The following is a 115,343-nucleotide window of genomic DNA, read 5'->3' on the forward strand; positions in this document are numbered from 1 at the left end:
GCGTTCGCAAGCGAGCGGTGGGCTCTCGCCACCCCGGAATGGGGTTGTTGGGGAAATCCCGAAGAACAGCTGAACATGCTGCCCGCCGACATGTCGGGCCTGAACGCCATCGAACTTGGCTGTGGCACGGGGTATGTCTCGGCCTGGATGGCCCGGCGCGGCGCGCGGGTCACTGGCGTGGACATCTCTGCCGGGCAACTGGCCACCGCCCGCCACCTTGCGGCCAAGCACCGCGCCGACATTACCTTTATCGAGTGCAACGCCGAACAGACCGGCCTGCCCAATGCCGCCTTTGACTTTGCAATCTCGGAATACGGCGCGTCGATCTGGTGCTCTCCCGACACGTGGCTGCGCGAAGCCTGGCGGCTGTTGCGCCCGGGTGGCAGGCTCGTGTTTCTTGGCAACCACCCGCTGTCGCTGATCTGCTCGCCGCTGGACGGGGCGCCCGCCGATCGTACCCTGCACCGCCCCTATCGCGGCATGTGGGGCGCGGATTGGCGCAAGGTCGCCTTCGAACCGACCGGCGTGTGCTTCAACCTGACGGTTTCCGGCTGGATGGACCTGTTCTCGCAAATCGGGTTCCACGTCACCCGGTATCAGGAGCTTTATGCATCCGATCAGGCCGAAGGCACGCGCGCCGCGATCCCCGCCGACTGGGCCAAAAACTATCCTGTCGAACAGGTCTGGCATCTGGCCAGGCCCGCGTGACGGCCGTGACCACACCGAACCCCGCGGCGCGCGGGCTGGCGCATTGCGGTTACTTTTGCATGACCCCACCGCACCGTGCCTTCATCCCGCGAATCCGGGCGTTCATGCCGACGCGATACCGACGCGATACCGACGTGACGCCGATCGCGCTTTTGCCTGTTAACCAAGGGATTTCAAGGTGAGTCGCGCCGCGCCGCGCGCCAGGCGGTGACAAAGCGTAACCCGCGCGACATTGACACCCCCCGCCCCCTGCGTCAGCATGGCCCGGCACGAACATGTGGAGGGGTGCAGGATGTTTCGCGGGATCCGGCTGATCTAAGGGCCCATGACACCGCCCATTGCACATCACAGGTGTGCCCATGCAGAGTGCCCTTACCCGCCGGTCTTTTTCATGTTCAAGTTTTTCGAAACCCTTGTTGATCCCTATGGCGACCATCCCGAAACGGACCGCCCCCCAACCCGGCTCTGGCCCTTCATGGCCCAGTATATGCAGCCGTTTCGCCGTGTGTTTGCCCTTGCCGCCCTGATGTCCGTGGTGGTTGCCACGGTCGAGATCGGTCTGATCGGTTATATGGGCCGGATCGTCGATCTGCTGTCCCGGGACCCCGCCACATTCTGGGACACCCACGGCACCGAACTGATCCTGGTTGCCCTTTTCGTGCTCCTGCTGCGCCCGGTCCTACAGGCGTTGGACGTGCTGCTGCTGAACAACGCGATCCTGCCGAATTTTGGCACGCTGATCCGCTGGCGGGCACATAAACATGTTTTACGTCAATCGGTTGGATGGTTCGAGAATGATTTCGCAGGCCGCATCGCCAACCGCATCATGCAAACCCCGCCCGCCGCCGGAGAGGCGGTGTTCCAGGTGTTCGACGCCATCACCTTTTCCATCGCCTACCTTGTCGGCGCGGCCATCCTGCTGACGGATGCCGACCCCCGTCTGTTGATCCCGTTGCTGATCTGGATCGGGCTTTACGCCGTGCTTGTCGGCTGGACAATCGCCCGCGTTGGCCCCGCTTCCAAGGCGGCCTCCGACGCCCGCTCCCAGGTCACGGGCCGGGTGGTGGATGCCTATACCAACATCCACTCGGTCAAGCTTTTCGCCCATAACAGGCGTGAACTGGAACACGCTCGGGACGCCATCGAACATTCCCGCAAGACCTTTCAGGTGGAAATGCGCATCTACACCATCATGGATGTTTCGCTGGTGCTGTTGAACGGCCTTCTTATCGTGGCTGTGGTGGGCTGGGCCGTGTGGCTTTGGACACAGGGCCAGGCCAGCGTCGGCGTTGTCGCCGCCGCCACCGCGCTCACCCTGCGGCTCAACGCCATGACGGGCTGGATCATGTGGGCGCTGACCTCGTTCTTTCGCCAGTTGGGTGTCGTGGCCGAGGGTATGGAGACCATCGCCCAGCCGATCGATCTTGTCGATGCCCCAGACGCCCCGCCGCTGCAACTGACTGAAGGCAAAGTGGAAATTCAGGCCCTGTCTCACCACTATGGGCGCGGCGCCGGGGGGCTGGACAAGATTTCCCTGACCATCCGGCCCGGCGAAAAGATCGGGCTCGTCGGCCGTTCCGGCGCTGGGAAATCCACTCTGGTCAAGCTGCTCTTGCGGTTCTACGACGCCGAGGAAGGCCGCATCCTGATTGACGGTCAGGACATTGCGCAGGTGACACAAGACAGCCTGCGCGACATGATCGGCATGGTGCAGCAGGACAGTTCGCTGCTGCACCGCTCTGTGCGCGACAACATCCTTTATGGGCTGCCCGACGCCACCGAGGCTCAGGTCATCGCCGCCGCCCGCAAGGCCGAGGCGCATGACTTTATTCTCGGTCTCCGGGATCCGCAGGGCCGGACCGGCTATGACGCCCATGTAGGTGAACGCGGGGTGCAGCTGTCCGGCGGTCAGCGACAGCGCATCACCCTGGCCCGCGTGATCCTCAAGGACGCGCCAATCCTGTTGCTGGACGAGGCCACCAGCGCGCTTGACAGCGAGGTCGAGTCCGCCATTCAGGAAACCCTGTACGGCATGATGCGGGGCAAGACCGTGATTGCCATTGCCCACCGCCTGTCCACGATTGCCCGGATGGACAGAATTCTGGTTCTGGATCAAGGGCATATCGTGGAACAGGGCAGCCATGCCGACCTGTTGGCCAGGGGCGGGCTTTATGCCGGGTTCTGGCAAAGACAGTCGGGGGGCTTTCTGAATGCGGATGAAGCGGCCGAGTAACCGTTTGCATGGCCCGGTCCCGACGATATAGGTGCGCCCATGACAGAGTTTGTGATCGAACGTTTGGGGCATCAGGGCGACGGCATCGCGCCGGGGCCGGTTTATGTGCCTATGGCCCTGCCGGGCGAAACTGTAACCGGCACGCCAGAAGGCACGCGGCTGCGCGACATGAAAGTGCTGCACCCTTGCGCGGACCGGGTGAAGCCGCCCTGCCGCCACTACCGCGCCTGTGGCGGCTGCCAGCTGCAACACGCCTCTGACGCGTTTGTTGCCGGTTGGAAGCAAACTGTTGTAAAACAGGCGCTTTCGGCACATGGGCTTGAGGCGGAGCTGCGCCCGATCATCACCTCGCCGCCACGCTCGCGCCGCCGCGCAGTGCTTTCGGCCCGCCGCACCAAAAAGGGCGCCACCGCCGGGTTTCATGGCCGCGCCTCGGGCGTGATCACTGAAATTCCCGAATGTCAGCTGCTTGACCCCGCCCTGTTGCCCGCTCTGAACGTCGCCGAGGCGCTGGCCCAGTCTGGCGCGTCCCGCAAAGCGGAGCTGAGCGTCACCGCCACCCTGTCCGGGGCCGGGCTGGACATTGCCGTGACCGGCGGCAAGCCTCTGGACGGCCCGCTGCTGTCACAGCTCGCGCAGGAGGCCGAGCGGCACGGCCTGGCCCGGCTGGCATGGGACGGCGATGTGGTCGCGACACGCAGCCCCCCCTATCAACGTTTCGGCATGGCCCGTGTTGTGCCCCCGCCTGGCGCTTTCCTTCAGGCCACACCGCATGGCCAGGCCAGCCTGCTGGCAGCCGTGCAGGACGCCGTGACCCGGGACGGGACGGGCATTGATCTGTTCGCCGGATGCGGCACCTTCACGCTGCCATTGGCCCAACGCGCGCAGATGCACGGCGTGGAAAGCGACGCCGCCATGCTGAGCGCGCTGGATACCGGCTGGCGCCAGGCCGAGGGGCTGAAGCGGGTCACAACCGAGGCGCGCGACCTGTTTCGCAATCCGATCATCGCCGCCGACCTGCGCTATGATTTCGCAGTGATCGACCCGCCCCGCGCCGGGGCCGAGGCGCAGGTCGCGGAACTGGCCAGGGCCGACATTGCCGAAATCGCCTTTGTGTCCTGTAATCCCGTCACTTTTGCCCGCGATGCCGCGACGCTGGTCAAGGCGGGATATGCCCTGGACTGGGTACAGGTTGTGGATCAGTTCCGCTGGTCAAGTCACATCGAGCTGGCCGCCCGATTTACAAGGCCATAGCGCCCGACGGCGGCATTCTTCTCTATTGAATTTTGCGTGATTGCTGTACAACGGAGTGGAAAAGAGCCGGAACACGGACAAGGGGCCCTGTCGATGCGTTGGTTAACAATTTTTCTGGTTGCGGTCGTGGCGACAGGCCTGGCCGGCTGTACCAAGTTCAAGACCTATGATGGTCCCGAGGTAACACGGGTCGTGATCTACAAGGGCGAACGCAAACTGTACCTGATGAATCAGGACACACCGCTCAAGACATATGATGTCGGGCTGGGATTCGCGCCAGTGGGTCATAAACAGGTGGAAGGTGACGGGCGTACGCCGGAAGGTGAATACACCGTTGACCGCCGCAACCCGAACAGCGAATTCTACCTGTCCGTTGGAATCTCCTATCCAAACGAGGCCGATCGCGCCTATGCCCGTTCTATCGGCGAGTCACCGGGTGGCGACATTTTCATTCACGGACGGCCCCTGAAATACCAGAACGGCAAAAACGACTGGACCGCGGGCTGCATCTCGGTAAGCAACAGTGAGATACGCGACATCTATGCCATGGTGCGCAACGGCACACCGATTTCCATTTATCCCTGACCGGGGGCCTGCGGCATTCCGCTCCGCCCCATCACCAGCGTCCACCAGATCTTGCCGCTCTTTTCCTGGAACCAGGCAAATCCCAGATCATTCGCAGCCGGATCCAGGATCACGGCCCGCGTGTCGTCCTGCTCCATCCATGCGGCCAGCGTTTCCATCTCGGTTTCGTAGGTCTCCGAGATATTCTCGCCGACCAGATTGCCCTGATACCCGACACGCTGCACCCGATCCAGCGGGCTGGACCCATCCGACCCGAAATGCCAGGGACGGTTCTGAAGCGACATGTCGCGCGAATGCGTCGCGGCGGCGGCGTTCAGCGGCGCGTTCAATTCAACCGGCCCGGCGCCAGATGCCTGCCGCAGGATATTTATCGAATCCAGAACGCGATACTGGATCTTCGACGTTGCCCCCGAAGAAATCCGGTATTGCTTGCCCCCGCTGGTGCCTGTCGTCCCGCAAGCCGCCAAGCCAAGCATGGCGACCAGAAGTATGGCAATAGAACGCATGATGCCCCCGCGTGTCCGAATTCGCTGTCCGATTGGTCTACCCTTGCGGCGTTGCCTTGAAAACCCACTTCAACGCAACCTTGCCACCTGTCCCCGGATTGATTTGCGACTGCGGCTTTCCCGCAATATCATCGACTCCTCAGAAAAATCCGCTTTGCAGGAGGTTCGTCATGACGAATGGACAGACGCCAGGCCTTGGCCGGCGCGCGTTCCTGGCCTCGGGTGCCGCGTTTTTGGGCGCCCCGGCTCTGGCGCAGACGGAATCCTCGACAACCGAGATTGAGAGCGACCTGAACGAAGCAGTCGTTCGCAATATTTCCAGCTTTCGGGCGATGGATTGGCGCCCTTATTTCTCCAATCTCAGAAACGGCGCGGTTCTTGCCGACATCACATCCCGCGCAGTGCATTACTGGTCCGAAGACGGGTCGGTTTACAAGCTGTACCCGTCCTCGGTTCCGCTGACCGAAGACCTGACCCGGCGAGGACGGACCTCGATTGTGCGCAAGGTGGAAGGCCCCAGTTGGCGCCCGACCCCGGCAATGAAAAAGCGCAACCCGGAATGGCCCGATTACGTAGGGCCGGGGCCGGACAACCCGCTGGGCACACATGCGCTTTACCTGAGCTGGACGTATTACCGCATCCACGGAACCCAGGACACACGCAAGATCGGCCGCCGTTCCTCAAATGGTTGCATCGGTCTTTATAACGAACATATCTCGCAATTGTTCGAACTGACCAAGGTGGGCACGCAGGTGTTGCTAATATGACGACATCTGGACAGCAAGACTCCGATTTCCCTAAAGTTGGGTTTGCAAATACGGTTTTTTTGCTGTTTAGACATGACTACGAGGTAAGTCTTGGGTGCTTGGCGTCGTCCTCTTTTGTGACGCCGGGCGAAATCTGGAGGATACTATGAAGAAACTCGTTCTCGCTGCCGCGCTGACTGCTGCTGCTTCGACCGCGTTCGCCGGTTCGGTCGCTGATCCGGTTATTGAACCCCCGGTCATTGAAGAAGCCGCTTCCAGCTCGAACGCCGCCATCTGGGTCCCGCTGATCCTGCTGGCCGTTGTTGTGGCTGCAGCTGCATCGTAATTTACGATCGGCTCATGCTAAAAGAGAAAGGCGGAACATTGCGTTCCGCCTTTTTCACTTTTCAGGGCCTGTGAACAGGCGCCTCAGACAACCCAGCCCCCCAGGTTTTCCGCGATGATCTCTGAAAGCGCCGCAATATGTGCGTCGTCGTCGTTCAGGCATGGAATATAGGTGAAGTGTTCGCCGCCGGCGTGCTCAAAACTTTCCCTTATCTCTTCGTTGATCTCTTCCAGCGTTTCAATGCAGTCCGATGAAAAAGCAGGTGCCACGACGGCGATGCTTTTCTTGCCCTCTTCTCTGGCAAGCCGCGCGACTTCTTCAACAGTGTAGGGGCGCAGCCAGTCTTCGGGACCGAATTGCGACTGGAACGTTGTTGTCAGTTCGGTGCTTTTCCAACCCAGACGCTCTTGCAGCAGGCGCGTGGTTTTCTGGCATTGGCAGTGATATGGATCACCTTCCATCAGGTAGCGCTTGGGCATCCCGTGATAGGATACGACCAACAGTTCGGGCCGCTTTTGCGCGCCGGCATAGGCACGCTCGATCGATGCCGCCAGCGCCTCGATATACGCCGGATGCTCGAAATAGGCGGGGACTGTGCGGGCGGCGGGCTGCCATTTTTCGTCCATCAGGGCGCGAAAGAACTGATCATTCGCGGTTGCTGTCGTCGCGCCCGCATATTGTGGGTAAAGCGGGAAAAACAGGACGCGCTCGCACCCCGCGGCCACCATTTCGCGCAGCTTGGCGCGGGTCGCCGGATTACCATAGCGCATACAGAAATCCACCATGACCTGATCGCCAAAACGGTCTTTCATTTCCGCTTCGATTTTCCGGGTCTGATTTCGCGTGATGGTCATCAGCGGGCTTTCATTCCGCTGCTTGTCCCAGATCGATTCATAGGCCTTGCCGCTTGAAAACGGGCGTTTTGTCAGGATGATCAGTTGTAGAATGGGCTGCCATTTCCACCAAGGGTAATCGATAACCCGTTTGTCCGACAGGAATTCGTTCAGATACCGGCGCATGGGCCAGTAGCTATGGTCATCCGGGGTGCCAAGGTTGGCGATCAGGATGCCTGTTTTTCCGCGGGCCACGTTCGGGTGATCTGCGGGTGCGTGAGGGGGGCGGGTGGCTGATGTCATGTGGTCCTGTTGATCCATTGTCGCTGTCGCGAGTGGCAATTAATCCTTGGGCAGCTTGATTTCCGACGCGCCCAGCGCATCCGCCAGGCGCGTGACAGCAGATCCGGGGCGCAAAGGTTGCGGCTGGCTGCTGTCGGGCGCCCAGCCCGTCAGATGTATCATTTCAAAAGTCGCGGGTATTCTGCCGTCGGTCATGAATTCACTTACGTAGATTTCGGCGGCGCGGATCATCACCGCGCGGCGCGTCGGGTGTTTGACACGCCCGGTCAGGGCGTTGCCTTCACCCATGGCGCGCAGGTCATGCATCAGATTCCAGGGTGTTTCATAGGTAGCCGTCAAAGGCATCGCATCGGCCACCGGCAAGGCCAGCCCGGCGCGCTGCATCAGGCCACCCATATCCCGGATCTCGGCCATGGGGGCAACGCGCGGCGAAAGCCCGCCAGTGATCTCGACCTCGGCCTGTCCCAATGCGCTGCGCAATTCGTGCAGGGTGCGGCCCCCAAAAGCAACCGCCAGGAAAAGCCCGTCGGGCTTCAGCGCGCGTCGGCACTGAATGATCTGCCCTACCGGATCGTTGGCCCAGTGCAGCGACATGGCGTGAATCACCAGATCATGCGCGCCGGGGGTCAGGCCCAGCACCTCGTCATCCGGCACAATGCGGGCATTTGGCACGCAGCGCGCCCAGATATCGGCAAAACCTGTCACGATGGCGGGCGCTGTAAACGCCTTGTTAACCATGCTCAGGCGATCCTGCACATCCGCGATGGCCGTGTCGTGCAGGAACATGCCCGTTTCCCGATTCGCGCGGGCGCGGTTTCGGTGCAAGGCGGCCTGGTCGGTGATCTGGGGGGCATTCTGCATGGCGCGGACAATAGTGCGATGATTTCCAAGATTCAAACTGCGTTGAAGGTTGTTTATCCACCGCGTTGCGTAAATTGCGGCGACATGGTGGACAGCGATTTCGGGCTGTGCGGGAAATGCTGGGTCGACACGCCGTTCATCGGTGGCCTGGTGTGCGACGCCTGCGGCACGCCCCTGCCTGGGTCGGGGGACGGGCACAGGGATTTATGCGACGATTGCCTCGCGCATCCCCGCGCCTGGCAAAGCGGCCGCGCAGCGGTGATATATGAAGGTGTTGCGCGCAAGCTGGTGCTGGCGCTGAAACATGGCGACCGGCATGATATCGCCCGGCCCGCTGCCAAGTGGATGGCCGCCGCCGCCCGCCCGATCCTGGTGGACACCATGATCATTGCCCCGGTGCCGCTGCATTGGCGCCGCATGGTCGCGCGGCGCTTCAACCAGGCCGCCGTGCTGGCGCGCGCGCTGAGCGAGGAACTGGGCCTGCCCTGGTGCCCCGATCTGTTGCAACGTCACCGCCATACCGCCAGCACTCAGGGTCTGGGGCAGGTCCAGCGCCACGAATCGCTTTGTGGGGCGATTCGCGCGCATCCCCGGCGCCTGCACCGAATTGCGGGCCGCCCGGTCTTGTTGATTGATGATGTCATGACCACCGGCGCCACATTTTCCGCCGCCACGGCCGCCTGCCGGGCGGCGCGGGCCGCCGAAGTTCATGTGCTGGCACTGGCGCGCGTTGCAAATGATGCCTAAATCCCTCACAACCGCGCAAAGTCAGGGGAGACACGGATGCAGCCTGTCGAAATCTACACCAGCCCGCTTTGCGGGTTTTGCCATGCGGCCAAGCGGCTTCTGACACAGAAAGGTATCGCGTTTTCCGAGATCGATGTGTTCCAGAACCCCAGCCGCAAGCCCGAGATGATTCAACGCGCCAATGGCGGGCGCACGGTGCCGCAGATCTTTGTCGGGGAGACCCATGTCGGCGGCTGTGACGACCTTTTTGCACTGGAGCGCGCCGGCAAGCTGGACGCGCTTTTGGCACGCTGATGTCCGTGCGCGCCGCCCTGTTGCAGATGACATCGTCGGATGATCCGGCGGACAACTTGCGTACCGTGTCGGACATGTTGCGCGACGCCCGAGCCAACGGCGCCCGTTTTGCGCTGACGCCCGAAGTGACAAATTGCGTTTCGACCAGCCGCAGCCACCAGAACGCCGTGCTGCATTTCGAGACGGACGACCCGACGCTGGCCGGCCTGCGCGCGCTGTGCGCGGAACTGGGCATCTGGCTGTTGATCGGAAGCCTTGGGCTGAAGACGGGCGATGCGGATGGACGATTTGCCAACCGATCCTTTCTGATCGACGACACCGGGGCAATCGTGGCCCGGTATGACAAGATTCACATGTTCGATGTCGGTGTGACGCCGGAAGAGACCTATCGCGAATCCGACGGGTTCCGCCCCGGCACGCAAGCGGTTGTCGCGGATACGCCGTTTGGCAAGGTCGGGATGACGGTGTGCTATGACGTGCGCTTTGCGCATCTGCACCGCGCGCTGGCCAAGGCAGGTGCGCGGATCCTGACGGTTCCGGCGGCGTTTTCACATGTGACCGGCGCGGCCCATTGGGAAGTTTTGCTGCGCGCGCGGGCGATCGAAACCGGATGTTTCGTCCTGGCCCCCGCGCAAACCGGGCAGCATGAGGCCTCGCGCGGGCAATCACGCCGCACACACGGCCATTCTCTGGCCGTCGCGCCGTGGGGCGAAGTGTTGCTGGACGCGGGAACAGCGCCGGGGGTTGCATATGTTGATCTTGACCTCGATTTGGTGGACAAGGCCCGCAGAAAGGTTCCCGCACTGACGCATGACCGGGAATTCACGGCCCCTGGATGAGCGACAAGAACGGCCTGGCCATTACCCTGTTCGGCGAGATCCTGATGGCGGATCAACTCGCCCGGTCGCGCCTGTCCAAGGCGCTGCCCAAGGGGATGGAACTCTCGCATTTCTCTGTTCTGAACCATCTGGACCGCGCCAATAGCGAACGCAGCCCGGCGCAGCTTGCCAAGACGTTCCACGTCACCCGAGGCGCGATGACCAACACGCTGGGCAAACTTGAGCTGGCCGGGTACGTGCATATTCGCCCCGATTGGGACGACGCGCGGCGCAAGATGGTGGCGATCAGCCCGGCAGGACGGCGCGCACGGGACGCGGCGCTGGCCGGTATCGCGCCGATGATCGGGGAAATCGTTGACCGGCTGGGCGAAGAGCGGGTGCGGGCGGCGCTTCCGATTCTGCGCGAATTGCGGCTGCGGCTGGACGAGGACAGCTGAGCCGTCAGGCCGGTTTCAGGCTGCTTGTCACGTAGTTCACGCTGAGGTCGCGGGGCGAGATCGACCAGCTCCAGCTGACCGGATTGAACACAAACCCCTTGCGATCCACCGGCGTGACCCCGGATTGTTCGAGCAAGGCAAACAGCTCGTCCGGCGTGATGAACTTGTGCCATTCATGCGTGCCCCTTGGCAGCCAGCGCATCACGAACTCGGCACCGACAATGGCGACGGCAAAGCTTTTGGGGTTGCGGTTGATTGTCGAGCAAAGATGTAACCCGCCCGGTTTCAGCAATTGCTGACAGGCGGTGAGATATGACAGCGGATCGGCGACATGTTCGACGACCTCCATGTTCAGCACGATGTCGAACTGTTCGCCCGCCTCCGCCAGCGCCTCGGCTGTGGTGTGGCGATAATCGATGTTCAGACCGGATTGCTCGGCATGAACCTGTGCCACCGGAATATTACGTTCAGCGGCATCCGCGCCAACAACGGTGGCCCCAAGCCGCGCCATGGGCTCTGACAGAAGGCCGCCGCCACAACCGATATCCAGCAGCCGCAGCCCGGTGAACGGCATGGGTTGGCCAAGGTCGCGATTGAACTCGGCCGCAATCTGGGACGTAATGTAATCAAGACGGCACGGATTCAGCATGTGCAGCGGCTTGAACTTGCCCTTTGGATCCCACCATTCGGCAGCCATGGCTTCGAACTTGGCAACTTCGGCGGGATCAACTGTGGTCTGAGAGGCTTGCATTTTCACTCATCCGTGGTCATTTGGGCTGTCCCAACCAATATAGGAAGGACATGGACAGAAACTCGGGCCAAAAGCGCGCAGTGCACTACCTTTATCCTCCGGTCGAGCCCTTTGACCAGAGGCAGATGGACGTGGGCGATGGCCATATTGTCTATTACGAACAATCCGGCAATCCGGATGGTTTACCGGTGATTGTCGTGCATGGCGGCCCCGGCGGCGGCTGTAGCCCGGCCATGCGGCGCTACTTTGATCCCAAGGTTTATCGAATCATCCTGTTCGACCAGCGCGGCTGTGGCCGGTCGCGCCCCCATGCCAGTGTCACCGCCAATACAACCTGGCATCTGGTGGCCGACATGGAGCGCATTCGCGCGGCGCTTGGGATCGATACATGGATCGTGTTCGGTGGCAGCTGGGGCGCGACGCTGTCGTTGCTGTACGCCCAGGCACACCCCGAATCAACCGTTTGCCTGATCCTGCGCGGCGTCTTCCTGATGCGGCAAAGCGAACTGGACTGGTTCTATGGCGGCGGGGCGGGCCATTTCTGGCCAGAGCCGTGGAAACGCTTTGTCGGGCTGATCCCCGAAGAGGAACGCGGCGACCTGATCGAAGCCTATCACCGCCGCCTGTTTTGCGGCGACCGCGCCACCGAGGTGAAATTCGCGCGATCCTGGGCCAGTTGGGAAAACGCGCTGGCATCAGTGTACTCGACCGGGTCAGGCGGCGAGCCGCCCGCGGATTATGCCCATGCCTTTTCGCGGCTGGAAAACCACTATTTCCGCAACAAGGGGTTTCTGGAAACGGACGGGCAGATCCTGGCCAATATGGACCGAATCCAGCACATACCCGGATATATCGTGCAGGGCCGGTATGACATGATCTGCCCGCCGCGCTCGGCCTTTGAACTGGCCGAACGGTGGGAGCGCGCGACGTTGCGCATCATCCGCAATGCGGGCCACGCGCTAAGCGAGCCGGGGATAAGCGCCGAGCTGGTCCGAATCATGGACGAATTGGCGCGACGCTAGGAAAACGACTGGACAAGCGCGCGACAAGCGCGTCTGAATTGGGTCCGGAATTGGAAATGGAGCATCCAAATGGCGCGCATAAGCCGACGTAGCCTTCTGACCAGCGGTGCCGCCGCCGGTGTGCTGGCGGCCTCGGGCATGGCGCTGACGGCTGCGCCGCGTCAGGGCGGGATATTGCGTGCCGCCGTGGGTGGCGCCTTTACCGATGACTCGTGGGATAGCCGTGGACATTCCGGGCTGTTCATGATGGTGGCGGCCCATGGCATGGTGTTCGATTGCCTGACCGAGGTCGGCCCGGACGGGGCGCTGCGCGGTGAACTGGCGGAAAGCTGGCAGGCCAGCGCGGATGCGCGGGTCTGGACATTTGATTTGCGCAAGGATGTGACTTTTCACAACGGCAAATCCTTTGGCGCCGATGACGTGCTTGAAACCATGGCGCTGCATATGGGCAGGCAGTCGGCCTCGCCCGCCGCACCGCTGTTGTCGGCGGTGCAAGACCTGCGCAAGCTGTCCGACACACAGGTTCAGTTTCACCTGTCCGCGCCGAATGCCGATTTTCCGTATTTGATGGCGGATTATCACCTGATCATCTATCCCGCCGGCTATGTCGAACTGGCGATGATGAACGGGATCGGAACCGGGCTTTACCGCGTTGAAAACTTCGAGCCGGGCCACCGGCTGCGCGCGCGGCGCGTATCGTCGCATTACAAGGGGGCCTCGGCCGGTTTCTTTGACGAGGTTGAACTTCTCGCGCACAACAATGCGGACGCACGAACAGGCGCACTGGCCCAGCGCGACGTGGACGTGGCCGCGCAACTGCCCCCGCAAACCGGGCGCGACTCGCTGGCCGGCGGGGTGCACCTGCACAGGGTTTCCGGGAACCGGCATATCGGATTTGCGCTCGACAGTTCGACCGCCCCGTTCGACAAGGCCGATCTGCGCAGGGCGCTGAAGATCGGGATCGACCGGACCGCGTTTCTGACGGATGTGCTGGGCGGGCACGGACGGATCGCACAAGACAGCCCGATCGGCCCTGCCAATCACTATTTCGCCGCCGATCTGGCACCGGTTCCCCATGACCCGGATCATGCGCGGTACCTGTTGCGAAGGGCCGGTATCGACGGGGCGGTTCTGCACATGACGGGGTCTGCCGCAGAGGGCACGGCACGCGCAGGGGCGGCGTTTCAGTCGCAAATGCAGCGGCTTGGCCTGACAACCGATCTGGCCGCGCAACCCGCGCACGGAACCGTTCGGGCGGCGCAGTCCTCTGGCCGGGCAACCGAGGATTGGGTTTTGTCGACCTATCTGGCACCCGGCGCGGCGTGGAATTTCGGCCAGTGGGAAGATCCGCGTTTCAAATCGCTTCTCCTGTCCGCCCGTTCCGAACTGGATGGCAATCGCCGCCGGGCGCTGTATCGCGACCTGCAACATTTGTTGCGCGACGAAGGCCCGATCATCGTGCCGGCCTTTGCCGATCACGTTTTTGCCACCCGCGATACGCTGGGCAAACCCGCAACTCTGGGCAACCTTTGGGCGCTGGACAATGCCCGGCTGGCAGAGCGTTGGTGGCGCGTTTGACGCGCTGAACAGAACGGGGTTGCAGACTCGCACATGGAAGCGTATATCCCCCTCAACAGCGGCGCGTTCGGGTCCTGACCTGACGCTCCACCGGGAAAGTTCGACGGGCCGCACGCCCGTTTTTTTGTGCTTGGACCACGCGATATGAGTGACCTGATTGCCAAGTCGGCGATAGACCGCAAATTGGCCGAGATCGTTTCCCCCGTCATCGAGGACATGGGATTCGAGCTGGTGCGCCTGCGCCTGATGGGCGGCAATACGCACACGCTTCAGATAATGGCCGAACGGCCCGAGGGCGGTATCGAAGTGGACGACTGCGCCCAGATTTCGAATGCCGTCAGCGCAATTCTGGATGTCGAGGATCCGCTGTCGGATTCTTATGTGCTGGAAGTTGGCAGCCCCGGAATCGACCGCCCCCTGACCCGGATCAAGGATTTCGAGACCTACGAAGGCTACGAAGCCAAGGTCGAAACAAGCGATCTGATCGATGGGCGCAAGCGGTTCAGGGGTGTGTTGGCCGGGGTCGAAGGCGACGAGGTGCTGATCAACATTCAGGACAAGGGCGAGCCCATCACCGTTGGTCTTCAGTTCGACTGGCTGGCCGATGCCAAGCTGATGATGACCGACGACCTGATCAAGGAAATGCTGAAGGCCCGCAAGGCGGCCGGAACGCTGAACGAAGACGACTTTGACGAGATCGAGACCGAAGAGTCCGAGGAGGAATAAGAATGGCAATTACCTCTGCAAACCAGCTGGAACTGCTCCAGACAGCCGAGGCCGTGGCCCGCGAAAAGATGATCGACCCCGGTCTGGTGGTCGAGGCGATGGAAGAGAGCCTCGCCCGCGCGGCCAAATCGCGTTACGGCGCCGAAATGGACATACGCGTGTCGATAGACCGCAAGACCGGCAAGGCAACGTTTACCCGCGTGCGTACAGTGGTCGAAGACGACGCGCTTGAGAATTATCAGGCCGAGTTCACAGTGGATCAGGCCAAGCAGTACATGGAAGATCCCAAGGTGGGAGACACCTTTGTGGAAGAGGTTCCGCCGGTGGAAATGGGCCGGATCGCGGCACAATCGGCCAAGCAGGTCATCTTGCAGAAGGTGCGCGAAGCCGAACGGGACCGCCAGTACGAGGAATTCAAGGATCGCGCCGGCACCATCATCAACGGTGTGGTCAAGCGCGAGGAATACGGCAACGTCATCGTCGATGTCGGCCGGGGCGAAGGCATCCTGCGCCGCAACGAGAAAATCGGCCGCGAATCGTATCGTCCGAATGACCGTATCCGCTGTTACATCAAGGACGTGCGCCGCGAGACCCGTGGCCCGCAGATTTTCCTGAGCCGCACCGCGCCGGAATTCATGGCCGAACTGTTCAAGATGGAAGTGCCGGAAATCTATGACGGCATCATCGAAATCAAGGCCGTGGCCCGCGATCCCGGTTCGCGCGCCAAGATCGCCGTGATTTCCTATGATGGCTCGATCGATCCCGTGGGGGCCTGTGTGGGTATGCGCGGCAGCCGTGTTCAGGCCGTCGTGAACGAACTTCAGGGCGAAAAGATCGACATCATCCCGTGGAACGAGGATCAGCCAACCTTCCTGGTGAACGCGCTGCAACCGGCGGAAGTGTCAAAGGTGGTTCTGGACGAGGAAGCCGGCAAGATCGAAGTGGTTGTCCCGGACGAGCAACTGTCGCTGGCGATTGGCCGCCGCGGCCAGAACGTGCGTCTGGCCTCGCAGCTGACAAATCTTGATATCGATATCATGACCGAGGCCGAGGAATCCGAGCGTCGCCAGAAGGAATTCGAAGAGCGCACCGCGCTGTTCATGGAAACCCTGGATCTGGACGAGTTCTTTGCCCAGTTGCTGGTGTCCGAAGGCTTTACCAACCTCGAAGAGGTGGCTTATGTCGAGGTGGACGAACTTCTGGTGATCGACGGTGTGGACGAAGACACGGCAAACGAGCTTCAGGCCCGTGCGCGCGACTTCCTGGAGGCACAGGCCAAGGCGGCGCTTGACACTGCCCGTGCTTTGGGCGTCGAAGACAGCCTTGTGAATTTTGAGGGCCTGACGCCACAGATGATCGAGGCGCTGGCCAAGGACGGTGTTCTGACCCTTGAAGATTTCGCAACCTGTGCCGATTGGGAACTGGCCGGAGGCTGGACCACGGTAGACGGCGAGCGCGTCAAGGATGACGGCCTGCTAGAGCCTTTCGGAACATCGCTGGAAGAGGCGCAGGATATGGTGATGACCGCGCGCATCGTGCTCGGCTGGGTGGACCCCGAGGATCTGATCGCTCAGGAGCAGTCCGAAGAAGGTGACGCCGCGGACGGCGAAGCAAAAGAGGAGACCGGGGCCTGATCTCAGGCCCCGGGGGCACGACATGGGACGCGGTGGGCGACCCAACGACCGGAGCGGCGAACCGGAACGCAAGTGCATCGTGACCGGAGAGGTTGCGCCGCGCGTCGAACTGGTGCGGTTCGTGGTCGGACCCGATGACCAGATCGTGCCGGATATTTTCGGCAAGCTGCCCGGACGCGGCATCTGGATCCGGGCGGATCGCGATGCCATCGCCAAGGCGGCGCACAAGGGGCTGTTTTCCCGCGCCGCCAAGACTCGGGTGGCGGCGCCCGAAGGGCTGGTTGATGAGGTCGAAAGACAACTGGTACGCCGCGTTGTCGAGCTGATCAGTCTTTCCAGAAAATCGGGAAGCGCCATCGCCGGTTACGAAAAGGTAAAGGACTGGCTGATCAAGGATCAGGCGGAAGTTCTGCTTCAGGCATCGGATGGTTCCGAGAGAGGCAAAAGCAAGTTGCGACCGCCAGATGACGGCGCACATATCGACTGGATGACCGCCTTTGAATTGGGTTTGGCATTTGGGCGACAAACTGTGATACATGGGGCGCTTGCGTCTGGTGGACTCACTCTACGTGTTGTAGAGGAGGCCCAAAGATTAAAAGGCGTTCGCGGAATTACGGTGGCAGGGGCCATCGGAAAGGAAAAGACGGCCAGATGAGCGATAACGACGGTAAAAAAACCCTGGGTCTGCGTGGCGGCAACCGGTCGGGCAATGTGAAGCAAAGCTTCAGCCATGGCCGGACCAAGAATGTCGTGGTGGAAACCAAGCGCAAACGTGTTGTGGTTCCCAAACCCGGCGCCGGGAAACCGGGTGCATCTTCTGCGAAGACGCCCGGAGGCGATCCGGCGCGACGCCCAGCCGGAATATCGGATGCGGAGATGGAGCGCCGCCTGAAGGCATTGCACGCTGCCAAGGCGCGTGAAGCCGACGAGGCAGCGGCACGCGAAGCCGAGGAAAAGGCACGCGCCGAAGAGCGCGAACGCCGTCGGCAAGAAGCCGAGGAAAAAGAACGCGAGCAGCGCGAGGCCGAGGAAAAGGCCCGCAAGAAAGCCGAAGAAGAAGACCGCAAGCGCGCCGAGGAAGAGGCCGCGGCCAAACGTGCCGAAGCCGAAGCCGCCGCTGCCGTCTCACAGCCAACGACAGAACCTGCCGCGCGCAACCCCGGTGCGGGCAAACCCGCTCCGGCGGCGACCCCGCGCAAGCAGGATCGTGAACGCGATCAACGCTCGAACCGGGGCAAGGGACGCGACGATGGCCGCCGTTCCGGCAAGTTGACGCTGAACCAGGCGCTTTCGGGCGAAGGTGGGCGGCAGAAATCGCTGGCTGCCATGAAGCGTAAGCAGGAACGCGCGCGTCAGAAGGCGATGGGCGGCCCTGTGGAGCGCGAAAAGGTGATCCGCGAAGTACAGCTGCCCGAAGCGATTGTCGTGTCGGAACTGGCCAACCGGATGGCAGAGCGCGTGGCTGACGTGGTCAAGGCGCTCATGAACATGGGCATGATGGTCACGCAGAACCAGACGATAGACGCTGACACCGCGGAACTGATCATCGAGGAATTTGGCCACAAGGTTGTGCGCGTTTCGGATGCCGATGTCGAAGATGTCATTTCCGATGGCGACGACACGGAAGAGGATCTTCAGCCGCGACCGCCGGTGATTACCATTATGGGTCACGTCGACCATGGCAAGACCTCGCTTCTGGACGCGATCCGCGATGCCAAGGTGGTTGCCGGCGAAGCGGGCGGGATCACTCAGCATATCGGCGCCTATCAGGTGACAACCGACAGCGGCGCGGTTCTGAGCTTTCTTGACACACCGGGCCACGCGGCATTTACGTCGATGCGATCGCGTGGTGCTCAGGTTACAGACATTGTTGTTCTGGTTGTGGCGGCCGACGATTCGGTGATGCCGCAGACGATCGAAGCGATCAACCACGCCAAGGCCGCGCAAGTGCCGATGATCGTGGCGATCAACAAGATCGACAAACCTGCGGCCGACCCGGACAAGGTGCGGGCCGAATTGCTGCAATACGAAGTCATCGTCGAGAAGATGTCGGGCGAAGTGCAGGATGTCGAAGTATCCGCAATCACCGGACAGGGGCTGGACGAACTTCTGGAAGCCATTGCGCTCCAGTCGGAAATCCTTGAACTCAAGGCCAACCCGGATCGCGCCGCGCAAGGTGCCGTGATCGAGGCACAGTTGGACGTGGGTCGCGGCCCGGTTGCAACCGTTCTGGTTCAAAAGGGCACGCTACGCCAAGGCGATATCTTTGTCGTGGGCGAGCAATACGGCAAGGTCCGCGCGCTGATCAACGACAAGGGGGAACGCGTGGAAGAGGCCGGGCCTTCGGTTCCTGTCGAGGTGTTGGGCCTGAATGGCACACCCGAAGCGGGCGATGTTCTGAACGTTACCGAGACCGAGGCGCAGGCCCGTGAGATTGCCGAATATCGCGCCCAGGTCGCCAAGGACAAGCGCGCCGCTGCTGGTGCCGCCACGACGTTGGAACAACTGATGGCCAAAGCCAAGGAAGACGAGAGTGTCTCGGAACTTCCTATTCTTGTGAAGGCGGATGTTCAGGGCTCGGCCGAAGCTATCGTTCAGGCGATGGAAAAGATCGGCAACGACGAAGTGCGAGTCCGCGTGCTGCACTCGGGTGTTGGCGCAATCACCGAGACCGATGTTGGCCTTGCCGAGGCATCCGGCGCCCCGATCATGGGTTTCAACGTCCGGGCCAACGCCTCGGCGCGAAATACAGCCAACCAGAAAGGTGTGGAGATTCGCTACTATTCGGTGATCTATGACCTCGTGGATGACGTGAAAGCCGCCGCATCTGGCCTTCTGAGCGCGGAAATCAAGGAAAACTTCATCGGGTATGCCGAGATCAAGGACGTGTTCAAAGTCTCGAATGTCGGCAAGGTTGCCGGCTGTCTTGTGACCGAGGGCATTGCGCGTCGCTCGGCCGGCGTGCGCCTGTTGCGTGACAACGTAGTGATTCACGAAGGTACGTTGAAGACACTCAAGCGCTTCAAGGATGAAGTTGCCGAGGTGCAATCCGGCCAGGAATGCGGCATGGCGTTCGAGAACTACGACGATATTCGCCAAGGCGATGTCATCGAAATCTTCGAGCGCGAAGAAGTCAACCGTACGCTTGACTAGAAAAAAAGAGGGGCGCTTGCGGCGCCCCTCATTTTCGTTTTGTCCCGTGAGATCGGTGAATGATTATCTATTGGCAGACGTGATTGGCTTGCCGGAGTAGATCGCGTTACCCACGCGAACGGATATCCGACCACCAGGCAAAGCCTTCACAAAGGTTCCTTGAATGGAAACCCTGCTGCTCACTGTTATTGTCCTAAGCATGTCAAATATCCCCAGTAGTTTGACAGTTCGGATTTGGTCCTTGTGCTAAAGCGCGGCATCCGCAAAGATGTCACACTAACGTAAAAGTAACGTAACTTTTTGTTCGTGAGAAGAACAAGTTCCCCACAAACACGCACAATATATCGCGTTTACGCACAAAATGTAGGCGTTTTCACTAGATCCAATCTCTAATTATGGGGATTAGCGGAATATCCGCCGGCGGCATCTTGAATTCCCGCAGGTTTTCAGGCCGAGCCCAACGCAACGCCTGCCCCTCTTGAGAGGTTGGTATGCCCGCCCATTTCCGACAGACAAACAGCGGCATCAGAAGGTGAAAATCATCATAGCTGTGCGACGCGAAAGTCAGCGGCGCAAGGCAACTTGCCCATGTGTTGATCCCCAACTCTTCCTGCAATTCCCTGATCAGCGCCGCTTCCGGCGTTTCACCGGGCTCCACCTTGCCGCCCGGGAACTCCCATAGGCCGGCCATCGATTTGCCGGCCGGACGCTGCGCCAACAGCACTCGGCCGTCTACGTCAACAAGCGCTACGGCAGAAACCAGAACTGTCTTCATGAACGATAGTCAGCGTTGATCGTTATATATCCGTGCGTCAGATCGCAGGTCCAGACGGTTGCCTCCCCTGAACCAATCCCAAGATCGACGGAAATCACCAGGTCCTGGTTCTTCATATACGCCGCGCCAAGATCTTCCCTGTAACCGGGCGAAACCCAGCCTTGTTCGGCCACCAGAACATCGCCAAAGCTGATCGCCAGCAAATCACGATCTGCTGCGGCGCCACTCTTGCCGATTGCCATGACCACACGGCCCCAATTCGGGTCTTCACCGGCCACCGCCGTTTTTACCAATGGCGAATTTGCAATCGCCAACGCGTGCGTGCGGGCATCGGTGTTGGACGCGGCGCCCGTTACTCGAATTTCCAGAAACTTCGTCGCCCCTTCGCCGTCGCGCACGACCTGATGCGCAAGGTCAAGCATAACGTCGTGCAGCGCAGCGCGAAACGGCCCGTCATTGGATGTGACTTGAACGCCCGACGCCCCTGTCGCGGCAAGCAAAAGCGTGTCGGATGTCGATGTGTCGCTGTCAACGGTGATGTTGTTGAACGTCAAGTCCGTCAGTTCGGACAACATCTTCTGTAGCAACGCTTGCTCGACCCCGGCATCGGTAAAGATGTAAACCAGCATGGTTGCCATATCCGGCGCGATCATGCCCGATCCTTTGGCAATCCCGGCTATGTTTACAGTCTTGCCGTCGATCTCTATCGACGCTCCGGCCCCTTTGGCAAAGGTGTCGGTTGTGCGTATGGCCTCGGCCGCCTCGCGGATCGCGGTTTCAGACAGGGCCGCCGCCAGTTCGTCAAGCTTTGCCGTGATCCGACCATGCGGCAGCGGCTCGCCGATCACACCGGTCGACGAGGAAAACACCCGTGCCTGGGGCAGCTTCAGGCATTCGGCCACGGCCCCGGTCACTGCATCCGTGGCCTCGGCACCGTTGCGGCCGGTAAACGCGTTTGCGTTGCCCGCGTTCACAATGATTGCCGCGCCCTCTTCACTGTGTGCTCCGATCTTGACCTGGCAGTCCAGAACCGGGGCCGACCGTGTCGAGGATTTGGTGAAAACCCCCGCCACGGCGCTGCCCGGCGCCAACCGGGCCAGCATGACATCTTTGCGCCCCTGATACCTGATCCCGGCGGCAGCCGCGGCATATTCCGCCCCCTTGACACGCGGCAGATTGGGAAATTCAGCGGGCGCCAGCGGCGAAACATGCGTTATCTTGGCCATGGTCAGTTTCCGGGTTCGTCCGCTTCAAGCAAATCGCTGCGCTGGATCAGTGTCGGGTCGATCCCCTCGGCGCCGGACAGATCTATATCTGCTTGCGTGGACAACTGGGTGACAAATGCATCCACGGCATTGGTCTGAACTTCGTTCATAAGCTCGTCGCGGACATCTTCCAACGATGGGGCCTGTGTCTGGCGCATATCGTTGAGAGAGATGACGTGCCAGCCGAACTGGGTTTCCACAGGTTGAGAAATCTCGCCCACGTTCAAGGCCGCCACTGCAACTTCGAATGGCTCAACCATCTGGCCCTTGCCAAACCATCCAAGTTCTCCGCCCGAAGGACCGGAAGGCCCGGTGGATTTCATCTTGGCCATTTCGGCGAAATCCGCACCATTTTCCAGCTCGGCCCGGATTGCAACGGCCTCTTCCCGGGTTTCGACCAGAATATGCGATGCATTGAATTCCGCCGCGCCCTGGTAGTCGGCATATTTCGCGTCGTAAGCGGCCTGGATATCGTCTTCGCCAAAGGCTTGGTCAGCCAGGAACGCTTGCAGCACCTCGGCCGCCAGAAGCGCGCGCCGTTCATTGGTCAGCGCGATCTCAACGTGGCGTGGAACGTCACCCTGCAACGCCTGCGCAAGCGTTGTCTGTTGCACCAGTTGATCCAGAATACCCCTGAACAGAACCTCCGGCGGCAACGTCTGATACTGCTGAGGCAAAGCACCACGGACGGCGATCATCTCGCCCAATGTGATCTCTTGGCCGTTCACTTGCGCCATGACCGTGTCAATGCCCGGTGCATCTTGCGCCATCGCGGGCGCGGCCAGAGCAACGGCCAATACGGTGGGGCGTAGCAATTCGAGGAGTTTCGACATCGTTTAGTCCTTGGTTGGAGCCGCGCGGGAAGGCGACGTTGACACTGTTACTAACGCCGCTTACATCGCTTTGAGGCCGAGGCAAACAGGTAGTTTGCCCGTTTTTATGGGTGGCGGGCCGGGTCGGCAAGCAAATGCCTAGCGATAAGTGTCAACGAAGGACAAATCATATGCTCGGAATGGGAAAACTTGCCAAAAAGGTATTCGGGACACCGAACGACCGCAAGGTCAAGGCAACAAGCCCTCTCGTAGCGAAGATCAACGCTCTGGAGCCGGATTTCGAGAAGCTGTCGGATGACGAAATCAAGGCCAAGACGGTTGAGCTGGCCGAGCGCGCCAAGGGCGGGGAAGATCTTGACGAAATCCTGCCCGAGGCGTTCGCCAACTGCCGCGAGGCGGCGCGGCGCGCGCTTGGCCTTCGGGCCTTCGATGTGCAGTTGATGGGTGGCATCTTTCTGCATCAGGGCAATATTTCCGAGATGAAAACGGGCGAAGGCAAAACCCTGGTGGCCACGTTTCCGGCCTATCTGAACGCGCTCACCGGCAAGGGTGTGCATATCGTGACCGTCAACGATTACCTCGCCCGTAGGGATGCCGATTGGATGGGCAATGTTTTCGCCGCGCTTGGCATGACAACCGGCGTGGTTTACCCACAACAGCCGGATGACGAAAAGCGTCAGGCCTATGCCTGCGACGTGACCTATGCCACCAACAACGAGCTGGGCTTTGACTATTTGCGCGACAACATGAAAGGCGAGCTGCGCGAGATGTCGCAGCGCGATCACTACTTTGCCATTGTGGACGAGGTGGACAGCATCCTTATCGATGAAGCGCGTACGCCGCTGATCATATCGGGGCCGGCCCAGGACCGCAGCGATCTTTATGTCGCCATCGACAAAATTATCCCCGAGCTTCAGGACGAACATTTTACCTTGGACGAAAAGACCCGCAACGTCACGTTTACTGACGACGGCAACGAGTTCCTGGAAGCGCAGCTTCAGGCTCGGGGATTGTTGCAGGAGGACCAGAGCCTGTATGACCCCGAAAGCACCACCATCGTGCATCACATCAATCAGGGTCTGCGCGCGCACAAGCTGTTCACCAAGGACAAGGACTATATCGTACGCGACCGCCAGGTGGTGCTGATTGACGAATTCACCGGGCGCATGATGGCCGGACGCCGCCTGTCCGACGGCTTGCATCAAGCCATCGAGGCCAAGGAAGGCTGCGATATTCAACCCGAGAACGTGACGCTCGCCCAGGTGACGTTCCAGAACTATTTCCGCCTTTATGACAAGCTGGCAGGCATGACGGGCACCGCTGCGACAGAGGCAGACGAATTTTCCGAGATCTATGGTCTTGGAGTGGTCGAAGTGCCCACCAACCGCCCCGTGGCCCGCCAGGACGACGATGACGCGGTTTATCGGACTGCGCGCGAGAAATACGATGCCATCGTCGAGACAATCAAGGAAAGCAACGCCAAGGGCCAGCCGATGCTGGTTGGCACTACCTCGATCGAGAAATCCGAATTCCTGTCGGAGTTGCTGACCAAGGCCAACATCAAACACAACGTTCTGAACGCGCGCCAACACGAACAAGAAGCCCAGATCGTGGCCGACGCAGGCAAACTGGGCGCGGTGACCATCGCCACCAACATGGCCGGGCGCGGAACCGACATCAAACTTGGCGGGAACGTCGAATTCAAGGTTCTCGAAGCCATCACGGCAAACCCGGAAGGCGACCACGAGGCAATTCGCGCGCAGATCGAACAGGGCCACAAGGCCGACGAGGAAGCGGTCAAGGCCGCTGGCGGCCTGTTCGTGCTCGCCACGGAGCGGCATGAAAGCCGGCGGATTGACAACCAGCTGAGGGGGCGTTCGGGGCGGCAGGGCGATCCGGGTCGCTCGGCATTCTTCCTAAGCCTGGAAGACGACCTGATGCGCATCTTCGGTTCCGAAAGGCTCGACAAGGTGCTGTCGACCCTGGGCATGAAGGACGGAGAAGCCATAGTGCACCCTTGGGTGAACAAGTCGCTCGAACGTGCACAGGCCAAGGTTGAAGGCCGCAACTTTGATATCCGAAAACAGCTTCTGAAGTTTGATGACGTGATGAACGATCAGCGCAAGGTGATCTTCAGCCAGCGTCGCGAAATCATGGAAGCCAAGGATCTGTCTGAAATCGCTCAGGATATGCGCCATGACGTGATTGCCGACCTCATCGAACAGTATATGCCGCCCAAGTCCTATGCCGATCAGTGGGATACCGAGGGCCTGTACGCCGCATGCATCGAAAAACTGAGCCTTGATGTGCCAGTGATCGAATGGGCCAATGAAGAAGGTGTGGACGACGAGACCATCCGGGAACGGCTGGAAAATGCCGCCGACGAGATGATGGCCAAGAAAGCGTCAAGTTTCGGTCTTGAAGCCATGCGCATGGTGGAAAAGCAGGTTTTGCTTCAAACCATTGACAGCAAATGGCGCGAACATCTTCTGATGCTGGAACATCTGCGCTCGGTGGTCGGATTCCGGGGTTATGCGCAGCGGGATCCGCTGAACGAGTACAAGAACGAGGCCTTCCAGCTGTTCGAACACATGCTGGACAGTCTGCGCGAAGATGTGACGGCAACCTTGTCACGCATTCGCCCGATGACAGAAGAAGAGCAGCAGCAGCTTGCCCTGGAAATGAGTCAGCAACGGCAGGTCGTGGAAGATGCGGCCGCCCAGTCTGTTGCGGCCCAGACCGCGGCCCCCGCTTTGGCGGATGCCGCGCCGGGATTTGACGAAAATGATCAGTCAACCTGGGGTAATCCGGGCCGGAACGAGCCCTGCCCCTGTGGCTCGGGCAAGAAGTTCAAGCATTGCCATGGCCGGCTGATCTAGCCACAACAGGCCAGACAAAGATCAAAAGGGCGCCATATGTGCGCCCTTTTTTGTTGGGATGGTCATGTCGCGGGGCAGTAAATGGTTGGAGCGCGAAATGGCGATAATGAAGAACGTATACCGTAGATATGCCCTTGCAGGCGCAACATTTTCTGTTGCGATCTCAATCGGATTTTTCATGCAAAGCACCGAGGCCAGCCAGGCTGTAATCGCCCCCGCAGCGTCCCAGGCAGCACGTGTTACGCTGCCAGAGAAAGCAGGACTGCCCGGCGCACTCAGCGCGCCCAGAACATCCTCTGCCCGTCTTTTGCCGACTCTACCTCAGGATCGCTCGCCCGATGCATCGCTGCCGGAACAACCCGTTGTGCTTGTCGTTGCCAAGGACCCGCCGGTAGGATTGCTGCCGCAGGAAGAAGCCGCGCCCGCTCCGGGCTGCGAATCCGCATTGCAGGCGAATCCCCTGGCTGCCGCCATGGTCGAGTTGCGCCTGGACGCCCCGTGCCAGGCAGGGGAGCGCGTGACATTTCATCATGCCGGCCTTCGGTTCACCGAAACGGTCGGATCTGACGGTAGCCTGATTGTATCGGCCCCGGCGCTTGCCCAGAACGCCATGTTTGCAGCCGTGTTTCCCAACGGCGATGGCGCGGTGGCAACGGCTCGTGTAGACGCGTTGGCATTCTACGACCGGGTCGCAATCCAGTGGCAAGGGCAAGGCGGGCTTGAGCTGCACGCGCTTGAATTCGGGGCCGGGTACGGTGAGTCCGGACATGTCTGGAGCGGCGCCCCACGCGACAGCCTGGCCGTGATCGACGGCTCGGGCGGGTTTCTTGTTCGTCTGGGCGATACAAACCTTGCCGAACCGCAATTGGCGCAGGTATATACTTTCCCTTCAGGCTCGGTACAGTCGCCGGGGACCGTGCAAATGAGCATCGAGGCCGAGATTTCAAAGGCAAACTGCGGTCAAAGCGTCAAGGCTCAGTCCATAGAATTGCAGGTTGGCCGCGTGGCCGCGATTCATGACTTGATGCTGGAAATTCCCGGTTGTGAGGCCTCGGGTGAGTATCTTGTGTTGAAAAACCTGCTACAAGACCTGAAGATCGCGCAGAACTGAGATTTCGGATCAGGACGGAACATGTTGAACCTTCGTGCGGCGACTCTCGCCGCACTTTTCCTATTTGTGTACGCTTTTCCGGCTATCTCGCAGGATGTCACGCTGACATCCCAGGACGGGCGGGTTGAAATCACCGGCACCTTGCGGGGATTTGACGGTGAATTCTATCGTGTGGACACCGTCTATGGTGAACTCACCGTGGATAGTACGGGCGTTCAATGCGAAGGGCCGGGCTGTCCGAATCTGGTAAACTTTGTCGCCGACGTGACCATCTCCGGCTCTTCCACCATGGCGGAAATTCTGATGCCGGCTCTGCTCGAAGCCTTTGCACAGCGCGAGGGCTTCAACGTGGAGCGGATCAGCCAAAGCGTGACCCAGTTTGAGTACACCCTGACCGACAGGGGCACAGGCCAAAAGGTGGCCCGGTTCCGGTTTCATGCCAGCAATTCTGACGAGGGTTTTGCAGATCTTCTTGCCGATGAGGCGGACATCGCCATGTCGCTTCGCGAAATTCGGCCGCGCGAAGCTCAACTGGGCTACGAGGCCGGTCTGGGCGACATGACAGAGCCCAATCGAAGCCGCGTTCTTGCGCTGGACGGCATGGTGCCGATTGTCGCCACAAGCAACCCGGTCACTGCAATGTCGTTGAACCAATTGGCACGCGTTTTCGCCGGAAAGATCACCAACTGGAAGGATTTGGGGGGGCCGGATGCACCGATCGGTCTGCACTTGATGCAACCGCAATCCGGGCTGGCCCAGGCGGCGGAAGACCAGTTGATGGCCCGCGCCAAGTTAACCTTTGCTGACGGTATCATCCGCCATTCCCGAAATGTTTCCCTTGTTTCCGCTGTAAGCCGCGATCCCTTTGCGATCGGCATTGCCAGCTTTGCCGATTCAGGCAATGCAAAAAAGCTGACCTTGACGGGCAGCTGCGGCTTTTCGCTGGCGGCATCAAGGCGGTCGATCAAAACCGAGGATTATCCGCTTAACGCTCCGATGTTTCTGTATTTTCCTGCCCGCCGACAGCCCAAGCTGACCCGCGATTTCCTGTCTTACACGCGCAGCCCGTCGGCACAGATCGTGATCCGGCGGGCGGGTTTCGTGGACCAGACCGCCGAGGAAATACCGATCAATCTACAAGGCGATCGATTTGCAAACGCCATCGCCGCAGCCGGAGAAGAGGTGCCACTTTCTGAGTTGCAGCGCCTGATCCAGACCTTGGGCCCCCTGCAACGGCTGACGACCTCTTTCCGGTTTCAAACCGGGTCTTCAAGGCTGGACGCCCAGTCCCGTTCGAATGTGCAACAGCTGGCGCGGGCGGTCGAGGCGGGGCATTTTGATGCGCGACGCCTTGTTTTTGCTGGATTTTCCGATGGCGAAGGGCCAGCAGCCGGCAATCGGGAAATCGCCCGCAAGCGCGCCATGGCCGTGCGGGATGCGGTGCTGGCCGCAGCCGAGACTGCCAACCCGGATCGCCTGAACCTGGAGGTTGTTGCCTTTGGCGAGGCGATGCCCATGGCCTGCGACGACAGCGCCTGGGGGCGGCAGGTGAATCGGCGCGTCGAAGTGTGGGTGCGTTAAAGAAATCCCTCGGATCGAAAGCTGAGTTCGCGCGATTTTCCGATGATAAGGTGATCGTGCAGCGCTATCCCCAAGGCTTGCGCGGCGGCGTTGATCTTGTCGGTCATGTCGATATCGGCATCCGAGGGCGTGGGATCGCCGGAAGGGTGATTATGCACTAGAATCAAGGCACTGGCGTTCAGTTCCAGTGCCCGTTTTGCCACCTCCCGAGGATAGACCGGGACATGGTTGACGGTGCCCCTGGCCTGCTCTTCGTCGGCGATCAGAGTGTTTTTCGTATCAAGGAACAACACCCGGAACTGTTCCGTGACGCGATGCGCCATGGTGGTGCGGCAATAGTCCAAAAGCGCGTCCCAGCCCGACAGGACATGGCGCTGCATCACCCGCGCGCGCGCCAGACGATGGGCGGCCGCCTCGACGATCTTCAACTCGGTCACAACGGCCTCGCCAACGCCCTTGACCTGGGTCAGGCGCAGAAAGGGGGCGGACAGGACACCATTGAAATCCCCGAATGTTTCCAGAAGGTTATGAGCCAATGGCTTGACATCCTGGCGCGGTATGGCGCGGAACAGGACCAGTTCAAGCAATTCGTAATCCGGCATCGCCTGTGCGCCACCGGACAGGAACCGCGCCCGCAGCCGCTTGCGATGATCGGCAATATAGGAGGGTGTCCGCCCGTTGGGCAGTTGAGTGGCCGGCGCCTCGTCGCTTGAAAACAGCGACAGCGGCTTTTCGGCAAAGGCGGGCGGATCGGACATGCGGGAACCCTGCCAAAACTCGGTAAACGAAACCTTAAAAACCAAATTCGTTAACGCCGGAACCAACGTCGGTATTACGTCGGTATCGCGCCGGTATTGCGTCGGTATCATCCGCATCGCGCCAGAGGATTAACCTTTGGCAGGGTTGTGGTGATCGCGAATTGATGGGAAGATTTGCACAGCTTTTTCCGGGCCTCGCCCATATTCATGACAGGACATTTCATGCGTATCTTGATTCTGGCAACCCTCGCCACGGTTGCTCTTGCTTTTCCGGCCACGGCCCAAACCCTGGAGCGGATCAAAGAAACCGGGGAACTGAACCTGGGATACCGCCTGGATGCGGCGCCCATGTCATATCAGTTGGAATCGGGCGAGCCGGCGGGCTTTACCCCGCTGGTCTGTGTTCAGGTGGCCCAGGCCATTGCCAACCACTTGAAGCTGGCGAATTTGAACGTGCAGTTCGTCCCGGTTGACGCGCAAAACCGGTTCGAGAAAGTCGCCAGCGGCGAGATCGATCTTCATTGTGGCGCCGCGACGATCACTCTGGAGCGGCGGGCGTTGGTTGATTTTTCCATCCCAACCTATGTAGACGGAACCGCGCTTATTCTTCCGGCGAGCGCTTCCGAAAATTTCCTGGATCTGGCGGGCAAGCGGCTGGGCGTGCGACGCGACACCACGACCGAAATGGCGCTGAACAACTCGCTGAAATCAGCCAACGTCAACGCGACGGTAGAGCGGTTCGTATCCCACGACGATGGCATGAAGGCGATGGAACAGGGCACAATTGATGCCTATTTCGCGGATCAGGCCATTTTGTCGGGCCTGTATGCAAAAAGTGCCATGCGCGACAAATTCAAGCTGTCGGGCGATATCCTGACGATCGAAAAACAGGGGTTGGCCATGACGCGGGGCGACAGCGATTTTCGCGTGCTTGTGGATCGCGCCCTGTCAGAGATGTACGCAACGGGCGCGATGGAACAGATACTGGCCCAGGCCATTCCGAATCTGAGCCCTGGTTTGGCCCTTCAGGCCCTGTACATGATCGCGCCGATCGTGAAGTGATTGCCGCAAACGGCACGTAAGGCGGGCAAGGCCCGCCTTACGGCAAGATCAGCCCTTCATCGAATCCCAGAACCCTTTGACCGATTTGAAAAAGCTGCTGCTTTCAGGATTGTTCTCTTCCGAGAGATCCTCGAATTCGCGCAGAAGCTCTTTTTGGCGGCCGGTCAGGTTGACCGGGGTTTCCACCGCCAGTTCGATCATCATGTCTCCGGCACCGCCGCCGCGCAGCGCGGGCATGCCCTTGCCCCGCAGGCGCATCTGACGGCCCGATTGAGACCCGGCAGGGATTTTTACCCGGCTGCGGCCACCGTCGATCGTGGGCACCTCTATGTCACCCCCCAGCGCCGCCTTGGTCATGCTGACCGGAACACGGCAATAGAGATTGGGGCCTTCGCGTTCAAAGATTTTGTGCGCGGCCACCTCGATAAAGATGTAGAGATCGCCTGACGGACCGCCACGCATCCCGGCCTCACCCTCACCGGCAAGGCGAATGCGGGTACCGGTTTCAACGCCCGCCGGGATATTCACGCTAAGCGCGCGGTCTTTCTCGGTTCGACCCTGACCGCCGCAGCTTTTGCAGGGATTCTTGATGATCTGACCAAGTCCCGAACAGGTGGGACAAGTGCGTTCAACAGTGAAGAAACCCTGTTGTGCACGCACCTTGCCCATGCCCGAGCATGTGGGGCAGGTGGTGGGTTCCGCCCCGCCTTCGGCGCCCGAACCGGAACAGTTTTCACATTGCACCGTGCCGGGGACATTGATGGTTTTCTGGATGCCGGCATAGGCGTCTTCCAGCGTGACCCGCAAATTGTACCGCAGATCCGCCCCGCGCGCCGCCCGCTGACGCCCACCGCCGCCGCGACCGCCCATGAAATCGCCAAACAGATCGTCAAACACGTCCGAGAAGGCGCTGGCGAAGTCGCCCTGGCCTTGGGGGCCACCGCGAGGGCCGCCACCGCCCATACCACCTTCGAATGCGGCGTGACCGAAGCGATCATAGGCCGCCTTTTTCTCGGCGTCCTTGAGAATTTCGTAGGCTTCGTTGGCTTCCTTGAACTGCGCCTCGGCTTCCGGGTTGTCGGCGTTGCGGTCCGGGTGCAAGTCCTTGGCCTTGCGACGGTAAGCCTTTTTGATCTCGTCCGCGGAAGCCCCCTTGCTGACGCCAAGCACCTCGTAGAAGTCACGTTTTGCCATGGGTTACTCCTTTGGCCCGGAATGAAAAGGGCCGATCCGGCAACCGGACCGGCCCGCTTTTCAGTTCCGCCCGCGCATTACGCGCGCTTGTCGTCGTCCAGATCCTCGAAATCGGCATCGACAATATCGTCGTCGCCCGGACCGGCATCTGCCGCGTTCGGTTCGCCGCCGTCCTCGTCCTGAGCAGCCTTGTAGATGGCCTCGCCCAGCTTCATTGCGGCCTCGGTCACATTCTGGATGCCCGCGCGGATCTTGTCGGCGTCGATATCGTCTTTTTCAAGATCATCCTTGAGCGCGGCGATGGCCAGCTCGATCGCCTCGACGGTTGTCGGGTCGACCTTGTCGGAATGCTCTTCCAGCGACTTCTCGGTCGAGTGAATGAGGCTTTCGGCCTGGTTGCGGGCCTCGACCATACCTTTGCGGGCCTTGTCCGCCTCGGCATTCTCCTCGGCATCCTTGACCATCTTTTCGATGTCCTCGTCCGAGAGCCCCCCCGACGCCTGGATCGTGATCTTCTGCTCCTTGCCGGTGCCTTTGTCCATGGCTCCAACCGACACGATGCCGTTGGCATCAATGTCAAAGGTCACTTCGATCTGCGGCATGCCGCGCGGGGCGGGCGGGATGTTTTCCAGGTTGAACTGACCCAGGATCTTGTTATCGGCCGCCATTTCACGCTCGCCCTGGAAAACGCGGATCGTCACGGCGTTCTGGTTGTCTTCGGCGGTCGAGAAAATCTGGCTCTTCTTGGTCGGGATCGTGGTGTTGCGGTCGATCAGGCGGGTGAACACGCCGCCCAGCGTTTCGATGCCCAGCGACAGCGGGGTCACGTCAAGCAGGACCACGTCTTTCACGTCGCCTTGCAGGACACCGGCCTGAATGGCGGCACCCATGGCCACCACTTCGTCCGGGTTAACGCCCTTGTGGGGCTCCTTGCCGAAGAATTTGGTCACTTCTTCGATCACTTTGGGCATACGGGTCATGCCGCCGACCAGAACGATCTCATCGATCTCGTTGGCCGACAGGCCCGCATCCTTCAGCGCGGCCTGGCAGGGCTTGAGCGACGCCTTGATCAGATCGCCCACCAGCGATTCCAGCTTCGCGCGGGTCAGCTTGATAACCATGTGCAGCGGCGTGCCCGAGGACGGGTCCATCGAGATGAAGGGCTGGTTGATCTCGGTCTGGGCGCTGCTGGACAGTTCGATCTTGGCTTTCTCGGCGGCCTCTTTCAGACGCTGGAGGGCCATCTTGTCCTTGGTCAGGTCGACATTGTGCTCTTTCTTGAACTGGTCGGCCAGGTAATTGACGATGCGCATGTCAAAGTCTTCGCCACCCAGGAACGTGTCGCCGTTGGTGGATTTCACTTCGAACAGGCCGTCGTCGATTTCCAGAATGGTCACGTCGAACGTTCCGCCGCCAAGGTCATACACCGCGATGGTGTGGGTGTTTTCCTTGTCCAGACCATAGGCCAGAGCGGCGGCTGTCGGTTCGTTGATGATGCGCAGCACTTCAAGGCCGGCGATCTTGCCAGCGTCCTTGGTGGCCTGACGCTGAGCGTCATTGAAATAGGCCGGGACGGTGATGACGGCCTGCGTCACTTCTTCGCCAAGGTAGGATTCGGCGGTTTCTTTCATCTTGCCGAGAATGAAGGCCGAGATCTGAGAGGGGCTGTATTTGTCGCCGCGCGCTTCGACCCAGGCATCGCCGTTGCCGCCATTGATGACGTTGAACGGCATGTTCTTCTTGTCCTTGGCCAGATCGGCATCGTCGAACCGGCGGCCAATCAGACGCTTGACGCCAAAGATGGTGTTTTCGGGGTTGGTGACGGCCTGGCGTTTCGCCGGCTGGCCGACAAGGCGCTCGTCATCCGTGAAAGCCACGATCGAGGGTGTGGTGCGTGCACCTTCCGAGTTCTCGATCACCTTGGGCTGCGAACCATCCATGATGGCCACACAAGAGTTCGTTGTACCGAGGTCGATACCGATCACTTTGCTCATTTTCGATCCCTTCTCAATTAAGGCGATTTCTTCGGGTCCGGACCCGTTATGGCATCCGTGCCCCGAACCGGTTTGCAAACACCCTGCCGGGTGCCTGCGCTTCGGAGGGTATATAGGGAGGTCAAAAACTCCGTGCAAGCGCCACGAGGGTACGATTACATGCAATTACAGGCATTTTTTGACTCATTTCACCAGGGAGCCTGAAACGCCATGCAAACGCCGATCATGATCCGGGGATTCGCGGTTTTCAAAGGCTTTCTGGATGCGGCCGCGCAGGCCGCCCTGGTGGAGGATTTGCGGACCGTGGCGCGGGCCGCACCGATGCGGGCCCCTGTGACGCGCGGCGGCAAGCGGATGAGCGTGCGTATGACCAGTGCCGGGCGTGTGGGCTGGGTTTCCGACCGGCGCGGCTATCGCTACGAGCTGTTGCAGCCCGGTGGCGAGGCCTGGCCCGCGATCCCCGACCGCATCCTGCGCCTGTGGCGGGACGTAACCGGGCTGGCGCGACCACCGGATTGCTGTCTGGTGAATTATTATGGCGAAGGCGCCCGGATGGGGCTGCACCAGGACCGGGACGAGGGCGATTTCAGCTGGCCGGTGGTGTCTGTTTCGTTGGGGGATGACGGGCTGTTTCGTATGGGCGGGCCCGCGCGGGGCGGCAAGACGGAATCGCTTTGGCTGAACTCGGGGGATGTCGTGGTCATGCAGGGCGATGCCCGGCTGGCCTTTCACGGTGTGGATCGTATTCGATTTGGCGCATCCCGCCTGTTGCCGGATGGCGGACGGATCAATGTCACGTTGCGCGTGGTCAGCCCGGACTGATCGCGCAACAGCCTCTCAGGCGGGCAGGCAAAGGGCCGGAACGGCCCGGATCATCGTTTGGCGCCCCAGCTGAGTGAGGCGTGCTTGCGGGTATAAAAATCCCCCATCAGGCCCAGCATGAGAAAGATCAGGCCAAGCACCAGAGGATAGGTGATGGAACTGTTGCGCGGATAATAGTTGATGAAAATGAAACCCCGTGACTGATCAATCGTGTGAAACAGCGGGTTCCAGTCGAACATCTTCAGCATGAAGGTGGGCAGGGTATTGGCGACGAACATCTTGCCCGAGGCAATCATGTTGGCCCGCGCATAAACCGTGCTGGCAATGCTGACAAACGTGGGAAACCACGGCTTGAGCGCCAGGAAAACCATGCCAATCGCCGCCCCGGCGAACCAGGCCAGCAACAGCATCCCGAAGGCGCCGATCGGATCTTCGATCGTGATCGGAGTGAATGCCGCATGATAGATGAAAAGTATCGTAAACAGGGAAAGCACCTGAATATACAGTGTGCCCAGCGCCGCCGACAGGATCGAGATGACCGTGTTCATCGGCGCGTGTTTCATCATCGGCGACGCTGGCCCCTCTGCCCCGACAACCGCGCCCATGGTCTTGGTGTGGGTCATGAAAAGGAAGATTCCGGACATCAGGTACAGCAGGAAATCGCCCCGCAACGCGGCACTGCGCAGACCAAGAACAGAGAACATGACGTAAAAGGCAATCACGAAAATGAACGACTGAAGCATGTTCACAAGGATCGACATCACGGCATTGCCGTGGGTTTTTCGGACGTTTCGGACGATGGCATGATAGACAAGTTCGGCAATGTTGATTGCCGATTCCAGGTTTGTTCTGGGGACCGATTGTTGAAACATTGCCTCTGCCGTCCGCGGATTGTCGCAGTTATGTCAGGGAATTCTTGCCGTTCCCTTACCATGTCATCATAAGGGGCGCATAGGCTCAATTCAACTAAAGCCCGACCAGGAGACGACATTTGAACTATGACACATTGATTCCCGTCATTCGCAAGCTGGCGATCGAAGCCGGTGACAAGATCATGGAAATTTACAATGCCGACGATTTTGACGTAAAGGTCAAATCCGATGACAGCCCGGTGACGGCTGCGGACGAAGCCGCGGATGCGATCATTTCCGCCGGCCTGCGCGCCGCGTTCCCCGATGTGATGCTGGTGACGGAAGAGCAGGCCGAGAGCCATACCGCCAGGGGCGAGACATTTCTGATCGTCGATCCGCTGGACGGCACCAAGGAATTCATCCACCGGCGCGGCGATTTCACGGTGAACATCGCCTATGTGGAAAACGGTGTTCCACAGCGCGGCGTGGTATATGCGCCCGCCAAGAACCGCATGTTCTTTACCCAGGCGGATGGGCAATCGGTCGAGGAAACCGGTTCCTTTGCGCTGGATACCATCGGCGATGTCACCCCGATGAATGTGGCGAAATCGGATAATGGCGCGCTTTTGGTGGTGGCCTCCAAGTCGCACCTGACCGACGAGACCAAGGACTATATCGCGAAATACGCGGTTGCCGATTTCAAGAGCGCGGGATCGTCCCTGAAATTCTGCCTGGTGGCGACGGGCGAGGCGGATCTGTATCCGCGTGTCGGCCGCACGATGGAGTGGGACACGGCGGCGGGCCACGCGGTTTTGCTGGGCGCGGGCGGTCAGGTGGTGCGGTTTGACGACCATTCTCCGCTGACCTATGGCAAGGAAGATTTCGCCAACCCCTATTTCATCGCCTATGCGCCGGGCGTGAACCTGAAAACCGCCTGATGCCGGTTCTGATCGTCATCCCCGCGCGCTATGAATCGACGCGCTATCCCGGCAAACCGCTTGCGGAATTGAAGGGCGCGACCGGCCTGTCCAAGAGCCTGGTTCAGCGAAGCTGGGAAGCGGCCCGTGCCGTGCAGGGTGTGGATCGGGTGGTTGTGGCGACGGATGACGATCGGATCCGGGACGCGGCGCAGGCGTTCGGGGCCGAGGTGGTGATGACCTCTTCGGCCTGCCGGAACGGCACCGAACGCTGCGCGGAGGCCTTTGACGTTCTGGGCGGCGGGTATGACATCGTGGTCAATTTGCAGGGCGACGCGCCGCTGACGCCGGCATGGTTTGTCGAGGATCTGGTGACAGGGTTGCAGGGAGATCCGATGGCCGAGGTGGCCACGCCGGTATTGCGCTGCGACGGGCGGGCGCTGAACGGATTTCTGGAAGACCGCAGGGCGGGGCGCGTGGGCGGCACCACCGCTGTTTTCACCAAGGATCGCCATGCGCTGTATTTCTCCAAGGAGGTGGTGCCGTTCACCTCCAAAACCTATGCGGACGGTGACGACACGCCGGTGTTTCATCATGTCGGCGTTTATGCCTACCGCCCGTCGGCGCTGGGCGCCTATCCGCGTTGGGAGAGCGGGCCGCTGGAACAGCTGGAGGGGCTGGAACAGCTGCGGTTCATGGAACATGGACGGCAGGTTCTGTGTGTCGAGGTCCAGGCAAAAGGGCGGCAGTTCTGGGAGTTGAACAACCCCGAAGACGTGCCCCGGATCGAGGCGATGATGGCCGAGATGGGCACGCCATGAGCGCCACCCCGGTCAGCGTGGTGGTGGTAAGCCGGGGTCGCCCGGAGGCCCTGAAACGCTGTCTGACCGGGGTGGCGCAGCTTGCCTATGCTCAGTTCGAGGTGGTTGTGGTTGCCGACCCCGGCGGCGTGGCGGCAATTGGCGATCTGCCCTTTGACGACCAGATCAAGATCGTGCCGTTTGATCAGGCCAATATCTCGGCGGCGCGCAACCTTGGGATTGCAAACTCTGCCGGCGAAGTGGTGGCCTTTGTCGATGATGATGCGGTGCCCGAACCCGGCTGGCTGTTTCATCTGATGGCCGCGTTCGATGACCCCGAAGTTGCGGCGGCAGGGGGATATGTGCGGGGCCGCAACGGAATTTCGCTTCAATGGGGCGCGCAAAGCGTCGACCATAGGGCGCAGACCACGCCCCTGGCTCTGGACGGGCGCACCCCGGTTGTGCTGCACCCCGGCCCACGGCGTGCGATCAAGACGGAAGGCACCAACATGGCGGTGCGGCGGGATCTGTTGGCGGATATGGGCGGGTTCGATCCGGCCTTCCGGTATTTTCTGGACGAAACCGATCTGAACCTGCGTCTGGCCAGCGCGGACCGGGCAACGGCGATCGTGCCGCTTGCCGAGGTACATCACGGGTATCTGGCAAATGCCCAGCGCACCACCGCCCGTGTGCCGCGCGACCTGAGTGAAATCGGGGCCAGCATGGCCGTGTTCCTGCGCAAACATTGCCCGGAACCCGAGCACGCCGCGGTTTGGCGGGCCTTTCGAAAGGATCAGCGCCAGCGCCTTTTGCGCCATATGATACGCGGGGACGCGATGCCCGGCGATGTGGCGCGCCTGATGCGCGGGCTGGAGCGGGGCTATGCCAAAGGGCAGGCCCGCGAATATGGAACTCTGCCGACCATTGCGCGCGCGGCAGATGGTTTTCACCGGTTTGACGCGGGGCGAAACGGGCCGGGGGTGATCCTGTCAGGCCGGTCCTGGCAACGGCGCGCAAAGCGCAGGCAGGCCGCGCAACTGGCCGCGAACGGAAAGGTGCCTTCGCTGTTCCTGTTCAGCCCCTCGGCGCTTTATCACCGCATACGCTATGATCCGGCCGGGTACTGGGAGCAATCTGGCGGGCTGTTTGGCCGGTCCGAGCGCAGCCAGCCGCTTTTGTCATGGCATCGCTTTGCAAAACGACTGGATTCGGAGATTCGGCGGGTTGCGGATCAGCGCTTGCTGGGGGATCAATAGCGCGCCAGTTCGCACGAGGATATCGACATGCCACAGCGCACCGCGCTTGTTACCGGGTCTGCCGGATTTATCGGATTTCACACCGCGAAACGTCTGTTGGCGGATGGCTGGCGTGTCATTGGGCTGGATGCCATGACCGATTACTACGACGTGGCGCTGAAAGAACGGCGCCATGCGATCCTGTTACAGAATGCGGGGTTCCAAGCGGTGATCGGGCGTCTGGAGGCGCCGGACCTGCTGATGCAGCTATTCGAAGAACATCGCCCGGATGTGGTGATCCATCTGGCCGCGCAGGCCGGGGTGCGCCACTCCATCGACGCGCCGCGCTCTTATGTCGATTCAAATCTGATCGGCACCTTCGATTTGCTGGAGGCCGCGCGCGCCTTTCCGCCGGATCATATGCTGCTGGCCTCGACCAGTTCGGTCTATGGCGCGAATACCGCGATGCCCTATGGCGAGACCGACAAGGCCGACACGCAGATGTCATTCTATGCGGCGACCAAGAAGGCCAACGAGGCGATGGCACATTCCTATGCGCATCTGTATGACCTGCCGATCACCATGTTCCGGTTCTTTACCGTCTATGGCCCGTGGGGGCGGCCAGACATGGCGCTCTTCAAATTCACCAAGGCCATTCTGGAAGGCCAGCCGATCGACATCTACAACCATGGCGACATGCGCCGGGATTTCACCTTTATCGACGATCTTGTGTCGGGGATCGCGGACCTGATCGGGGCGGTGCCGCCGAAACCGGAGAACGCCTGCGACATTTCCGAACATGACAGCCTGAGCACGGTCGCGCCGTGGCGGGTGGTGAATATCGGCAATGGCCAGGCAGTGCAGTTGATGGATTTTGTGAAAGCCATCGAGCACGCTATCGGTACAGAGGCGAAAAAGAACTATATGCCGATGCAGCCGGGCGACGTGCCCGCGACCTGGGCGGCGGCGGAGTTGCTGCATGAACTGACGGGTGCGCGCCCGTCCACGTCTGTTGATACGGGTGTCCGGGCGTTTGTCAGCTGGTACCGGGAGTATTACGGCGCCTGAAAACCAAGGTGAGAGGTTTCAGCCCTCTCCGACCACCGTGAGGGTTTGCGGATCGCTTTCCGGCGCTTCCACCCACCTGCGCATCGTTGCGCGCAACAGATCGGAATCGCGCGTGTCAATGGACCGGCGCAGATCCTGAACCGCGTTCGCCATCTCAAGTTCGGACCAATAATGTTCCTGGGCGCGCAAGATCTTGGGATGGGGTGTGGTCAGCATGTCGGTGCCGATCAAAAGCTCCTCGTGCATTTTCTCGCCGGGCTTCAGCCCGGTAAACAGGATCGCGACATCGCCATTCGGATTGTTTTCGTCGCGCAGCGAGTACCCGGCGGCCATGATCATCTTCTGCGCCACGGACAGAATGGAAACGGGCTTGCCCATATCCAGCACAAACACATCCCCGCCGCGCGAAAAACTTCCCGCCAGAAGCACAAGGCGCACCGCCTCGGACACCGTCATGAAAAAACGGGTCACTTCCGGGTCGGTCACTGTTACCGGACCACCATTGCGGATCTGCTCTTCGAACAGGGGGATCACAGAACCGGACGAGCCCAGAACATTGCCAAAGCGTACCATCGACAATTTGGTGGTCTGGCTGCGCGTTGCCAAGTCCTGAACCACCAGTTCCGCCATACGCTTTGTGCAACCCATCATGGATGTCGGGCGCACCGCCTTGTCCGTGGATACAAGGATAAACCGGTTCACACCGGCGCGGATCGATTCTTCGGCCACGATCCGTGTGCCAAAGACGTTGTTACGGGCGCCCTCGAAACAGTTGGATTCGACAATATTGACGTGTTTGTAGGCCGCCGCGTGAAACACGACATCAATGTTGTTGGCATTGAGCGTGGCGCGCACCACGTCTGGCTGCGTAACAGACCCAAGGACCGGAACCAGCCGCGTGTTGCCCGGCACCCCCTCCAGCTCGCGCATGGTCTTGTAAAGCGCGAATTCGCAATGCTCCAGCAGGACCAGCTCGGACGGATGGCATTCCAGAAGCTGGCGGCACAGTTCAGATCCGATTGACCCGCCAGCGCCCGTCACCAGGATACGCTGATCCTGGTAGGCATGGCTTGCGGCGGGCAGATCCGCCTCAAGCGCATCCCGCCCCAGCAAACTGGTGAGTTCGACCGGGGCGATTCGTGTGGCTTCCTCTCCGCGCAGAACCATATCGGCAAATGACGGCAGGGCCAGCACCTCGCACCCGAGATTTGCCAACTTCTTGGCCAGCTTGACGCGCACGGCCTGATCCGCGGACGGCATGGCCAGAACGATCCGGTCGATCCCGATGCGACGCACAAGCATGCCAATGTCCTTGGGATCATGCACCCGTTGCCCGGAAACCGTCAGCTTGTGCAATGCAATATTGTCATCGACAAAACAGGCCACTTCAAACTCGTCATCCGTCTGCAACGCGGCGGCAAGCTGCTGCCCGGTCTGACCGGCCCCATAGATCAGAACCCGCTTGCGTTCGCGGCCACCGGAATAGATTCGCAGCACGATCCTGCGTAGCAAGATGCGCCCGCAAATAGACAGGACAGAGAACAACAGGCTGAAGGATACGAGCGTGGCGTTCGGAATTTGCGGCGTGAATCCAAACGTCAGATTCACCAGAACACCCACAGCACAAAGCAGCGCCGCCAGTGTCATCGTGTTGACGATATCACCCATTCCGTAAGCATTCAGCTTGATCCGGTGCAGCCCGAGGAAATGAATCACGCCGGCACTGAGGGGCAGAAACATCACCAGATACCAGGAGGTTGCCCACAGTTCGCCAATCGAAACAGACCCGTTTCGGGCAAGGGCCTGCGCCCCCGCAAGAGCGACAACCACCCAGAGCAAATCCATTCCAAGAAGGATATTGCCTTTCCGGGCTCGACTCATCGAGGTGACAAGTTTGTAAAGCATCTTCATTATTCCCGGCCGATCTTTTGCCAGAGCGCTGAAAAATTCTTTGCCTGTATCAATCGTCGATCAATAGATTATCGGTTGCCCGCCCCGAAAAGGTATATCACCGTTTCGCGACTAAATACAGACGATCATTAAGGATTCGTGAACCTCACCAAGAATCGAGCATATTCTCGCCACGCCAGGGACCGGGCGGCGCCTGAGATAAGGGTATTTCCGCCGACAAAACCGGCGCAAACTCTCGGGAGGATCGGTGTCAGCCGGTATTGTGGGGAAATACGCAACGCATCGGACAAACTGTCCAATAACATTGAACAATGGGTTGTCCGGCGACTCGTCTTGGCGATAGAAGTGTCCCGACGAACAAGAAGGCAAGAAAATGCGCGGCAGATCCTGGTCGATCCTAGCTTTGGGGATGTTGATTTTCGTTGCCGCGTGTTCGCTGCCGCGCGGCGCGCCCACGAAATCGGAAATCACCGGGAAAAACAATGTTCCCGATGATGTAACGGTGGAGCAGGTGACGCAATCTTCCGTTGCCAAGATTCAGGCGTGGCCGTCGTCGGGGTGGCACGGGCATTATCAATGGTTCAATCGCGTTCCTGGCCCTGAATCGCGGTTGATCCGGCCCGGCGATATGATCACCCTGACCGTTTGGGACAATCAGGAAAACTCTCTGCTTTTGCCACCTCAAGATCGCAAGGTGCAGGTTCGGCCTGTCGAAGTGACAACATCCGGAACGATTTTCGTACCCTATGTAGATGAGGTGTCTGTCGGCGGGCTTACGCCGGAACAGGCCCGCGCGACAATCCAAAGTAAACTGGCCCCTATCGCGCCTTCGGCGCAGGCGCAGGTCGAAGTCTCGTCTGGCGCCCGCAATTCGGTTGATCTGGTCTCTGGCGTCGCCAGTCCCGGCCCCATCGCGCTGGTCAATCGGAATACGTCCATTCTTTCCATACTCGCGGCCGGGGGCGGGATATCTCCGTCGATCGAGAATCCGGTCGTCCGCCTGATGCGTGACGGGCAAAGCTACGAAATTCCCGCGCGGACTCTTCTCAAGGATCCCGGGAAAAACGTGATTGTCAGGGGCGGCGACCAGATCATCGTCGATGAAGACGACAGGTATTTCGTCGCCTTGGGGGCTACTGAAACCGAAAAACAGGTCTATTTCCACCAAGACACGATCACCGCTCTTGAGGCGGTTTCTATCTTGGGCGGTCTTCAGGACGCCCGCGCGAACCCCCAGGGGCTTTTGTTGCTGCGCCAGTATCCGAACTCGGCCATCCGAAGCGACGGATCGGGGCCACCCACCCAATACGTGGTCTTTTCGTTCGACCTGTCTTCGCCCGAAGGTTTGTTCGGCGCGCGCAATTTCTATGTGAACCCGAGTGATGTCGTGATGGCCACGGAATCCGCCGTGAAGCCCGCGCAGGCGCTGATCGCCCTGCTTGGCTCGCTGTTCGCGATCAACAATGTATTCTGACCGGGTGCTGCGCCGTTTCAATCTGCGTCGCCGGGACGAATGACAGGCCGTTTTGGAGCACCATCGCGGTTGAGACGTTCGCAGTGCTCGGGAAGTCGAGCATGATGGCGAGTGCGTCGATTCTGGGCGGCTATCCCGGGGATTGGTCATGACGCGAAAGCAGGGATTCTATGCGGACACAGGTTACTAAGGCGATTTTTCCCGTGGCCGGGCTTGGGACACGGTTTCTGCCAGCGACAAAATCCGTACCCAAGGAAATCATGACGTTGGTGGATCGCCCCTTGATCCAGTACGCCATCGACGAGGCCAGAGAGGCCGGGATCAAGGAATTCATCTTTGTGACATCCCGAGGGAAGAGTGCGCTGGAGAATTACTTTGACCATGCGCCCGAACTGGAACGCGAGTTGCGCAAGAAAGGCAAGGATGATCTCCTTCACACCCTGAGGCAAACCAACATGGACAGTGGCGCCATTGCCTATATCCGTCAGCACAAGGCGCTGGGCCTGGGCCATGCTGTCTGGTGTGCGCACCGGCTGATCGCGAACGAACCATTTGCGGTTATCCTGCCCGATGACGTGATCGCGGGTGAACCGGGATGTCTCAGGCAGATGGTCGATGCATATGCGGACACTGGCGGAAGCATGGTGGCCACCATGGAAGTTGCGCCTGATCAGGCAGCCTCTTATGGGATACTTGACGTAGAGGACACCATTGGGCCACTGGTCTCGGTGAATGGAATGGTGGAAAAACCCTCTCCGGGAAGCGCACCATCCAGGTTGGCTGTCATCGGGCGCTACATTTTGGCGCCGTCGGTTCTGCGAAACCTGCGCAATCAGAAATCCGGCGCAAGCGGCGAGATTCAACTGACAGACGCGATCGCCGCAGAAATCCATCAAGGCCGAAATGTGTTTGGCTATCGCTTTGCCGGTGAACGCTATGACTGTGGTTCAAAGGCTGGTTTCCTTCAGGCAACCGTGGCCTTCGGGCTGGGGCGCGATGACTTGCGCAAAGAACTGACCGCCTACCTCAATGAAGTGATCGCGATCCGTGGGGTTGCGCAATAGGTCAGGACAAAAAGGGCACGTTCTCGACGCGATCCTGCGCAGGGGAACCGGACGTATCGGGGCACGCGGCCAGGGAATCGCACCAGGCTGGTTTCAGGCTCGACACGTGCCGAGAAAGAATTAGGCTGGGTGCCGAAACGCTCTACCCTGGACCTTATGATTGCAGATGCCTGGCGATGGCACCAAAACGGCCATTACGACACGTAATCCCCCCGCGCGCCTGTTCGAGCTGACGCGGGCGTTGAGTGTCTACGGCAGGCGCCCGTCCGGGGTGGACCGGGTTTGCCTGGCCTATCTCAAGGCGTTGTGCGATGCGCCCGAGCCATGTTTTGGGCTGGCGCGCACAAGGTTGGGCTATGTGCTTCTGGATCAGGACGGGGTCGCGGGTATTCTGGCGCGCCTGGAGGGACGTATCCGTTGGGGCGCACCTGATCTTGTGTCGCGGCTGTTGCGGCAAAGGGGGGACACACGGCGCGTGACCGAGGCGGAATTGCGCCGGCACAGCATTGCGCGGGCAATTCCATCGCGGCTGGGGCAGATGCTGGCACGGCGCCTGCCGCCGGGCATCGTGTATATCAATGTGGATCAGGCCAATTTTTCCGCAACCAAACTGCACGCCATCAAGCAGGTCCGAAACGCCAGGGTCACGCTGTTCCTGCATGATGCAATTCCGCTGGACCACCCCGAATTCCAGACACCGCAATCGGTACAGAGATTTGCCGGATACATGCAGGCAGCAGCGGACCACGGCGATCTGATCCTGACGAATTCCAACGCATCCCGGGACTCTTTGATCCGGCACTTCGCCGGCATCGGGGCGCATTTGCCAATCCGGGTGGCGCATCTGGGCGTGGACGTGGATTTTTTCCAAAACGGCAACAATCAGGCCGCGCCAGTCGTGCCGGATCCCTACTTTCTGTGTCTCGGAACGATCGAACCGCGCAAGAATATCGGGCTCTTGCTGGATGTTTGGGAACAACTGGCGGCCCGACAAGATCCGACGGACATGCCGCATCTGGTGATCTGCGGGCGGCGCGGCTGGATGGTGGAAGACCTGTTGGCGCGGCTGGACAGGTCGCCGCTGAAGGGGCGCGTGATCCACGAGTTCAACGATCTTGGGGACGGCGCGTTGTTTGGCCTTTTGCGCGGCGCGCGTGCTCTTCTGTTCCCCAGCCTCGCGGAAGGTTTTGGTCTGCCGCCGGCAGAGGCGGCGGTGCTTGGGGTGCCGGTGATCGCCAACGATTTGCCCGTCTTGCGCGAAATTCTGGAGGATTATCCCATTTACGCAGACGTGACAGATAGTTATTCATGGGAAAAGGCCGTTCTGTCTTTGGTTTGGAACCACCCGCCACCAGAAGGCCGGGGCGGACAGACCGACAAGGAATACAGCGCGCCAAGCTGGCGGGCGCATTTCAACGCGGTCTTAAGGGTGACGTGATAGCCCGCAAGCCGGCTTGTCGCACGGCAGAGTGTAGGTGAAGGAAACAGGTTGGGCGTCTGGCAATCATATCGGCTCCGTATTAGGCGACGGGCGCGGCTGGTCCGCGCCATTCGCAAGCGCCGCGAATTGCGCAGCATTGTCGACCGCACCCACCAGATCAAACCCAACGATCTTCTGGTGTTTTCCACCCAACGCAACGAACAGATCCGCCTGCCCTATTTCCTGGAATACTATCGGGACAAAGGTGTGAATCATTTCCTGATGGTGGACAATGACAGCACCGATGGCGCGATGGAGTACCTGGCCGAGCAGCCGGATGTATCATTGTGGCACACACGGCATTCCTACAAGAAATCGCGGTTCGGGGTGGATTGGCTGAACTGGCTGCAATTGCGCTATGGGCACGAGCATTGGTGCCTTGTGGTCGATCCCGACGAATTCTTCATCTACCCCTTTTGCGATACACGGCCGATCACGGCGCTGACCGACTGGCTGGATGCCAGCTCGATCAAGTCCTTCAGCGCGATGCTTCTGGACATGTACCCGCGCGGACCGATCACGGAACAGCCCTACCGCGCCGGTCAGGACCCGCTGGACATTGCCTGTTGGTTTGACGCCGGCAATTACAGCATGTCCAAGAACCCGGATTACGGAAATCTGTGGATACAGGGTGGCCCGCGGTCGCGGGTGTTTTTCCCGGAGAACCCGGAACTGGCCCCGGCGCTGAACAAGGTGCCGCTGGTGAAATGGAACCGGCGTTATGCCTATGTCAGCTCGACCCACATGCTTTTGCCGCGCGGACTGAACCAGGTGTATGACGAATGGGGCGGCGAGAAGGCGTCCGGGCTGCTGTTGCACACCAAGTTTCTGGACACGTTCACCGCCAAGGCGGAAGAGGAGCTGGAGCGCAAACAGCATTATGCCGCCAGCGTCGAATACCTGGCCTATGCCAAAAGGCTGCGCGACAATCCCGAACTGTGGTGCAAATGGTCGGAGAAATACATCAACTGGCGCCAGCTTGAGATTCTGGGCCTGATGTCCAAGGGGAACTGGGCATGAGCGTGGGGATTCTCATGCTGGTGCACACCGCCTTTGACCGGGCCGAGCAGGTGGCGCGTCATTGGACGAAATATGGCTGCCCTGTGGTGATCCATGTGGATGCGGGTGTGAAACCGCGGATCTACAAGCGGTTCGTCAAGGCGTTGGGGGACGAGCCGGATGTGCGGTTCTGCAAGCGGCACCGATGTGAATGGGGAAACTGGGGGCTGGTGGCGGCGGCGCAATCGGCCGCCGAGCTGATGCTGACCGAATTTCCGAAAGTGCGGCATGTCTACCTGTCATCAGGATCCTGCCTGCCGCTGCGCCCGGTGCAGGAGTTGAAGGATTACCTGGCCGCGCGGCCGCGCACCGATTTCATCGAAAGCGCCACCACGGCGGATGTGCCCTGGACAGTGGGCGGGCTGGATCACGAAAGGTTCACGCTGCATTTTCCGTTTTCCTGGCGCAAACAGCGCTATCTGTTCGACAAATGGGTGGATATTCAGCGGTTTCTGCGGATCAAGCGCAAGATTCCCTATGGGATCGTTCCGCATATGGGCAGCCAATGGTGGTGCCTGACGCGCCAAACCCTGTCCGCCATTCTTGAAGACCCGGAACGCAATACGTTCGACACATATTTCAAGCGGGTCTGGATCCCGGATGAAAGCTATTTCCAGACACTGGCACGGCTGTATTCCACCAATATCGAGAGCCGGTCCCTGACCCTGTCAAAGTTCGATTTCCAGGGCAAGCCGCATATCTTCTACGACGATCACCTGCAATTGTTGCGGCGATCCGATTGCTTTGTCGCGCGCAAGATATGGCCCAGGGCCAACCGCCTTTACGAAGGATTCCTGCGGGATCCCGAAGGCGCCATCAAGATGAGCGAGCCGAGCCCGTCCAAGATCGACCGTATTTTTGCCAAGGCGGTCGAGCGGCGGACCAAGGGGCGAACCGGGCTTTACATGCAAAGCCGCTTTCCCAACGAGGGGTGGGAAAACGGCATGACCTTTGGCCGCTATTCGGTGTTTCACGGATTCGCCGAACTTTTCGAGGATTTCGAATCCTGGCTTGGCAGGACCACAGGCGCGCAGGTGCATGGCCATGTTTTTGCGCCCGAGCGCGCCGAGTTTGCCGATGGGCAAAAGGTGATCAACGGCGCGCTCAGCGATTCCCCCAAACTGCGCGATTACAATTCCATCGCGTTTCTGACGAACCTGATCTGGAACACACGCGGTGAACGGCAATGTTTCCAGGTGGGCCCACGCGACATTGGCACGCCGATCTGGTTCATTGCCAAGGACCCAAATGCGCAAATTTCCATGATCAGCGGCGCCTGGGCAATTCCCCTGTTCAAATCGAACCGGAATTTCGCCGATATCCGTAAAGAGGCGGCGCGGCTGCAAAAGCTGGAAAACGAACAGTTATGGGCGCTGCGCTCGCCCTACGCCAAGGCACGGGTGCGCATCTGGACAATGGCCGAGTTCATCGAGGCGCCAATGGAGCCGTTGCAGGCCATCATTGACGAGATCGGGCCGGGCGCGCCGCGGCGGCTGGCCGAGGCGCCCCGCATGACCGATCTGGCCGGTTTCGGCCAGTTTCTGCAAAACCTCAAGAACCAGGGGATGCACCCCTATCTGATGGGCGATTTTCCCGTGGACCCGCCCGAAGCAGAACCCAAGAAGCCGCCACGCAAACCGTATCTGGTGCAGTAGGGATCAATGTCGAGCAAGTTTGACTATTTCATCGTGTTTGCCGAAATGCGAACCGGTTCGAATTTTCTTGAAACCAATCTGAACGCGTTTGCGGGCCTGTCCTGCCATGGCGAGGCGTTCAACCCGCATTTCATCGGCTACCCGAATCGCGACGAGATCCTGGGCGTTACGCTGGAACAGCGCAGCGCGGATCCGCTACGTTTGTTGCAGGCCATCCGGGACGAGCCCGGTGTCCTGTCCGGGTTCCGGTTTTTCCATGACCATGATCCGCGCGTGCTGGATGCGTGTCTGAACGATCCGCGCTGTGCCAAGATCGTGCTGACGCGCAACCCGCTGGACAGTTATGTTTCCTGGAAGATTGCGCAGGCCACCGGACAGTGGAAATTGACCGACGTGCGCCGCCGCAAGGACAGCAAGGTTCGGTTCGACGGTGTGGAATTCAAACGCCATGTCGAAGAGTTGCAGGATTTCCAGGTCACGTTGATGAAGGCGCTGCAACGTGGCGGGCAAACGGCGTTTTACGTGGCCTATGAGGATTTGCAGGACGTTCAGGTGATGAACGGGCTGGCCAGCTATCTGGGTGTCGAGGACCGTCTGGAGGCGCTGGACACGTCACTGAAACGGCAGAACCCCAGCCCGCTATCTGAAAAGGTGTCCAACTTTGGGGAAATATCGGGGGCGTTGGCCGAACTTGACCGGTTCAACCTGTCCCGTACCCCGAATTTTGAGCCGCGGCGCGGGGCGGTGGTGCCCAGCTATGTCGCCGCCGCCGTTGCGCCGCTGATGTATTTGCCGGTCCGGTCCGGGCCGGAACAGGAGGTCATGACGTGGCTGGCGGCATTGGATGACGTGCCCGAGGACGCCCTGCTGACCAGGTTCAATCAAAAGGCGCTGCGGCAGTGGAAACGTGGCCACGGGGGCCATCGCAGCTTTACCGTGATCCGCCATCCCGCGCTTCGGGCCCATCATGCGTTTTGCGAGCGGATCTTGTCTTCGGGCGAGGGCAGCTATCGTCAGATCCGAAACACTTTGCGCAAAGTCTACAAGGTGCCACTGCCCAAGGATGGCCCCGGTCTCGATTACGACAGGGCGGCACATCGCGCCGCATTTGTCGGGTTTCTGGAGTTCGTGAAGGCGAATCTGGCCGGGCAGACCAGCTTGCGGCAAGACGCACACTGGGCCAGCCAATCGGGGGCCATCCGGGGTTTCGGAGAACTGGCCTTGCCCGACATGATCATCCGCGAGGACGAGATGCAAAGCTATCTCCCCGCATTGGCCATGCAGATCGGCCGCTTGGACGCGCCTGATCCGGCGCCAATCCAGGCCGGGCACCCCTTTGCGCTGGAGGATATTTACGATGACGATATCGAGTCGCTGATAAGTGACATCTATCAGCGCGACTACTGGGTCTTTGGTTTCGACCGCTGGAAACAACCATGACGATCGGAATTGTTATGCCGCCTGAACCTTGTCGGATTCGGTAAGGATTGTGAACAGAGTGGCGGAATCCGGATTTGCGCGCAGCTTGGTGCAGATTGACGGTTCACGCAGGCGGCGCGACACTTGCGCCAGGGCCTTGAGATGTTCGACACCAGCCTCTTCAGGTGCGAAGAGCGCGAATGCGATATCCACGGGCTGACGATCTACAGCATTGAAATCTACAGGCTTTTCCAAAAGAACAAAGGCGCCCAGGACACTGTCGATCTTGGCCAGGCGGGCGTGGGGGAGGGCCACACCGTGGCCCACTCCCGTCGGACCCAGATTCTCGCGCTCTTGCAGAGCTTCGACAACCCGCGACGCTTCCAGCCCATAGGCCGACGCGGCAAGATCGCCGAATTCCTGAAGCAAACGCTTCTTGCTGGAAGCGGAGGTCACAACCCTGACCGCCTCTGACTTGAGGATCGTTGAAAGGTCCATTTCGCCTGTTTCTCCGGATGGGGTGCAGGCACCCCACCTTTTACATCTGCGGGTCGATCCAGCCGATATTGCCGTCATCCCGGCGATACACGACATTCAGCCCGTCTTTTCCCTCGTTCTTGAAAACCAGGATCGGTGCCCCCGCCAGCTCCATCTGCATGACCGCTTCGCCAACGCTGAGAGACTGGATCTTGGTTTCCATCTCGGCGACGATCACAGGTTGGAGTGTGTCGGGCTCCGCCTCTGCGGCTTCCACTTCTGGCGCGAGGATATAAGAGGACGCGCCGAAGAGTTCAACCGGTTCTGTTCGATCCCGGTGATGGTCCTTCAGGCGGCGCTTGTAGCGGCGCAGCTGCTTTTCCATCTTGGCGCTGCAATCGTCGAACGCCGCATAGATTTCGGTGGCGTGGGCCTTGGCCTGAGCGGTCAGCCCGGTCGACAGGTGGACCGTGGCCTCGCAAACGAATTCATGTGCGCTTTTGGAGAAAATGATGTTCGCATCGGTCGGGCGCTCGGCATATTTGCTGACCACGGCGCCCAGTTCGTCTTTGACATGGGTTTGAAGGGCTGCTCCGATGTCGATGTGTTTTCCAGTGATTTGATAGCGCATCCTGTCTCCTTTTCGATGACATGTCGGACCGGGCGGGCGTGAAAGCACCCCGTTTTTTATCAGGTCCGAATGCTGGATTTCGACATTCCCGAACCTTGCGTCCGACCGGGCCTTTTCAACAAGGCCGCCCGGAAAAGCGCAGGGATTGGCAGAAATGTCATAGCTGTTATTTGAGGATCAGAGGGGCAAAGTGTCAATGATCTGAGTCCAATTTTCGGCGAAAAACCTCTGACGCCGGAATCACGAAATTCGGAAATTGTCACCCAGGTAGACGCGGCGCACATTCTCGTTTTCCACCACATCGTCCGGGGTGCCGGACATCAACACCTTGCCGTCATGCAGGATGTAGGCGCGATCCACGATTTCCAGCGTTTCCCGCACGTTATGGTCCGTGATCAACACCCCGATGCCGCGCTTCCTGAGGTCGGCCACCAGATGGCGGATATCGCCCACCGAAATCGGATCAACCCCGGCAAACGGTTCGTCCAACAGCAGGTATTTGGGATTGGCCGCCAGACAGCGGGCAATTTCGACCCGGCGGCGCTCCCCGCCCGAAAGGGCCAGCGCGGGCGCGCGCCGCAGATGCTCGATGGAAAACTCTGAAAGCAGCTCTTCCAGCCGCTCACGCCGCTTGTGGCGGTCCTTCTGGGTGATATCCAGAATCGCGATGATGTTGTCTTCGACGGAAAGCCCGCGAAAGATCGACATTTCCTGAGGCAGATAGCCGATTCCCAGCTTGGCGCGGCGATACATCGGCAGCGTCGTGGCATCGCGCCCGTCGATGTACACATGCCCGCCTTCCGGAAAGACCAGCCCCGCAATCGCATAGAAAGCGGTGGTTTTGCCCGCGCCGTTCGGGCCCAGCAACGCCACAACCTCGCCCCGGCTCAGCTCCATCGAAAAGTCGCGGATCACCACACGTTTGCGATAGGCCTTGCGCAGGTTGTCCACCCGCAACCCGGATTGGCCGTCCGTGATGGCAAGGTCAGGCTTGGCCATGCTCATTCGCTCCTCAGAACCGTTTTCACACGGCCTTGCATTTCGGCGGTATTCTTGGCGAGATTCAGAAACATCTCATCTGCGGTAATGGTGCTGGATTCCTGCACGACCATCACGTTACCGGACAGTTTCACCGTGGATTCGGCGATGCTGTAGTCGGCCATGTCGGCCTCGGCCACATCCTTGCCCTGGGCCACCAGTACATCGCCCGTCGCCAGAAGGCGGGCCACCGTCCGGTTTTCGGAATTGTAGAACACGTTCACCTTGTCGGCGGTCATGCGCATCTCGCCCTGCGAAATATCGACATTGCCCGAAAACACCGCGCTGCCGTCGTTCTGATTGACCGAAAGGTTGTCGGCCGTCACCTCGACGGGCAGGCTGCTGTCCTGCTGCATTTCGCCAAAGGCAACCTTGAAGCCCTGAGCCATGGAAATGGTCGGGCCGACCGCCAGAGCGGCAATCAACAGAAGACGCAAAAACTGCACGAATATCACCTCGTCGCGTGTGTGGGTGTGTATATCAATTTCACACCTTTCGTGAAAAACAAATATATATCATCCGAATTGTCCGCCGGACGCAGCGCCATGCGGCCGGCCGTCAGTGTGCCCATCGGTGTGTCGGCGGCAATGTCGCCGCCGCTTTCGGCGCGCACCTCCTCGAGCCCGAAAATCATGGTTTCGGTCCGTACCGTGATGTCGGTTGACGATGTCATGACCACCTTGCCCTCCAGCGTGACTTCCTGAAACTCTCCGTCCGCTTCGCCCTGATCGGCGCGCACGGTGAAGACGCCGCCATCCGTCGTCTCGATCCGGGCTGCGACGTTCACCGCGATGGTGCTGTCTGGCGCGTCCGGGTCGGGGCGCGCGGTTTCGGCGGACAACGAGATGATGTGGCCCCCGTCCGTTTGTCCAGCGAAATAGGGGGCGGTGATCTGTTGGTCGCGCAGGCGTTTCTCCAGCTCGACCTTGGCAAAGGGTATGGCGCCTTCCAGATCGAAGCTGCGCGGCACCAGGAACAACGTGCTGAGCAATGCCAGGGCGGCCAATGGCAGCAGCACTTTCAGCCAGGCCACGATGCGCGAATATGTAAAGGCGCGGCGCATGGGCCTAGCCCAGCCCGGCGCGCAGGCAGTCGTGAATATGCAGCAGGCCAATCGCATTGCCCGGCCCGTCGGGATCCACCACGAACAGACAGGTGATCTTGCGGCGGTTCATGATCGCGACAGCCTCTTCCGCCAGGGCGCCCGGCGCGATGGTTTGCGGGGCTGCCGTCATGACGGCAGCGGCGTCGTGATCCAGCAACCCGGCCATGTGGCGCCGCAGGTCGCCATCGGTGATGATCCCGGCAAGCGCACCGTTCCCATCCGTCACACCTGCCACGCCAAATCCCTTCTGGCTGATTTCGATCAACACGTCGGCCATCGGGGACTCCGCGGAAATCAATGGCAGCGCGGCACCGTCATGCATCAGGTCACGCACGCGCGACAGCTGTGCGCCCAGCTTTCCGCCGGGGTGGAATTCGCGGAAATGTTCGGGGGTAAAGCGGCGATGCTCCATCAGCGCAACGGCCAATGCATCGCCCAGCGCCAGCGTCATCGTCGTAGAGCTGGTGGGAACAACGCCCGTGCCACAAGCCTCGGCGGCGCGGGGCAGGATCAGGCCGATATCGCTTTGCTTGATCAATGTCGAATCGGCACGGCTGGCGACGCCGATCAGCGGGATACCAAAGCGGCGGGTATAGGCCACCAGATCGGCCAGTTCCGGGGTTTCCCCGGAATTGGACAGCACCAGCGCCACGTCGCCCTGTGCCATCATGCCCAGATCGCCATGGCTGGCCTCGGCCGGGTGCACAAAATGCGCCGGCGTGCCGGTCGAGGCAAAGGTCGCGGCAATCTTGCGCGCGATATGGCCGGATTTGCCCATACCCGATACGATCACCCGCCCCCGGACCGACAAAAGCAGCCCGACCGCATCCGCGAACTCTCCTCCCAGACCATTGGCAAGCTGCGAAAGCGCGTCCGCCTCGGTGGCGATCACGCGGCGGGCGGTGTCAAGAAAGGTTTGTTTGTCGGTGTCGGTCATCAATGTGAAAAAATATCCTGTTCGGGCCAGCCCGCCAGATCCAGCCGGGCGCGCATCGGCAGAAACTCGAAACAGGCCCGGGCCATGTCGGTCCGGCCTTCGCGATCCAGGCGATTGTCCAGTTCTTCGCGCAGGCGGTGCAGGTACAGTACGTCTGACGCGGCATAAGACAATTGTGCCTCGCTCAGGCTTTCGGCACCCCAATCGCTTTGCTGCTGCATCTTGGAGATGTCCACGTTCAAAAGCTCTTGCAGCAAATTCTTCAGCCCGTGCCGGTCGGTATAGGTGCGCACCAGTTTCGAGGCGATTTTGGTGCAATAAACCGGCGCGGTCAGCGCGCCGAATGCGTTATACATCGCGGCAATGTCAAAGCGGCCGAAATGGAACAGCTTCAAAACATCGGGATTTTCCAGCATCCGGCACAGGTTGGGCGCGGCGCGTTGCCCCACGGCCACCTGGACAAGATGCGCGTTACCGTCCCCGCCCGACATCTGGATCACGCACAGGCGGTCACGATGCGGGTTCAGGCCCATGGTTTCACAATCAATCGCCACAACAGGGCCAAGATCAAGACCGTCGGGCAGATCGTTCTGATAGAGGTAATTCGCCATTTCATCCTCGACTACACAATTGCCAAGGACTTACGGGTTCCGGTAGCGCGATTCAATCTTTCTCCGTGGAATAGACGACAAGAGCGAAGTGTCGCGAAGTGACGATGTAACAACTTTACGACGCCAACCCAGATACATACATTCCCCGGAATGGATTACAGAGCGCCCCCGAGTGTCGAAGAAGAGTTGCGGATGCTGGCCGAGTCGCACGGGCGCGGCCCTGCACCGCGCATCGAGCGGATAGAGATTGGCAGCCGCGCGTTCTGGATCAAGCGGCCAGAGCGGCTGAACTGGCGTTTCCGTCTGCAAAAGGGCAATCCGCGGGCCGCGTTCGAGCGTGAACGTATCGCGCTTCGCGAAATGAATGCCGCCCGCGCCCCCGTGCCGGACCTGTGTGCCGAGGGCGCCGATTACATCGTTTTGCCGGATTGCGGCACGGATCTGCGTCATTTGTTGCATTTCGAGGATGATACCATGCGTCGGCGGGCGCTTCTGCTGGATGCGGCCGGCACGCTGGGACGGTTTCACGCACTGGGGTTCAGCCACGGGCGCCCCAGCCCCAAGGACATGTGCCTGTCCGAAAACGGCTTTGTGCTTCTGGATTTCGAACGCTACCGCCACCGCAACAACACGCTTAGGGGACATGCCCGCGATCTGGTTGTGTTTGCCTTCAACGTTCTGGCCCATTCACCCAACGCAACCGAGGCGCTGCCAGATGCCCTGGCGGCCTATCGGGAACGCGCACCTGCCGGCACCTGGGAACTGGCGCAGCAATGGTGCGGCCGGATGCGATGGGCCGAGTGGGTGACAAAGCCGGTGCAGTGGCGGCGGGGCAAACACGGGCGCGAGTTCAAGGCGATTCCGCATCTGTTCGATCTGTTCCTGGCACGCGCCCAGAGCCGGGACATCTGAACTCGCGGCGCAAGGCGATCTGGTCAGAACCGGGTCTCCTGGCCGCATTCCCGGTTCAGGGCCTCGGGATCGGGGCGCGGGTATCGTTTCAGCGCGGCCTGGACACTGTCACGGGCCAGAGTGCCCGGCCAGTCAGCCGGCAATACCAGATCCGCAAGTCCCGATTGGCGCAGAACCAGCCGCCGCCAATGGTGCAAAATGACAAGCCGAAGCGCGGTTCGATCTGTCAGCGATGCAGGATCCGGCCGATCCAGAACCAGGGCAACCGCATCCCGAAGATCCGAGAATTCACGTTGCAACTCCTCCGGGGCCACCGCCAGGGCGGCCCATTGCGGCAGGGTGTGAGGCGCGAAAGGCAAGATCAGATAATCTTCGGACGGGTCCGGCTTTTCCGCGATCAGCGCGACGCGCGGCGACAGGGCCACGGACTCGTCAGGCAGGTTCTCCGAAAAATCATTGGCGGGCATCGTCTGTGGTGCCATGACAAGCCAGACCGTCGTGTCGGTTGGCGGGGCGGGGTGATAGATCTGATCCCGCACCGCCAATGTCAGCTCGCGCCCACGATCGGACAGGAAATAATTCGAGGTACGGCCTTCGCGCACTGTCTGAATCCAGCCATCGCGCCGCAGGCGGTGCAATGCCACGCGCAGGGCCTGATTGGTGATGCCCAACCGCCCGACAAGATCGCCCAGCGTTTTGCCCGGAATGCACGTGTCCGGCGACTGGCACAGATCCCCCATGATCGTCACCACAAGCGACCAGACCCGGATCGGGCCGCATTCAGCGATGCGCTGAATATCCGTTTGCAATTCAGTGTCTTGCATGGGGTGACAGTATCGGCGTGGCCCGGTGCACTCAAGCCCCGCTGAAGCAGGGATCCACGGGGTTCTGCCGTCACGTCATGAAACTGCCCGGTTGATGCACCGCCTCCCGCGCCGCATTCTGGCGGATGACCCATGGGCGGCAAGGGAGGCGCCAACCAATGTGGCAAGGATCACGGATCACGCCGGGCGCGCCCGGTTACACGTCCAATCGCGCGGCCATGCTGCGCGCTGTCGAGACGTTGCGGGCGTTGGAAGCCCGGACCGCCACCAAATCCGAACAGCGCCGCGACCGGTTTCGCCAGCGCGGACAGATCACACCGCGCGAACGCCTGGCGCGCCTGCTTGATCCCGGATTGCCGTTCCTGCGGCTGCACAGCCTGGCCGGATACATGGCCGATACCGACGATGCCGAAAAGTCGCTGCCCGGATCGACATTCCTGATCGGGATCGGCTTTGTCTCGGGAGTGCGGGCGATGATCGTGGTGGATGACAGCGGCATCAATGCCGGTGCGCTCAGCCCGATGGCGCTTCAGGCCATGCTGTCGGCCCAGGAGATTGCTCTGCGCCAGAAGCTGCCCTTTCTGCATCTGGTGGAAAGCGCCGGGGCCAATCTGATGAACTATCGCGTCGAAGACTGGGCACAGGGCGGGGCGGTGTTCCGCAATCTGGCCCGCCTGTCCGCCGCCGGTCTGCCAACGGTTGCGGTGTTGCATGGGCCGTCTACGGCGGGGGGGGCTTATATGCCGGGCCTGTCGGATTACGTGATCGGTGTGCGGCGCAATGGAATGGCCGCGCTGGCCGGGGCAGCGCTGGTCCATGCGGCGACGGGTGAAACCGCCAGCGATGCCGAACTGGGCGGCGCCGAGATGCACGCCAGCGTGTCCGGGCTGGTGGAATACATGGCCCAGGACGATATTCACGCCATCGACATGGCGCGCCGTGTCATGGCGCGGCTGGACTGGAACCGCGACATGCCGGCCCCCCAGGCGCGGTCCGTTGCCGAGCCGGTCCACGACCCTGATGAGATCGCCGGAGTGGTGCCGGCCGACTGGGCCACGCCCTATGACATGCGCGAACTGGTCGCGCGGCTGGTGGACGGATCGGATTTCGACGAATTCAAACCGGATTTCGGCCCGGCAACCCTGTGCCTGCAAGCGCGGGTGCATGGCGTCACCGTGGGCATTCTGGCCAATAACGGCCCGATTGATCCGGCAGGCGCCAACAAGGCCACGCATTTCATTCAGGCCTGCGATCAGGCCGGAACGCCGCTGGTGTTCCTGAACAATACCACCGGCTATATGGTGGGCGTGGAATATGAACGCGCCGGGATGATCAAGCATGGCTCCAAGATGATCCAGGCCGTGGCCAATGCGCGTGTTCCCAAGATCACGCTTTACACGGGGGCCAGTTTCGGGGCCGGGAATTATGGCATGTGCGGCATCGCCTATCAGCCTGACTTTCTGTTTGCCTGGCCCACGTCCCGTTCGGGCGTGATGGGCGGCGCACAGGCTGCGCGTACCATGTCGCTGGTGGCGCGGGCCGGGGCGGAGCGCAGGGGCGTGGACATGGACGAAGACCGGCTGGCCACGCAGGAAGCCGCAATCGAGGCGCTGTTCGATCGCCAGAGTTCGCCGTTCTACACCTCCGGCAAAGTGCTTGACCATGGCGTGATCGACCCGCGCGACAGCCGCAAGGTGATCGCCTTTTGTCTGCAAACCTGCCTTGAGGCGCAAAAGCGGAGGCTGAACCCCAATGCGTTTGGGGTGGCCCGGGCATGAGCGGCGCCCGGTTCAGCTCGGTTCTGGTGGCCAATCGTGGTGAAATCGCCGTGCGGGTGATGCGCACGGCGCGCGAAATGGGGCTGCGCACCGTGGCGGTATATTCCAGCGCCGACGCCGATGCGCCCCATGTGGCGATGGCGGATCAGGCGATCTGTATCGGCCCGGCGACGGCGGCGCAAAGCTATCTGAATATCGCGGCGCTTCTGAAGGCGGCAGAGGCAAGCGGGGCCGGCGCTATTCATCCCGGCTATGGGTTCCTGTCGGAGAATGCGGATTTTGCAAGGGCGGTCGAGGCGGCCGGTCTGGTATTTGTCGGGCCGTCCCCGGATGCCATCGAAGCCATGGGCGACAAGGCCAAGGCAAAGCGGCGGATGCAGGCGGCCGGGGTGCCTTGTGTTCCGGGTTATGAGGGCGCCGCGCAGGATGACGCCACCCTGATCGCAGAGGCCGCGCGTATCGGGTTTCCGGTGATGGTCAAGGCCGCCGCCGGTGGCGGGGGCAAGGGGATGCGGTTGGTCACGAACGCGCCCGACCTGCCCGAAGCCCTGTTGCGTGCGCGGGCAGAGGCCCGGGCAGCCTTTGGCAATGACCACCTGATCCTTGAACAAGCCATTCAGCGCCCGCGCCATGTCGAGATTCAGGTCATGGCCGATGCCCATGGCGCCATCATTCACCTGGGAGAGCGCGATTGCTCGGTGCAACGCCGCCACCAGAAAGTGATCGAAGAGGCGCCCGGCCCCGCGGTTGACGCCCCATTGCGCGCGCGGATGGGCGCGGCGGCGGTGGCTGCCGCAAAGGCGGTTGGGTATCGCGGGGCGGGAACCGTAGAGTTCCTGTTGGATGAAACCGGTGCCTTTTATTTTCTGGAGATGAACACCCGGCTTCAGGTGGAACACCCCGTGACCGAACTGATCACCGGGCTTGATCTGGTGGCGCTGCAATTCTCTGTCGCGCAGGGCGCGCCATTGCCCGTGGCGCAAGATGATATTTGCCTGAACGGCCATGCCATTGAGGCACGTCTGTATGCCGAGGATCCTGCCAATGATTTCCTGCCCGCGACGGGCACCGTTGCCCTGTGGCAACCGGGGCCAGACGTGCGGGTGGACAGCGGAATTGCCACGGGAAGCACCGTGTCGCCCCATTACGACCCGATGCTGGCAAAAATCATCGCGCACGGGCCAACCCGCGACGCCGCAAGACGCGCCCTGATCGCCGGGCTGGAAGGCACCGCGGCCCTGGGTCTGACGACCAACGGCTCCTTTCTTCAGGATATCCTGCGCGCGCCCGGCTTTGCGCAGGGCGCGGCAACTACCAGCTTTCTGGACGAGGCTTTTCCCGAAGGCTGGGCGCCGGAAGCCCTCCCACAGACAGCGATCGCCTGTGCCGCCGGTTTGCTGCTTTGCTCCGAGATGCACACCGCCCTGGACGCGACATGTGGCTCTGATCCCGCGCTAATCGGGTTTTCCTCGGATGGCGGAACACCCGTTCAGATGGAACTGGAGATTGACGGCACCGTTCATCACCTGACGGTCATCGGGTTTGGCAAACCGACATTCCGGGTTGATGGCGATGCCGGAACCAGCCACATGTCCTTGGGCGATATCAGCGCCACCAACATTCGGGCCAAGGTGGATGGAACCACGCACAACATCGTCCACGCGCCCGCCCCCGGGGGGGGCGTGTTTGCCCGGATCGGTGGCCGGCACCTGTTTATCCGCCGGCATCGCCCCTGGTTGGCGGCGACCGACGCACAAACCGGCGGCCAGATTGTGGCGCCGATGCCGGGGCTGATTGCCGGGATCTGCGTATCCAGCGGCGACAGGGTCCAGGCCGGGCAGACCATCGCCATTCTGGAAGCCATGAAAATGCAGCACCGCCTGTCCGCACCAACCAGCGGCGTGGTGGCGAACATTCTCACAACCGCCGGCCAGCAGGTAACATCGGGCACGGTGATCGCCATTCTGGAGGAAGACACATGACCTTGTCACAGGCACAGGATTTTCTGGCCGAAAGCGAGGCGCTGCACGCCGCCATCGCCGATCTGGACGATGCCGGGTTACGGCAGACGACCCAGTTCAAGGGCTGGACGATCGAGGACGTGCTGGTGCACCTGCATTTCTGGAACAGGGGCGCCGATCTGGCGGCCCGGGACGCGGCGGCCTTTCAGGAGGTGATCGGTGGTGCAATGACCTCGTTAAAGGAAACCGGCAGCCTGCGCGGCACCGAGAACGCCACAATTGGCGCGCGGGGCACCACCCTGCGTGATGCGTGGATTGATCTGGTACGCGACATGGCCCCGCGCTGGGCGGAAATGGATCCCAAGACACGGCTGATCTGGGTTGGCCCCTCGATGTCTGCGCGCAGCTTCATGACAGCCCGCCAGATGGAAACCTGGGCGCACGGGATGGAGATCTTTGACACGCTGGGTCTGTCGCGGCGCGACCGCGACCGCATCCGCAATATCGTGATTCTTGGGGTGAACACCTTTGGCTGGTCGCATCAGGTACATGGGCTGCCCGTGCCAGACACAATGCCCAAACTGGACCTGACCGCCCCGTCCGGGGCCCTATGGGAATTCGGGGATGCTGCGGGTGGGCGCATCACGGGATCCGCCACGGACTTTGCCGCTGTCGTCACTCAAACCCGCGCGCTGGCCGATACCGGGTTGCAGGTGCAGGGCGCGGTGGCGGAAACATGGATGGCCAATGCCCAATGCTTTGCCGGACCGCCCGAAACCCCACCCGCACCCGGCACGCGCGGGTAATTGTCATGGACAAGGCAATCCTGACCTGCGCCCTGAACGGCGTCCTGACCGATCCGCGCCAACACCCGGTTCCGGTCACACCCGAAGAGTGCGCTCAATCGGCCCGCCAGGCCCATGACGCCGGTGCCTCCGTCATCCATGTGCATTTTCGCCGCCAAGAGCCGGGCCAGGGCCATTTGCCCAGCTGGGATCCCGCCGTGGCCACCGATATCGTCGCCGCCATTCGCGCCGCCTGCCCCGACATCCTGATCAACGCCACCACCGGCACCGCATCACCCGATTACAGCGGTCCGCTGTCCGTATTGCGGGCGGTGCGCCCCGAAATCGCTGCCTGCAATGCCGGATCGCTGAATTACCTGAAATTGCGCGCGAACGGCGATTGGGCCTGGCCACCGATGCTGTTCGAAAACACACCGGACAAAATTCAGGATCATCTGGACGTAATGTCCGAAATCGGGGCACGACCCGAGTTCGAGTGTTTCGACACCGGTATCGTGCGGTCGGTGGAGATGTATGTGAAACACGGCATGACCGATGCCGCGCAATACAACCTTGTGATGGGTGTTGCGTCCGGGATGCCGGTCAGCCCTGATCTGCTGGCCTTTCTGCAAGCGTACATCCTGCCCGGCTCCCACTGGCAGGCCACGCTGATTGGCCGCTTGGAAATATGGCCCACGCACCAAAAGGCCGCCGAACTTGGCGGGATGCTGCGCACCGGGGTCGAGGACACGTTCTACCTGCCTGACGGGGGCAAAACCCGGTCCAACGGCGAACTGATCGAGGCATTGGCGATCTGCGCGCGGAACGCGGGCCGCGCCGTCGCCAGCCCGGCCGAGTCCCGCCGGATCCTGGGCCTGCCCGGCGCCTAACCTGTTTCACCCAGCTCGCGCAGCACGGATAAAAGCCGCGCCACCTCCGCCAGGCTGTTATAGTGGCACAGGGATATGCGGATGCAATCGCTCAGCCCCAGAGGTTCAAGCACATTGCCGCTATAATGATCCGCCTTGCGCGTATGGGTACGAATACCCTGCTCATTCAGGATCGTCACCACCTCGGACGAAGGCCGCCCCGCAACCACCACCGATACCAGCCCTTCGCGCGCCGGATTGTCCGCGCCACCCAGAATCGTAACGTGATCCATATCCCGCAACCCCGGCAGATTGCCGGTGCCGTTGATCATTGCATCGGTCAAATGGGTCTCATAGGCGTGAATGGCACGCCCGGCGGCCTCGATCCGTTTGCGCCGGTCGGTCTCCCCGGAGACTTCTCCGCCAAGCCAGTCGAAATAGGCCACAACATCCGACATCGTGGCATAGGCGCCCGTATCGCGGGTGCCGAATTCCCAGCTGGATTCAGGCGCGCCGATCAGCATGTCGTGCGGCAGCGCCGTCATCCGGTCTGATATCCAGGCAATGCCATAGCCGTGCCGCGAAAACACCTTGTAGGGCGAAATCGCATAGCCGTCGATGTCATAACTGTCGATATCCATCTGCCCATGCGCCGCGTGCTGAATACCATCGACGATAATCATGCAATCCGGCGACACCGCACGGATGGCGCGGGCAATTGCCGCCACATCCATACCCATCCCGGTCACGGGCGACGCATGCAGGATCGTCGCAACCGCCACATCCGGCGTCATCAGCGCGGCATAGTCCTGGGCTGTCACACACCCGCTGGCATCGTCATGCGGGACATTCACATACTCCAAACCCGCCACACCGGCCCAGCGCCGCGCCGCACTGCGCGAGGCGGGATGCTCGATCGACGAACCGATTACCTTGGCGCCCGCGGGCGCGGCCACACAGGCGGTGCGGATCATGCGAAACAACAACTCGGTACCGCTCTCCCCGGCAAAAAACTGTCCCGAAGACGCGTTCATGAACACGCCCAGATCCGCCCTGGCCCTGTTGATCACGTCAACCAGTCCCCTGGAGGCGACGTTGTCACGCCCCTGATTGTCCGGAATCGCAGCGAACCTGGCCGACGTTTCGGCCACGGTTCTCAAGGTCAGCGCGCCGCCGGCATTCTCGAAAAACACGCGCGGGCCCTGAAACGGGCAGTTGTCCACATGGGCAAACCGGTCCCGAATGACGGCCTGCAAAGCGGCATTCTCTTGTATCATGTCAAAACCTGTCTAGTGGATCACAGCCTTGGTTGCCGATTGCCACGGCACCCGCTCTTCTTTTGGCCAAAAATATCCCGGGGGAGTCGCCCTCGGCGACGGGGGCAGCGCCCCCTCTTTCATCAATCAGCGCGGGCTGCGCTTGGCCAGAATTCGCTGAAGCGTGCGCCGGTGCATATTCAGACGCCGCGCGGTTTCACTCACATTACGATCGCATAGCTCATAGACCCGCTGAATATGTTCCCACCGGACGCGATCGGCGCTCATCGGGTTGTCGGGCGGCGGCGGCAACGCGTCTTCCGGGCTGAGCAGGGCGTTCATGATATCCGCGGCATCGGCCGGTTTGGAAAGATAGTCGGTCGCGCCGATCTTCACAGCGGCCACTGCTGTTGCTATCGCACCGTATCCGGTCAACACAACAACACGGGAATCAGGGCGTTTCTCGCGCAACGCCTCGACCACATCAAGCCCGTTTCCGTCCTCCAGCCGCAGATCGACAACCGCGTATGCCGGCGGGCGGGCAGTAGCAATGGCGCGCCCGGCGGCAACAGATGACGCCGTTTCCACCTTGAACCCGCGTTTTTCCATGGCCTTGGCAAGTCGCCTCAGAAACGGCTCGTCATCGTCCACCAGAAGCAGTGTCGTGTCGGGACCGATGTCCAGCAGCTCGTTCTCGGCCATGCGCCTCTCCCAACTCAATTTTCCAAGTTGTAGCTTGGCGCCGCGCCGGGGTCAAACGCGGTCGCGCAATTACATGTTGTCCAGAAAGCAGCCCACCCGGGCGGCCATGTCCTCGGGCGTTGTATCACGCCGGAAATAGTCGACGAACCCGTATCCGGGCAGCGTCAGATAGGTGAATGTCGAATGATCCATGAGGTAGTATTCCCCGTCACCATCCTCTGGCTCCTGTTTCCTGTAATAGGTGCGGTATGCCTGGCTTGCCGCCTTGATCTGCGCGGCCGAGCCCGTCAGGCCCAGCATTCTCGGATGCAGGTAATCGGTGAATTCGGCCAAAACTTCGGGCGTATCGCGCGCCGGATCGATCGAGATGAACACCGGCTGCACGATCCTGCCCTGACCTTCAAGCAGATCCACCGCCTCGGCATTGCGCGACGCATCCATCGGACAGACATCTGGGCAGAACGTGTAACCGAAGTAAATCAGCGAAGGCTCGGTCAGCACATCCTCGTCCGTTACGGTCTTGCCGGTTTCACTGACCAGCTCGAACGGGCCCCCGATCGCGGCAGTACCGCCCGCGACCTGGCCTTGCCGGCATTGCGCAAATTGATCCTCGTTGCCGCCTCGCGACACGATCCAAAGCCCGGTCAATGCGGCGATGACGAGGGATACGGCGATTATGGCAACAGTGCGGACCATGGCGACACCTTCACGAATGGCAATTGAATGATCTATGGCAGAGACCTAACAATTGACCGGCCAGAGACAAGCGGAAAGGCGCGCCATGACGGATTTTTCGTCCGAACTTCTGTCCGGGGAACGGCGCAGCAACTGGATTCGCCTGCGTACCATCATCCTGGTGCGCTGGGTTGCCATCTTCGGCCAGATCATCGCCCTGCTGATCGCGCAATTCGCCTTTGACCTGGAACTGGAATACGGGCTTTGCTATCTGCTGGTCGGCGTGTCGGTGATCGGCAATCTGATCGCGATGTTCGTGTTCCCGGAAAACAAGCTTCTGTCGGAATCCGAAAACGCCTTCATGATCATGTTCGATCTGCTTCAGCTCAGCTTTCTGCTGTTCCTGACGGGCGGTCTGAACAACCCGTTTTCGGTGCTGGTTGTGGGCCCTGTCACGATTTCGGCCTCGGTTCTTTCGGTGCGTTCAACCCTGCTGATCGCGGCGATTGCCATTGTTCTGGTCACGGCCATGCTGGAATTCTACCTGCCGCTGCGCACGCAACAGTATTTCATCCTGCGCATCCCGGATGTGTTTCTGTACGGCAACTGGGTGGCGATCGTGATCGCGATCCTGTTCAGCTCTGTCTACTCGCGGCGGGTGGTGTCGGAAATGGCATCCATGTCCGGGGCGCTTGCGGCCACGCAAATGGCCTTGTCGCGGGAACAGAAACTGACTGATCTGGGGGGCGTGGTTGCCGCTGCGGCACATGAGCTTGGCACGCCACTGGCCACGATCAAGCTGACCAGCGCCGAGTTGATCGAAGAGCTTGACGACCGCCCCGATCTTCAGGAAGACGCGGCCCTGATCCGCGAACAGGCCAACCGCTGCCGCGACATCCTGCAATCGATGGGCCGGGCCGGAAAGGACGATCTTCACCTGCGCATGGCGCCGCTGTCCACCGTGATCGAAGACGCCGCCGAACCGCATCTTGAGCGGGGCAAGCAGGTGTTTTTCGATCATCACGACATCGAGGAAGGCCCCACGATCCTGCGCCGCCCCGAGATCATTCACGGGCTGCGTAATCTGATTCAAAATGCGGTGGATTTTTCTGCCAGCACGGTCTGGGTGGATTCGGAATGGACGGATGAGAGGATCACCGTGCGGATCATGGATGACGGGCGCGGCTATCCCTCGCATCTCATCGGGCGCATCGGAGACCCGTTTGTGCGCCGCCGCCGCACCGAGCGCGACCGCAAGCAGCGCCCGGGGTACGAAGGCATGGGTCTGGGCCTGTTCATCGCCAAGACTTTGCTGGAGCGATCGGGGGCGGAACTCAGCTTTGCCAATGGATCGGACAGCTTTGCCCCGCGCACGGACGAACCGTCGCGCACGGGCGCCATTGTCGAGGTTGTCTGGCCGCGCGCCGCGATCGACGCGATCCGGGGCGAACATGCGGTTCAGATGGGACAGAACCCGGTGATCGGAAAATGACGGGATCTGCCGCAAGGCACCCAACAGTTAACCCGGTATTAACCACTGGCGCGCAAGGATCCGTCCCGAGGGAATGCGCCTGAAAAGGGTCCAAATGGCAGAGCTTGGAGCGATCTACTACATCAGCGCCTCTTTGGTGGGCGCGGCTCTTGTGATTGTGGCAGTTCTTGTCCTGGACCGGGCTCGTGGCCGCAATGCGCGGCAAGAACCGGATGCCACCGGAAATCACGGGCAAGCAGCGATTTTCCTGTTCCGGGGCGGGGTTTTGAGCGATGCCAATCCCGCCGCGTTGAACGCGATCTCTCCCAACGTGCCAGCCGAATATTGCTGGAGTGACCTTCATGCCGCCTTTGCCCCCCTTTTCCCCGGACTTCCGAACGCGCAGGTCGGTTGCGCCACGACCGAAACGCTTGTTCTGCAAAGCCGCGATCCGCTGGAACCGGCCGTTGCCGTCATCGATCAGTGGGGCGACACGGCCCGCGTCGCCCTGACGCGCAAGCCCGACATGACGCACCAGGCGCAGGATGTTTCCTGGAGGGCCATATTCGATGCGCCGAACCCGATTTGGCAAACCGGCCCGGATGATACCCTGACATGGTGCAACGCGGCATATGATGACCTTGCCACCCGGCTTGGGCGCAGCTGCGAACCCGGCAGTTCGCCCATTTTCGATCTGGACCCGGCAACGCCGGAAAAACAGGCCGCGCGTAGCGGGGTTGTCGATCCCGAACACGGGCGCACTTACTGGTTTGATGTGATCAAGGTGCAGTCAGAAGGGCGCAGGATGCACTATGCTTCGGACGCAAACGCCATCGTGAATGCCGAGATTGCACAGCGGAATTTCGTCCAGACCCTCACCAAGACCTTTGCGCAGCTGTCGATCGGACTGGCGATCTTTGACCGCAACCGCCAACTGGCGCTGTTCAACCCCGCCCTGATCGATCTGACCGCGCTGCCGGCTGATTTCCTCTCGGCAAGGCCCAGTCTTGATTCCTTCTTTGACCGGATGCGGGAAAACCGGGTGATGCCAGAACCCAAGGATTACGCAAACTGGCGCGAACAGATTGCCGAGTTGGTTGTCGCCGCTACGGACGGGCGCTATTCGGAAACATGGACCTTGCCGTCAGGGCTGACTTATCGGGTTTCCGGGCGTCCGCACCCGGACGGCGCAATCGCCTTTCTGTTCGAGGATATCAGCGCGGAAATTTCCCTGACCCGCCGCTTTCGGGCGGATCTGGAGCTTGGCCAGGCCACGCTCGACGGTCTGGACACTGCCGTTGTGGTATTTTCATCGACCGGCGAACTGACCCTCTGCAACAAGGCCTATCGTAGCTTGTGGCGCTGCGACCCGGATCAGAGCCTTGCTGAGTACACTTTGCGTGATGCGCTGCCATTATGGAAATCCGCCACACAGCAAACCGATGTGTGGAACAGGGTGTCTGGCACAATCATGTCCTCGTCCTCCCGCACATCCTGGGAGGCGCAGGTCACACTGAGAACGGGCGAGGCCCTTACCGTCAAACTGCGGCCGGTCGGGCGCGGAGCGACGCTGATCAGTTTCGGTGCCCCGACGCTGTCTGGCACCACGCCAGACGCGGTACTTCTTCCTCAAAACTGACCCGATCCGGCTTGCGGGCGGCGTCACGCGCTGTAGTCTTGCGCCATGACGCCTGCTTTGCCGACAATGACTCTGAATTCACCCGAAGAAACCACCGCGCTGGCCCGGCAAATCGCCGCCATCCTGGCGCCAGGCGATGTCGTTCTGCTTGAAGGCGATATCGGGGCCGGCAAGACCCATTTCGCACGGTCCCTGATCCAGAGCCTGTTGCAGGTGCCCGAGGATGTGCCTTCGCCCACATTCACGCTGGTTCAGACCTACGAAACCCCGATCGGAGAAATCTGGCACGCGGATCTTTACCGGCTGACCTCACCCGACGAGATTGTCGAACTGGGGTTGGTCGACGCCTTTGACCAGGCGATTTGCCTGATCGAATGGCCCGATCGGCTTGCCGATCTGGCGCCGGCGTCTGCCTTGCACCTTTCATTTGAACTGGGCGCCGGGACGGGGCAGCGCAGGCTGGCAATGACCGGCACACCGCTTTGGGCGGACCGCCTTGCGGGGCTGGCCTGATGACGGATCGCACGGCGCGGATAGACAGTTTCCTTGCACATTCCGGCTGGGCCGCGGCCCAGCGGTCCCCTCTGGCCGGCGATGCCTCGAACCGCCGATACGAGCGTTTGGCCCGCGCTGACGGGTCGCGCGCCGTGCTGATGGACGCGCCACCCGACACCAATCCCCCGGTCAGCGCATTCCGCGATATTGCGCTGTATCTTGGCCATCTGGGCCTGTCGCCGCCCGATGTTCTGGCCTGCGACGAGGCGCTTGGCCTGATGGTGCTGGAGGATCTGGGAGACGCCCTGTTTGCCAATCTGATGCGCGCCCGGCCCACCCAGGACCACACGCTATACACCGCCGCCACCGATGTGTTGGTACACTTGCATCAGGCGTTGGCGCCCACCGATCTGCCCGCACCCAAAGCGCGTGAGCTGGCCGAAATGACGACACCGGTTTTTGACTGGTACGCGGCGGGCGCGGGCCACCCGGACAGCGCCGCCCGTAACGAGCTTGTGTCGGCGTTACATACCCTACTGGAGCGGTATGCAGTTGGTCACACGGTTTTAGCCTTGCGTGACTATCACGCCGAAAACCTGTTGTGGCTCCCGAACCGGGCCGGGCTTGCGCGGGTTGGGTTGCTGGATTTTCAGGACGCGTTTCAGGCACATCCCGCCTATGATCTGGTATCGCTTTTGCAAGACGCCCGCCGGGACGTGCCAGAGCGGATCGAGACCGCCATGATCGCCCGCTATGTGGACGCGACCGGCGTGGACAGCGCCGCATTCCAGGCGGCCTATGCCGTCCTTGGTGCTCAGCGTAACCTGAGAATACTGGGTGTATTCGCGCGCCTGTCGCTTCAGGCCGGCAGGCCACATTACGTGGATTTCATCCCCCGCGTCTGGGGGTATGTCCTGCGCGATCTGCAACATCCCGCGCTGAAACCGGTGGCTGCCATCGTGCGCAGTGCCCTGCCCGAACCCACCCCGTCGCTGCTGCGGAAACTCAAGGACGAACGCACCACATGCCCCAATCCGTGATGATGTTTGCCGCCGGGTTCGGCACCCGCATGGGGGTGTTGACCGAAAGCCGGCCAAAGCCGTTGATTCCGGTCGCCGGAACCGCGTTGATCGACCATACGCTGCGCCTTGTACGCGAAATCGAGCCCGCCCGGATCGTGGCCAACCTGCACTATCTGGCCGACCAGATGGTCACGCATCTGGACGGTTCGGGCGTTGTCGTATCCATCGAGCAGCCGGAAATCCTTGAAACCGGGGGCGGCTTGCGCCACGCGTTGCCCCTTTTGGGTGAAGGGCCGGTTTTCACCACCAACACCGATGCGATCTGGGCCGGGCCAAATCCGTTCAGGCTGGCACAGGCGCATTGGGATCCCTCCCGAATGGATGCCCTGGCCGTATGTGTCCGGCGCGAGAACACCATGGGCCATGCCGGACGGGGCGATTTTCGCTTGGCGCAAACCGGCCAGATCACGCGCGGCCCCGGCCTGGTCTATGGCGGTGTGCAAATCCTGAAAACCGATCACCTGCGCGACATGCCCGACAAGGCGTTTTCGCTGAACCGGGTGTGGGACCGCATGATCGCGCAAGGGCGCATGTTTGGCGTGTCCTATCCGGGCCGCTGGTGCGATGTCGGCACAGCCGAAGGCATCGTACAGGCCGAAAAACTGTTGGAGCATGGCAATGTTTGACGCAAATGACGGCGCGCGGGTATTTGCCCTGCCGCCCGGCGCGGATTTCCCCGGCGCGCTGGTCGATGGGCTGATGACGCGCATGGCCGGACGGCCTGGGCAGGACATGGCGCGGGTGCGTCTGGTCGTGAATACCGCCCGCATGGCCCGGCGCATCAAGGACCGGTTTGACGCCGGTCCGCCGATGCTGTTGCCGCGTATCGAGCTGTTGTCGGATGTCGGGCGCGATATCGGTGCCGCCCGGCTGCCCGCCCCGGTGCCGGACCTGCGCCGCCGGTTCGAACTGATCCAGCTTGTTTCGGAATTGCTGCGCGCCGAGCCGGATCTGGCCGCGCGCGCCTCGATCTATGACCTGGCCGACAGCCTGGCCGGCCTGATGGACGAAATGCAGGGCGAAGGCGTGCCGTTCGATGCCATCGAGGCGCTGGATGTGGCCGACCAATCCGGCCACTGGGCACGCGCCAAGACGTTTCTGGGCATTGTGCGCCATTTCCTGGACGATACGGAGCAAGCCCCCGATGCCCAAAGCCGCCAGCGGCGCATCGTCGAGCATCTGGTTCACAGCTGGGCACAATCACCGCCCAAAGACCCTGTGATCCTGGCCGGTTCCACCGGGTCGCGCGGCACGACGATGCTGTTGATGCAGGCCGTCGCCCGGCTGCCACAGGGCGCGATCGTGCTTCCGGGATTCGATTTCGACATGCCCGCCCCTGTCTGGGACCATCTGGGTGATGCCTTGACCGCAGAGGATCACCCGCAATACCGGTTTTACAAGCTCATGCAGCAGTTGGGGTTGGCGCCGGCCGAGATCGCCCCCTGGCACGTGACCGCGCCGCCCTGCCCGCCGCGCAACCGGCTGATTTCGCTGGCGCTGCGCCCTGCTCCCGTCACCGATCAATGGCTGAGCGAAGGCCCGTCCCTGACCGGACTTGACCACGCTACGGCCAAGGTCACGCTGATCGAGGCCGCGTCGGTTCGTGAAGAGGCGCTGGTCATCGCCGCGCGCCTGCGTCAGGCCGCCGAAGACGGACAGACGGCGGCGCTGATCACGCCCGACAGGATGCTGACCCGGCAGGTTGCCACCGCACTGGACCGGTGGGACATCGAACCGGATGACAGCGCCGGCACCCCGCTTCATCTTGCGCCGCCAGGCCGTTTTCTGCGCCATGTGTCGGGGCTGTTTCAGCACAAACTGACCACCGAGACGCTGCTCACCCTTCTCAAACACCCGCTCACCCATGGCGGACAGGATCGCGGCCCGCATTTACGTTTCACCCGCGAGCTGGAGCTGTGGCTGCGCCGCAAGGGGATCACCTATCCCACCGCCACGCAGTTCTCCGCCTGGGCGGTGGCGCAGAAACAGGATGCCTCGGAATGGGCGGCGTGGCTGACCCTGGCCTTTTGCGGGCACGAGGCACCAGGCGCGATTGCGTTGCCAGACCGGCTGAGCGCGCATCTGTCCCTTGCCGAACGCATCGCGCAGGGGCCGGGGGCCGGGTCGGGCGGATTGTGGGAGAAAAACGCCGGGCAGGAAGCGCGCAAGGTCATGACCGAGATGACTGACCATGCGGATTTGGCAGGCGAAATTTCTGCGGCCGACTACAACGATCTGCTTGGCGCGATTCTGTCCCGCCGCGAAGTGCGCGACCGCGACAGCGGCCATCCGGGCATATTGATCTGGGGCACATTGGAATCCCGCGTTCAGGGCGCCGATCTTGTCATTCTGGGCGGGCTGAACGAAGGGATCTGGCCTCAGTCCCCCGCGCCCGACCCGTGGCTGAACCGCCAGATGCGCCACCAGGCCGGGTTGTTGCTGCCGGAACGGCGCATCGGCCTGTCGGCGCATGATTTTCAACAGGCCGTCTGTGCCCCCGATGTCTGGATAACCCGCGCCATCCGCACGGACGAGGCCGAAACCGTTCCCTCGCGCTGGATCAACCGCCTGACCAACCTGTTGCGCGGATTGCCCGAACAGGGCGGAGATGCGGCCCTGGAGGACATGCTGGAGCGCGGTCAAACCTGGTTGTCGCTGGTACGCGCGATGGAGGCGCCCGGCAAGGCCACCCCGGCGCCGCGCCCTTCGCCGGTGCCGCCACGCGGGTCGCGCCCCGATCGGCTGTCCGTGACGGAAGTGAAGCGCCTGATCCGCGACCCTTATGCGATCTATGCCAGGCATGTCCTGCGACTGCGCCCGCTTAACCCGTTGATGCGCACGCCCGATGCGCTTTTGCGCGGTATCATCGTGCATGATGTGCTGGAACAACTGATCGCGAACACTCCGCCGGACAGCCCCGTCACCAAGGAAGAGTTGCTGGAAATATCAGAGACTGTTCTTGCCCAAAACGTGCCCTGGCCCACCGCGCGCGTGCTTTGGAAAGCACGGCTGGAGCGGGTTGCCGATCATATCGTGCAGGGCGAGGCACGACGCCGGGAACGCGCGCGCCCTGTCGCCTTTGAATGCAGGGCCAAGGGACGAATAGACCCGCTGGACTTTACCCTGACCGCCAAGGCCGACCGGATTGACATGACCCCGCAAGGCCAGTGGATCCTGTATGATTACAAAACCGGTGCGCCCCCGTCGAAGGACGAACAAACCTATTTCGACAAGCAGCTTCTGCTTGAGGCGGCGCTGGCCGAACAGGGCGGGTTCGAGGGCCTCTCACCGGCAACAGTGGCCGACGCGATCTATATTGGCCTGGGAACCACCCCCAGGGATCAACCCGCACCGCTGGAGGAAACCGGGGCGTCACAGGTCTGGGCCGAATTCGTCACGCTGATGACCTGCTATCTGGCCGATGGCAAAGGTTTCACCGCCCGGCGCGCCATGCAGTCGGAAAGCGATGCGGGCGACTATGATCAACTGGCGCGGTTCGGGGAATGGGACGCCACCGATACACCCGTTCCCGAGGAGATGTCGTGATGCAGCGCGATGATGCCACCGAACGCCAGGTTCAGGCCGCCAGCCCGCGTGACAGCACCTGGCTGTCAGCCAATGCCGGATCCGGCAAGACGCGGGTGTTGACAGACCGCGTCGCCCGGTTGTTGCTGGAAGGCGTGCTTCCGCAACATATCCTTTGCCTGACCTATACCAAGGCCGCCGCCAGTGAAATGCAGAACCGTCTGTTCAAGCGGCTGGGCGCCTGGGCGATGAAGGGCGATGATGACCTGCGCAAGGAGCTGCGCGAGCTTGGCGTTGATACATCACCGAACGCGCAGGATCTGAAGACGGCGCGCACCCTGTTTGCGCGCGCGATCGAGGCGCCCGGCGGGCTCAAGATCCAGACCATTCACTCGTTCTGTGCCGCCCTGCTGCGCCGGTTTCCTTTGGAAGCGGGGGTATCGCCGCTGTTCCGGGAAATGGAAGAACGCGCGGCGGAACTGCTGCGCGAGGACATTACCGACCAGATGGCAGACGGCCCGGACGCGCCGCTGATCGAAACCCTTGCCCGACATTTCACCGGTGAAAGCCTGACAGACCTGACGGCTGCAATCATCCGCAAGGCATCGGCCTTTCGTCAGCCGATCACGCGCACCGATCTTACCGCCGCCTTTGGCGCGCCGGCAACGTTGTCGACCGAAACCCTGACGCAGAACGTGTTCCTTGGGGGGGAGGCCGAGTTGCTGTCGCGCCTGTTGGAGGCCCTGCGCACCGGCGGCACGATGGACAACAAGGCGGCTGAAAAATTACAGGGAATTGCCTCGCTTGACCTGAGTGCCCTGCCGGTACTGGAAAGCGTTTTCCTGAACGGAAAAGGCGCGAAAGAGCCGTTTTCAGCCAAGTCAGGCTCTTTTCCAACCAAATCCGTAAGGGCAGATCACCCCGATCTGATCGCGGAGATCGGCCGCTGGATGCTGCGGGTCGAGGCCGCGCGGGAAAGCCGGCTGGCGCTTGCGGCGATCGAGCGGTCTCTGGCGTTGCACGGCTTTGGACACCGCTTTCTGGTTCACTATGAACGAGCCAAGCAATCCCGTGGCTGGCTGGATTTCGACGATCTGATCCTTCGTGCCCGCGCCTTGCTGAACGACCCCGATGTGGCCGCATGGGTGCTGTACCGCCTGGATGGCGGCATCGACCACATTCTTGTGGATGAGGCCCAAGACACCAGCCCGGCGCAATGGCAGGTGGTTGAAAGGCTGGCTCAGGAATTCACCAGCGGCAGCGGCGCGCGCGCCGACGTGCTACGCACCATTTTCGTGGTGGGTGACAAGAAACAGTCGATCTATAGTTTCCAGGGCGCTGATCCGGCAGAGTTCGACCGGATGCAGGCCGAATTCGCGGCCCGGTTGGATCCCACCGGCCATCCTCTGCAATCCCTGTCGCTGGAATACTCCTTCCGCAGTTCCCGCGCGATTCTGGAACTTGTCGATACCTGCTTTGGCACCCGCGCGCAGGCCGGGTTTCCAAAGGAAAATCTGCACCGCGCCTTTCACCACGAATTGCCGGGGCGGGTGGATCTTTGGCCGGTGGTGGAAAAAGGGCCGAGGCCGGAGAAATCCGATTGGTTCGATCCGGTCGACCGGTTGGGCGAAACCCATCATATCGTTGTTCTTGCCGAGCGGATCGCGGATGAAATCAAGCGCCTGATTGACACGAAAAAGCCGATCGCGGGCAAGGTGCACACCGATGGCACCATAGCGCTGCGCCCGGTTCAGGCAGGCGATTTCCTGATCCTGGTCCAGCGCCGGTCAGATCTGTTCCAGGAAATCATCCGGGCCTGCAAATCGCGCAATCTTCCCATTGCCGGGGCTGACCGGCTCAAGGTCGGGGCGGAAATGGCCGTTCGCGATCTGGCCGCGCTGTTGTCTTTTCTCAGCACGCCCGAAGACGATCTGTCCCTGGCCACGGCGCTACGCTCGCCGTTGTTTGGCATAAGCGAACAGGCCTTGTTTGATCTGGCCCACCGCCGCAAAGGCGCGTTCCTGTGGGAAGAGCTGCGCAATCGTCGTGATGAATTCGCCGATGCGCTCGTCATGATTGACGATCTGCTGCGCCAGACGGATTTCCTGCGCCCTTATGACCTGATCGACCGGATCCTGACCCGGCATGACGGGCGCCGCAAGCTGTTGGCGCGCTTGGGGGCCGAGGCAGAGGACGGCATCAATGCCCTGCTCAGCCAGGCGCTTGCCTATGAATCCGGCAATGTGCCCAGCCTGACCGGGTTTCTGTTGTGGATGGAAACCGACGACCTGGAAATCAAGCGCCAGATGGACAGCGCGGGCAACCGTATTCGGGTGATGACGGTTCACGGATCGAAAGGCCTGGAAGCCCCGATCGTGATATTGCCCGACACTGGCAAACGGCTGGTAAAAACCGATGCGCCAATCGTGGATCTGGGGAACATAGCCGCCTGGAACACCAGCGCAGACGCGGCGCCAAAGTCCATTTCCGCCGCCCGCGATGCGATGGCCGAAGCGCAACGCGCCGAACGGCTGCGCCTTTTGTACGTCGCAATGACCCGGGCGGAAAAATGGCTGATCGTGACAGCCGCCGGGGATCTGGGGAAGGACGGCGAAAGCTGGTATGACATCATACGTCAGGGCATGATCGATGTCGGCGCCGAACCCTGCATCTATACCGGAGGTTCGGGTCTGCGGTATGAAGTTGGTGACTGGACTGGTCCGGTGAACAACGCCGCGAAGGAAGCGATCTCGGACTATCCGAACGTTCCCGCGCTTTACAACCGCTCCGCAATCGCGCCCGTCCCGCGCCCTGTACCGGTTGGGCCGTCGCAACTGGGCGGTGCCAAGGCTTTGGCGGGTGATGCGGGCCGCGACGAAGAGGCCGCCAAACGGCGCGGCACCTGTATTCACCTTCTGCTGGAGCACCTGCCGAAGTTCGAAAGGGCTGATTGGCGACGCATTACGGAAAACCTGCTTCGAACCGAAGACCCCCAGGCAGCCCCGAACGACATGGATGACATGTTGGCCGAAGCCGCCCGGGTTCTCGATTCCGCGGAATTAGGCTCTGTTTTCGCGTCAGAGACACTGGCCGAGGTGCCGTTTACCGCAAACCTGGGACAGGCCCGATTGTCGGGGGTCATCGACCGTCTGATCGTGACACCCGGTGCCGTCACCGCTGTGGATTTCAAGACCAACATGACCGTTCCGGAACATCCGCAGCTTGTGCCGGATGGCCTGTTGCGCCAGATGGGCGCCTATGCCCACGCCTTGGCGCAAATCTACCCGGACAAGCGGATCGACACGGCGATCCTGTGGACACGAACGGCGCAGCTCATGCCACTTCCACACGATCTTGTAACAAATGCGCTTGCCGCGTCGGGGCACCTTGACGCTTCTGCGCACGGTCCCTAGGTTCAGCCAACCCAATTCCATTCAGGAGATCCCAAATGGCAACCGTTGCTGTCACCGATGCCACCTTTGACGAAGAAGTAAAGAATTCCGCCGTGCCTGTTGTCGTGGATTTCTGGGCCGAATGGTGCGGCCCCTGCAAACAGATCGGCCCGGCATTGGAAGAGCTGTCGGCAGAGATGGAAGGCAAGGTAAAGATTGCCAAGGTGGACGTGGATTCCAACCCGAACGCCGCCGCCGCGATGGGTGTGCGGGGCATTCCGGCCCTGTTCATCTTCAAGGATGGCCAGGTGATTTCGAACCGCGCGGGCGCCGCCCCCAAGGCCGCGCTGCAAAGCTGGATCGAAGACTCGATCTAAGTCTCTGCTCACAGAGGTTGATTCAGGGCGCCCCGGTTCCGGGCGCCCTTTTTCCTGTCGATCACACCGGCCAGCCCAGCGCCGCAAAACGCGCCCGGATTTTTTCTTCGGCGTCCGGGCGGCCGGCATTGATCGACATTTTTTGCAGGAACCACCACACATAGCCCGCGAAATCCGGTACCGGCCCGCGTACGGCCTCAAACGCCCCGCCGATGCCCAGCCGGGCGACATCGGCAGCGATATGATGGAAATCTATCCGGGCGAATGTCACGCAGGGTTTGCCAAGCAAAAATCCGGCAAAGGCCACGCTGGAATTCTCGGTCACGACATAGGCGCATCTGGGCAAAAGCGCCTCCATTTCTCCCATACGCAGCTCCAGCCGGTCATGGTCCGCATCCAGCCGCTCCAACGCTGCATAATCCGCCTCGTCATAGTGTTCCCTGGGGTGCAGGGCCGCGATCACCCGTTGGCCGGGCGCGTGGGTCAGAGCGTGGTGGATCATCTCTGTCGGGCTGCATGTCTGAAAAGAGCGCTGTTGCGTCAGACGGCCCTGAAGCGGCACATAGACGAACCCGTCTTGTCCCACTCGTTTCGCGGCCTCGCCATAAAGCCGTTTTTGCCAGAACCGGTAAAACTTGTCTGCCGCTTCGCGGTCAACCGCGTCGGCATCGAACCGGGCCCGCGCGACATCCCAGTTCCAGCGTTCATTGGTGCGCTCGATCTGCCAGAACGGATAATAATAGGCCCGCCGTATCGTCACCGAATTGCGCGCAAACGGCTCTTGCATGTGAAACAGCGAAAAGCCCGGCGCCCGGGGGTCTGCCTGGGACGGATCCACATACGCTGCCCTGAACCCGGCATCCGCCAGCACCGCGCCGATCTTGTTCAGGAAGTTGTGCTCGCCCGCCGCCGCGCTTTGCCGCAATCCATCGGGCAGATAGAATCTGATTTGCCTTTCACCGCTCATACGCCCGACGCTAGGACGGCACGCCCCGCGCGACAAGGCCCGCCCTTGTGCCTGCGCTTCGGGACGCTCATATAGGGCGACAGACAGACAGGAGAACACAGATGGCCGACGACCAGTTTCCCGGATGGCACGGCACCACGATCATTGGTGTCAAGAAGGGCGGCGAGGTAGTTATCGCCGGCGACGGGCAGGTGTCTTTGGGCCAGACCGTGATCAAGGGCACGGCGCGCAAGGTGCGCCGCCTGAAACCGGGCGGGCACGAGGTGGTTGCCGGGTTTGCCGGATCGACGGCGGACGCCTTTGCACTGCTGGAGCGGCTTGAGACCAAGCTGGAATCCACCCCCGGTCAACTGGCCCGCGCCAGCGTGGAACTGGCCAAGGACTGGCGCACCGACAAGTACCTGCAAAAACTGGAAGCAATGCTGATCGTGTCGGATGGCAGCGACATTTTCGTGATCACCGGCGCCGGTGACGTGCTGGAACCCGAACATGATGTCACCGCGATCGGCTCGGGCGGGAATTACGCGCTGGCGGCGGCCCGGGCGCTGATGGACAGCGATCTGAGTGCCGAAGAGGTGGCGCGCAAATCCATGGCGATCGCCTCGGACATCTGCGTTTACACCAACGGCAACCTGACCGTCGAAAAGATCACCGCATAAGAGCATCGCAACGCTTTTACCAGAAGTCTTCAGGGATTTTTGGCCCCACAAGGATACCACATGACCAACCTGACCCCCCGCGAAATCGTCTCGGAACTGGACCGGTTCATCATTGGCCAGAAAGATGCCAAGCGCGCCGTGGCTGTGGCCCTGCGCAATCGCTGGCGCCGCAAGCAGCTGTCGGATGACCTGCGTGACGAGGTCTATCCCAAGAACATCCTGATGATTGGCCCCACCGGTGTGGGCAAGACCGAGATCAGCCGCCGACTGGCCAGGCTGGCCAAGGCGCCTTTCATCAAGGTCGAGGCGACGAAATTCACCGAGGTCGGCTATGTCGGGCGCGATGTTGAACAGATCATTCGCGATCTGGTCGATGCGGCGATCATCCAGACCCGCGAAACCATGCGCGAGGATGTCAGGGCCAACGCCTACAAGGCCGCCGAAGAGCGCGTGATCGAGGCCATCGCGGGCGAAGACGCGCGCGACGCAACGCGCGAAATGTTCCGCAAAAAGCTCAAGACCGGTGAACTGAACAACACGGTCATCGAACTCGACATTGCCGACACGTCAAATCCGATGGGTGGCATGTTCGACATACCCGGCCAGCCCGGCGGGCAGATGGGCATGATGAATCTGGGCGATCTGTTCGGAAAGGCGCTGGGTGGCCGCACCGTCAAACGCAAGCTGACCGTGGCGGAAAGCTATGACATTCTGATCTCGGAAGAGGCCGACAAGCTGCTGGATGACGAAACCGTAACCCGCGCCGCGCTGGAAGCAGTAGAGCAGAACGGCATCGTCTTTCTGGACGAGATCGACAAGGTATGCGCCCGTCAGGAAGCACGCGGCGGCGATGTCAGCCGCGAAGGCGTGCAGCGTGACCTGCTGCCCCTGATCGAGGGCACCACAGTGTCCACCAAACACGGCCCGGTGAAAACCGACCACATCCTGTTCATCGCCTCGGGGGCGTTCCACATTGCCAAGCCTTCCGATTTGCTGCCCGAATTGCAGGGCCGTCTGCCGATCCGCGTGGAACTTCGGGCGCTGACCGAAGCGGATTTTGTCCGCATCCTGACGGAAACCGACAACGCGCTGACCCTGCAATACACCGCGCTCATGGGCACCGAGGAAGTCACCGTCACCTTCACCGAGGATGGGATCAAGGCATTGGCCAGGATCGCGGCGGACGTGAACCAATCCGTCGAAAACATCGGCGCCAGGCGGCTTTACACCGTGATGGAACGGGTCTTTGAGGAACTGAGTTTCACCGCACCCGACCGGTCAGGAGACGTGGTGACGGTAGATGCCGGATTTGTCGAGACAAACCTGGGCGAACTGGCCAAATCCGTGGATGTCAGCCGCTACGTGCTTTGATTTCGCGGGCCGGACTGGCGGTATCGGTTTCTTCACGGCATAGTCGCCCGGATTTCCAATGGAACCGGGCGGCTTTTGTGTCTATTCACGATCCTTTCACCGGCGGCGGCCCATGACCGCAACGCGCGCCTTTCTGCGACAGAATTTCCGGTGGCTGTTGCCCGGCATGTTGCTGACCTTTCTGTCCGGTTTCGGGCAAACCTATTTTATCTCGCTGTTTGCCGGAGAGATCCGCGCCCAGTTCGGCCTTAGCCACGGCGAATGGGGCGGGCTTTATTCGCTGGGCACGGGGGCATCGGCGGTGGTGATGATCTGGGCCGGGGTGCTGACCGATCATTTCCGTGTCCGGGCACTTGGGGCGGTGATCCTGGCACTGCTCGCCGCCGCCAGCATCCTCATGGCCGAGCTGTCCGCCGCTTGGGCGCTCCCCTTCGTGATCTTTGCGTTGCGCTTTGCGGGGCAAGGGATGCTGAGCCATATCGCGGTGGTGGCCATGGCGCGCTGGTTCGTTGCCACCCGGGGCCGGGCGCTGTCCATCGCGGCGCTTGGGTTTTCCCTTGGAGAGGCGTTTCTGCCCATGGTGGTGGTGTCGGCGATGTCGGCGGCCAACTGGCAATCGCTGTGGTGGATCGCGGCAAGCGTGTCGCTGGCGGGTATTCCCGCACTTTGGGCGCTCCTGGCACAGGAACGCACCCCGCAAAGTCATGCGCGGGGATCACAGTCGCTTGGCATGAGAGGGCAGCACTGGACGCGCGCGCAATGTCTGCGCCACCGTCTGTTCTGGCTGATGGTGCCCGCGCTTCTTGGTCCGTCGGCCTTCAACACAGCGTTCTTTTTTCAGCAGGTGCATTACGCCGAGATCAAAGGCTGGGCGCATCTGGAGCTGGTGGCGCTCTACCCGTTCTTCACCCTGACAAGCATAGCGGCGATGCTTCTGTCCGGCTGGGCGCTGGACAGATGGGGCACCGCGCGGCTGATCCCGTGGTCACAGGTGCCCATGGTGCTGGCATTTGTCCTGTTCTCGCAGGCGCAAGTGCCCGTCATGGCGTTGGCGGGGTTGTTTTTCATGGGCCTGACCGCCGGGGCGAATGCCACATTGGTGGCGGCGTTCTGGGCCGAGTTCTATGGCACCCGCCATATCGGCGCGATCAAATCGGCGGCGGCTGCGGTGATGGTTCTGGGGTCGGCGATCGGTCCGGCAATCACCGGTGGCCTGATCGACCTTGGGATCGGACTGCCTCGGCAGTATCTGGGCGTCGCGGTCTATTTCCTGGTCACGACAACGCTGATGGTGATTGGCGTGGCACGGGCGCGGCACGATCTGCCGCGCCGCGTTGATCCTGACTGACACCCATTCCGCCTGTCGTGTCAAAGCCGGTCATCCCCGGCAATCGCCGTCAGGGCGCCAGCCGCGCCCCGACAGATTTCTTCATCAGATCACTTCGACCCAAGATAGGTTTTCAGATCCCCGTACGAACTGGCCGTGGCATAGCCCTTGGGAGGCGGCAGGAAGCCATCCGCCGTCAGATCGGCCACGACATCTTCATAGGCTTCCAGATATCCCGCAGGCAGCTTGTGCGCGATGCCCTGGTGACAATCGATACAGGTCTTGCCCTGATCCAGCGCAACCTGGTGGTTGTCAGCCGCCCGGTTTTCCTGCTGGGTAAAGTCCATATATTCAAAGCTGTGACAGTTGCGGCACTCTTTGGAATCCGACTTTTTCATCCGCTTCCACTCGCGTGACGCGAGGATTATTCGTCGCTCCTCGAACTTTTCCGGGGTCGAGATCGACCTGGTGATGAACTTGCCGTAAAGCTCTTTGGACGCCTGGATCTTGCGGATCATCTTTGGCCCCCAGTCCTTGGGCACGTGGCAATCAGAGCAAACCGCACGCACGCCAGAGCTGTTGTTCTGGTGAACAGTGCCCTGATATTCGGCGTACACGTTGTCCTCCATTTCGTGGCACGAAATGCAGAAGGACTCGGTGTTGGTGGCTTCCACCGCCCAGTTGAAACCACCCCAGAACAGAACGCCGGTTACAAAGCCGACAATCAGCAGGAAACCCAGCGAAAACACGCCCGAGGGAGAGTTCACAAAACGCCACACGCGCCCGATGAAGCCCTTATTTGCGTCTTGGTCTGACATTTTTCTTGTCCTTTCCGAACGGCTTACTGCGAAGGCACAAAGACATTGTCCACCAACGCCGGCGCGTCGGCCTGCGGAACGTGACATTGATTACAGAACCAACGTGTCCCGGACACTGCATCCAGCTGATTGCCGTCGCGATCCAGATAATGCGTCATCGACAGGGTTGGTGCGTCGCGATCACCTGCGTTCGACCAGTCATGGCACGCCAGGCATTGATTGGCGCTCAGATCGATCTGGTACCGGTCGATCGCATGCGGGATCAGCGGGGGCTGTTGGCGATAGTTGCGCACAAAGCGCTTTTCATCCTGCTTGTAGATCTTGTCCACCGGCACGAATTCATCGACCGGCGCACCACGCAGGCTTTTGACCGATCCGGCTTGCTGGGCGGCCGCCAGGCCACCGGCGATGACGAGAACCGCTATTGTCAGGGCGCTGATGAGGCGTTGTTTAATCATCTTGCTATCTCCATTGCTAGCTCAGGCGGCCTTACCGACCTTTGGCGCAGGGTTGGATCGCACTCGGGCACGTCCCGGCGCAGGCGTCGTGGAAGTTGCCTTCGCCCCGCGCGCCGCTTCCTGCTGAAAACGGCGGCGGTCGCGATTGGTGCGGGTTGTCTTTCGGGCGGACATGGGTTGCTCTTTTGCTCAAAGACGGGCGCCTAGGCGCGCTCGACCTTGCAGGCACATTTCTTGAAGTCGGTCTCTTTCGAGAGCGGGCAGGTTGCATCCAGCGTCAGCTTGTTGGTCAACTGATGCTCGTCGAACCAGGGCATGAACACGACACCGCGCGGCATCTTGTTGCGCCCTCGGGTCTCGACCCGGCTATTGACCTCGCCGCGCCGGGTGGCCAGCACGATCTCCTGGCCGCGCCGCAGCCCCCTGTCCTTGGCGTCTTCGGGGTGCATGAACACCACCGCCGACGGGTACGACCGGTGCAGTTCGGGCACCCGGCGCGTCATGGAACCGGAATGCCAGTGTTCCAGCACACGACCCGTCACAAGCCACAGCGGATAGTCTTCGTCCGGGCTTTCGGCAGGTGGCTCATAGGGAGCAAAGATGATGTTGGCGCGCCCGTCCGGCTTGGCATAAAACTTTACGCCCTCGCCTTCCTTGACATAGGGGTCATACCCTTCGCGGAAGCGGTACAGGGTTTCCTTGCCGTCCACCACGGGCCAGCGCAGGCCACGGGCCTGATGGTAGACATCAAAATCCGCCAGATCATGCGCCTTGCCGCGCCCAAAACTGGCGTATTCCTCGAACAGACCCTTCTGCACGTAGTGACCGTAATATTTGGCCTCGTCGTTGTTGAACCCTTCGGCCGTTTCCGACAGCGGATATTTGTTGACCTTGCCGTTTTCGAACAACACTTCGTAGACCGACTTGCCGCGATACTCCGGTTTCTGGGCGATCAGCTCTTCGGGCCACACCTCTTCGATCTGGAAACGTTTTGAGAATTCCATGACCTGCCACAGGTCCGATTTGGCCTCGCCCGGCGCGTCCACCTGCTGGCGCCAGAACTGGGTCCGGCGCTCGGCGTTGCCATAGGCACCTTCCTTTTCCACCCACATGGCGGTGGGCAGGATTAGGTCGGCGGCCATTGCGGTAACGGTGGGATAAGGCTCGGATACGGTGATGAAGTTATCAGGGTTGCGGTATCCCGGCAGACCCTCTTCATTCAGGTTCGGGGCGGCTTGCAGGTTGTTGTTGCACTGCACCCAATGGCAGTTCAGATCACCATCCTTCAGCTTGCGATGCTGCAAGACCGCGTGGAAACCGGGCTTGGGCGGTATGGTGCCCTCGGGCAGCATCCATTTTTCCTCGGCAAACTTGCGGTGCTCTTCATTCATCACCACCATGTCAGCGGGCAGGCGGTGGGCAAAGGTGCCAACCTCGCGGGCTGTCCCACAGGCCGATGGCTGACCGGTCAGCGAGAAAGGCGAATTGCCCGGCTCGGAAATCTTGCCGGTCAGCAGATGCACGTTGTACATCAGCCCGTTCACCCAGGATCCGCGCGTGTGCTGATTGAAACCCATGGTCCACAGGCTCATGACCTTGCGGTCCGGGTCGGCATATTGCTGTGCCAGACGCAGCAGGTTGCTTTCGGGAACACCCGACAGCTTGGAAACCTTTTCCAGCGTGTAGTCGGATACATACTCCTTGTACTGCTCGAAATCGATCTTTTCGAGCTTGCCTGAATTCGGGTTTGCCGCCGCCTGTTGCAGCGGATTGTTGTCACGCAGGCCGTAACCGATATCCGTGGCCGTCTTGGTAAAATTCACGCTGGAATTCACAAAGTCCCAGTTCACCGCATCATTGTCGATGATGTATTTCGCGATGAAGTTCAGGATCGCCAGATCGGTTTGCGGCGTAAAGATCATGCCGTTATCGGCCAGTTCGAACGAACGGTGTTCGAATGTCGACAGAACATGCACCTCGCTGCCCGGCTTGGTCAGGCGCGTGTTGGTCAGGCGCGACCACAGGATCGGGTGCATCTCGGCCATGTTCGAGCCCCAAAGCACAAACGTATCGGCATGTTCGAGATCGTCATAACACCCCATCGGTTCATCGATGCCGAAGGCGCGGATAAAGCCAACAACCGCGGACGCCATGCAATGGCGCGCGTTCGGGTCGATATTGTTGCTGCGCAGCCCGGCCTTCATGAACTTTGAGGCGGCATAACCTTCCCACACGGTCCACTGGCCGGATCCGAACATCGATACAGCCGTGGGGCCCTTTTCCTTGAGGGTCTGCTTCCATTTTTCGGCCATCACGTCAAACGCCTCGTCCCAGGATACCGGGGTGAATTCACCGTTCTTGTCGTATTCCCCGTTGGTCTTGCGCAGCAGCGGCGTGGTCAGGCGGTCCTTGCCATACATGATCTTGGACAGGAAATAGCCCTTGATACAGTTCAGCCCCCGGTTTACCGGCGCCTTGGGATCCCCCTGCGTGGCAACGACGCGGCCATCCTTGGTGCCCACCAGAACGGAACAGCCCGTACCACAGAACCGGCACGGCGCCTTGTCCCAGCGGATGTCAGGGGTGCCGACCTGCGCGCCTGCGGCATTCGGCAGGGTAATGCCCGCTGCGGATGCCGTCGCGGCGGCAGCCGAGGCTTTCAGAAAGGAACGTCGGGAAGTTGGCAATGTCATGGCTGGGCCTCCTCAAAGCGTATGCGCGGCGGTCAGTTCTGGGCCGACCGGTTCGAAATGGTGATAAGTGATTGTGACGGTCAGCACGCCGGGGATCTGATGCATCTCCATGATCAGTTCCGAGGCGCGCTTGTCTTCGGTGTCTTCGGCGGTCACGACAATACGGCCATCGTCATGCGCATGAACGTCGCATCCGTCCATCGAATCTATCGCCTCCATGACGCTTCCGGCCATCTCTGGCATCGTGTGAACCAGGCATCCGCAGATGTTCAGCATCGTGTTTCCTCGCTGGGTATCGGGGCGGTTTGGACAAAGTCGATTGCACCTGCCGGACAGGCGGCGGAACAAGCGCCACAGCCGATACAAAGATCGTTGTCGAAAAGCGGCTCTGACCGGCCGCCGGTTTGCAGACGGAAACGGATCGCCTGTTGTTCGCACTGATCCTCGCAGGTGCGGCAAGTGATGCCCTGGATCGACAGGCACGTGGCCTTGGGCGTTGCCCGCCAGGCCCAGGCTTTGGTGGGCAGAATGGCCTCCGGGGTGCAGACCTGGGCGCAGATTCCGCAAAACGTGCAGGCCCCTTTCGTCAGATCGACACGCGGGAATCCCTCGTCATCGCGAAAAACGATCGCCTCTGGACACGCCGTGATACAGTTATCACACTTGGTGCAGGTATCCGCAAATTCGCCTTCAGTCACCGCGCCGGGGGGGCGCATGACCACTGGCCGGGAAAACCGGCCTTTCAGGAAGGAACGTCTTGCAGGTTGGTGGGACATACCGGTGCTCACGAATTCGTTATCCCATGTGATAATTCGAAATCATTTCCGGCAACTTGATCTGCATCATTTACAGGGCAATTCGGATTATCTAAGTGCCTAAAATATATTCAGAAAACAGAATTGGATTGGTTGCGGACTGCGCCGGGCCACTGGCCGCTGGGCCTGTGCGAAAGCGGGTTTTGCCCTTGCGCTGTCTACTGCGCCGCGAGCGGCATCCTTGCCATCTGGCACCGGTTCCACAAGTCGGAAAGAGCGTCCAGAAGCTGCGAAACATCCGCGTCCGAATGCACCGGCGACGGCGTGATTCGCAGCCGTTCCGTGCCCTTGGGCACAGTTGGATAATTGATCGGCTGGATGTAGATCCCGAACTCTTCCAAAAGGCTGTCCGAAATGAACTTGCATTTGACAGGGTCGCCCACCATCACCGGGATGATGTGGCTTGGATTGGGTTGATGCGGGATGCCCAGCCGATCCAGCCCGGCGCGCACCCCGGCAACGCGGTCGCGCTGCCCCTGCCGTTCCGTGCCGGACTGTTTCAGGTAGCGCACAGACGCAGCAGCACCCGCTGCCACCGCCGGCGGCAACGCGGTTGTGAAGATAAATCCGCTGGCGAAACTGCGGACAAAATCACACAGCGCGGCAGAGGCCGCAATATAGCCTCCGACAACGCCAAATGCCTTGCCCAAAGTGCCCTCAATCACGGTCAGCCTGTGCATCAGGCCCTCGCGCTCTGCAATTCCGCCTCCGCGCGGGCCATACATCCCGACCGCGTGCACCTCGTCCAGATAGGTCATCGCGCCATACCTGTCGGCAAGATCACAGATCTCCTTGATCGGAGCGATATCGCCATCCATCGAATAGACGGATTCAAAGGCGATCATCTTGGGTGCGTCGGGATCGGCAGCGGCCAGCCGCGTCTCTAGGTCGTTCAGATCGTTGTGTTTCCAGATAACTTTTTGCGCCCGTGAGTGGCGGATGCCTTCGATCATCGAGGCATGGTTCAGCGCGTCGGAAAACACGATCAGGCCCGGTATCTCGCTGGCCAGCGTCCCCAACGCGGCCCAGTTCGACACATAACCCGAGGTAAAGAGCAGCGCGGCTTCCTTTCCGTGCAGATCCGCCAGTTCCTGCTCCAGAACAACGTGATCATGTGTGGTACCTGATATATTGCGCGTGCCACCGGCCCCCGCGCCTGTGCGGTCCAGCGCGTCATGCATTGCGCCAATCACGTCCGGATGCTGGCCCATTCCCAGATAGTCGTTCGAGCACCAGATCGTGACGTCCTGCCGATCCCCCGATTGCCCTGTATGTTCGGCGCGGGGAAAGGCGCCACGATACCGGGACAAGTCGGCGAAGACGCGGTAATTGCCTTCGTCCTGAAGTGCGCTCAGGCGGTTCTGGAAATATCTCTGAAAGTTCATGGCATGCCTTTCGCGAAAGTCCTTCCAGTGTAAAATCACATTGCAGACACCGATATCTTGACTTTCATCAAGGGGTTTGCGCCGCTGCGTCATGGACCTGTGCCAAATCATTTGATAGCAATTGGCGGCGGGCATGGTTGGGGACCGGCCCAGGGGAACAAGGGAAAACATCTGTGCCACACGAAATTCACAAGGCCATCGCGCGCAATGCGATGCTGATGAAGGCTTTGCCGGAACAGCACAGAGACACCCTTTTGTCGCGCGCGATCTGGAAGCATTATGACCGTGGTGAAACCCTGTTCCTCCAGGACGAAGAGGCCACGGCCATTCACATTGTTCTGGATGGCTGGATCAAGCTTTATCGTGTCACGCCAAGCGGAAACGAGGCGGTTGTAAGTGTATTTGCCCGCGGCGAAAGTTTTGGCGAAGCCGTCGCGCTGCGCAATGCGCCCTATCCGGTTTCCGCCGAAGCGGCGACGCCCTGCGATGTGATGCATATTCCCAGCAACGCTTTGGTTGATCTGATCCGGCATGACAGCGAAGTGGGTCTGACCATCCTGTCGTCCACATTCAATCACCTGCATTCGCTGGTCAGTCAGCTGGAACAGCTCAAGGCGCAAACCGGGGCCCAGCGGGTTGGTTTCTTTCTACTGGCGCTGGCCGATTGCGAAACCGGGCAGTGCACGGTCAAACTGCCATATGACAAGGTGCTGATCGCGGGCAGGTTGGGCATGAAGCCCGAAAGCCTGTCGCGCAGCTTTGCCCGGCTCAAGGATGCCGGGGTAAAGATCGAAAAAGACATGGCCCGGATTTCGGATATCCAGGCGCTGCGGGATTACGTCGAAGAAGAACAGTGATGCGGCGCGCGGTCTGGCCCTGCGATGGCTTCACCCCGTGAAATACAGCGCCAGCACCAAAGCGCAGAACAGGACCAGAACCATGGTAAAGCCGCGCCGCCAGGCGGGGGCCGAACGCAGGTCAAGGTAATCCGACAGGATCAGCCGCGCCTTGAGCAACGCCAGCAACACGATCGCCGGCGCCGCCATACGTGTGGGCAGACCTGCGGAAAAAGCGGCCGCCAGCAGCGACAGTCCAACAAGAGCGCCCCAGGCGCGGGTCAGGGCAAAATGGGTCATGACATCTATCCCAACAGGTAGATCACGGGAAACAGCAGGACCCAGATCAGATCGACCATATGCCAGAACTGGGCGCCCGCCTCTATGTTACGTGGCGCGTCCTGCCAGGCGACCAGCAGCAACAGAACCACTCCGGCGGCGACATGGGCGGCGTGAAACCCCGTAAGCAGGTAATAGAAGGTAAAGAACGGATGCGTGTCCCAGGCGATCCCGTCAGCGGCCTTGTCGGCGTATTCCGCCCCCTTGATGATCAGGAACACCACGCCCAGCGCCGCCGCGCCCACCAGCGCGATCCGCGCCCTTGCGCGCTGTCGGTCCATCCGCCACAGCAAGGCGCGCGCCGCGAGATAGCCGCTTGTGACCAGCACGCCGGTATTCAGCGCGGCGCTGGTGCTGTTGAGATGCGACTGCGCCTCGGCGAATCCCGCCGGGTCCGTCAGACGGACCGCCATGAACGCAATCAGCCCCGCCCCGAATACCAGCAGTTCCGAGATGATGAGTACCCACATCATCAACTCCCCCGGCAACGTGCCGGCGGGATGATCCGTTTGCGCCTGGGTCATCCAATAACCAGTTGGCGATAGATCTGAGGCAGCGCGTAGATCAGCTTGTCGGGATCCTGGATGATCGAAAACCCGCCCTGCCCGAACATGCGTGCAAACCAGCTTTTCCCGTCACGGTCCACCGTCACCCCATACACGGAATGCCCGGCGCGGCGGGCCTCGCGCACCGCCATGGCGGTGTCCTCGATCCCGTGGCGGCCTTCATAATGATCCAGATCGTTGGGCTTGCCATCTGTGATCACCAAAAGCAGGCGCCGCCGCCGCGTCTGTTCGGCCAGGTCGGCCGAGGCATGACGGATCGCGGCGCCCAGCCGCGTGTAGAACCCGGGGCGAAGCGATCCGATCCGCTGCTCCACAAGCGCGCCCATCGGTTCGCCAAAGCTCTTGCATTTCTGAATGTAAACCCGGTCGCGTTTCAAAGAGCTGAACGCGTGAATGGCAAAATCGTCGCCCACGGCATTCAGCCCCCAGGCCAGCGCATCCAGCGCCTCGCGCTCGATGTCGATCACGGCGCGCCCGCTAACGGCGCTTTCGGTTGACCGGCTGACATCCAGCAGGATCGATACCGCCAGGTCGCGTGCCTCGGGGCGGGATTGCAGCCAGATCCGATCCGATCCTTCTCCATCGGCAATCCGGTCCACCTGCGCGCGCACGGCGGCATCCATGTCCAGCGCATCGCCATCCAGATGCCCGCGCGTCGTCACCCGTCCGGGGCGGAGCGCCTCGAACTGGCGCTTGACCGCGCGGATCCGGCGGGCGGCGGCAGGATCGCGCGCATAGGCCTGATTTTCCTCGTTGGCATCCGCATCCGATGTCAGCACACAGACGTGATCGGCCAGATACCGGCCCGAGCGCACATCCCATTCGGGATACATGATCTTGCCCGAAAGCCTTTCGCGGTCCACGTCCTCGGGCGCCAGATCAAGGTGAAGCTTCAGTTTTGTCGGAGGCGCCTTGGAAATCTGGCCCAGCCCGATCTCGTCCTGATCATCGGCAGCCTTCTTGGCATTGTCGGGATCATCATCATCCACACGGCGGTTCAGGTTCAGGAACTCGGCCCAGCTCAGGATGGCTTCGAATTTGTGCAATATGAAACTGTCCTGACGATTCGCCAGATCGGATTTTCGACGACGCGCGCGATGGGTTTTCTCGTTGGTATCGCCCTCTTCCGGCGGGCCTTCGGTTTCGCGGTTTTCAACCTCGTGACCCTCGGAAAACTGCACCGGGCGCAGCTCGGGCCACATGGGCACCGGACGGAATGCCTGATATCCGCGCGGGGCGGAGAACCCATCGAAATCGCCAAGCTCCATCGCTTGCCAGAACGGCCGGGCGCTGTCCGCAAGCGTTTCGCCCAGCATGTGGCGCACAATGTCATCCACCGCGGCCTCGTCCCTTGGCAGATCGGATTTGGGACGGTAATGCAGGATGCCCTGGCTCAGGGCCTCGTAAAGTGCACGCAGCCCCGGCGCATCTTCCAGCGTATCCGCCACCATCCTGCGCGATGCCGCCAGTGCGCGCAGATCGGCGCGCAAGGGATCGTCATCTTCGACCCGGTCCGGCGCATGGGCCGCAACAGCGGCCAGCCAGACATAAAGCGCGCCATTGGCCTCTCGCGTCGGCAACACTGCCAGGCGCGACGGCAGACGCAGGATTTCCCCGTCGAAACTGGTCCGCGGCAGCGCCTCGGCCTCGGTGGCCAGGCGGCGCTTCCAGCTGAGCCGGTGATGGGAAACCTCGTCGGAGACGGGGCGCAGTTCCACACTTGGGCTGCCCCCCAATCCCCTGAAAAGAACTGCCAGCCGTCCGCCAACCTCGGTAAGGTTGACTGCGGCCTCGTCATGCGCTTTTGGCGCATCAAGACGACTGGCAAAATTGTGCCATAGTTTCCCGACAGTTTCTTCGGGCTCCCATGGCTCAAAATCGATCCTAGCCATTACCGGCCTCACCCAAAGACAGCAGTGACAAGATCGAAGAGGCCGCGTTTGATATCCTCGTCATCGGTCAGCGGTTCGATCATGGCCGCGCGCACGGCGCGATCCACGCTCATTCCCTGCGCGATCAGGGTGGCGGCATAGACCACAAGACGTGTCGACACGCCTTCTTCCAGATCCTGCCCCTTGAGGCCGCGCAGCTTGTTCGCCAGCCGGACCAGCGGTTTGACCCGCTCAAGTTCCAGCCCGCTTTCCTCGGCCACAACCTTTTCTTCGAGTTTGGGCGCGGGGAAGTCGAATTCAACCGAGATGAAACGCTGCCGCGTTGACGGCTTCAGCGTCTTGAGGATGTTCTGATAGCCCGGGTTATAGGACGCCACGAGCATGAAGCCAGGAGCGGCCTCGAGTTCTTCGCCGGTGCGGTCGATCGGCAGGATGCGCCGGTCATCAGTGAGCGGGTGCAGCACCACGGTCACGTCCTTGCGCGCTTCGACCACTTCGTCAAGATAGCAGATCGCCCCTTCGCGTACAGCGCGGGTCAGCGGGCCATCCACCCAGACGGTTTCACCGCCCTTGAGAAGATAGCGGCCGATCAGATCTGCGGCGGCCAGGTCATCGTGACAGGCCACGGTATAAAGCGGGCGCCCCAGTTTCGCGGCCATATGGGCCACAAAACGGGTTTTGCCGCACCCGGTCGGACCTTTCAGCAGGACCGGCAATTCATTGGCATGGGCAGCTTCGAACACATCGCATTCGTCGCTTTGGGCGAGGTAGAAGGGGGCGTTTGCCGCCCCCAACTGTGGGTTCAGTGAACCATCCATGTTCATCACTCCGCAGGTGTTTCAGAAGCGCCGCGCTCGACGATTTCCTTGCGCGGGAAAGCGATCGAGTAGATGAACAGCAGCGCGCCAAGCACAACCGCGACACCGGCACCGAAGCGCATCCAGTAGAACAGCGCAACGGCGTCCTGAACATCCATGAAATATTCGCCCAGAACACGCTGCAAGTGGGTCTGGATCGTACCGGCAAACGTCAGCACGAATGTCATGAACACCATACCCGAGGACATAAGCCAGAACGAGGCCATGTTCAGCACCTGGTTATAGGGATCACGGTTGAGCAGGATCGGCATCGCATAACTGATGATCGCCAGGTTGAGGGCAACATAGGCTCCGTAGAAAGCCAGGTGGCCGTGTGCGGCAGTGATCTGCGTACCATGGGTGTAAAAGTTCACGCCATGCAGCGTATGCAGGAAGCCCCAGACACCCGCGCCAAAGAAGGCCAGCGTACCACAGCCAAGCGCCCAAAGCAGAGCGGCCTTGTTGGGGTGATCGCGACGCCCTTTCCAGACCATGATAAAGGCGAATGCCATCATGGCGAAGAAGGGAATGACCTCGAGCGACGAGAAGATTGATCCAACCCACTGCCAATAGGCGGGCCCACCGATCCAGTAGTAGTGGTGGCCGGTACCCAGAATGCCCGAGAACAGGGCGGCGGCAACGATGACATAAAGCCATTTCTCGACGATCTCGCGGTCAACACCCGTCAACTTCAGCATCAGGTAGGCCAGGATCGACGCCATGATCAGTTCCCAGACGCCTTCCACCCAAAGGTGAACGATGTACCACCAGTATTGCTTGTCCAGCGAGAGGTTGTCCGGATTGTAGAAGGCAAACAGGAACAACAATGCCAGGCCCCAAAGACCCAGGAGCAGGATGTTGGTGATTGCGGTTTTCTTGCCCTTCAGAACCGTCATGCTGACGTTGTAAAGGAAGATAAGCGCAGCCACGACGATACCCATCTTGACCCATTTGGGCTGTTCGATGAACTCACGCCCTTCCTTGCCCAGCAGCCAGTGACCTTCAAACAGGTTGAACACATAGGTCACAACCACACCCAACGTTCCGATCACCAGAATGGCAAGCTGAATGTAGGCGAGTTTCTCGCTGTGGATTTCCCGTTCCGATTCCTCGGGGATCAGGAAATAGGCCGCCCCGAAGAAGCCCAGCAAAAGCCAGACGATCAGCGCGTTGGTGTGAAGCATCCGAACAATGTTGAAGGGCAGAAGCTCTGACAATGTGTTCGGAGAGACATAGATCCATCCGGCCAGAAGGCCGCTCAGAACCTGGATCGCGAACAGGCCCATTGCACATGCAAAATAGGCCAGCGCGATTTTTTGAGATTTGTATTTCATTGGTTCGGACCTCCTTAACCCGCATCATTCGGTGGCCAGCCCTGCGTGTTGATCGTGTTGATCCACAGGAAGAACTCGCTCAAGTAACGGATCTCGTCGTCACTCAGATTGAAGTTGGGCATTTGGCGGCGGCCCTCGATTCCGGAGGGCTGCGAATTCATCCAGCCTTTCAGAGTCTCGAAAGCGGCCTCCGGGTCGTCTTCGACGCCCCAGCGGGTCATGACGTTCACGAGTTCAGGCGCAAAGTATGCCCCTTCGCCGATGAGCGTATGACAGTTGATACACGCGTTGTTCTCCCACACCTTTTTGCCCTTGGCGACCTCTTCGGTCAGGGTTTCCTTGTTGGTGGAAGTGTTGACGATATAGCCGTGTGATTGGAACGACAGTCCCAGGAAGATGATGATGAAAAACAGTGACCCGCCGTAGAAGATGTTTCGGGCCATGCTCTTGGTCATGACTTCGCGCATTGGGCTCTCCTTTGCGCCAGGTTAATAGTAGGCCAGTTATCGGCGGGGTTCCGCCGATCTGCCTTAACAAAAGTCAAGCAAAGGTGATCAGGCGTGAGGAAGTTTGAAAAGCCGCCAGTTCTCAGAGGCTTGAGGCGTCCACTCTGGGTTGCGTCAGCGCTGGCCACAAACACAGGGTGTACAGCCCGAAAACCACTGCCCAGGTCAGGCTGAGCGCCGCCATCAGAGGTGTGTAGCTTTCCGGAACCAACAGGCCGACAGCCCAACGGGCAAACGCGACAAAGGCCAGAACGCCGTAGGAAATCGCCACCGCACGCGGCGCGACAAGGGGACGGCCCGAGTGACCAAGGGCCGCCCGGCTCATCACCGCCAATGTCATCCCGCCAACACCGCCGATCCCGATCACATGCAATGCCGCCAGTTCCTGTCCTGCGCCGAACAGCGCCGCGCCCCATAGAATCAGCCCGGCCCCCAGTACTCCCAGGGCCAGATGCAGCGCGAACAGGATTGGCTGACCCAAGGCCCACAAGCCACGCCATCGCGCCAGCCGCGCCAATTGGGCCAACCCCAACACAGCAGCGATCAGCCCGATCGCGATGTCCGGCAGCCGCACCAGAACAGAAACCGGCAACAGCAGACCCAACACCACCGAGCCCCGCTCTGCCACCTTGCTGGCAACTGGCCACGCGGCCTCGGGCAGCCCGGCGCGCTTCATGGCATTCCGGGTAAAGGCAGGCGTGATGCGCCCCCCCAGCACGACAATCATCGAAACCAGCGCGAAAACACCGCCCCGCAACCCAATATCGGCGGTATCCGCCGTAATGCCGACCCACTCCAGATGCACCATCAGATTGGACACCCAAAGCAGGGCCAATATCGCCAGGAACATCATGTTCTGCGGCTTTGGCCGCTTGATCAGCTGGCCGGCAATTTTCAGGGCCAGGACCGGTACAAACGCCAGATCCACCACCATTACCCACTCGGCGGGAAGCCCTCCGGACAGCCACACTCCAACGCGCCCGGCCAGCCACAGCCCGGCCGCGACACCCAGAAATACGGGTCGCGCTGCCGGCGTGTTGGTCCAGTTCGGTACTGCCGTCAGGAAAAACCCGCCCAGCGCCGCCCCGGCATAGCCAAATATCATCTCATGCGCATGCCATTGCCGGGGATTGCCCGTCCAATCCAGCCCGGCGCCGATATCCAGCAGCCACGCTGCCCAGACAAGCCCGGTGAAAATTCCGTAAAGACCGGCAAACAGGAAAAAAACCCGAAACCCTTCGCTGAGAATTCGCTTGAGCACTGCCACCTGATTCTCTCCATCAACGCGACGCACGGGGGGAATACCGCGCGCGATTGTTCCTGGCCCGCCGCCCTGTCCAGGCCGGGTTCGGCGCGCCGACTGCTCACTGTTGTCAGGATATGAGCAAATCCGCGAGCGAACTTAACATCGGTCAATCCCGTCCAGCTTTTTGGCGTGCAGATCACGAAATCCCGCGACAAATCACAAAATCGAGAGCGCAATTAACGAAAGTCAAGGATAGCCGCCTGTGACTCCCGACATACCCGTTGTGCCTCACCAGCAAACCGGAGAGTGATCATGTCGCTTGGAATCACCTACAGGAAAACACGTCGGGCACTGGGAGTCGGCTTTGCGCTTTCGCTTGGCCTGACCGCATTGCCCGCAGTTGCCCAAAGTCCCACTTTGAGCGAGGAGGCGTTCGAAGCCTCCAAACAGCTATATTTTGAACGGTGCGCAGGGTGCCACGGCGTGCTCCGCAAGGGCGCGACCGGCAAAAGCCTTGAGCCCGTCGTCAAGAAGAAGAACGCCGACGGAACCGTGACCGAAACCGGCACGCTCAAACTCGGCCAGGAACGTCTTGAAAAAATCATCGCCTGGGGAACCGAAGGCGGGATGAACAACTTCTCGGACATTCTGACCGAGCAGGAAATCAAGGATATGGCGACCTACATCCAGATGGACCCGCCGAAACCGCCGGAAATGTCGCTGGCGCAGATGAAAGAGACCCGCAAGGTCTATGTTGAAGAAGCGGATTACCCGACGGAGCCGCTGCATGGCCGTAACTGGCAGAACTTCTTTGTCGTCATCGAACGTGACGTGGGTAAAGTCGCCATCATCGACGGTGACACCAAGGAGGTGCTGACGCACATCCCGACAGGCTACGCGGTGCACGTGATCAAGGGTTCTGAAAAGAGCGATATCGCGGAAGTCGAAAATCCCGGCCGCTTCTGGTACACGATGGGCCGCGACGGCAAGATGACCAAGATCGACCTCTGGCAGACGCCGGACAAGATGCTGGTTTCCGAAGTCAAGATCGCCTATGACGCGCGCGACGTTGCCGTGTCCGGCGACGGCAAATACGTGATCGGTGGAGGCTACTGGCCGCCGCACTTTGTGATCGCCGACGCGGTTACTCTGGAGCCGCTGAAAGTTGTTTCGACCCGTGGCGTCAGCATCGACGGCGAATATGTCGAAGAAGCCCGCGTGGCCGCCATTTACAACACGCCGAACGACCCCACCTGGCTCGTCGCCGTGAAAGAGCTGGGCCAGATGTGGCAGGTCGACTATTCCGATCTGGACAATCTGCGGATCGACAAGATCGACTCGTCCAAGTTCCTGCACGATGGTTTCTTTGACCCGACAGGCCGTTACTTCCAGATCGCCGCAAACGCGTCGAACCAGATGGTTGTCGTGGATGCCAAAGAACGCAAGCTCGAAGCCATCATCGATACGGGCACTCTGCCGCACCCCGGCCCCGGCGCCAACTGGGTCGATCCGACCTGTGGCCCTGTCGCCGCAACGCCTCACCTGGGTGAAGGCACCGTGACCGTCTGGGGCAACGATCCCGAAGGTCGCCCGGATGAAGCCTGGAAAACCTGCTATAAGGTGGAAACCGATGGCGCGGGCCTGTTCATCCGGACACACCCGAATTCGGATTACGTCTGGGTTGACCAGACCAAGCACCCCGAAGCCGACGTTCAGCAATCGGTGCAGGTCATCTCGAAAGAGACCGGCGAAATCGTGAAAACGATCCGTGTCACCGAGGAAGAAGGCAACGTTGCCGTACACTTCGAGTTCAACAAGGACGGCACCGAGGTTTGGGTCTCCAAGTGGAACCGCGCGACTTCGAAAGAACCGAATGGCGAAATAGTGATCTACGACGCCAAGACGCTGGAAGAGATCGGTCGCGTCAAAGGGCTGTATGCTCCGACCGGCAAGTTCAACGTCTACAACCGGTCGAACCACGTGTCCTGATCCGTGGATCAGTCACTCTTCTTGGAAGGGCGGGCCCAGCGCCCGCCCTTCTATTCTTTTACCAGCGGTGCCGGATTGCAAAGATCGCGGGGTAAGCCCCGGGCCAGCAGACAAGACCCGGATGATGCCCCCCGCTCCTTGCAATCCAAGACCCAAGATCCCGGCCAGACGGGGCCTTTATCAGAGACATACGGAGCCTGGAAATGACCCAGACAAACGAAAACGAACCCAAAAAGCCCCTCTGGCGGCGATATGTCCTGTGGGGCGTACCGATCGGCGGGATATTGGCGGCCTTTATCGCCGGTATCGTCTTCTGGGGCGGTTTCAACACCGCCATGGAAGCGTCCAACTCCTTGCCTTTCTGTGTCTCGTGCCACGAGATGAAAGACTACGTGTACAAGGAATACCAGGGCACGATTCACGACGTGAACCGGTCGGGCGTGGGCGCGGTCTGCTCTGACTGTCACGTGCCCAAGGACTGGACCCACAAGATCATTCGCAAGATCAAGGCGTCCAAGGAGCTGTATGGTAAAGCCGTGGGTTCCATCAACACACCCGAAAAGTTTGACGCCAAGCGATTACAATTGGCAAAGAACGAATGGGAGAGGATGAAAAAAACCGACTCACGAGAATGCAGGAATTGTCACGATTTCACATCGATGATGCCGGAATTCCAGAAACCGCGCGCCCGACAACAACACCTCAACGCCATGAATACCGGCCAGACGTGTATCGACTGTCACAAGGGTATCGCCCATAGCGATGTCCGTGACCGGGCCGATGACGACTACCTTGCCACTCTTGAGGCGCCGAACCCCGATTTTATCCGGGAGATTCCGCAAGCCTACATCGAAAGCCTCGCCCGAATAGAGGCAAAGGAGGCCGCCGAGGCCGAGGCGGCAGCAGAGGTCAAGAAGGCTGAAAAAGAGGCTGTGGCCGCGCGTATCGCTGCCGCCGTAGAAGCCGCCCGCGAGGAAGAACGCGCCCTTGCCGCCGGCACACAGCAGGAGGCGGCAGCCGGGTCCGATGTTGGCGGCAACATCAACTGGGATGCGGTGGACGTTACCGATCTGACCTTGTTCTATCCGGGTCAGGCCAGCTTTGAGTTTGTGCAGAACGGCAAACAGCACGGCGGCGCCCGTCCGCTGACCAAGGGCGGCGACGCCTGCTCGACCTGTCACGCCAAGGAGCTGGAAACCATCGGCAACAAGATCGTTGCGGGCACTGAAAATACCGAGCCCACGCCAATCCCGGGCAAACCCGGCATCATCGGCGCCACGCTTCAGGCGGCCCATGACAGTGAAAATGTCTATTTCCGCATTCAGTTTGATGGCGCCAGCCACGCGCCGGTGCCGTTTGTCGAAGGTGGCAAAATGGATCCGGACAACGAGATCAAGGTGGCCATGATGATCACCGGAACCGGGATCGAACTGGGTGATCAGGTTGGCTGCTGGGCAACATGTCATGCCGACAATACCTATATGCCGTTCGATCCGGGGGCCGATGCCATCGCCGCCGCGACCGATGTTGCTGCTCAGCTCCAGGCCGAAGGGACAATCACCAAGTACCTGAGCGAAAGCCGAACAGAGGTCGAGATCAAGGGCCGGCGCGGCGCGGCTCAGGGCGGCTGGGACAAGCTGAAGCCAGCCGACGAGATCGAGCAGTATCTCAACGACGGCACTTACATGGACCTGATGCGCGTTTATGCCGACGGGTCGGCGACCAACGGCTATCTCCTTGATCGCCGGGTCGAAAACGGCGGCGAAATCAGCGCCTCGGCCAGCAAGGATGCCGCCGGCACCTGGACGGTTGTCTTCTCTCGCCCGCTTAACACCGGCGCTCAGGGGGATATCCCGCTGGAACCGGGCAAGACCTATACCGTCGGCTTCGCCATCCACGATGACTTTGCTGCGGCGCGGTTCCACCATGTCACGCTCAACACGACGCTGGCGCTGGACAATGCCGAGGCTCAGATCAACGTGATCGGCCAGTAAACCAAACAGAACGGCCGGGACATGTCCTGGCCGTTCCTTCTTTTGGCAAGGAGTGGACCCATGCGAGTGACAAAAACTCTTCCAATCGCCCTTCTGTCCCTGGCGGCAACCTTTCCCGCGTTCGCGGATGAAGACGACAAGACCGCGCTGTGCGCCGAGGCCGAAGAGCGGTATGTGGACATCTTCGGCGCGCCGTCCTCCGAGGCCGATGGCGTGGTTGTCGTGACCATGTACAAATACAGTTTCTGCCCCCCCGAGATTACGGTAAAGCCGGGTACAACCGTGCGCTGGGTCAATGTCGACAAACGGACCAGCCACAGCGTGCTTTCACCCGATGCCGAAATGCCGGAATCCGACCGCGCCTTCCCGGAAGAGAGCGTCGAATTCACCTTTCTCGAACCGGTCGATGCCCAAACCCTGTGTGGCCCGCATTGGGAAACCCGGAACATGATCGGAATGGTTCGCGTTCAGGATTAAACCTCTATTTGTAATAGATATTTTTCAGGCGCATCTATTTGGGTGCGCCTTAACTTTTGTCAAGGAAGCAATGGCCGCAAAGCGCGAGTCTCCACCCCATGAAACGCCAGGATTTCCACGTCTTTTGCTTTCCTTTTGCCGTGTCAGCGGTGCGTGGGCGCATCCTATCGAACGAGGGAGACCCCTATGACCGGTAAAGTTACCCTGATCGGCGCCGGACCAGGTGATGCAGAGTTGATGACCGTGCGTGCGCAACGCATGTTGCGCGAGGCGGATGTGGTTGTTTACGACCGGCTGGTTTCGGACGAGATCATGGCGCTGTGTCCCGAAGGGGCCACATTGATCCCGGTTGGAAAATGCCCGAAAAACCATCCCGTCCCCCAGGATCGTATCAACGAAATCCTGTGGGAGCAGGCCACCGCCGGGCATGTGGTGGCGCGCCTCAAGGGCGGTGACCCGATGATCTTTGGCCGCGGTTCCGAAGAGGCCGCCTATCTGATCGAGCGCGGTATCACCGTGGAGTATGCCCCCGGCATCACTGCGGCGCAGGGGGCCAGCTGTTCAACCGGCGTACCGCTGACCCATCGCGGACTCGCAACCGGCGTGCAATATGTCACCGGCCACCGGCAGGCAGACAAGACCCTTGATCTGGATTGGAAACGGCTGGCGGATCCCGACACAACCCTTGTGGTCTACATGGGTGTGTCGAATATCGGCCAGATCGCCGTCGGCCTGATGACCGAAGGCCTTTCCCCCGCGACTCCGGTCATGGCCATCTCGCGCGCCACTTCCGCACAAGAGGAACGCATGGTCTCGACCCTTGGAACCGTCGCACAGGATACCCGCGATGCCGGGCTAAAGCCGCCAACCCTGTTCATTATCGGCAAGGTCGTGTCGCTTTACGCCCAAAAACCCCAAGACCTGCCTATCGAGGCGGTGCGGGCCAATGGCTAGATGCCACCAGACATATCGCACCCCGGCCCCGCCCCGGCCCCGACGCCGCAACACGCTGACAAAAATCGCTGTTTTCGCGGGCATGGTGTCGATGGCCACAACGGCGCTTGCGTCGGAAACGCTGGATACAGACGCGCTGAAACGCCTGGTGTTGCAGGATTGCGGATCTTGCCACGGACTGACGCTCAAGGGCGGGCTTGGCCCCGATCTGCGGCCTGAATCCCTCGCGCATTACGATGTCGATGTTCTCATGAGCGTCATTCTTGACGGCATCCCCGATACCCCAATGCCACCCTGGCGCCCGCTGATGAGCGAGGAAGAAGCCGAATGGGTGGCGCGCTATCTCTTGCAACCGGAGTCCATGCAATGAAACGGCTTGCCCTGACGATTGCGGCGGCGCTTATGGCGTCATCCGTGCTTGGTGAACCCACCGCCACAGGCGATCTTGGCCTGGTGATCGAACGCGCCAAGGGCTCGGTCCTGCTGGTCGATCAATCCGACCGTGCCGCGCTGGCGCGGATTGATGGCCTGGGTGATCTCAGCCATGCCTCGCTGGTTTATTCGCCAGACGAGCGTTTTGCCTATGTCTTTGGCCGCGATGGCGGCCTGACCAAGGTTGACATCGTCAAACGCGAAATCGCCAACCGCGTGGTACAGGCCGGCAACGCCATTGGCGGCGCGATCTCGGATGATGGACAATTGGTTGCCGTGTCCAATTATGAACCGGGCGGCGTGCGGATTTTTGATGCCGACACGCTTGAAATGGTTGCCGATATTCCCACCGGCAGCAAGACCATCGGTCTTGTCGATGCGCCGGGCCGCCGGTTTGTCTTTACCATGTGGGACACGGGCGAAACCTGGATTGCCGACCTGTCCAAAGAGCTGGACATCACCCGGATCCCCGATATGGGCGATCGCCCCTATGATGCCCTGATCACCGCAAACGGGCGCACTTACATCACCGGCCTGTTCGGCGAAGACGGCCTGACCGCGCTGGATCTCTGGGATGAATCCCCGGCACCGATACGGGTGCTGCCCAATTACGGACGCGGACAAGAAGATCTGCCGGTCTACAAGATGCCTCACCTCGAGGGCTGGGCCCTTGCCGGCAACGAATTCGTTCTCCCCGCCGTGGGCCACAACGAAGTTCTCTGGATCGACGCGAATACACTACAGGAAACCGGACGAACCCAAACCTATAGCCAGCCGGTATTTGCCATGGCGCGTCCCGACGGGCGTCAGGTGTGGGTGAATTTTGCGCACCCGAAAAACGATACGATCCAAGTGATCGACACGGTCACAAAGAAAGTGATCCACGAATTCAAGCCCGGCCCCGCAGTGCTGCACATGGAATTCACGCCGCGTGGAAATGAGGTCTGGATCAGCGTGCGCGATGCTGGAAAAGTCATGATCTACAACACCCAAACATTTGAAAAAATTGGCGAAATTGATGCCGATAGCCCTTCTGGAATATTCTTTACGGCGCGTGCGCACAGGACAGGATTGTAGGCCATGAAAATCGTCGCAGACCCCATAGACCGCCTGCTGCTTGACGAATTTCAGCGCGATTTTCCGATTGCGCCACGGCCTTTTGCGGCACTGGCCGACAGGTTGCAGATTGACGAGGCCGATGTGCTGGCCCGGTTGGAGCGGATGCGCGGAAACGGCCGGATTTCGCGGGTCGGCGCCACCTGTGCGCCCAACACGGTGTCGGCCAGCACATTGGCTGCCGTTGCCGCGCCGGATGAACGGATCGAGGAAGTGGCCGCGATCATCGGGCAGGAACCCGGTGTCAATCATTCCTACGAACGCGAAGACCGCTGGAATCTATGGTTCGTCGCCACCGGCCCGGACCGCGCCCATGTCAATGCCGCGCTGAAACGTATCGAACAGCGCACCGGACTGGAAGTGCTGGACCTGCGCCTGGTGCGCCCGTTCAATGTCGATCTGGGGTTTCGGCTGACCGGTGGCGAAGGCACCAAAGGCGCGCCGCCTCGGGCACGCCCGGTGGATTGCAGCGTCATTCAGAAGGATGACCGGAATATCATTCAGGCACTGATGCGCGGATTGACAATCACCGCACGTCCCTACGAGGCCCTGGCCCGCAAACTGAACCTTGGCGATGCGGATCTTCTGGAGCGCGTTCAGGTGCTGCATGACGCCGGCATTATCTCGCGCCTTGGCGTGATCGTGCGCCACCGCGCGCTTGGCTGGCGCGCCAATGCCATGGTTGTGTGGGACTTGCCGCATGACGCAATCACAGCCGCAGGGCCCAGACTGGCCGCGCAGCCGGGGGTGACACTGTGCTACGAGCGCCGCCCGATTGCGGGCAAATGGCCCTATCGCCTGTACTCCATGATCCACGCCCGCAGCCGTGGTGAGGCCCTGGGCGCGCTGGAAAACGCCGCCCGCCTGCCGGAACTGGCGGGTGTGGCGCACAGGACCCTGTTCTCGACCCGTTGCTTCAAGCAGACCGGTGCGCTGATCACCGCGCCCAAGGAGAGCGCCGCATGAGCCCCCTCACCCAGACCGACCGCACGCTGATCAATCGTCTTCAGGACGATCTGCCCCTTGCCAGACGCCCATTTGCCGACCTGGCCAAAGAGCTTGGCCTGAGCGAGGACGATCTTTTGACCCGCATCGCGCGCCTGAAATCCGACGGTATCCTGACCCGTTTTGGCCCGTTCTTTGATGCTGCCGAGATGGGCGGCGATTTCTGCCTTTGTGCCATGGCCGTGCCCGAGCACGCATTCGATGCGGTGCTAACCAAAGTCAATGCGCATCCCGAGGTGGCGCATAATTATGAGCGCACACACCGGCTGAACATGTGGTTCGTGCTGGCCTGCGAAACCCCCGAGGGGATCACCCAGACCGCCGATGCCATCGAGGCCGAAACCGGGATCACCGTCTTTCGGTTTCCCAAACTGCAAGAGTTTTTCATCGGGTTTCGGGTGGCCGCATGACCATGGACGCAACAGACCGCCGTATTGTCGAGGCGCTTCAGGGCGGCTTGCCGCTTGTGGCCGAGCCCTATGCAAGGGTCGCCGCCGAACTGGCGCTGCCCGAAGGCGAATTGATCGACCGGTTGCAAGCCATGAAAGACAGCGGCGTCATTCGCCGGATCGCCGCCGCGCCCAATCATTACAAACTGGGCATGACGGCGAACGGCATGACGGTCTGGGACGTGGCGGATGACCGTCTTGCCGAGCTGGGTGCAAAGATCGGCGCCCTGCCCTTTGTGACCCATTGCTACGAACGCCCGCGCGCCCTGCCCGACTGGCCCTATAACCTGTTTGCCATGGTGCACGGTTCTTCACGCGAAGAAGTGGCCGAAAAACGGGCGGCGATCACTGACATCCTGGGGGACGCGCTGAACGGCTGCGATATCCTCTATTCCACCCGGATTCTGAAAAAGACCGGGTTGCGGCTTAGAAAGCGGGGATAAACCCATGTTCCGACTGACCGAATATATGCAGCAACTGGCCAACCCGACCCCGGTGCGCCTGCGCAATCCCGACCGCGCCGTCAAACCGGTTGTGATCTGGAACCTGACCCGCCGCTGCAATCTGAAATGCCGCCATTGTTATACCGTGTCCGCGGACGTGGATTTTCCCGGCGAGCTGTCGCAGGAACAGGCGTTTGACACGCTTGAGGACCTGGGCCGGTTCAGGGTTCCGGCGATCATCCTGTCCGGTGGCGAACCGCTGGACAGCCCCTACCTGTTCCCTCTTGCCGAACGCGCCCGCAAACTGACACGCGTGCTGGCCCTGTCCACCAATGGCACGCGGATTCACGGCGAAACCGCCGATCGCGTCGCTGATATCGGGTTCAACTATGTCGGGATTTCCATCGACGGCATTGGCGAGACCAACGATTGGTTCCGTGGCGTGGACGGCGCTTTTGATGACGCGCTGCGCGGTGTTCGCGCGCTCAAGAAGCGGGGCGTCAAGGTGGGTTTGCGCTTTTGCCTGACCGAGGGCACTCACCACCACCTGCCCGACCTCTTGAAGCTGTGTGACGACGAAGGTGTGGACAAATTCTATCTTTCCCACCTGGTCTATTCGGGCCGCGGCGACAAGAACCGGGGCGAGGACGCGCATCACCAGCGCACCCGCAACGCGCTTGACCTGCTTCTGGATCGCGCCTGGCTTGCGGCTGCCGACGACATGCCGCTGGATATTGTCACCGGCAACAACGATGCCGATGCCGGCTATCTGCTGCGCTGGGTGCGGCGCAATTTCGATGATGACAAGGTCGCGCATCTGCGCGAACACCTGGCCGCCTGGGGCGGCAACTCGTCGGGTCTGGGGGTCGCCAATATTGATTTTCTGGGCCGCGTTCATCCCGATACCTACTGGTCGGATTACACGGTCGGAAACGTGAAAACGACCCCGTTTTCCGATCTGTGGACCGGGAATGATCCGATGCTGGCCACGCTGCGCACCCGTCCGCGCCCGCTCAAGGGCCGCTGCGGAGAGTGCCGGCTCAAGGATGTCTGCGGTGGCAACACCCGCATTCGCGCGCTTCAGTTGACCGGTGATCCCTGGGCCGAGGATCCGGCCTGTTATCTGACAAATTCCGAGATTGGTGTCGCACAGTCAGAGAGGCTGCAAGTCACCCCGTTCCGAGGCAAGAGCCATGATCCGCAGCACCAGTTTTTCTGACATTTCCGACGGCGCGCGCGCTGTTCCCGAGGGGGCCTCCGGCGGGAGTATTTTTGGCAAAATGAAGATCGGACGGGTGCTGGCAACCTTGGTCGCGATCAGCGCCTCAGGGTTTGCGCTGGCCGGGCCGCAGGAGGATTACGGCCAGTATTGCGCCTCGTGCCATGGTGCGGATCGGCTTGGGGGTACTGGCCCGGCGCTGATCCCGGAAACGCTGCGCCGGTTTCGCGATGCGGGGCTGAGCCAGGTTGTTCTGAACGGGCGTCCGGCCACGCAAATGCCTGCATTCGGCGAATTTCTCGACCAGCCTGGCGCCGACGCCATCGTGGCGTGGTTGAAAACGCCATTGGATTCGGTGCCACCCTGGGGCGAGGCCGAAATCATGGCCAGCCGCCAGATGAATCCGGATTACGTGGCGGTTGATGCGCCTGTTTGGGACAGCGATCCGATGAATATCACCCTGGTGGTCGAAACCGGCGATCACCATGTCAGTGTTCTGGATGGAGACACTTTTGATGTACTGGACCGTTTTCCCACGCCATTCGCCGTGCATGGTGGCCCGAAATACGATCCCACCGGGCGATATGTCTTCATCATGTCCCGCGATGGCTGGGTTCAGAAATACGACATTTACGGGCTCAGGGAAGTGGGCCGGGTGCGCGCCGGATTGAACAGCCGCAATATTGCCATGTCGGCGGACGGCAAGTGGCTGGCTGTGGCCAATTACCTGCCCAACACGCTGACCATCCTGTCTACCGAGGATCTGAGTGTTGCCAAGGTGCAGGAAATCAAGGGCAAGGATGGCACGCCCAGCCGGGTATCCGCCGTATATCAGGCGCCACCGCGGGAAAGTTTTGTGCTTGCCCTCAAGGACGTTCCCGAGATCTGGGAAATCTTCTATGGGGCAAACCCCCCGCAATTCGGGTTCGGCCATGATTGGCGTATCGAGGGGCCTGTGCCTCAGGATACCCCTTTCCCGGTGCGCAGGATTTCGACCAAGGGCTATCTGGACGATTTCTTTTTCGACCAGAGCTACGAGTACATCATGGGCGCGTCGCGCAGCGATACCGGCGAGGGCACCGGCGGACAGGTGATCGACCTGGTGATCGGCCAGAAGATCGCCGATCTCGACCTGCCCGGCATGCCGCATCTCAGCTCTGGCATCACGTGGGAGCGCAATGGCACCACGATCATGGCAACGCCGCATATTCGCGATGGCGTGGTTTCGGTGATCGACATGTCGACCTGGGAAACAATCAAGCTGATCGAGACCGAGGGCCCGGGATTCTTTGCCCGCAGCCACGAGACCTCTCCTTATATCTGGGTGGATGTTTTTTTTGGCCCGAACAAGGACAAGATGCATGTCATCGACAAGCAAAGCCTTGAGATTGTCGCCACCTTGCAGCCCGAGCCGGGCAAGACGGTGGCGCATGTCGAATTCACACGGGACGGGCGGTATGCGCTGGTGTCGATCTGGGAAGATGATGGCGCCGTGATCGTCTATGATGCCAAAACACTGGAAGAGGTGCGTCGCCTGCCGATGCGCAAACCCTCGGGGAAATACAATGTCTGGAACAAGATCACCTTCTCGGAAGGCACCAGCCACTGAGGCCGGTGGCGCGGACGCGCCCGTTTATTGGACGATCTGGCGCTTGTCGGCCTGGTTTTTCGTCTTTGTCTGGGGGGCTGTTGCGATCAACCTCTATTTTGTCGGGTTGATGTGGCAGGCGATTGGATGGACCGCGATTGATCCTGTCACGACCATCCTGGTGTCTTTCCCGCTTGCCTTTCCGGCCACCTGGGCGACGGCCCGGTGGATTCGTGGGCTGATGGACGAAGCGGAGGCCTGAAAGCCCGCTGCCGTCAGGTGCTGATTTCGATTTTTGCACCCGGATATCGCGCAACCAGCGCGTCCCCCTCGGCGGGGGGCAGCAGGCAAAGCGCGGTTGACAGGCCGTCGGCCAAAACGGCGCGTGGGGCGGAAACCGCAACAAGGTTGCGGGTTGGCGGTGTCCCGTTCGGGTTCATGATGTGGCCCGCCTTGCCCACCATCGTGCCGGTTGGCGCGGATGTAGCCAGCGCGCGGTCGCGCAGTGTCAGCCTGTGAACGACTTCGCCTTCGGGGGTGGCCACCCCGGCGCGCCAGACCGAACCGTCCGCGCGTGTACCCATGGCGGCAACCTCGCCCATATCCATCAGTACATCGCGCAGCCCTTCGCTTTGCAGCAAGGCCGCGATCCTGTCGGTGATGTAGCCTTGCGCAATGCCGTTCAGGGTCAGCGCCATGCCCGGCTTCATCTCGATCTTGCGCGCGTCAAAGCGCAGGTTGCCCCATCCCAGAGGGCCGGTCCTGTCGGACAGGCCCGCCCTGGCCAGCCACAAGGGCTGAACGCTTGGGTCAAACACGCCGCCGCTGGCCCGCCAAAGCCCGTCCGACAGGCTTAGCACCTCAAGCAATTCCGCTGACGGCGCCGCCAGCCGCGCGTCACTGTTCAGGCGCACAAGTTCACTTTCCCGGTACAGGGAGAATATGCCTTCCAGCCGAAGCAGTTCCTGCTCGACTCGGACAAAGATGGGCGCGGCCTGTGTCGCGCTGATCCCGGCCAGCGTCATCACGGTTGGCGCACCCATCGCCTGTCCGCGCCAGGTGGCGGATTCAGCCGCCAACGCGCCTTTGGGCAAGGCCAGGCTTGCGGCTGCGATGCTCAGGAAACGGCGGCGGTTCATCCTGGTCATGACGGGGTCTCCAGCGTCATATTGATATCGACGGCACCCAATGCCGCGTCATCCGGGATCGCGTTCAGCGATACGGCCTTGCCGCCCCAGCGTGCAACAAATCCCTCCGCGGCCCCGGCGCTTGCAAACGGCACGATTTCCGGCGCGCCCATGCCCCCACGGACAGGCGCGCCCACCACAAAGACAGCGTCCTCTGCGGCGATCCAGTTGTCTATTCCCGGCGCGTCCCAGCTTTCGGCGGTCCCCATGTCGCTGACGTAGACGGCCACGATCTCGGCGTCCCTTTCGGGACTTTTGAGATAGGCCACCATATCCCGGACCTGCGCAAAAAACAGCGGCGCCGGCAGGTTCGCCAGATGGATCTGCCCCTTGGGGCCACCATGTTCCAGCACGTTCATCTGGCAAAAATAGCTGAGCGCCTCTTCGGTCAGATCCACGGGTGGTGGTGGCGCCTTGGCCACATCGTCCTTGCAGGCGCCCAGCGCCAGGGCCGCCGCCAGAACCAGCGCCAGCCTCATGGCTCCAGCCTCCGGAACGCGCCGCGCGCCGCGAGAAACCCCAATAGCGGCCACAGAATCAATGACAGGGGCGCGGCCCATTTTGGCAGGGCCTGCGCCGCGCCAACCATCCCCGAAGACAGCGCCACGCCCTCGGATCCGGCAATGTTCCAGACCCGGAACGCATCCGCCGGGTTGGCGACCATCACCCATGGGAACAAAGACTGCGTGAACCAACCCCCCGAATCCATCACCACCGCGCCCAGCAGGCCAAGATCGTACAGCACCACGAAAACCAGCCACAGCCCGGCCGACATGCCCGCCGCCGCTGTCGAGGATTTTGCCAGCGACGACACCAGATAGCCCAGCGTCAGGAACACCCCGCCAAGCAACACGCTGGTGGCCACAAGCCGACCAAGCGCGACCAGGCTTTCCGGCCCGGCACCTCCCAAAAAGGCGGCAACAGCCCCGGCCGATCCGAACCCGACAATCATCGCAATGGTCAGCGCGGCAAGATGCGCCACGAATTTCCCGATCAAAATCTCTCCGCGACCGGCCGGATAAGTCAGCAACAGGCCCAGCGATCCGCGCTCGGCCTCTCCCGCCACGGCGTCAAAGGAAATCATCAGCGCCAGTAGCGGCGCCAGATACACCGACAGCGTGGTCATCGACGCCACCGAAACGGTCAGCATGTCCACACCCAGCGATCCGGTCGGCGCACTGCCCGCAAATGTCAGCGCCAATGCAAACAGCACCATGATCAACGTCGCCATGAACAGCCAGCGATTGCGGCGCAGAATGCGCATTTCGCACTGTGCGATAGCCAGAAAACGGATCATTGCAGCGCCCCCTTCGCATAATGGCGATACAGGTCTTCCAGCCGCGGCGGCGTGATCTCCAGATCCGCGACAGCCTCGCCCATCGCCGCGATTTCGCGCAGCGTTGCCATCTTGTCGGCGGCCTCGATCTCGATCTCGACAGACGCGCCATTCACCCGCTGCCCGCCAGTCCGCACCGCCAAAGCCCCGGCATCCTGGCTGGCAAGTATACGTACGCGGGTCGGCAACCCGGCCTTGGCGCTCAACCCTGCCAGAGTGTCATTGGCCACCAGATGGCCCTTGCGCATGATCGCGATCCGATCGGTGCGCGCCTCAACCTCGGTCAGCGCGTGGCTGGCGATCAGAACGGCGGTGCCCTGTGCGGCCAGCTCGTCGATAATGGCATACAGATCCTGCCGCGAAATCGGATCAAGCCCGCTTGTCGGTTCGTCCAGCAATGCCAGTTTGGGCTTGCCCAACAAAACTTGTGCCAGACCCAGGCGCTGCCGCATCCCTTTTGAATAGGTGCCGATCCGGCGGTCCAGCGCATCGCCAAGACCTACCCTTTCCAGCAATCCGGCGACATCGGCCCGGACTCCTGCCAGCCGGGCAAACAGCGTCAACTGTTCGCGCCCCGTGACAGCAGGATGAAAGCTCACGGCTTCGGGCAGAAACGCGGTTGCCGCCCGCGCCCTGGCACTGCCCGGCTTGTGCGAACAGATCGTTATGTCGCCGCTCTCGGCCTTGATCAGGCCCAAAACCGCCTTGATCAGGGTCGATTTTCCGGCGCCGTTATGGCCCAAAAGCGCCACCCGCTCTCCGGCAAACAGTTCCAGGTCGATATCATGCAGCACCTGAATACTGCTGCGAAATTTGTTCAGGCCCTGAATCGTCAGGACGGGCGCGTTTCCCTTATCCATCACTCATCACCTTTCTGCCCGCTTCGGGCATCTGCGGCGTCATCAACGGGTTGCTGTCAATCACGCCACCGGGCCGCAGGGCCGGGAAAGCGGCCTGTGACCAGCGTACCAGCTGGACCGCAGGAGACCCCATCAGCAACTTGGCCGCCGGTTGCGTCCAAAGCACATGATCCATGCTGTCATTCGGGCGAAACGGCTGATCCGCGATCCCGTCGCCATCCACGTCAAAGCCTGAATTGTCGCTCCAATAATTGCCCCGGCCGTTCTCGGACCACTCATACCATTTGGTCGTCACCAGCTTGACCTGCGTTCGGTTGGCGACAAAGGAATTTCTGACGATCCGGTTCTTGTCGGACCCGGTAAAGTGAATGCCGATATCGCAGCTTTCAAACCAGTTCCCCGAAAAGTCGTTCTTGTGGGAATTATACAGGAACGCGCATTTCTGCTGAGCGCCGCGCACATAATTGTCGCGGATTTCGCTGCTGTTCGTGTAGTTGAACGCAATGCCGTGTTCCCTGTCATTCATCGACGCGTTTCCGATGACGCGCACACCTGTGGTAAACATGATCGCGTACCCCAGATCATTGCCTTCCGACACGTTTCCGCTAACTTCGCTGCCGTCTGCATACATGAAATGCACCGCAAAACGCAGATCTCGAAGCTTGTTGTTACGTAAAACATTGTCACGGCTGGAATTGACAAAGATACCATCCCGGCCCCAGCGAATATCGTTGTTTTCCACTATGGCGCCGGGCGCGTTCCAGATGTAAACGCCATTGCCCCGATCATTCATGCGCTGGTCCAGCCGTCCTTCGATGACGTTGTCGCTGGCGATTGCGTTTTTCGCGCCGTGAATATCTATGCCGTAAAGGTTGCCTTTCACCACATTGCCGCGCGCAATCGCGCGATCCGCGGTCTCGGTCAGCTTGATGCCGCTGTCGATCTCTTCATGATCCGAGCCCGACCCGATCACCGTCACTCCGGTTACAACCGCGTCTTTTGCGGTCACGGTTATCACCGTTCCGCTGCCCTGCCCGTCAATCGTGGCCTGACCTTGCCCGTCCAGCGTGATCGGCCGGTCAACCACCACGTTTTCAGTATACGTGCCAGGACCAAGCCGAAGAACGTCGCCGTCCGCCGCCTTGGCCATTGTCTCGGAAATGGCCCCTGCCCGCACCGGCACGTCCCATTCCGCCGCACCAAGGGGGGCGGCGATCAGGATTACAAGTACAGGCAGGAACCGTTTCATTGCGTTTACATCTCGCGAGGCTCGACCAGCATCCGGCCGCGCATTTCCATGTGAAGCGCGTGGCAGAACCACTGGCAATAGAACCAGTGAACACCAGGACGCTCGGCGATAAAGGTCACAGACGATGTTGCCTGCGGCCCGATCTCCATGGCAATGCCAAAGTTCGCCATACAGAAGCCGTGGGTCAGGTCATCGATGTCATCCAGATTGGTCACAAAGACAGTAACCTCGTCACCCTGCTTGACGGTGAACTTCTCCAGGCTGAAGTTCGGCGCCTGGCTCGACATATAGACGCGAACCTTGTTGCCGTCACGAATGATCGTGTCCTGATAGTCGTCCAGATCCACACCGTCGGCTTCGGCCTGGGCGCGGGCATCGTCCCACATCGGGTCATTGCGCTGCCAGGTTTCGGCCGGGCTTACCTTGGAACGGTGAACGATGATCGAATCGTGCGGCTCGGCAAAGGTCGGACCATCGTGGACCACCTTCATCTTGTCGCCCGAAATATCGATCAGCTGTTCGTTCTCCGGCTTGAGCGGACCCACGTTCAGGAAGCGGTCTTTCGAGAACTTGTTCATCGAAACCAGCCACTTGCCGTCTGCGTCAAGGGTTTCACCCATCGAGGTCGAGTTGTGGCCCGGCTGATACTGCACGTCCACCTTGTCAAGGATCGGATCAACATCCTTGCCGGCATAGGCGTCGATCGCCTTCTGGATGTCCCACTTCACCACCTGGCTGTCCAGGAACAGCGTGGTATAGGCGTTGCCCTTGTTGTCGAACGCGGTGTGAAGCGGACCAAGGCCCAGCTGCGGCTCTGCAACAACGGCGGACCGGGGATCGGCGTTTTCCGAGAACAGCGCGTCAACCTTGTCCACATCGATCACGGAAACGGTCGGCGACAGCTTGCCGTTGATCATGATGTGTTTCTTGTCCGGCGCGGCGTTCACGCCATGCGGCGAGTTCGGGATCGGGATATAGCGGGTCAGGTTGCCCTTGGCCCCTTTGCGCCCGTCCACGATCTTGGCGCCGTTCAGCTCCTGGTATTCGCCGGCTTCGATGGCCGCTTCGATCGCCTTGATGTTGAACACCACCACGTGGTCCATCTCGCTCGCGGTCATCTCGGCCAGGTTCATGCCCATTTCCGAGTTGTAGGAGGACGAGAACGCGTATTTGCCCAGATAGTCACAATCGGTGTTGTCCAGGTTCCCGGACACAGTCACCTGCCATGCAACCTCCATCGTGTCACCGTCAATGGCGGTGAACACGTTCACGTACTTGTCGGGCTCATCCAGGATCTTGCCGTCGTTGATCAGCGGCGCTTCGTGCTCGCCATTGGCAAAAACATAACCTGTGCGCGGGAATTTCTGCGGACGCAGGCCGTGAATGTCCTTGGCGTTCGGGATCTCGATGATCTTGTCGCACTTCATCACGTCGCAACGCACGCGCGCCACACGGGTGTTGGCCTTGTCGTTCATGAACAGATAGCGGCCGTCATAGGTGCCTTCCGTAAACGACATATGCGGGTGGTGCAGGTCGCCGTTTTCGTAGGTGACTTTACCATTCGCGGCCAGAAACTCCTTGGTTTCGGGCAGCAGGCCTTCGGTCAGAATCTTCAGCGATTCATTGGTCTGGCCCCAGCCGGTGGCCGAGCAGCGGTTGAACACCGGCACGCGCATCAGTTCGCGCATGGACGGCACGCCCAGAATGCGAAGCTCGCCCGTCTGGCCCGAGGACCAGAAGCCGTAATACTCATCCAGCTCGCCTGGTTCGAGAGCATACTTGCCGGCCGCTTTCGCCGGGGTTGCTGTCAACATCGAGCCGCCCACGCCCGCGGTGGCCAGAACGGCCCCCGTGGCGGTCGCGCCAAGCATTCCCCGACGGGTCATGCTCAGGCCTTTTTTTACCTCTTCAGTCATGGTTTTCCTCCTTCAAGAAGCGGTGGGTTTTGCGTTAGGGTGGTTGGCCGGCGGAGCCTTTGTAGGGATCTTGATCTCCGCCGAGCCGGTCTTCTCGCGCCGTTTCAGCTGGCGGATAACGACCGGGCATTTCTCGTTGGACTGGTACAGGACCTGGCAATGCAGGCAGTCCACGCATTCATTCGGATTGATTTCCCCGGTGGGGTGGATCGCCTGAACCGGACATTCGTTGGCACAGGTCTGACAGGGGCTGCCGCACTCCTTGTACCGGCGCAGCCAGTCAAACATCCGTATCCGCGCCGGAATCGCCAGCGCCCCGCCCAGCGGGCACAGATAGCGGCAATAAAACCGTTCGATGAACAGCCCCGCCAGCAAAAGCAGCAAGGCATAAACGACAAACGGCCAGTCCCGCACAAATTTCAGGATGATCGCCGTCTTGAACGGCTCAACCTCGGCATATTGCTCGGCCAGCGGGATCGACACCATCGACAAGCCAAACAACCCCAGGAAAATCATGTATTTCAGCGGCCACAGACGCTCATGCAATCCCCATGGCAGCGTCCATTGCGGCACCCGAAATGCGCGCGCAATCTTGTTCAGCAATTCCTGAAGCGCGCCGAACGGGCACAGCCAGCCGCAATAAGCGCCCCGTCCCCAGAACAAAAGCGCCGCGGCAATCGCGAACCACTGGATAAATACCAGCGGGTCCATCAGGAACGCGTCCCAAGTAAAGCCCGACCGCAGCGATCCGGCCAGCGCCATCAGGTTGACAACACTCAGTTGCGCGTTGGCGTACCAGCCAAGGAACACAAGCGTGACGGTCAGGTATCCGATGCGGAACCAATAGAACACGCGGGCATTCGCCGTCGCCTGAAACTGGAAAAAGAAAACACCGGTCAGCACCAAAAGCATCAGGCCCAGAACGCCGATCTCGACGGTTTTATCCTTCCAGATCCGTTTCCAAAGGGCCGATTTGGCCGCCGCCTCGGCACTGGCATCTTCCACCACCTTCGGTGCCTTCGCGGGCTTCAGATAGTGCTCGGGCAGCTTGTAGCCCAAATCATACGTAATGAAGGTCTTTTCGATTGCCCCAACCGCGCGCTGCACCAAAAGCTGCAACCGGAACGGCTGGGCCGGATCAAACTCGCTGTCCGCCGGAATCTTGAAAATATCCAGCTCGGTAAAACTTGGTGCGCCTGTTGCCGCCACCTCGCCCAGCCGGCGCTGCTGCTTGTCAAAGAACCGGACCGAGTTGTCGCCCTGAATCAGCTGAATACGGTCAAAAATGCCACCACGCACATAGCCTGACCCCTTGTAGCTGTAGGCCCCGCGCCCGAGCACCAGAATTGCATTCTCGCCCTCCTCGAGCCAGCGCGTCAGGTTCTGGTATTCCGCCTCGCCCAACAGGCTGAGACCAATCGCCGGCACGCTGACCAAAGCCATTTGCATGTCAATGAAAGTGTCGCCGGGATCACCCGCTTCCGGCCGCGCTATGGCCCGCGCGTCGCCGGTTTCTGCGAAGGCCCGATTCACCTGCCCCACATCAACCGACATGCGCCGGACAGAACCGTCACCCGACAGGGTGTCCCAATCTTCAACCGTGGTCTTGGTCAGATCCAGTTCGCGCTTCGGGCCCAACTCGACCGGGGACAATCCGCCCAATCCCAACGCCCGCGCCACTTTGATGCCACCGCGCACAAGGCTGTCATCGATCACCATGATCGTCACCGTCGCGCCCGAAATGATGTCAAGATCGTGCCCTTCGCCGCCGGTTGCAGCCTCTCGCTTGAGGTCCAGCCCGGCATAGCTTTCGGTCAGCTTGACCATCTTGCTGTTGGGAATCCCTATCAGCACAATCGGTTCGCTATGTTTTACCAGCTTCACGCCGGTCAACACGGCATCGGCATCCATTGCCGCCACCACGTAAATCGGCTTGCCGGAATATCCGGTCGTCCCGACAAAGTCGGATGTCAGAAAAGCCCAGGCAACCGTTTCGCCATTCTTCAATACAGGCGCAACCTTGACATCGTCGCGCACCGGACCAAACGCATCGGCGCCGGGCGCAAGTTCGCTTGGCTCGATTTCCTGAAGAAAACTGTCCAGACTGTCGGCACGTACCTCGGCGGCAACGATCGCACTCAGGATCAGGATAACAGCACTCAACCAGGAAAAAATGTAGCGGCTCGCCTTCACAGCGCAATTCCTCTGTCGGCAATGTGCGCGCGGATCGGGGCGCGCGTCTGGAACACGGCCAGTTTGGTCAACTCGCCGGAACCCGGGCCCGACGAGGGCTGATGCACCGCTGGCTTTGGCATCCGGCGACCTGCACCCACAACAAGGACGCAGAATGTGGGCGCAGGGCCGGACACTGTCGCAGCCACTGGCTGGGCTGCGGCTATCGCCACCGCGCATGGTGCGCGGTCGCGGAATTCTCCTTTTGTCGGATCGGCCGATTTCGGCCTCTCCTTATCGTCCGCGCCGCTCCAGGCCGCGCCTTCGGCACGTTTCGAATCGCCCCGGATCGCGCCTGTGGCCGGCACGACTTTGGCTGCCATGGGCACCGTTGACCGCGCCTTCCAGGCGACCGACGCCACAACCGGAAAGGCGGTTTGCGCCAAGCCGGAGTTGCACCGGATCTGGCGAAAGTCACTTGCCGGGCGGCGATACATCTGGACCTCTTCCGATTCAGGTTGGCCCTTGTCTAGAATCGCTCGGCTGCGCGTGACTTGACTTTCGTTAATTGCCCCGGCCATTTTTCGCACCCACGCGAAACCGACGTAATACCGACGTAATGCCGACGCGGGTTTTTACCGTTGCATCAAATGGTTAATAGAGAAATCCGAACAGCGTTCAGCGACGGCGCAAATAGACGTAATACGCCCCGCTGCCACCGTGGCGGACATGCGCCTCGGCGACCTGCAAAACGGCGGATCGCAGCGGTGGCAATGACAGCCATTGAGGAACCTGGTGTTTCAGAACGCCACGTCGCGTTGGGATCGGACCGTCATCCGAGCGGGTCTTGCCCTTGCCGGTTATGACCAGAACCAGCCGTTTCCCTTCGGCCTGCGCGCGCAGGATGAAGCCGGTCAAAGCGGGGTGTGCCTGATCCGTTGTCATCCCGTGCAGATCGATCCGGCCTTCGGGTAAAACCTTGCCCCGCTTCATTTTTCCGAACTTCTTACGGTCCATCTGAACGGGTTGCCTGGCCATTCTGTCTGATATGCCCGGCATCAGATCATGGCCTGGCATCCGCACCGCCGACCGCGCGCCTATCTGGAAATCAGGCCGGTGAGGGTGGGGCGCCTTGGTGGGCTTGGGTTTGGGGTGCGGCAGCTCGTGTCGCGTGCGTTCCGGATGCAATCGCTGGGTCGCATCCGCCACCTTGCGCCACAACGCAACCTCGTCCTGTGTCAGCTTGCGGCGACTCACATCACCGACTCCGGTAACATCGCATAGGCCCGCTGGATCGGCAGCAAAACAATCATCCGCCCCCCGTCCTTCAACTTCCCAGCCGCCCGCCCAGCCTCATCTCCGGTACCAAAAAAGATATCCGCCCGCTGCGCCCCCTTGATGGCCGAGCCGGTATCCTGAGCAATCATCAATCGTCGTAGCGGGGTCTCGCCATCCTTTTCGATCCAGACGGGAGCACCAAGCGGTACAAAGCCTGGGTCAACCGCTACGGTCCGCATCGCGGTAATCGAACGGTTCATTGCTCCCAAAGGTCCGCTTTCTGGCGCGACACCGCTGATAGTCCG

The 115,343-nt window shown here is 60.8% G+C and carries 107 protein-coding genes and 1 pseudogene (2 of these 108 running past the window's edge); 61 read left to right on the forward strand and 47 right to left on the reverse strand.

The annotated features are described in order from the left end of the window. From I3253_RS10930 to I3253_RS10945, 4 genes are all read left to right on the forward strand, one after another. Positions 1–708, forward strand: the 3' portion of a protein-coding gene (locus tag I3253_RS10930) for a class I SAM-dependent methyltransferase (RefSeq protein WP_197917697.1). The gene continues 63 nt to the left of window position 1, outside the view; 708 of the gene's 771 nt are visible here — the last part of the coding sequence; the start codon falls outside the window, past its left edge; the stop codon is at positions 706–708. A 391-nt stretch (positions 709–1,099) separates the two neighbouring features. Then, positions 1,100–2,941, forward strand: a complete 1,842-nt coding sequence (locus I3253_RS10935) for an ABC transporter ATP-binding protein (RefSeq protein ID WP_197917698.1) — start codon at positions 1,100–1,102, stop codon at positions 2,939–2,941. A gap of 39 nt (positions 2,942–2,980) precedes the next feature. Continuing rightward, positions 2,981–4,195, forward strand: coding sequence for a class I SAM-dependent RNA methyltransferase (locus I3253_RS10940; protein WP_197917699.1), 1,215 nt, complete (start codon positions 2,981–2,983; stop codon positions 4,193–4,195). Positions 4,196–4,288: 93 nt separating this feature from the next. Next, on the forward strand, positions 4,289–4,780 hold the full coding sequence (locus I3253_RS10945) for a L,D-transpeptidase family protein (protein ID WP_197917700.1): 492 nt from the start codon (positions 4,289–4,291) through the stop codon (positions 4,778–4,780). Here the strand turns inward: I3253_RS10945 and dalA are convergent. Beyond that, complete coding sequence (gene dalA, locus I3253_RS10950) at positions 4,771–5,289, reverse strand: divisome-associated lipoprotein DalA (RefSeq protein ID WP_408647813.1); 519 nt, start codon at positions 5,287–5,289, stop codon at positions 4,771–4,773. The two genes, I3253_RS10945 and dalA, sit on opposite strands and share 10 nt — an antisense overlap. A 167-nt stretch (positions 5,290–5,456) precedes the next feature. Between dalA and I3253_RS10955 the strand changes: the two genes are divergently transcribed. Continuing rightward, entirely contained in the window at positions 5,457–6,053 is a 597-nt protein-coding gene (locus I3253_RS10955) for a L,D-transpeptidase (RefSeq protein WP_197917702.1), read from the forward strand. A 145-nt stretch (positions 6,054–6,198) separates the two neighbouring features. Further along, positions 6,199–6,378 (forward strand): hypothetical protein, encoded by a 180-nt coding sequence (locus I3253_RS10960; RefSeq protein WP_197917703.1) that lies wholly within the window; start codon positions 6,199–6,201, stop codon positions 6,376–6,378. An 83-nt stretch (positions 6,379–6,461) separates the two neighbouring features. Here the strand turns inward: I3253_RS10960 and hemH are convergent, their stop codons facing one another. Further along, the gene (gene hemH, locus I3253_RS10965) at positions 6,462–7,514 is read right to left on the reverse strand and encodes a ferrochelatase (protein WP_197917704.1); all 1,053 of its coding nucleotides are present in this window, start codon (positions 7,512–7,514) and stop codon (positions 6,462–6,464) included. A 39-nt stretch (positions 7,515–7,553) separates the two neighbouring features. Then, a complete protein-coding gene (locus I3253_RS10970) occupies positions 7,554–8,375 on the reverse strand; it encodes a methyltransferase domain-containing protein (protein WP_197917705.1) in 822 nt (273 codons plus the stop codon). An 18-nt stretch (positions 8,376–8,393) separates the two neighbouring features. Here I3253_RS10970 and I3253_RS10975 point away from each other — a divergent pair, with 18 nt between their 5' ends. From I3253_RS10975 to I3253_RS10990, 4 genes are read left to right on the forward strand one after another with little or no spacing between them, the layout of a single operon-like run. Beyond that, a complete protein-coding gene (locus tag I3253_RS10975) occupies positions 8,394–9,122 on the forward strand; it encodes a double zinc ribbon domain-containing protein (protein WP_197917706.1) in 729 nt (242 codons plus the stop codon). Between the two features lie 36 nt (positions 9,123–9,158). Then, complete coding sequence (gene grxC, locus I3253_RS10980) at positions 9,159–9,416, forward strand: glutaredoxin 3 (protein ID WP_197917707.1); 258 nt, start codon at positions 9,159–9,161, stop codon at positions 9,414–9,416. A gap of 5 nt (positions 9,417–9,421) precedes the next feature. Next, a complete protein-coding gene (locus tag I3253_RS10985; RefSeq protein ID WP_197917840.1) occupies positions 9,422–10,255 on the forward strand; it encodes a carbon-nitrogen hydrolase family protein in 834 nt (277 codons plus the stop codon). Beyond that, positions 10,252–10,692, forward strand: coding sequence for a MarR family winged helix-turn-helix transcriptional regulator (locus tag I3253_RS10990; RefSeq protein WP_197917708.1), 441 nt, complete (start codon positions 10,252–10,254; stop codon positions 10,690–10,692). Before I3253_RS10985 ends, I3253_RS10990 begins: the two co-directional genes overlap by 4 nt. Before the next feature lie 4 nt (positions 10,693–10,696). Here I3253_RS10990 and ubiG read toward each other — a convergent pair whose 3' ends face one another. Next, positions 10,697–11,443 (reverse strand): bifunctional 2-polyprenyl-6-hydroxyphenol methylase/3-demethylubiquinol 3-O-methyltransferase UbiG, encoded by a 747-nt coding sequence (ubiG, locus tag I3253_RS10995; protein ID WP_197917709.1) that lies wholly within the window; start codon positions 11,441–11,443, stop codon positions 10,697–10,699. A gap of 50 nt (positions 11,444–11,493) precedes the next feature. Here ubiG and pip point away from each other — a divergent pair, with 50 nt between their 5' ends. The 6 genes from pip to infB all read left to right on the forward strand — a co-directional run bounded on the left by pip (position 11,494) and on the right by infB (position 19,556). Then, positions 11,494–12,465, forward strand: a complete 972-nt coding sequence (gene pip / locus I3253_RS11000; protein ID WP_197917710.1) for a prolyl aminopeptidase — start codon at positions 11,494–11,496, stop codon at positions 12,463–12,465. A gap of 69 nt (positions 12,466–12,534) precedes the next feature. Continuing rightward, positions 12,535–14,043: an ABC transporter substrate-binding protein gene (locus I3253_RS11005; protein WP_197917711.1), complete on the forward strand. Its 1,509-nt coding sequence runs from the start codon at positions 12,535–12,537 to the stop codon at positions 14,041–14,043. 144 nt (positions 14,044–14,187) lie between these two features. Then, entirely contained in the window at positions 14,188–14,769 is a 582-nt protein-coding gene (rimP, locus tag I3253_RS11010; protein ID WP_197917712.1) for a ribosome maturation factor RimP, read from the forward strand. 2 nt (positions 14,770–14,771) lie between these two features. Further along, entirely contained in the window at positions 14,772–16,403 is a 1,632-nt protein-coding gene (gene nusA, locus I3253_RS11015; RefSeq protein WP_197917713.1) for a transcription termination factor NusA, read from the forward strand. A gap of 22 nt (positions 16,404–16,425) precedes the next feature. After that, a complete protein-coding gene (locus I3253_RS11020; RefSeq protein ID WP_197917714.1) occupies positions 16,426–17,058 on the forward strand; it encodes an RNA-binding protein in 633 nt (210 codons plus the stop codon). Beyond that, entirely contained in the window at positions 17,055–19,556 is a 2,502-nt protein-coding gene (gene infB, locus I3253_RS11025) for a translation initiation factor IF-2 (RefSeq protein ID WP_197917715.1), read from the forward strand. The genes I3253_RS11020 and infB overlap by 4 nt, the downstream gene beginning before the upstream one ends. A 376-nt stretch (positions 19,557–19,932) precedes the next feature. Here the strand turns inward: infB and mutT are convergent, their stop codons facing one another. From mutT to I3253_RS11040, 3 genes are read right to left on the reverse strand one after another with little or no spacing between them, the layout of a single operon-like run. Further along, the gene (gene mutT, locus I3253_RS11030) at positions 19,933–20,331 is read right to left on the reverse strand and encodes an 8-oxo-dGTP diphosphatase MutT (RefSeq protein ID WP_197917716.1); all 399 of its coding nucleotides are present in this window, start codon (positions 20,329–20,331) and stop codon (positions 19,933–19,935) included. Beyond that, the gene (argJ, locus tag I3253_RS11035) at positions 20,328–21,557 is read right to left on the reverse strand and encodes a bifunctional glutamate N-acetyltransferase/amino-acid acetyltransferase ArgJ (RefSeq protein WP_197917717.1); all 1,230 of its coding nucleotides are present in this window, start codon (positions 21,555–21,557) and stop codon (positions 20,328–20,330) included. The genes mutT and argJ overlap by 4 nt, the downstream gene beginning before the upstream one ends. Before the next feature lie 2 nt (positions 21,558–21,559). Continuing rightward, complete coding sequence (locus tag I3253_RS11040) at positions 21,560–22,429, reverse strand: peptidylprolyl isomerase (protein ID WP_197917718.1); 870 nt, start codon at positions 22,427–22,429, stop codon at positions 21,560–21,562. Between the two features lie 170 nt (positions 22,430–22,599). On the opposite strand from I3253_RS11040, the gene secA reads away from it, so the two are divergent. The 3 genes from secA (at position 22,600) to I3253_RS11055 (ending at position 28,000) form a co-directional block, all read left to right on the forward strand. Further along, positions 22,600–25,308, forward strand: coding sequence for a preprotein translocase subunit SecA (secA, locus tag I3253_RS11045; protein WP_197917719.1), 2,709 nt, complete (start codon positions 22,600–22,602; stop codon positions 25,306–25,308). Positions 25,309–25,486: 178 nt separating this feature from the next. Further along, positions 25,487–26,419, forward strand: coding sequence for a translocase (locus I3253_RS11050; RefSeq protein WP_197917720.1), 933 nt, complete (start codon positions 25,487–25,489; stop codon positions 26,417–26,419). A 21-nt stretch (positions 26,420–26,440) separates the two neighbouring features. Then, complete coding sequence (locus I3253_RS11055; RefSeq protein WP_197917721.1) at positions 26,441–28,000, forward strand: substrate-binding domain-containing protein; 1,560 nt, start codon at positions 26,441–26,443, stop codon at positions 27,998–28,000. Here the strand turns inward: I3253_RS11055 and radC are convergent. Then, on the reverse strand, positions 27,997–28,758 hold the full coding sequence (gene radC, locus I3253_RS11060; RefSeq protein ID WP_197917722.1) for a RadC family protein: 762 nt from the start codon (positions 28,756–28,758) through the stop codon (positions 27,997–27,999). The genes I3253_RS11055 and radC overlap by 4 nt on opposite strands. A gap of 222 nt (positions 28,759–28,980) precedes the next feature. On the opposite strand from radC, the gene I3253_RS11065 reads away from it, so the two are divergent. Next, positions 28,981–29,820, forward strand: coding sequence for an amino acid ABC transporter substrate-binding protein (locus I3253_RS11065; RefSeq protein ID WP_197917723.1), 840 nt, complete (start codon positions 28,981–28,983; stop codon positions 29,818–29,820). Between the two features lie 48 nt (positions 29,821–29,868). On the opposite strand, the gene dnaJ is transcribed toward I3253_RS11065, so the two are convergent. Beyond that, entirely contained in the window at positions 29,869–31,014 is a 1,146-nt protein-coding gene (gene dnaJ / locus I3253_RS11070; RefSeq protein ID WP_197917724.1) for a molecular chaperone DnaJ, read from the reverse strand. Positions 31,015–31,091: 77 nt separating this feature from the next. Further along, positions 31,092–33,008 (reverse strand): molecular chaperone DnaK, encoded by a 1,917-nt coding sequence (dnaK, locus tag I3253_RS11075; protein ID WP_197917725.1) that lies wholly within the window; start codon positions 33,006–33,008, stop codon positions 31,092–31,094. Between the two features lie 210 nt (positions 33,009–33,218). Here dnaK and I3253_RS11080 point away from each other — a divergent pair, with 210 nt between their 5' ends. After that, on the forward strand, positions 33,219–33,830 hold the full coding sequence (locus I3253_RS11080; protein WP_197917726.1) for an alpha-ketoglutarate-dependent dioxygenase AlkB family protein: 612 nt from the start codon (positions 33,219–33,221) through the stop codon (positions 33,828–33,830). 50 nt (positions 33,831–33,880) lie between these two features. Here I3253_RS11080 and I3253_RS11085 read toward each other — a convergent pair whose 3' ends face one another. Further along, positions 33,881–34,702, reverse strand: a complete 822-nt coding sequence (locus I3253_RS11085) for an ABC transporter permease (RefSeq protein ID WP_197917727.1) — start codon at positions 34,700–34,702, stop codon at positions 33,881–33,883. A 119-nt stretch (positions 34,703–34,821) separates the two neighbouring features. Here I3253_RS11085 and cysQ point away from each other — a divergent pair, with 119 nt between their 5' ends. Genes cysQ through I3253_RS11105 form a run of 4 tightly spaced genes read left to right on the forward strand, consistent with a single transcriptional unit; the run spans position 34,822 to position 38,701 of the window. After that, positions 34,822–35,619, forward strand: a complete 798-nt coding sequence (gene cysQ / locus I3253_RS11090) for a 3'(2'),5'-bisphosphate nucleotidase CysQ (protein WP_197917728.1) — start codon at positions 34,822–34,824, stop codon at positions 35,617–35,619. Next, the gene (locus tag I3253_RS11095; RefSeq protein ID WP_197917729.1) at positions 35,619–36,419 is read left to right on the forward strand and encodes a 3-deoxy-manno-octulosonate cytidylyltransferase; all 801 of its coding nucleotides are present in this window, start codon (positions 35,619–35,621) and stop codon (positions 36,417–36,419) included. The genes cysQ and I3253_RS11095 overlap by 1 nt, the downstream gene beginning before the upstream one ends. Further along, entirely contained in the window at positions 36,416–37,654 is a 1,239-nt protein-coding gene (locus I3253_RS11100) for a glycosyltransferase family 2 protein (protein ID WP_197917730.1), read from the forward strand. Before I3253_RS11095 ends, I3253_RS11100 begins: the two co-directional genes overlap by 4 nt. Before the next feature lie 27 nt (positions 37,655–37,681). After that, entirely contained in the window at positions 37,682–38,701 is a 1,020-nt protein-coding gene (locus I3253_RS11105; protein WP_197917731.1) for an NAD-dependent epimerase/dehydratase family protein, read from the forward strand. Positions 38,702–38,719: 18 nt separating this feature from the next. Here I3253_RS11105 and I3253_RS11110 read toward each other — a convergent pair whose 3' ends face one another. Beyond that, positions 38,720–40,606, reverse strand: a complete 1,887-nt coding sequence (locus tag I3253_RS11110; RefSeq protein WP_197917732.1) for a polysaccharide biosynthesis protein — start codon at positions 40,604–40,606, stop codon at positions 38,720–38,722. Positions 40,607–40,985: 379 nt separating this feature from the next. Here I3253_RS11110 and I3253_RS11115 point away from each other — a divergent pair, with 379 nt between their 5' ends. The 7 genes and pseudogenes from I3253_RS11115 to I3253_RS11140 all read left to right on the forward strand — a co-directional run bounded on the left by I3253_RS11115 (position 40,986) and on the right by I3253_RS11140 (position 48,784). Next, a complete protein-coding gene (locus tag I3253_RS11115) occupies positions 40,986–42,086 on the forward strand; it encodes a polysaccharide biosynthesis/export family protein (RefSeq protein WP_197917733.1) in 1,101 nt (366 codons plus the stop codon). A 170-nt stretch (positions 42,087–42,256) separates the two neighbouring features. Continuing rightward, positions 42,257–43,150, forward strand: a complete 894-nt coding sequence (locus I3253_RS11120; RefSeq protein WP_197917734.1) for a UTP--glucose-1-phosphate uridylyltransferase — start codon at positions 42,257–42,259, stop codon at positions 43,148–43,150. A 66-nt stretch (positions 43,151–43,216) separates the two neighbouring features. Next, positions 43,217–43,357, forward strand: a pseudogene (locus tag I3253_RS20455) (UDP-glucose 4-epimerase GalE); the annotation flags it as partial. Next, a complete protein-coding gene (locus tag I3253_RS11125) occupies positions 43,317–44,588 on the forward strand; it encodes a glycosyltransferase family 4 protein (RefSeq protein ID WP_197922290.1) in 1,272 nt (423 codons plus the stop codon). The pseudogene I3253_RS20455 and the gene I3253_RS11125, both read left to right, overlap by 41 nt. A 51-nt stretch (positions 44,589–44,639) precedes the next feature. Beyond that, a complete protein-coding gene (locus I3253_RS11130) occupies positions 44,640–45,650 on the forward strand; it encodes a glycosyltransferase family 2 protein (RefSeq protein ID WP_197917736.1) in 1,011 nt (336 codons plus the stop codon). Continuing rightward, positions 45,647–47,344 (forward strand): DUF5927 domain-containing protein, encoded by a 1,698-nt coding sequence (locus tag I3253_RS11135; protein WP_197917737.1) that lies wholly within the window; start codon positions 45,647–45,649, stop codon positions 47,342–47,344. Before I3253_RS11130 ends, I3253_RS11135 begins: the two co-directional genes overlap by 4 nt. Before the next feature lie 6 nt (positions 47,345–47,350). Continuing rightward, complete coding sequence (locus I3253_RS11140) at positions 47,351–48,784, forward strand: sulfotransferase family protein (protein ID WP_197917738.1); 1,434 nt, start codon at positions 47,351–47,353, stop codon at positions 48,782–48,784. Positions 48,785–48,796: 12 nt separating this feature from the next. Here I3253_RS11140 and I3253_RS11145 read toward each other — a convergent pair whose 3' ends face one another. From I3253_RS11145 to I3253_RS11175, 7 genes are all read right to left on the reverse strand, one after another. Beyond that, entirely contained in the window at positions 48,797–49,261 is a 465-nt protein-coding gene (locus I3253_RS11145) for a PTS sugar transporter subunit IIA (RefSeq protein WP_197917739.1), read from the reverse strand. A gap of 40 nt (positions 49,262–49,301) precedes the next feature. Then, positions 49,302–49,871, reverse strand: coding sequence for a ribosome hibernation-promoting factor, HPF/YfiA family (gene hpf, locus I3253_RS11150; RefSeq protein WP_197917740.1), 570 nt, complete (start codon positions 49,869–49,871; stop codon positions 49,302–49,304). Between the two features lie 240 nt (positions 49,872–50,111). After that, on the reverse strand, positions 50,112–50,870 hold the full coding sequence (lptB, locus tag I3253_RS11155; RefSeq protein ID WP_197917741.1) for an LPS export ABC transporter ATP-binding protein: 759 nt from the start codon (positions 50,868–50,870) through the stop codon (positions 50,112–50,114). A 2-nt stretch (positions 50,871–50,872) separates the two neighbouring features. Continuing rightward, on the reverse strand, positions 50,873–51,355 hold the full coding sequence (gene lptA, locus I3253_RS11160; RefSeq protein ID WP_332255681.1) for a lipopolysaccharide transport periplasmic protein LptA: 483 nt from the start codon (positions 51,353–51,355) through the stop codon (positions 50,873–50,875). Positions 51,356–51,360: 5 nt separating this feature from the next. After that, positions 51,361–51,972 (reverse strand): LPS export ABC transporter periplasmic protein LptC, encoded by a 612-nt coding sequence (lptC, locus tag I3253_RS11165; protein ID WP_197917742.1) that lies wholly within the window; start codon positions 51,970–51,972, stop codon positions 51,361–51,363. A gap of 4 nt (positions 51,973–51,976) precedes the next feature. Next, a complete protein-coding gene (locus I3253_RS11170; protein WP_197917743.1) occupies positions 51,977–52,951 on the reverse strand; it encodes a KpsF/GutQ family sugar-phosphate isomerase in 975 nt (324 codons plus the stop codon). Continuing rightward, positions 52,951–53,562, reverse strand: coding sequence for a ribonuclease D (locus I3253_RS11175; RefSeq protein WP_197917744.1), 612 nt, complete (start codon positions 53,560–53,562; stop codon positions 52,951–52,953). The genes I3253_RS11170 and I3253_RS11175 overlap by 1 nt, the downstream gene beginning before the upstream one ends. Positions 53,563–53,754: 192 nt before the next feature. Here I3253_RS11175 and I3253_RS11180 point away from each other — a divergent pair, with 192 nt between their 5' ends. Continuing rightward, positions 53,755–54,474 (forward strand): BUD32 family EKC/KEOPS complex subunit, encoded by a 720-nt coding sequence (locus I3253_RS11180; protein ID WP_232272146.1) that lies wholly within the window; start codon positions 53,755–53,757, stop codon positions 54,472–54,474. A 23-nt stretch (positions 54,475–54,497) separates the two neighbouring features. Here the strand turns inward: I3253_RS11180 and I3253_RS11185 are convergent, their stop codons facing one another. Next, entirely contained in the window at positions 54,498–55,283 is a 786-nt protein-coding gene (locus tag I3253_RS11185) for a PaaX family transcriptional regulator C-terminal domain-containing protein (protein ID WP_232272147.1), read from the reverse strand. Positions 55,284–55,456: 173 nt separating this feature from the next. On the opposite strand from I3253_RS11185, the gene I3253_RS11190 reads away from it, so the two are divergent. The 4 genes from I3253_RS11190 to I3253_RS11205 are packed head-to-tail and all read left to right on the forward strand — an operon-like array spanning position 55,457 to position 60,712. Then, the gene (locus I3253_RS11190) at positions 55,457–57,076 is read left to right on the forward strand and encodes an acyl-CoA carboxylase subunit beta (protein ID WP_197917747.1); all 1,620 of its coding nucleotides are present in this window, start codon (positions 55,457–55,459) and stop codon (positions 57,074–57,076) included. Continuing rightward, on the forward strand, positions 57,073–59,058 hold the full coding sequence (locus I3253_RS11195; RefSeq protein ID WP_197917748.1) for an acetyl-CoA carboxylase biotin carboxylase subunit: 1,986 nt from the start codon (positions 57,073–57,075) through the stop codon (positions 59,056–59,058). The genes I3253_RS11190 and I3253_RS11195 overlap by 4 nt, the downstream gene beginning before the upstream one ends. Continuing rightward, positions 59,055–59,843: a TIGR03084 family metal-binding protein gene (locus tag I3253_RS11200; protein WP_232236977.1), complete on the forward strand. Its 789-nt coding sequence runs from the start codon at positions 59,055–59,057 to the stop codon at positions 59,841–59,843. The genes I3253_RS11195 and I3253_RS11200 overlap by 4 nt, the downstream gene beginning before the upstream one ends. A 5-nt stretch (positions 59,844–59,848) precedes the next feature. Then, entirely contained in the window at positions 59,849–60,712 is an 864-nt protein-coding gene (locus I3253_RS11205; RefSeq protein ID WP_197917749.1) for a BKACE family enzyme, read from the forward strand. On the opposite strand, the gene I3253_RS11210 is transcribed toward I3253_RS11205, so the two are convergent. The 3 genes from I3253_RS11210 to I3253_RS11220 form a co-directional block, all read right to left on the reverse strand. Then, entirely contained in the window at positions 60,709–61,968 is a 1,260-nt protein-coding gene (locus tag I3253_RS11210; RefSeq protein WP_197917750.1) for an aminotransferase class V-fold PLP-dependent enzyme, read from the reverse strand. The two genes, I3253_RS11205 and I3253_RS11210, sit on opposite strands and share 4 nt — an antisense overlap. Before the next feature lie 126 nt (positions 61,969–62,094). Further along, complete coding sequence (locus I3253_RS11215) at positions 62,095–62,649, reverse strand: ActR/PrrA/RegA family redox response regulator transcription factor (RefSeq protein WP_197917751.1); 555 nt, start codon at positions 62,647–62,649, stop codon at positions 62,095–62,097. A gap of 69 nt (positions 62,650–62,718) precedes the next feature. Continuing rightward, entirely contained in the window at positions 62,719–63,345 is a 627-nt protein-coding gene (locus I3253_RS11220; protein WP_197917752.1) for an SCO family protein, read from the reverse strand. An 85-nt stretch (positions 63,346–63,430) separates the two neighbouring features. Here I3253_RS11220 and regB point away from each other — a divergent pair, with 85 nt between their 5' ends. The 8 genes from regB (at position 63,431) to trxA (ending at position 75,305) form a co-directional block, all read left to right on the forward strand. After that, complete coding sequence (gene regB, locus I3253_RS11225; RefSeq protein WP_197917753.1) at positions 63,431–64,816, forward strand: sensor histidine kinase RegB; 1,386 nt, start codon at positions 63,431–63,433, stop codon at positions 64,814–64,816. 94 nt (positions 64,817–64,910) lie between these two features. Continuing rightward, positions 64,911–66,434: a PAS-domain containing protein gene (locus I3253_RS11230; RefSeq protein WP_197917754.1), complete on the forward strand. Its 1,524-nt coding sequence runs from the start codon at positions 64,911–64,913 to the stop codon at positions 66,432–66,434. 45 nt (positions 66,435–66,479) lie between these two features. Continuing rightward, on the forward strand, positions 66,480–66,947 hold the full coding sequence (tsaE, locus tag I3253_RS11235) for a tRNA (adenosine(37)-N6)-threonylcarbamoyltransferase complex ATPase subunit type 1 TsaE (RefSeq protein ID WP_197917755.1): 468 nt from the start codon (positions 66,480–66,482) through the stop codon (positions 66,945–66,947). Continuing rightward, positions 66,947–67,969, forward strand: a complete 1,023-nt coding sequence (locus tag I3253_RS11240) for an aminoglycoside phosphotransferase family protein (protein ID WP_197917756.1) — start codon at positions 66,947–66,949, stop codon at positions 67,967–67,969. The genes tsaE and I3253_RS11240 overlap by 1 nt, the downstream gene beginning before the upstream one ends. Then, the gene (locus I3253_RS11245; RefSeq protein ID WP_197917757.1) at positions 67,954–68,637 is read left to right on the forward strand and encodes a nucleotidyltransferase family protein; all 684 of its coding nucleotides are present in this window, start codon (positions 67,954–67,956) and stop codon (positions 68,635–68,637) included. The genes I3253_RS11240 and I3253_RS11245 overlap by 16 nt, the downstream gene beginning before the upstream one ends. Then, on the forward strand, positions 68,630–71,557 hold the full coding sequence (gene addB / locus I3253_RS11250; RefSeq protein ID WP_197917758.1) for a double-strand break repair protein AddB: 2,928 nt from the start codon (positions 68,630–68,632) through the stop codon (positions 71,555–71,557). Before I3253_RS11245 ends, addB begins: the two co-directional genes overlap by 8 nt. Next, positions 71,554–74,949 (forward strand): double-strand break repair helicase AddA, encoded by a 3,396-nt coding sequence (gene addA, locus I3253_RS11255; RefSeq protein WP_197917759.1) that lies wholly within the window; start codon positions 71,554–71,556, stop codon positions 74,947–74,949. Before addB ends, addA begins: the two co-directional genes overlap by 4 nt. A 35-nt stretch (positions 74,950–74,984) precedes the next feature. Beyond that, positions 74,985–75,305: a thioredoxin gene (gene trxA / locus I3253_RS11260; protein ID WP_197917760.1), complete on the forward strand. Its 321-nt coding sequence runs from the start codon at positions 74,985–74,987 to the stop codon at positions 75,303–75,305. Between the two features lie 61 nt (positions 75,306–75,366). Here the strand turns inward: trxA and I3253_RS11265 are convergent, their stop codons facing one another. Then, positions 75,367–76,272: a hypothetical protein gene (locus tag I3253_RS11265; RefSeq protein ID WP_197917761.1), complete on the reverse strand. Its 906-nt coding sequence runs from the start codon at positions 76,270–76,272 to the stop codon at positions 75,367–75,369. Between the two features lie 101 nt (positions 76,273–76,373). Here I3253_RS11265 and hslV point away from each other — a divergent pair, with 101 nt between their 5' ends. The 3 genes from hslV to I3253_RS11280 all read left to right on the forward strand — a co-directional run bounded on the left by hslV (position 76,374) and on the right by I3253_RS11280 (position 79,650). Beyond that, positions 76,374–76,931: an ATP-dependent protease subunit HslV gene (gene hslV / locus I3253_RS11270; protein WP_197917762.1), complete on the forward strand. Its 558-nt coding sequence runs from the start codon at positions 76,374–76,376 to the stop codon at positions 76,929–76,931. 60 nt (positions 76,932–76,991) lie between these two features. Next, positions 76,992–78,302 (forward strand): ATP-dependent protease ATPase subunit HslU, encoded by a 1,311-nt coding sequence (gene hslU, locus I3253_RS11275; RefSeq protein ID WP_197917763.1) that lies wholly within the window; start codon positions 76,992–76,994, stop codon positions 78,300–78,302. A gap of 112 nt (positions 78,303–78,414) precedes the next feature. After that, entirely contained in the window at positions 78,415–79,650 is a 1,236-nt protein-coding gene (locus I3253_RS11280; RefSeq protein ID WP_197917764.1) for an MFS transporter, read from the forward strand. 89 nt (positions 79,651–79,739) lie between these two features. Here the strand turns inward: I3253_RS11280 and I3253_RS11285 are convergent, their stop codons facing one another. The 6 genes from I3253_RS11285 to hemA form a co-directional block, all read right to left on the reverse strand. Continuing rightward, entirely contained in the window at positions 79,740–80,447 is a 708-nt protein-coding gene (locus tag I3253_RS11285; protein ID WP_197917765.1) for a NapC/NirT family cytochrome c, read from the reverse strand. Between the two features lie 23 nt (positions 80,448–80,470). Then, on the reverse strand, positions 80,471–80,905 hold the full coding sequence (locus tag I3253_RS11290) for a nitrate reductase cytochrome c-type subunit (RefSeq protein WP_197917766.1): 435 nt from the start codon (positions 80,903–80,905) through the stop codon (positions 80,471–80,473). A 203-nt stretch (positions 80,906–81,108) separates the two neighbouring features. Continuing rightward, on the reverse strand, positions 81,109–83,598 hold the full coding sequence (gene napA, locus I3253_RS11295; protein WP_197917767.1) for a nitrate reductase catalytic subunit NapA: 2,490 nt from the start codon (positions 83,596–83,598) through the stop codon (positions 81,109–81,111). 12 nt (positions 83,599–83,610) lie between these two features. Then, positions 83,611–83,874 carry a chaperone NapD gene (locus tag I3253_RS11300; RefSeq protein ID WP_197917768.1) on the reverse strand — a complete coding sequence of 88 codons (264 nt, stop codon included), beginning with the start codon at positions 83,872–83,874 and terminating at the stop codon, positions 83,611–83,613. Continuing rightward, positions 83,868–84,374: a ferredoxin-type protein NapF gene (gene napF, locus I3253_RS11305; protein ID WP_197917769.1), complete on the reverse strand. Its 507-nt coding sequence runs from the start codon at positions 84,372–84,374 to the stop codon at positions 83,868–83,870. The genes I3253_RS11300 and napF overlap by 7 nt, the downstream gene beginning before the upstream one ends. A 197-nt stretch (positions 84,375–84,571) precedes the next feature. After that, a complete protein-coding gene (gene hemA, locus I3253_RS11310) occupies positions 84,572–85,798 on the reverse strand; it encodes a 5-aminolevulinate synthase (protein WP_197917770.1) in 1,227 nt (408 codons plus the stop codon). A gap of 173 nt (positions 85,799–85,971) precedes the next feature. On the opposite strand from hemA, the gene I3253_RS11315 reads away from it, so the two are divergent. Then, positions 85,972–86,655 (forward strand): Crp/Fnr family transcriptional regulator, encoded by a 684-nt coding sequence (locus tag I3253_RS11315; protein WP_197917771.1) that lies wholly within the window; start codon positions 85,972–85,974, stop codon positions 86,653–86,655. Positions 86,656–86,685: 30 nt separating this feature from the next. On the opposite strand, the gene I3253_RS11320 is transcribed toward I3253_RS11315, so the two are convergent. The 7 genes from I3253_RS11320 to I3253_RS11350 form a co-directional block, all read right to left on the reverse strand. Next, entirely contained in the window at positions 86,686–86,934 is a 249-nt protein-coding gene (locus I3253_RS11320) for a cytochrome C oxidase subunit IV family protein (RefSeq protein ID WP_197917772.1), read from the reverse strand. A gap of 5 nt (positions 86,935–86,939) precedes the next feature. Further along, entirely contained in the window at positions 86,940–87,443 is a 504-nt protein-coding gene (locus I3253_RS11325; protein ID WP_197917773.1) for a cytochrome c oxidase subunit 3, read from the reverse strand. Positions 87,444–87,493: 50 nt separating this feature from the next. Further along, positions 87,494–89,431, reverse strand: coding sequence for a nitric oxide reductase activation protein NorD (locus I3253_RS11330; protein ID WP_197917774.1), 1,938 nt, complete (start codon positions 89,429–89,431; stop codon positions 87,494–87,496). An 8-nt stretch (positions 89,432–89,439) separates the two neighbouring features. Further along, positions 89,440–90,255: a CbbQ/NirQ/NorQ/GpvN family protein gene (locus I3253_RS11335; protein WP_197917775.1), complete on the reverse strand. Its 816-nt coding sequence runs from the start codon at positions 90,253–90,255 to the stop codon at positions 89,440–89,442. Beyond that, complete coding sequence (locus I3253_RS11340; RefSeq protein ID WP_197917776.1) at positions 90,255–91,622, reverse strand: cbb3-type cytochrome c oxidase subunit I; 1,368 nt, start codon at positions 91,620–91,622, stop codon at positions 90,255–90,257. Before I3253_RS11340 ends, I3253_RS11335 begins: the two co-directional genes overlap by 1 nt. Before the next feature lie 14 nt (positions 91,623–91,636). Further along, positions 91,637–92,089 carry a cytochrome c gene (locus I3253_RS11345; RefSeq protein ID WP_197917777.1) on the reverse strand — a complete coding sequence of 151 codons (453 nt, stop codon included), beginning with the start codon at positions 92,087–92,089 and terminating at the stop codon, positions 91,637–91,639. A 121-nt stretch (positions 92,090–92,210) separates the two neighbouring features. Continuing rightward, positions 92,211–93,395: an NnrS family protein gene (locus I3253_RS11350; RefSeq protein ID WP_197917778.1), complete on the reverse strand. Its 1,185-nt coding sequence runs from the start codon at positions 93,393–93,395 to the stop codon at positions 92,211–92,213. A 291-nt stretch (positions 93,396–93,686) separates the two neighbouring features. Between I3253_RS11350 and I3253_RS11355 the strand changes: the two genes are divergently transcribed. The 12 genes from I3253_RS11355 (at position 93,687) to I3253_RS11410 (ending at position 105,302) form a co-directional block, all read left to right on the forward strand. After that, positions 93,687–95,363 (forward strand): cytochrome D1 domain-containing protein, encoded by a 1,677-nt coding sequence (locus I3253_RS11355; protein ID WP_197917779.1) that lies wholly within the window; start codon positions 93,687–93,689, stop codon positions 95,361–95,363. A 203-nt stretch (positions 95,364–95,566) separates the two neighbouring features. Beyond that, a complete protein-coding gene (locus I3253_RS11360) occupies positions 95,567–97,357 on the forward strand; it encodes a NapC/NirT family cytochrome c (protein ID WP_197917780.1) in 1,791 nt (596 codons plus the stop codon). Between the two features lie 60 nt (positions 97,358–97,417). After that, entirely contained in the window at positions 97,418–97,834 is a 417-nt protein-coding gene (locus I3253_RS11365; RefSeq protein WP_197917781.1) for a plastocyanin/azurin family copper-binding protein, read from the forward strand. A 186-nt stretch (positions 97,835–98,020) separates the two neighbouring features. Beyond that, positions 98,021–98,788 carry a uroporphyrinogen-III C-methyltransferase gene (gene cobA, locus I3253_RS11370; RefSeq protein WP_197917782.1) on the forward strand — a complete coding sequence of 256 codons (768 nt, stop codon included), beginning with the start codon at positions 98,021–98,023 and terminating at the stop codon, positions 98,786–98,788. Positions 98,789–98,879: 91 nt separating this feature from the next. Further along, positions 98,880–99,158 (forward strand): c-type cytochrome, encoded by a 279-nt coding sequence (locus tag I3253_RS11375; RefSeq protein WP_232236981.1) that lies wholly within the window; start codon positions 98,880–98,882, stop codon positions 99,156–99,158. After that, the gene (locus I3253_RS11380; RefSeq protein ID WP_197917783.1) at positions 99,155–100,297 is read left to right on the forward strand and encodes a cytochrome D1 domain-containing protein; all 1,143 of its coding nucleotides are present in this window, start codon (positions 99,155–99,157) and stop codon (positions 100,295–100,297) included. The genes I3253_RS11375 and I3253_RS11380 overlap by 4 nt, the downstream gene beginning before the upstream one ends. Positions 100,298–100,300: 3 nt before the next feature. After that, positions 100,301–101,302 carry a siroheme decarboxylase subunit beta gene (gene ahbB / locus I3253_RS11385; RefSeq protein ID WP_197917784.1) on the forward strand — a complete coding sequence of 334 codons (1,002 nt, stop codon included), beginning with the start codon at positions 100,301–100,303 and terminating at the stop codon, positions 101,300–101,302. Continuing rightward, a complete protein-coding gene (locus I3253_RS11390) occupies positions 101,299–101,751 on the forward strand; it encodes an Lrp/AsnC family transcriptional regulator (RefSeq protein WP_197917785.1) in 453 nt (150 codons plus the stop codon). Before ahbB (I3253_RS11385) ends, I3253_RS11390 begins: the two co-directional genes overlap by 4 nt. Next, the gene (ahbB, locus tag I3253_RS11395; RefSeq protein WP_197917786.1) at positions 101,748–102,233 is read left to right on the forward strand and encodes a siroheme decarboxylase subunit beta; all 486 of its coding nucleotides are present in this window, start codon (positions 101,748–101,750) and stop codon (positions 102,231–102,233) included. The genes I3253_RS11390 and ahbB (I3253_RS11395) overlap by 4 nt, the downstream gene beginning before the upstream one ends. A gap of 4 nt (positions 102,234–102,237) precedes the next feature. Next, positions 102,238–103,452 carry a heme d1 biosynthesis radical SAM protein NirJ gene (gene nirJ, locus I3253_RS11400; protein ID WP_197917787.1) on the forward strand — a complete coding sequence of 405 codons (1,215 nt, stop codon included), beginning with the start codon at positions 102,238–102,240 and terminating at the stop codon, positions 103,450–103,452. A 61-nt stretch (positions 103,453–103,513) separates the two neighbouring features. Continuing rightward, entirely contained in the window at positions 103,514–105,061 is a 1,548-nt protein-coding gene (locus I3253_RS11405; protein WP_197917844.1) for a nitrite reductase, read from the forward strand. Positions 105,062–105,104: 43 nt separating this feature from the next. Then, entirely contained in the window at positions 105,105–105,302 is a 198-nt protein-coding gene (locus tag I3253_RS11410; protein ID WP_232236982.1) for a hypothetical protein, read from the forward strand. A 13-nt stretch (positions 105,303–105,315) separates the two neighbouring features. On the opposite strand, the gene I3253_RS11415 is transcribed toward I3253_RS11410, so the two are convergent. The 10 genes from I3253_RS11415 to mltA all read right to left on the reverse strand — a co-directional run. After that, positions 105,316–106,188, reverse strand: coding sequence for an FAD:protein FMN transferase (locus tag I3253_RS11415; protein ID WP_197917789.1), 873 nt, complete (start codon positions 106,186–106,188; stop codon positions 105,316–105,318). Beyond that, positions 106,185–106,706, reverse strand: a complete 522-nt coding sequence (locus tag I3253_RS11420; RefSeq protein ID WP_197917790.1) for a nitrous oxide reductase accessory protein NosL — start codon at positions 106,704–106,706, stop codon at positions 106,185–106,187. The genes I3253_RS11415 and I3253_RS11420 overlap by 4 nt, the downstream gene beginning before the upstream one ends. Further along, the gene (locus I3253_RS11425) at positions 106,703–107,524 is read right to left on the reverse strand and encodes an ABC transporter permease (RefSeq protein WP_197917791.1); all 822 of its coding nucleotides are present in this window, start codon (positions 107,522–107,524) and stop codon (positions 106,703–106,705) included. The genes I3253_RS11420 and I3253_RS11425 overlap by 4 nt, the downstream gene beginning before the upstream one ends. Next, a complete protein-coding gene (locus I3253_RS11430; protein ID WP_197917792.1) occupies positions 107,521–108,423 on the reverse strand; it encodes an ABC transporter ATP-binding protein in 903 nt (300 codons plus the stop codon). The genes I3253_RS11425 and I3253_RS11430 overlap by 4 nt, the downstream gene beginning before the upstream one ends. Further along, entirely contained in the window at positions 108,416–109,672 is a 1,257-nt protein-coding gene (locus I3253_RS11435) for a nitrous oxide reductase family maturation protein NosD (protein WP_197917793.1), read from the reverse strand. The genes I3253_RS11430 and I3253_RS11435 overlap by 8 nt, the downstream gene beginning before the upstream one ends. 5 nt (positions 109,673–109,677) lie before the next feature. Continuing rightward, positions 109,678–111,588, reverse strand: a complete 1,911-nt coding sequence (gene nosZ / locus I3253_RS11440) for a TAT-dependent nitrous-oxide reductase (RefSeq protein WP_197917794.1) — start codon at positions 111,586–111,588, stop codon at positions 109,678–109,680. Positions 111,589–111,600: 12 nt separating this feature from the next. Further along, positions 111,601–113,721 (reverse strand): 4Fe-4S binding protein, encoded by a 2,121-nt coding sequence (locus I3253_RS11445; protein WP_408647814.1) that lies wholly within the window; start codon positions 113,719–113,721, stop codon positions 111,601–111,603. Between the two features lie 56 nt (positions 113,722–113,777). Continuing rightward, positions 113,778–114,257 (reverse strand): hypothetical protein, encoded by a 480-nt coding sequence (locus I3253_RS11450; RefSeq protein ID WP_197917795.1) that lies wholly within the window; start codon positions 114,255–114,257, stop codon positions 113,778–113,780. A 181-nt stretch (positions 114,258–114,438) separates the two neighbouring features. After that, entirely contained in the window at positions 114,439–115,017 is a 579-nt protein-coding gene (locus I3253_RS11455; RefSeq protein ID WP_197917796.1) for a Smr/MutS family protein, read from the reverse strand. Continuing rightward, positions 115,014–115,343, reverse strand: the final stretch of a protein-coding gene (gene mltA / locus I3253_RS11460; RefSeq protein WP_197917797.1) for a murein transglycosylase A. Its footprint extends 708 nt past the window's final position; only the last 330 of its 1,038 coding nucleotides appear in the window; its start codon lies beyond the right edge, outside the window — the gene reads right to left on this strand; its stop codon occupies positions 115,014–115,016. Before mltA ends, I3253_RS11455 begins: the two co-directional genes overlap by 4 nt.

The organism is Thiosulfatihalobacter marinus, from assembly GCF_016019955.1.
Lineage (GTDB): Bacteria > Pseudomonadota > Alphaproteobacteria > Rhodobacterales > Rhodobacteraceae > Shimia > Shimia marinus_A.

Bases quoted from the DNA above. Each gene is read 5' to 3' on its own strand.
- I3253_RS11190 (WP_197917747.1), top strand. From the start codon at position 55,457: ATGTGGCAAGGATCACGGATCACGCCGGGCGCGCCCGGTTACACGTCC.
- I3253_RS11360 (WP_197917780.1), top strand. From the start codon at position 95,567: ATGACCCAGACAAACGAAAACGAACCCAAAAAGCCCCTCTGGCGGCGA.
- I3253_RS11355 (WP_197917779.1), top strand. From the start codon at position 93,687: ATGTCGCTTGGAATCACCTACAGGAAAACACGTCGGGCACTGGGAGTC.
- I3253_RS11110 (WP_197917732.1), bottom strand. From the start codon at position 40,606: ATGCTTTACAAACTTGTCACCTCGATGAGTCGAGCCCGGAAAGGCAAT.
- I3253_RS11280 (WP_197917764.1), top strand. From the start codon at position 78,415: ATGACCGCAACGCGCGCCTTTCTGCGACAGAATTTCCGGTGGCTGTTG.
- mutT (WP_197917716.1), bottom strand. From the start codon at position 20,331: ATGAAGACAGTTCTGGTTTCTGCCGTAGCGCTTGTTGACGTAGACGGC.
- dnaK (WP_197917725.1), bottom strand. From the start codon at position 33,008: ATGAGCAAAGTGATCGGTATCGACCTCGGTACAACGAACTCTTGTGTG.
- I3253_RS11085 (WP_197917727.1), bottom strand. From the start codon at position 34,702: ATGTTTCAACAATCGGTCCCCAGAACAAACCTGGAATCGGCAATCAAC.
- I3253_RS11265 (WP_197917761.1), bottom strand. From the start codon at position 76,272: ATGAGCGGTGAAAGGCAAATCAGATTCTATCTGCCCGATGGATTGCGG.
- hemH (WP_197917704.1), bottom strand. From the start codon at position 7,514: ATGACATCAGCCACCCGCCCCCCTCACGCACCCGCAGATCACCCGAAC.
- hpf (WP_197917740.1), bottom strand. From the start codon at position 49,871: ATGCGCTATCAAATCACTGGAAAACACATCGACATCGGAGCAGCCCTT.
- I3253_RS11430 (WP_197917792.1), bottom strand. From the start codon at position 108,423: ATGGATAAGGGAAACGCGCCCGTCCTGACGATTCAGGGCCTGAACAAA.
- hemA (WP_197917770.1), bottom strand. From the start codon at position 85,798: ATGAACTTTCAGAGATATTTCCAGAACCGCCTGAGCGCACTTCAGGAC.
- I3253_RS11145 (WP_197917739.1), bottom strand. From the start codon at position 49,261: ATGGACCTTTCAACGATCCTCAAGTCAGAGGCGGTCAGGGTTGTGACC.
- trxA (WP_197917760.1), top strand. From the start codon at position 74,985: ATGGCAACCGTTGCTGTCACCGATGCCACCTTTGACGAAGAAGTAAAG.
- I3253_RS10960 (WP_197917703.1), top strand. From the start codon at position 6,199: ATGAAGAAACTCGTTCTCGCTGCCGCGCTGACTGCTGCTGCTTCGACC.
- I3253_RS11115 (WP_197917733.1), top strand. From the start codon at position 40,986: ATGCGCGGCAGATCCTGGTCGATCCTAGCTTTGGGGATGTTGATTTTC.
- grxC (WP_197917707.1), top strand. From the start codon at position 9,159: ATGCAGCCTGTCGAAATCTACACCAGCCCGCTTTGCGGGTTTTGCCAT.
- I3253_RS11450 (WP_197917795.1), bottom strand. From the start codon at position 114,257: ATGTATCGCCGCCCGGCAAGTGACTTTCGCCAGATCCGGTGCAACTCC.
- nirJ (WP_197917787.1), top strand. From the start codon at position 102,238: ATGTTCCGACTGACCGAATATATGCAGCAACTGGCCAACCCGACCCCG.
- I3253_RS11210 (WP_197917750.1), bottom strand. From the start codon at position 61,968: ATGATACAAGAGAATGCCGCTTTGCAGGCCGTCATTCGGGACCGGTTT.
- I3253_RS11335 (WP_197917775.1), bottom strand. From the start codon at position 90,255: ATGAACATGGATGGTTCACTGAACCCACAGTTGGGGGCGGCAAACGCC.
- tsaE (WP_197917755.1), top strand. From the start codon at position 66,480: ATGACGCCTGCTTTGCCGACAATGACTCTGAATTCACCCGAAGAAACC.
- I3253_RS11120 (WP_197917734.1), top strand. From the start codon at position 42,257: ATGCGGACACAGGTTACTAAGGCGATTTTTCCCGTGGCCGGGCTTGGG.
- addB (WP_197917758.1), top strand. From the start codon at position 68,630: ATGTTTGACGCAAATGACGGCGCGCGGGTATTTGCCCTGCCGCCCGGC.
- I3253_RS11330 (WP_197917774.1), bottom strand. From the start codon at position 89,431: ATGGCTAGGATCGATTTTGAGCCATGGGAGCCCGAAGAAACTGTCGGG.
- I3253_RS11080 (WP_197917726.1), top strand. From the start codon at position 33,219: ATGCAAACGCCGATCATGATCCGGGGATTCGCGGTTTTCAAAGGCTTT.
- I3253_RS11170 (WP_197917743.1), bottom strand. From the start codon at position 52,951: ATGACCGACACCGACAAACAAACCTTTCTTGACACCGCCCGCCGCGTG.
- I3253_RS11220 (WP_197917752.1), bottom strand. From the start codon at position 63,345: ATGGTCCGCACTGTTGCCATAATCGCCGTATCCCTCGTCATCGCCGCA.
- I3253_RS11320 (WP_197917772.1), bottom strand. From the start codon at position 86,934: ATGACCCATTTTGCCCTGACCCGCGCCTGGGGCGCTCTTGTTGGACTG.
- napF (WP_197917769.1), bottom strand. From the start codon at position 84,374: ATGTCCCACCAACCTGCAAGACGTTCCTTCCTGAAAGGCCGGTTTTCC.
- hslU (WP_197917763.1), top strand. From the start codon at position 76,992: ATGACCAACCTGACCCCCCGCGAAATCGTCTCGGAACTGGACCGGTTC.
- I3253_RS11065 (WP_197917723.1), top strand. From the start codon at position 28,981: ATGCGTATCTTGATTCTGGCAACCCTCGCCACGGTTGCTCTTGCTTTT.
- argJ (WP_197917717.1), bottom strand. From the start codon at position 21,557: ATGGCCAAGATAACGCATGTTTCGCCGCTGGCGCCCGCTGAATTTCCC.
- I3253_RS11340 (WP_197917776.1), bottom strand. From the start codon at position 91,622: ATGAAATACAAATCTCAAAAAATCGCGCTGGCCTATTTTGCATGTGCA.
- I3253_RS11345 (WP_197917777.1), bottom strand. From the start codon at position 92,089: ATGCGCGAAGTCATGACCAAGAGCATGGCCCGAAACATCTTCTACGGC.
- I3253_RS10970 (WP_197917705.1), bottom strand. From the start codon at position 8,375: ATGCAGAATGCCCCCCAGATCACCGACCAGGCCGCCTTGCACCGAAAC.
- dnaJ (WP_197917724.1), bottom strand. From the start codon at position 31,014: ATGGCAAAACGTGACTTCTACGAGGTGCTTGGCGTCAGCAAGGGGGCT.
- secA (WP_197917719.1), top strand. From the start codon at position 22,600: ATGCTCGGAATGGGAAAACTTGCCAAAAAGGTATTCGGGACACCGAAC.
- I3253_RS11425 (WP_197917791.1), bottom strand. From the start codon at position 107,524: ATGATCCGTTTTCTGGCTATCGCACAGTGCGAAATGCGCATTCTGCGC.
- I3253_RS11200 (WP_232236977.1), top strand. From the start codon at position 59,055: ATGACCTTGTCACAGGCACAGGATTTTCTGGCCGAAAGCGAGGCGCTG.
- I3253_RS11125 (WP_197922290.1), top strand. From the start codon at position 43,317: ATGCCTGGCGATGGCACCAAAACGGCCATTACGACACGTAATCCCCCC.
- I3253_RS11175 (WP_197917744.1), bottom strand. From the start codon at position 53,562: ATGGCGAATTACCTCTATCAGAACGATCTGCCCGACGGTCTTGATCTT.
- pip (WP_197917710.1), top strand. From the start codon at position 11,494: ATGGACAGAAACTCGGGCCAAAAGCGCGCAGTGCACTACCTTTATCCT.
- I3253_RS11325 (WP_197917773.1), bottom strand. From the start codon at position 87,443: ATGTGGGTACTCATCATCTCGGAACTGCTGGTATTCGGGGCGGGGCTG.
- I3253_RS11040 (WP_197917718.1), bottom strand. From the start codon at position 22,429: ATGTCGAAACTCCTCGAATTGCTACGCCCCACCGTATTGGCCGTTGCT.
- I3253_RS11290 (WP_197917766.1), bottom strand. From the start codon at position 80,905: ATGATTAAACAACGCCTCATCAGCGCCCTGACAATAGCGGTTCTCGTC.
- I3253_RS11435 (WP_197917793.1), bottom strand. From the start codon at position 109,672: ATGAAACGGTTCCTGCCTGTACTTGTAATCCTGATCGCCGCCCCCCTT.
- ubiG (WP_197917709.1), bottom strand. From the start codon at position 11,443: ATGCAAGCCTCTCAGACCACAGTTGATCCCGCCGAAGTTGCCAAGTTC.
- I3253_RS11205 (WP_197917749.1), top strand. From the start codon at position 59,849: ATGGACAAGGCAATCCTGACCTGCGCCCTGAACGGCGTCCTGACCGAT.
- lptC (WP_197917742.1), bottom strand. From the start codon at position 51,972: ATGCGCCGCGCCTTTACATATTCGCGCATCGTGGCCTGGCTGAAAGTG.
- I3253_RS11095 (WP_197917729.1), top strand. From the start codon at position 35,619: ATGCCGGTTCTGATCGTCATCCCCGCGCGCTATGAATCGACGCGCTAT.
- I3253_RS10945 (WP_197917700.1), top strand. From the start codon at position 4,289: ATGCGTTGGTTAACAATTTTTCTGGTTGCGGTCGTGGCGACAGGCCTG.
- napA (WP_197917767.1), bottom strand. From the start codon at position 83,598: ATGACATTGCCAACTTCCCGACGTTCCTTTCTGAAAGCCTCGGCTGCC.
- I3253_RS11245 (WP_197917757.1), top strand. From the start codon at position 67,954: ATGCCCCAATCCGTGATGATGTTTGCCGCCGGGTTCGGCACCCGCATG.
- cobA (WP_197917782.1), top strand. From the start codon at position 98,021: ATGACCGGTAAAGTTACCCTGATCGGCGCCGGACCAGGTGATGCAGAG.
- I3253_RS11140 (WP_197917738.1), top strand. From the start codon at position 47,351: ATGTCGAGCAAGTTTGACTATTTCATCGTGTTTGCCGAAATGCGAACC.
- I3253_RS11020 (WP_197917714.1), top strand. From the start codon at position 16,426: ATGGGACGCGGTGGGCGACCCAACGACCGGAGCGGCGAACCGGAACGC.
- I3253_RS11285 (WP_197917765.1), bottom strand. From the start codon at position 80,447: ATGTCAGACCAAGACGCAAATAAGGGCTTCATCGGGCGCGTGTGGCGT.
- I3253_RS11405 (WP_197917844.1), top strand. From the start codon at position 103,514: ATGAAGATCGGACGGGTGCTGGCAACCTTGGTCGCGATCAGCGCCTCA.
- I3253_RS10955 (WP_197917702.1), top strand. From the start codon at position 5,457: ATGACGAATGGACAGACGCCAGGCCTTGGCCGGCGCGCGTTCCTGGCC.
- ahbB (WP_197917784.1), top strand. From the start codon at position 100,301: ATGAAAATCGTCGCAGACCCCATAGACCGCCTGCTGCTTGACGAATTT.
- I3253_RS10990 (WP_197917708.1), top strand. From the start codon at position 10,252: ATGAGCGACAAGAACGGCCTGGCCATTACCCTGTTCGGCGAGATCCTG.
- I3253_RS11415 (WP_197917789.1), bottom strand. From the start codon at position 106,188: ATGACCAGGATGAACCGCCGCCGTTTCCTGAGCATCGCAGCCGCAAGC.
- I3253_RS11005 (WP_197917711.1), top strand. From the start codon at position 12,535: ATGGCGCGCATAAGCCGACGTAGCCTTCTGACCAGCGGTGCCGCCGCC.
- I3253_RS10935 (WP_197917698.1), top strand. From the start codon at position 1,100: ATGTTCAAGTTTTTCGAAACCCTTGTTGATCCCTATGGCGACCATCCC.
- I3253_RS11240 (WP_197917756.1), top strand. From the start codon at position 66,947: ATGACGGATCGCACGGCGCGGATAGACAGTTTCCTTGCACATTCCGGC.
- nusA (WP_197917713.1), top strand. From the start codon at position 14,772: ATGGCAATTACCTCTGCAAACCAGCTGGAACTGCTCCAGACAGCCGAG.
- I3253_RS11365 (WP_197917781.1), top strand. From the start codon at position 97,418: ATGCGAGTGACAAAAACTCTTCCAATCGCCCTTCTGTCCCTGGCGGCA.
- I3253_RS10940 (WP_197917699.1), top strand. From the start codon at position 2,981: ATGACAGAGTTTGTGATCGAACGTTTGGGGCATCAGGGCGACGGCATC.
- I3253_RS11105 (WP_197917731.1), top strand. From the start codon at position 37,682: ATGCCACAGCGCACCGCGCTTGTTACCGGGTCTGCCGGATTTATCGGA.
- I3253_RS10975 (WP_197917706.1), top strand. From the start codon at position 8,394: ATGATTTCCAAGATTCAAACTGCGTTGAAGGTTGTTTATCCACCGCGT.
- I3253_RS11195 (WP_197917748.1), top strand. From the start codon at position 57,073: ATGAGCGGCGCCCGGTTCAGCTCGGTTCTGGTGGCCAATCGTGGTGAA.
- I3253_RS11390 (WP_197917785.1), top strand. From the start codon at position 101,299: ATGAGCCCCCTCACCCAGACCGACCGCACGCTGATCAATCGTCTTCAG.
- I3253_RS11050 (WP_197917720.1), top strand. From the start codon at position 25,487: ATGCAAAGCACCGAGGCCAGCCAGGCTGTAATCGCCCCCGCAGCGTCC.
- I3253_RS11135 (WP_197917737.1), top strand. From the start codon at position 45,647: ATGAGCGTGGGGATTCTCATGCTGGTGCACACCGCCTTTGACCGGGCC.
- I3253_RS11180 (WP_232272146.1), top strand. From the start codon at position 53,755: ATGCTGGCCGAGTCGCACGGGCGCGGCCCTGCACCGCGCATCGAGCGG.
- I3253_RS11055 (WP_197917721.1), top strand. From the start codon at position 26,441: ATGTTGAACCTTCGTGCGGCGACTCTCGCCGCACTTTTCCTATTTGTG.
- ahbB (WP_197917786.1), top strand. From the start codon at position 101,748: ATGACCATGGACGCAACAGACCGCCGTATTGTCGAGGCGCTTCAGGGC.
- I3253_RS11215 (WP_197917751.1), bottom strand. From the start codon at position 62,649: ATGGCCGAGAACGAGCTGCTGGACATCGGTCCCGACACGACACTGCTT.
- I3253_RS11420 (WP_197917790.1), bottom strand. From the start codon at position 106,706: ATGAGGCTGGCGCTGGTTCTGGCGGCGGCCCTGGCGCTGGGCGCCTGC.
- I3253_RS11375 (WP_232236981.1), top strand. From the start codon at position 98,880: ATGGCCACAACGGCGCTTGCGTCGGAAACGCTGGATACAGACGCGCTG.
- I3253_RS11380 (WP_197917783.1), top strand. From the start codon at position 99,155: ATGAAACGGCTTGCCCTGACGATTGCGGCGGCGCTTATGGCGTCATCC.
- regB (WP_197917753.1), top strand. From the start codon at position 63,431: ATGACGGATTTTTCGTCCGAACTTCTGTCCGGGGAACGGCGCAGCAAC.
- rimP (WP_197917712.1), top strand. From the start codon at position 14,188: ATGAGTGACCTGATTGCCAAGTCGGCGATAGACCGCAAATTGGCCGAG.
- I3253_RS11300 (WP_197917768.1), bottom strand. From the start codon at position 83,874: ATGCTGAACATCTGCGGATGCCTGGTTCACACGATGCCAGAGATGGCC.
- radC (WP_197917722.1), bottom strand. From the start codon at position 28,758: ATGTCCGATCCGCCCGCCTTTGCCGAAAAGCCGCTGTCGCTGTTTTCA.
- I3253_RS11100 (WP_197917730.1), top strand. From the start codon at position 36,416: ATGAGCGCCACCCCGGTCAGCGTGGTGGTGGTAAGCCGGGGTCGCCCG.
- hslV (WP_197917762.1), top strand. From the start codon at position 76,374: ATGGCCGACGACCAGTTTCCCGGATGGCACGGCACCACGATCATTGGT.
- I3253_RS11230 (WP_197917754.1), top strand. From the start codon at position 64,911: ATGGCAGAGCTTGGAGCGATCTACTACATCAGCGCCTCTTTGGTGGGC.
- infB (WP_197917715.1), top strand. From the start codon at position 17,055: ATGAGCGATAACGACGGTAAAAAAACCCTGGGTCTGCGTGGCGGCAAC.
- lptB (WP_197917741.1), bottom strand. From the start codon at position 50,870: ATGGCCAAGCCTGACCTTGCCATCACGGACGGCCAATCCGGGTTGCGG.
- nosZ (WP_197917794.1), bottom strand. From the start codon at position 111,588: ATGACTGAAGAGGTAAAAAAAGGCCTGAGCATGACCCGTCGGGGAATG.